The organism is Vibrio sp. Y58_MX_L22 (genome assembly GCF_024181865.1).
In the GTDB taxonomy this organism is placed as follows: domain Bacteria; phylum Pseudomonadota; class Gammaproteobacteria; order Enterobacterales; family Vibrionaceae; genus Vibrio; species Vibrio alginolyticus.
The window spans coordinates 1-113,619 of record NZ_JAMZAN010000002.1 but is presented as its reverse complement, the minus strand read 5'-3'; the positions used below and the strand labels follow the sequence as shown (position 1 = coordinate 113,619).

At 43.0% G+C, this 113,619-nt stretch carries 130 protein-coding genes (1 of these 130 only partly in view); 95 read left to right on the top strand and 35 right to left on the bottom strand.

Annotation, left to right across the window (positions count from 1 at the left end; genetic code table 11):
* A protein-coding gene (locus NL626_RS05730; RefSeq protein WP_253657098.1) for an ATP-dependent zinc protease crosses the window boundary here: on the top strand, window positions 1–310 show its end. Its footprint begins 374 nt before the window's first position; only the last 310 of its 684 coding nucleotides appear in the window; its start codon lies off the left edge, out of view; the stop codon is at window positions 308–310.
* 122 nt (window positions 311–432) lie between these two features.
* On the opposite strand, the gene NL626_RS05725 is transcribed toward NL626_RS05730, so the two are convergent.
* The gene (locus tag NL626_RS05725) at window positions 433–969 is read right to left on the bottom strand and encodes a hypothetical protein (RefSeq protein ID WP_017634623.1); all 537 of its coding nucleotides are present in this window, start codon (window positions 967–969) and stop codon (window positions 433–435) included.
* Window positions 970–1,123: 154 nt separating this feature from the next.
* A complete protein-coding gene (locus NL626_RS05720; RefSeq protein WP_213866338.1) occupies window positions 1,124–1,498 on the bottom strand; it encodes a YgiW/YdeI family stress tolerance OB fold protein in 375 nt (124 codons plus the stop codon).
* 155 nt (window positions 1,499–1,653) lie between these two features.
* Between NL626_RS05720 and NL626_RS05715 the strand changes: the two genes are divergently transcribed.
* The 4 genes from NL626_RS05715 (at window position 1,654) to modC (ending at window position 5,750) form a co-directional block, all read left to right on the top strand.
* Window positions 1,654–3,105: a cobyric acid synthase gene (locus NL626_RS05715; RefSeq protein WP_253657097.1), complete on the top strand. Its 1,452-nt coding sequence runs from the start codon at window positions 1,654–1,656 to the stop codon at window positions 3,103–3,105.
* Window positions 3,106–3,174: 69 nt separating this feature from the next.
* Window positions 3,175–3,930 (top strand): molybdate ABC transporter substrate-binding protein, encoded by a 756-nt coding sequence (gene modA / locus NL626_RS05710; RefSeq protein ID WP_253657096.1) that lies wholly within the window; start codon window positions 3,175–3,177, stop codon window positions 3,928–3,930.
* 27 nt (window positions 3,931–3,957) lie between these two features.
* A complete protein-coding gene (gene modB / locus NL626_RS05705; RefSeq protein WP_042520927.1) occupies window positions 3,958–4,647 on the top strand; it encodes a molybdate ABC transporter permease subunit in 690 nt (229 codons plus the stop codon).
* Entirely contained in the window at window positions 4,644–5,750 is a 1,107-nt protein-coding gene (modC, locus tag NL626_RS05700) for a molybdenum ABC transporter ATP-binding protein ModC (RefSeq protein ID WP_005388041.1), read from the top strand. The genes modB and modC overlap by 4 nt, the downstream gene beginning before the upstream one ends.
* A 76-nt stretch (window positions 5,751–5,826) precedes the next feature.
* Here modC and NL626_RS05695 read toward each other — a convergent pair whose 3' ends face one another.
* The gene (locus NL626_RS05695) at window positions 5,827–6,264 is read right to left on the bottom strand and encodes a DUF3069 domain-containing protein (RefSeq protein WP_005376232.1); all 438 of its coding nucleotides are present in this window, start codon (window positions 6,262–6,264) and stop codon (window positions 5,827–5,829) included.
* Between the two features lie 273 nt (window positions 6,265–6,537).
* Between NL626_RS05695 and NL626_RS05690 the strand changes: the two genes are divergently transcribed.
* Window positions 6,538–7,497: a diguanylate cyclase gene (locus NL626_RS05690; protein ID WP_005376234.1), complete on the top strand. Its 960-nt coding sequence runs from the start codon at window positions 6,538–6,540 to the stop codon at window positions 7,495–7,497.
* Window positions 7,498–7,748: 251 nt separating this feature from the next.
* Here NL626_RS05690 and NL626_RS05685 read toward each other — a convergent pair whose 3' ends face one another.
* The gene (locus tag NL626_RS05685; protein ID WP_248486338.1) at window positions 7,749–8,987 is read right to left on the bottom strand and encodes a GGDEF domain-containing protein; all 1,239 of its coding nucleotides are present in this window, start codon (window positions 8,985–8,987) and stop codon (window positions 7,749–7,751) included.
* Window positions 8,988–9,240: 253 nt separating this feature from the next.
* On the opposite strand from NL626_RS05685, the gene NL626_RS05680 reads away from it, so the two are divergent.
* The 4 genes from NL626_RS05680 to pntB all read left to right on the top strand — a co-directional run bounded on the left by NL626_RS05680 (window position 9,241) and on the right by pntB (window position 13,308).
* Window positions 9,241–9,609: a late competence development ComFB family protein gene (locus tag NL626_RS05680; RefSeq protein ID WP_005376241.1), complete on the top strand. Its 369-nt coding sequence runs from the start codon at window positions 9,241–9,243 to the stop codon at window positions 9,607–9,609.
* Window positions 9,610–9,650: 41 nt separating this feature from the next.
* A complete protein-coding gene (locus NL626_RS05675) occupies window positions 9,651–9,932 on the top strand; it encodes an HlyU family transcriptional regulator (protein WP_031781167.1) in 282 nt (93 codons plus the stop codon).
* 434 nt (window positions 9,933–10,366) lie between these two features.
* A complete protein-coding gene (locus tag NL626_RS05670) occupies window positions 10,367–11,923 on the top strand; it encodes a Re/Si-specific NAD(P)(+) transhydrogenase subunit alpha (protein WP_248486340.1) in 1,557 nt (518 codons plus the stop codon).
* 8 nt (window positions 11,924–11,931) lie between these two features.
* Window positions 11,932–13,308: a Re/Si-specific NAD(P)(+) transhydrogenase subunit beta gene (gene pntB, locus NL626_RS05665; protein WP_213899940.1), complete on the top strand. Its 1,377-nt coding sequence runs from the start codon at window positions 11,932–11,934 to the stop codon at window positions 13,306–13,308.
* A gap of 66 nt (window positions 13,309–13,374) precedes the next feature.
* On the opposite strand, the gene NL626_RS05660 is transcribed toward pntB, so the two are convergent.
* The gene (locus NL626_RS05660) at window positions 13,375–14,151 is read right to left on the bottom strand and encodes a toll/interleukin-1 receptor domain-containing protein (protein ID WP_213965195.1); all 777 of its coding nucleotides are present in this window, start codon (window positions 14,149–14,151) and stop codon (window positions 13,375–13,377) included.
* An 81-nt stretch (window positions 14,152–14,232) separates the two neighbouring features.
* The gene (locus tag NL626_RS05655) at window positions 14,233–14,541 is read right to left on the bottom strand and encodes a hypothetical protein (protein WP_213965196.1); all 309 of its coding nucleotides are present in this window, start codon (window positions 14,539–14,541) and stop codon (window positions 14,233–14,235) included.
* Between the two features lie 260 nt (window positions 14,542–14,801).
* Between NL626_RS05655 and NL626_RS05650 the strand changes: the two genes are divergently transcribed.
* From NL626_RS05650 to NL626_RS05630, 5 genes are all read left to right on the top strand, one after another.
* Complete coding sequence (locus tag NL626_RS05650; RefSeq protein WP_213965197.1) at window positions 14,802–15,191, top strand: hypothetical protein; 390 nt, start codon at window positions 14,802–14,804, stop codon at window positions 15,189–15,191.
* Between the two features lie 63 nt (window positions 15,192–15,254).
* Window positions 15,255–15,776 (top strand): hypothetical protein, encoded by a 522-nt coding sequence (locus tag NL626_RS05645; protein ID WP_253657095.1) that lies wholly within the window; start codon window positions 15,255–15,257, stop codon window positions 15,774–15,776.
* A gap of 2 nt (window positions 15,777–15,778) precedes the next feature.
* On the top strand, window positions 15,779–16,141 hold the full coding sequence (locus NL626_RS05640; RefSeq protein WP_253657094.1) for a hypothetical protein: 363 nt from the start codon (window positions 15,779–15,781) through the stop codon (window positions 16,139–16,141).
* Entirely contained in the window at window positions 16,135–17,067 is a 933-nt protein-coding gene (locus tag NL626_RS05635) for a hypothetical protein (RefSeq protein ID WP_253657093.1), read from the top strand. The genes NL626_RS05640 and NL626_RS05635 overlap by 7 nt, the downstream gene beginning before the upstream one ends.
* A 73-nt stretch (window positions 17,068–17,140) precedes the next feature.
* Complete coding sequence (locus tag NL626_RS05630) at window positions 17,141–17,383, top strand: hypothetical protein (protein WP_140126011.1); 243 nt, start codon at window positions 17,141–17,143, stop codon at window positions 17,381–17,383.
* Here the strand turns inward: NL626_RS05630 and NL626_RS05625 are convergent.
* Together NL626_RS05625 and NL626_RS05620 are read right to left on the bottom strand one after the other, a co-directional pair.
* On the bottom strand, window positions 17,380–18,342 hold the full coding sequence (locus tag NL626_RS05625; RefSeq protein ID WP_253657092.1) for a hypothetical protein: 963 nt from the start codon (window positions 18,340–18,342) through the stop codon (window positions 17,380–17,382). The two genes, NL626_RS05630 and NL626_RS05625, sit on opposite strands and share 4 nt — an antisense overlap.
* 128 nt (window positions 18,343–18,470) lie before the next feature.
* Window positions 18,471–18,635, bottom strand: coding sequence for a hypothetical protein (locus tag NL626_RS05620; protein ID WP_253657091.1), 165 nt, complete (start codon window positions 18,633–18,635; stop codon window positions 18,471–18,473).
* Between the two features lie 810 nt (window positions 18,636–19,445).
* On the opposite strand from NL626_RS05620, the gene NL626_RS05615 reads away from it, so the two are divergent.
* The 3 genes from NL626_RS05615 to NL626_RS05605 all read left to right on the top strand — a co-directional run bounded on the left by NL626_RS05615 (window position 19,446) and on the right by NL626_RS05605 (window position 21,042).
* Window positions 19,446–20,090, top strand: a complete 645-nt coding sequence (locus NL626_RS05615; protein ID WP_253657090.1) for a hypothetical protein — start codon at window positions 19,446–19,448, stop codon at window positions 20,088–20,090.
* On the top strand, window positions 20,074–20,244 hold the full coding sequence (locus NL626_RS05610; RefSeq protein WP_253657089.1) for a hypothetical protein: 171 nt from the start codon (window positions 20,074–20,076) through the stop codon (window positions 20,242–20,244). Before NL626_RS05615 ends, NL626_RS05610 begins: the two co-directional genes overlap by 17 nt.
* 201 nt (window positions 20,245–20,445) lie before the next feature.
* Window positions 20,446–21,042, top strand: coding sequence for a hypothetical protein (locus tag NL626_RS05605; protein WP_253657088.1), 597 nt, complete (start codon window positions 20,446–20,448; stop codon window positions 21,040–21,042).
* Window positions 21,043–21,983: 941 nt separating this feature from the next.
* Here the strand turns inward: NL626_RS05605 and NL626_RS05595 are convergent.
* The gene (locus tag NL626_RS05595; protein ID WP_253657087.1) at window positions 21,984–23,489 is read right to left on the bottom strand and encodes a P-loop NTPase fold protein; all 1,506 of its coding nucleotides are present in this window, start codon (window positions 23,487–23,489) and stop codon (window positions 21,984–21,986) included.
* Between the two features lie 182 nt (window positions 23,490–23,671).
* Between NL626_RS05595 and NL626_RS05590 the strand changes: the two genes are divergently transcribed.
* From NL626_RS05590 to NL626_RS05580, 3 genes are all read left to right on the top strand, one after another.
* Window positions 23,672–24,079 (top strand): hypothetical protein, encoded by a 408-nt coding sequence (locus NL626_RS05590; RefSeq protein ID WP_248394147.1) that lies wholly within the window; start codon window positions 23,672–23,674, stop codon window positions 24,077–24,079.
* A 71-nt stretch (window positions 24,080–24,150) separates the two neighbouring features.
* Window positions 24,151–24,423, top strand: coding sequence for a hypothetical protein (locus NL626_RS05585; protein WP_253657086.1), 273 nt, complete (start codon window positions 24,151–24,153; stop codon window positions 24,421–24,423).
* Between the two features lie 35 nt (window positions 24,424–24,458).
* Window positions 24,459–24,893: a hypothetical protein gene (locus tag NL626_RS05580; RefSeq protein ID WP_253657085.1), complete on the top strand. Its 435-nt coding sequence runs from the start codon at window positions 24,459–24,461 to the stop codon at window positions 24,891–24,893.
* A gap of 16 nt (window positions 24,894–24,909) precedes the next feature.
* Here NL626_RS05580 and NL626_RS05575 read toward each other — a convergent pair whose 3' ends face one another.
* A complete protein-coding gene (locus NL626_RS05575; RefSeq protein ID WP_253657084.1) occupies window positions 24,910–25,377 on the bottom strand; it encodes a hypothetical protein in 468 nt (155 codons plus the stop codon).
* Between the two features lie 38 nt (window positions 25,378–25,415).
* Here NL626_RS05575 and NL626_RS05570 point away from each other — a divergent pair, with 38 nt between their 5' ends.
* Window positions 25,416–25,853, top strand: a complete 438-nt coding sequence (locus tag NL626_RS05570) for an endonuclease domain-containing protein (protein WP_140145141.1) — start codon at window positions 25,416–25,418, stop codon at window positions 25,851–25,853.
* Here NL626_RS05570 and NL626_RS05565 read toward each other — a convergent pair whose 3' ends face one another.
* Both NL626_RS05565 and NL626_RS05560 read right to left on the bottom strand, forming a co-directional pair.
* On the bottom strand, window positions 25,854–26,210 hold the full coding sequence (locus tag NL626_RS05565) for a hypothetical protein (RefSeq protein ID WP_253657083.1): 357 nt from the start codon (window positions 26,208–26,210) through the stop codon (window positions 25,854–25,856).
* Between the two features lie 42 nt (window positions 26,211–26,252).
* Window positions 26,253–26,516 (bottom strand): hypothetical protein, encoded by a 264-nt coding sequence (locus NL626_RS05560; RefSeq protein ID WP_140199259.1) that lies wholly within the window; start codon window positions 26,514–26,516, stop codon window positions 26,253–26,255.
* A 555-nt stretch (window positions 26,517–27,071) separates the two neighbouring features.
* Between NL626_RS05560 and NL626_RS05555 the strand changes: the two genes are divergently transcribed.
* The 31 genes from NL626_RS05555 to NL626_RS05405 all read left to right on the top strand — a co-directional run bounded on the left by NL626_RS05555 (window position 27,072) and on the right by NL626_RS05405 (window position 52,734).
* Window positions 27,072–28,184, top strand: coding sequence for a hypothetical protein (locus NL626_RS05555; protein ID WP_253657082.1), 1,113 nt, complete (start codon window positions 27,072–27,074; stop codon window positions 28,182–28,184).
* A 107-nt stretch (window positions 28,185–28,291) separates the two neighbouring features.
* The gene (locus tag NL626_RS05550; RefSeq protein ID WP_213899924.1) at window positions 28,292–28,837 is read left to right on the top strand and encodes a hypothetical protein; all 546 of its coding nucleotides are present in this window, start codon (window positions 28,292–28,294) and stop codon (window positions 28,835–28,837) included.
* Between the two features lie 32 nt (window positions 28,838–28,869).
* Window positions 28,870–29,076 carry a hypothetical protein gene (locus tag NL626_RS05545; protein ID WP_253657081.1) on the top strand — a complete coding sequence of 69 codons (207 nt, stop codon included), beginning with the start codon at window positions 28,870–28,872 and terminating at the stop codon, window positions 29,074–29,076.
* A gap of 99 nt (window positions 29,077–29,175) precedes the next feature.
* Complete coding sequence (locus tag NL626_RS05540) at window positions 29,176–29,415, top strand: hypothetical protein (RefSeq protein WP_077281028.1); 240 nt, start codon at window positions 29,176–29,178, stop codon at window positions 29,413–29,415.
* A complete protein-coding gene (locus NL626_RS05535; RefSeq protein WP_077281029.1) occupies window positions 29,412–29,648 on the top strand; it encodes a hypothetical protein in 237 nt (78 codons plus the stop codon). Before NL626_RS05540 ends, NL626_RS05535 begins: the two co-directional genes overlap by 4 nt.
* Window positions 29,636–30,043: an HNH endonuclease gene (locus NL626_RS05530; protein WP_213965212.1), complete on the top strand. Its 408-nt coding sequence runs from the start codon at window positions 29,636–29,638 to the stop codon at window positions 30,041–30,043. Before NL626_RS05535 ends, NL626_RS05530 begins: the two co-directional genes overlap by 13 nt.
* A gap of 258 nt (window positions 30,044–30,301) precedes the next feature.
* Window positions 30,302–30,565, top strand: coding sequence for a hypothetical protein (locus NL626_RS05525; protein WP_253657080.1), 264 nt, complete (start codon window positions 30,302–30,304; stop codon window positions 30,563–30,565).
* Between the two features lie 167 nt (window positions 30,566–30,732).
* Complete coding sequence (locus NL626_RS05520) at window positions 30,733–31,059, top strand: hypothetical protein (RefSeq protein WP_253657079.1); 327 nt, start codon at window positions 30,733–30,735, stop codon at window positions 31,057–31,059.
* Between the two features lie 8 nt (window positions 31,060–31,067).
* Complete coding sequence (locus NL626_RS05515) at window positions 31,068–32,771, top strand: terminase large subunit (protein WP_253657078.1); 1,704 nt, start codon at window positions 31,068–31,070, stop codon at window positions 32,769–32,771.
* Between the two features lie 37 nt (window positions 32,772–32,808).
* Window positions 32,809–34,014 carry a phage portal protein gene (locus NL626_RS05510; protein ID WP_253657077.1) on the top strand — a complete coding sequence of 402 codons (1,206 nt, stop codon included), beginning with the start codon at window positions 32,809–32,811 and terminating at the stop codon, window positions 34,012–34,014.
* Entirely contained in the window at window positions 34,004–34,735 is a 732-nt protein-coding gene (locus tag NL626_RS05505; RefSeq protein WP_253657076.1) for an HK97 family phage prohead protease, read from the top strand. The genes NL626_RS05510 and NL626_RS05505 overlap by 11 nt, the downstream gene beginning before the upstream one ends.
* 148 nt (window positions 34,736–34,883) lie before the next feature.
* Window positions 34,884–35,969, top strand: coding sequence for a phage major capsid protein (locus NL626_RS05500; RefSeq protein ID WP_253657075.1), 1,086 nt, complete (start codon window positions 34,884–34,886; stop codon window positions 35,967–35,969).
* A 64-nt stretch (window positions 35,970–36,033) separates the two neighbouring features.
* The gene (locus NL626_RS05495; RefSeq protein WP_253657074.1) at window positions 36,034–36,225 is read left to right on the top strand and encodes a hypothetical protein; all 192 of its coding nucleotides are present in this window, start codon (window positions 36,034–36,036) and stop codon (window positions 36,223–36,225) included.
* Complete coding sequence (locus tag NL626_RS05490) at window positions 36,225–36,548, top strand: head-tail connector protein (RefSeq protein WP_077281038.1); 324 nt, start codon at window positions 36,225–36,227, stop codon at window positions 36,546–36,548. The genes NL626_RS05495 and NL626_RS05490 overlap by 1 nt, the downstream gene beginning before the upstream one ends.
* Window positions 36,545–36,877 (top strand): head-tail adaptor protein, encoded by a 333-nt coding sequence (locus tag NL626_RS05485; RefSeq protein WP_253657073.1) that lies wholly within the window; start codon window positions 36,545–36,547, stop codon window positions 36,875–36,877. The genes NL626_RS05490 and NL626_RS05485 overlap by 4 nt, the downstream gene beginning before the upstream one ends.
* Window positions 36,877–37,533 carry a hypothetical protein gene (locus NL626_RS05480; protein ID WP_253657072.1) on the top strand — a complete coding sequence of 219 codons (657 nt, stop codon included), beginning with the start codon at window positions 36,877–36,879 and terminating at the stop codon, window positions 37,531–37,533. The genes NL626_RS05485 and NL626_RS05480 overlap by 1 nt, the downstream gene beginning before the upstream one ends.
* On the top strand, window positions 37,524–37,898 hold the full coding sequence (locus NL626_RS05475) for a hypothetical protein (protein WP_213899911.1): 375 nt from the start codon (window positions 37,524–37,526) through the stop codon (window positions 37,896–37,898). Before NL626_RS05480 ends, NL626_RS05475 begins: the two co-directional genes overlap by 10 nt.
* 1 nt (window position 37,899) lies before the next feature.
* Window positions 37,900–38,349: a hypothetical protein gene (locus NL626_RS05470; protein ID WP_213899910.1), complete on the top strand. Its 450-nt coding sequence runs from the start codon at window positions 37,900–37,902 to the stop codon at window positions 38,347–38,349.
* Window positions 38,350–38,431: 82 nt separating this feature from the next.
* Entirely contained in the window at window positions 38,432–38,725 is a 294-nt protein-coding gene (locus NL626_RS05465) for a hypothetical protein (protein WP_213899909.1), read from the top strand.
* Window positions 38,726–38,748: 23 nt separating this feature from the next.
* Window positions 38,749–39,165 (top strand): hypothetical protein, encoded by a 417-nt coding sequence (locus NL626_RS05460; RefSeq protein ID WP_213899908.1) that lies wholly within the window; start codon window positions 38,749–38,751, stop codon window positions 39,163–39,165.
* A 3-nt stretch (window positions 39,166–39,168) separates the two neighbouring features.
* Window positions 39,169–41,043, top strand: a complete 1,875-nt coding sequence (locus NL626_RS05455) for a hypothetical protein (RefSeq protein WP_253657071.1) — start codon at window positions 39,169–39,171, stop codon at window positions 41,041–41,043.
* A 75-nt stretch (window positions 41,044–41,118) separates the two neighbouring features.
* Entirely contained in the window at window positions 41,119–41,697 is a 579-nt protein-coding gene (locus NL626_RS05450; RefSeq protein ID WP_253657070.1) for a hypothetical protein, read from the top strand.
* Entirely contained in the window at window positions 41,697–42,224 is a 528-nt protein-coding gene (locus NL626_RS05445) for a hypothetical protein (protein WP_213899905.1), read from the top strand. Before NL626_RS05450 ends, NL626_RS05445 begins: the two co-directional genes overlap by 1 nt.
* Complete coding sequence (locus tag NL626_RS05440) at window positions 42,212–42,595, top strand: hypothetical protein (protein ID WP_077281048.1); 384 nt, start codon at window positions 42,212–42,214, stop codon at window positions 42,593–42,595. The genes NL626_RS05445 and NL626_RS05440 overlap by 13 nt, the downstream gene beginning before the upstream one ends.
* Window positions 42,596–42,597: 2 nt before the next feature.
* A complete protein-coding gene (locus NL626_RS05435; protein ID WP_253657069.1) occupies window positions 42,598–46,917 on the top strand; it encodes a hypothetical protein in 4,320 nt (1,439 codons plus the stop codon).
* A gap of 67 nt (window positions 46,918–46,984) precedes the next feature.
* Window positions 46,985–47,386 carry a hypothetical protein gene (locus NL626_RS05430; RefSeq protein WP_077281050.1) on the top strand — a complete coding sequence of 134 codons (402 nt, stop codon included), beginning with the start codon at window positions 46,985–46,987 and terminating at the stop codon, window positions 47,384–47,386.
* Window positions 47,387–47,395: 9 nt separating this feature from the next.
* On the top strand, window positions 47,396–51,067 hold the full coding sequence (locus NL626_RS05425; RefSeq protein ID WP_253657068.1) for a tail fiber domain-containing protein: 3,672 nt from the start codon (window positions 47,396–47,398) through the stop codon (window positions 51,065–51,067).
* Window positions 51,068–51,155: 88 nt separating this feature from the next.
* The gene (locus NL626_RS05420; protein WP_140289627.1) at window positions 51,156–51,551 is read left to right on the top strand and encodes a hypothetical protein; all 396 of its coding nucleotides are present in this window, start codon (window positions 51,156–51,158) and stop codon (window positions 51,549–51,551) included.
* Window positions 51,552–51,642: 91 nt separating this feature from the next.
* The gene (locus NL626_RS05415; protein WP_158156453.1) at window positions 51,643–51,981 is read left to right on the top strand and encodes a hypothetical protein; all 339 of its coding nucleotides are present in this window, start codon (window positions 51,643–51,645) and stop codon (window positions 51,979–51,981) included.
* A complete protein-coding gene (locus NL626_RS05410; protein ID WP_158156455.1) occupies window positions 51,981–52,214 on the top strand; it encodes a hypothetical protein in 234 nt (77 codons plus the stop codon). The genes NL626_RS05415 and NL626_RS05410 overlap by 1 nt, the downstream gene beginning before the upstream one ends.
* Before the next feature lie 118 nt (window positions 52,215–52,332).
* Entirely contained in the window at window positions 52,333–52,734 is a 402-nt protein-coding gene (locus tag NL626_RS05405; protein WP_253657067.1) for a hypothetical protein, read from the top strand.
* Between the two features lie 4 nt (window positions 52,735–52,738).
* Here NL626_RS05405 and NL626_RS05400 read toward each other — a convergent pair whose 3' ends face one another.
* A complete protein-coding gene (locus NL626_RS05400) occupies window positions 52,739–54,670 on the bottom strand; it encodes a recombinase family protein (RefSeq protein WP_301338834.1) in 1,932 nt (643 codons plus the stop codon).
* A gap of 262 nt (window positions 54,671–54,932) precedes the next feature.
* Between NL626_RS05400 and vxrA the strand changes: the two genes are divergently transcribed.
* The 6 genes from vxrA to NL626_RS05370 all read left to right on the top strand — a co-directional run bounded on the left by vxrA (window position 54,933) and on the right by NL626_RS05370 (window position 60,561).
* The gene (gene vxrA, locus NL626_RS05395) at window positions 54,933–56,387 is read left to right on the top strand and encodes a sensor histidine kinase VxrA (protein WP_025767766.1); all 1,455 of its coding nucleotides are present in this window, start codon (window positions 54,933–54,935) and stop codon (window positions 56,385–56,387) included.
* Window positions 56,362–57,024, top strand: a complete 663-nt coding sequence (gene vxrB / locus NL626_RS05390) for a response regulator transcription factor VxrB (protein WP_005376251.1) — start codon at window positions 56,362–56,364, stop codon at window positions 57,022–57,024. Before vxrA ends, vxrB begins: the two co-directional genes overlap by 26 nt.
* A gap of 6 nt (window positions 57,025–57,030) precedes the next feature.
* Complete coding sequence (locus NL626_RS05385; protein WP_253657065.1) at window positions 57,031–57,912, top strand: DUF2861 family protein; 882 nt, start codon at window positions 57,031–57,033, stop codon at window positions 57,910–57,912.
* A gap of 60 nt (window positions 57,913–57,972) precedes the next feature.
* Entirely contained in the window at window positions 57,973–59,094 is a 1,122-nt protein-coding gene (locus NL626_RS05380) for a conjugal transfer protein TraF (protein ID WP_085569025.1), read from the top strand.
* A 41-nt stretch (window positions 59,095–59,135) separates the two neighbouring features.
* Window positions 59,136–59,297 (top strand): YoaH family protein, encoded by a 162-nt coding sequence (locus NL626_RS05375; RefSeq protein WP_005376257.1) that lies wholly within the window; start codon window positions 59,136–59,138, stop codon window positions 59,295–59,297.
* Window positions 59,298–60,171: 874 nt separating this feature from the next.
* Entirely contained in the window at window positions 60,172–60,561 is a 390-nt protein-coding gene (locus NL626_RS05370) for a universal stress protein (RefSeq protein WP_213962451.1), read from the top strand.
* 90 nt (window positions 60,562–60,651) lie between these two features.
* Here the strand turns inward: NL626_RS05370 and NL626_RS05365 are convergent, their stop codons facing one another.
* On the bottom strand, window positions 60,652–60,864 hold the full coding sequence (locus NL626_RS05365) for a hypothetical protein (protein WP_005376260.1): 213 nt from the start codon (window positions 60,862–60,864) through the stop codon (window positions 60,652–60,654).
* 296 nt (window positions 60,865–61,160) lie between these two features.
* Window positions 61,161–62,000 (bottom strand): LysR family transcriptional regulator, encoded by an 840-nt coding sequence (locus tag NL626_RS05360; RefSeq protein WP_213962452.1) that lies wholly within the window; start codon window positions 61,998–62,000, stop codon window positions 61,161–61,163.
* Between the two features lie 81 nt (window positions 62,001–62,081).
* Here NL626_RS05360 and NL626_RS05355 point away from each other — a divergent pair, with 81 nt between their 5' ends.
* Complete coding sequence (locus NL626_RS05355) at window positions 62,082–62,432, top strand: hypothetical protein (protein WP_213962453.1); 351 nt, start codon at window positions 62,082–62,084, stop codon at window positions 62,430–62,432.
* A 473-nt stretch (window positions 62,433–62,905) separates the two neighbouring features.
* Here NL626_RS05355 and NL626_RS05350 read toward each other — a convergent pair whose 3' ends face one another.
* On the bottom strand, window positions 62,906–63,172 hold the full coding sequence (locus NL626_RS05350; protein WP_005388732.1) for a helix-turn-helix domain-containing protein: 267 nt from the start codon (window positions 63,170–63,172) through the stop codon (window positions 62,906–62,908).
* Between the two features lie 142 nt (window positions 63,173–63,314).
* Here NL626_RS05350 and NL626_RS05345 point away from each other — a divergent pair, with 142 nt between their 5' ends.
* The 22 genes from NL626_RS05345 (at window position 63,315) to NL626_RS05245 (ending at window position 75,333) form a co-directional block, all read left to right on the top strand.
* Window positions 63,315–63,506 (top strand): hypothetical protein, encoded by a 192-nt coding sequence (locus NL626_RS05345; RefSeq protein ID WP_005457445.1) that lies wholly within the window; start codon window positions 63,315–63,317, stop codon window positions 63,504–63,506.
* Complete coding sequence (locus tag NL626_RS05340; RefSeq protein WP_064377225.1) at window positions 63,503–63,877, top strand: hypothetical protein; 375 nt, start codon at window positions 63,503–63,505, stop codon at window positions 63,875–63,877. Before NL626_RS05345 ends, NL626_RS05340 begins: the two co-directional genes overlap by 4 nt.
* Window positions 63,874–65,730 (top strand): hypothetical protein, encoded by a 1,857-nt coding sequence (locus NL626_RS05335; protein ID WP_253657064.1) that lies wholly within the window; start codon window positions 63,874–63,876, stop codon window positions 65,728–65,730. The genes NL626_RS05340 and NL626_RS05335 overlap by 4 nt, the downstream gene beginning before the upstream one ends.
* Window positions 65,731–65,747: 17 nt before the next feature.
* On the top strand, window positions 65,748–65,942 hold the full coding sequence (locus tag NL626_RS05330; RefSeq protein ID WP_165439095.1) for a hypothetical protein: 195 nt from the start codon (window positions 65,748–65,750) through the stop codon (window positions 65,940–65,942).
* A 3-nt stretch (window positions 65,943–65,945) separates the two neighbouring features.
* Window positions 65,946–66,257, top strand: a complete 312-nt coding sequence (locus tag NL626_RS05325) for a hypothetical protein (RefSeq protein ID WP_005457413.1) — start codon at window positions 65,946–65,948, stop codon at window positions 66,255–66,257.
* Complete coding sequence (locus tag NL626_RS05320; RefSeq protein ID WP_253657063.1) at window positions 66,250–66,795, top strand: hypothetical protein; 546 nt, start codon at window positions 66,250–66,252, stop codon at window positions 66,793–66,795. Before NL626_RS05325 ends, NL626_RS05320 begins: the two co-directional genes overlap by 8 nt.
* On the top strand, window positions 66,785–67,240 hold the full coding sequence (locus NL626_RS05315; protein WP_017634759.1) for a hypothetical protein: 456 nt from the start codon (window positions 66,785–66,787) through the stop codon (window positions 67,238–67,240). Before NL626_RS05320 ends, NL626_RS05315 begins: the two co-directional genes overlap by 11 nt.
* Window positions 67,212–67,970, top strand: a complete 759-nt coding sequence (locus tag NL626_RS05310) for a hypothetical protein (protein ID WP_104971702.1) — start codon at window positions 67,212–67,214, stop codon at window positions 67,968–67,970. The genes NL626_RS05315 and NL626_RS05310 overlap by 29 nt, the downstream gene beginning before the upstream one ends.
* A gap of 123 nt (window positions 67,971–68,093) precedes the next feature.
* Entirely contained in the window at window positions 68,094–68,222 is a 129-nt protein-coding gene (locus NL626_RS22935) for a hypothetical protein (RefSeq protein WP_005457441.1), read from the top strand.
* Window positions 68,222–69,049: a major capsid protein P2 gene (locus tag NL626_RS05305; RefSeq protein ID WP_253657062.1), complete on the top strand. Its 828-nt coding sequence runs from the start codon at window positions 68,222–68,224 to the stop codon at window positions 69,047–69,049. Before NL626_RS22935 ends, NL626_RS05305 begins: the two co-directional genes overlap by 1 nt.
* A gap of 9 nt (window positions 69,050–69,058) precedes the next feature.
* Window positions 69,059–69,367, top strand: coding sequence for a hypothetical protein (locus NL626_RS05300; RefSeq protein ID WP_253657061.1), 309 nt, complete (start codon window positions 69,059–69,061; stop codon window positions 69,365–69,367).
* Window positions 69,367–69,510 (top strand): hypothetical protein, encoded by a 144-nt coding sequence (locus tag NL626_RS05295; protein ID WP_017636141.1) that lies wholly within the window; start codon window positions 69,367–69,369, stop codon window positions 69,508–69,510. Before NL626_RS05300 ends, NL626_RS05295 begins: the two co-directional genes overlap by 1 nt.
* A complete protein-coding gene (locus NL626_RS05290) occupies window positions 69,507–69,704 on the top strand; it encodes a hypothetical protein (RefSeq protein WP_005457419.1) in 198 nt (65 codons plus the stop codon). The genes NL626_RS05295 and NL626_RS05290 overlap by 4 nt, the downstream gene beginning before the upstream one ends.
* Window positions 69,689–70,075 (top strand): hypothetical protein, encoded by a 387-nt coding sequence (locus NL626_RS05285; protein ID WP_029823319.1) that lies wholly within the window; start codon window positions 69,689–69,691, stop codon window positions 70,073–70,075. The genes NL626_RS05290 and NL626_RS05285 overlap by 16 nt, the downstream gene beginning before the upstream one ends.
* Window positions 70,076–70,603 carry a hypothetical protein gene (locus tag NL626_RS05280; protein WP_017636139.1) on the top strand — a complete coding sequence of 176 codons (528 nt, stop codon included), beginning with the start codon at window positions 70,076–70,078 and terminating at the stop codon, window positions 70,601–70,603.
* Window positions 70,600–71,364 carry a hypothetical protein gene (locus NL626_RS05275; protein WP_182036606.1) on the top strand — a complete coding sequence of 255 codons (765 nt, stop codon included), beginning with the start codon at window positions 70,600–70,602 and terminating at the stop codon, window positions 71,362–71,364. Before NL626_RS05280 ends, NL626_RS05275 begins: the two co-directional genes overlap by 4 nt.
* 2 nt (window positions 71,365–71,366) lie before the next feature.
* Window positions 71,367–71,837, top strand: coding sequence for a structural protein (locus tag NL626_RS05270; protein WP_046876230.1), 471 nt, complete (start codon window positions 71,367–71,369; stop codon window positions 71,835–71,837).
* Between the two features lie 13 nt (window positions 71,838–71,850).
* The gene (locus NL626_RS05265; protein ID WP_017636136.1) at window positions 71,851–72,078 is read left to right on the top strand and encodes a hypothetical protein; all 228 of its coding nucleotides are present in this window, start codon (window positions 71,851–71,853) and stop codon (window positions 72,076–72,078) included.
* Window positions 72,059–72,238, top strand: coding sequence for a hypothetical protein (locus tag NL626_RS05260; protein WP_017636135.1), 180 nt, complete (start codon window positions 72,059–72,061; stop codon window positions 72,236–72,238). The genes NL626_RS05265 and NL626_RS05260 overlap by 20 nt, the downstream gene beginning before the upstream one ends.
* Window positions 72,239–72,250: 12 nt before the next feature.
* Window positions 72,251–73,315 (top strand): hypothetical protein, encoded by a 1,065-nt coding sequence (locus NL626_RS05255; protein ID WP_253657060.1) that lies wholly within the window; start codon window positions 72,251–72,253, stop codon window positions 73,313–73,315.
* 191 nt (window positions 73,316–73,506) lie between these two features.
* Window positions 73,507–73,809: a hypothetical protein gene (locus NL626_RS05250; RefSeq protein ID WP_253657059.1), complete on the top strand. Its 303-nt coding sequence runs from the start codon at window positions 73,507–73,509 to the stop codon at window positions 73,807–73,809.
* A 243-nt stretch (window positions 73,810–74,052) separates the two neighbouring features.
* Window positions 74,053–75,333 (top strand): AAA family ATPase, encoded by a 1,281-nt coding sequence (locus NL626_RS05245; protein WP_253657058.1) that lies wholly within the window; start codon window positions 74,053–74,055, stop codon window positions 75,331–75,333.
* A gap of 30 nt (window positions 75,334–75,363) precedes the next feature.
* Here the strand turns inward: NL626_RS05245 and NL626_RS05240 are convergent, their stop codons facing one another.
* From NL626_RS05240 to NL626_RS05220, 5 genes are all read right to left on the bottom strand, one after another.
* Entirely contained in the window at window positions 75,364–75,795 is a 432-nt protein-coding gene (locus tag NL626_RS05240) for a phage protein (RefSeq protein ID WP_253657057.1), read from the bottom strand.
* A gap of 495 nt (window positions 75,796–76,290) precedes the next feature.
* Entirely contained in the window at window positions 76,291–76,602 is a 312-nt protein-coding gene (yciH, locus tag NL626_RS05235; RefSeq protein WP_005376292.1) for a stress response translation initiation inhibitor YciH, read from the bottom strand.
* 1 nt (window position 76,603) lies between these two features.
* On the bottom strand, window positions 76,604–76,990 hold the full coding sequence (locus tag NL626_RS05230; protein WP_005376294.1) for a DUF3319 domain-containing protein: 387 nt from the start codon (window positions 76,988–76,990) through the stop codon (window positions 76,604–76,606).
* Window positions 76,991–77,118: 128 nt separating this feature from the next.
* On the bottom strand, window positions 77,119–78,108 hold the full coding sequence (locus NL626_RS05225) for a D-alanine--D-alanine ligase (protein WP_033907069.1): 990 nt from the start codon (window positions 78,106–78,108) through the stop codon (window positions 77,119–77,121).
* Window positions 78,109–78,257: 149 nt separating this feature from the next.
* Complete coding sequence (locus tag NL626_RS05220) at window positions 78,258–78,827, bottom strand: SPOR domain-containing protein (RefSeq protein WP_005390018.1); 570 nt, start codon at window positions 78,825–78,827, stop codon at window positions 78,258–78,260.
* A 236-nt stretch (window positions 78,828–79,063) separates the two neighbouring features.
* Here NL626_RS05220 and NL626_RS05215 point away from each other — a divergent pair, with 236 nt between their 5' ends.
* Complete coding sequence (locus NL626_RS05215) at window positions 79,064–81,697, top strand: bifunctional acetate--CoA ligase family protein/GNAT family N-acetyltransferase (protein WP_253657056.1); 2,634 nt, start codon at window positions 79,064–79,066, stop codon at window positions 81,695–81,697.
* Between the two features lie 77 nt (window positions 81,698–81,774).
* Here NL626_RS05215 and NL626_RS05210 read toward each other — a convergent pair whose 3' ends face one another.
* Complete coding sequence (locus NL626_RS05210; protein WP_136977248.1) at window positions 81,775–82,662, bottom strand: LysR family transcriptional regulator; 888 nt, start codon at window positions 82,660–82,662, stop codon at window positions 81,775–81,777.
* A gap of 231 nt (window positions 82,663–82,893) precedes the next feature.
* On the opposite strand from NL626_RS05210, the gene NL626_RS05205 reads away from it, so the two are divergent.
* Window positions 82,894–85,032 (top strand): TonB-dependent hemoglobin/transferrin/lactoferrin family receptor, encoded by a 2,139-nt coding sequence (locus tag NL626_RS05205; RefSeq protein WP_213866344.1) that lies wholly within the window; start codon window positions 82,894–82,896, stop codon window positions 85,030–85,032.
* Between the two features lie 335 nt (window positions 85,033–85,367).
* Here the strand turns inward: NL626_RS05205 and galE are convergent, their stop codons facing one another.
* The gene (gene galE, locus NL626_RS05200) at window positions 85,368–86,384 is read right to left on the bottom strand and encodes a UDP-glucose 4-epimerase GalE (RefSeq protein ID WP_253657055.1); all 1,017 of its coding nucleotides are present in this window, start codon (window positions 86,382–86,384) and stop codon (window positions 85,368–85,370) included.
* 54 nt (window positions 86,385–86,438) lie between these two features.
* On the bottom strand, window positions 86,439–88,397 hold the full coding sequence (locus NL626_RS05195; RefSeq protein WP_213866345.1) for a diguanylate cyclase: 1,959 nt from the start codon (window positions 88,395–88,397) through the stop codon (window positions 86,439–86,441).
* Window positions 88,398–88,716: 319 nt separating this feature from the next.
* Between NL626_RS05195 and NL626_RS05190 the strand changes: the two genes are divergently transcribed.
* The 3 genes from NL626_RS05190 to NL626_RS05180 are packed head-to-tail and all read left to right on the top strand — an operon-like array spanning window position 88,717 to window position 91,087.
* On the top strand, window positions 88,717–89,472 hold the full coding sequence (locus NL626_RS05190; RefSeq protein WP_005386314.1) for a 5-oxoprolinase subunit PxpA: 756 nt from the start codon (window positions 88,717–88,719) through the stop codon (window positions 89,470–89,472).
* A complete protein-coding gene (locus NL626_RS05185; RefSeq protein ID WP_238972410.1) occupies window positions 89,472–90,155 on the top strand; it encodes an allophanate hydrolase subunit 1 in 684 nt (227 codons plus the stop codon). Before NL626_RS05190 ends, NL626_RS05185 begins: the two co-directional genes overlap by 1 nt.
* Window positions 90,152–91,087 carry a biotin-dependent carboxyltransferase family protein gene (locus NL626_RS05180; protein WP_253657054.1) on the top strand — a complete coding sequence of 312 codons (936 nt, stop codon included), beginning with the start codon at window positions 90,152–90,154 and terminating at the stop codon, window positions 91,085–91,087. The genes NL626_RS05185 and NL626_RS05180 overlap by 4 nt, the downstream gene beginning before the upstream one ends.
* A gap of 28 nt (window positions 91,088–91,115) precedes the next feature.
* Here NL626_RS05180 and NL626_RS05175 read toward each other — a convergent pair whose 3' ends face one another.
* The 3 genes from NL626_RS05175 to NL626_RS05165 form a co-directional block, all read right to left on the bottom strand.
* Window positions 91,116–92,555 (bottom strand): FAD-dependent oxidoreductase, encoded by a 1,440-nt coding sequence (locus NL626_RS05175; RefSeq protein WP_213866346.1) that lies wholly within the window; start codon window positions 92,553–92,555, stop codon window positions 91,116–91,118.
* Window positions 92,556–92,907: 352 nt separating this feature from the next.
* Window positions 92,908–95,364: an ABC transporter permease gene (locus NL626_RS05170; RefSeq protein WP_213893415.1), complete on the bottom strand. Its 2,457-nt coding sequence runs from the start codon at window positions 95,362–95,364 to the stop codon at window positions 92,908–92,910.
* Entirely contained in the window at window positions 95,364–96,056 is a 693-nt protein-coding gene (locus tag NL626_RS05165; RefSeq protein ID WP_253657053.1) for an ABC transporter ATP-binding protein, read from the bottom strand. The genes NL626_RS05170 and NL626_RS05165 overlap by 1 nt, the downstream gene beginning before the upstream one ends.
* Here NL626_RS05165 and tesA point away from each other — a divergent pair.
* The 4 genes from tesA (at window position 96,055) to NL626_RS05145 (ending at window position 101,757) form a co-directional block, all read left to right on the top strand.
* Window positions 96,055–96,657 carry a multifunctional acyl-CoA thioesterase I/protease I/lysophospholipase L1 gene (tesA, locus tag NL626_RS05160; RefSeq protein WP_005376324.1) on the top strand — a complete coding sequence of 201 codons (603 nt, stop codon included), beginning with the start codon at window positions 96,055–96,057 and terminating at the stop codon, window positions 96,655–96,657. The two genes, NL626_RS05165 and tesA, sit on opposite strands and share 2 nt — an antisense overlap.
* An 82-nt stretch (window positions 96,658–96,739) precedes the next feature.
* On the top strand, window positions 96,740–97,939 hold the full coding sequence (fabV, locus tag NL626_RS05155) for an enoyl-ACP reductase FabV (protein WP_137282643.1): 1,200 nt from the start codon (window positions 96,740–96,742) through the stop codon (window positions 97,937–97,939).
* Between the two features lie 180 nt (window positions 97,940–98,119).
* The gene (locus tag NL626_RS05150; protein ID WP_137282644.1) at window positions 98,120–100,030 is read left to right on the top strand and encodes an EAL domain-containing protein; all 1,911 of its coding nucleotides are present in this window, start codon (window positions 98,120–98,122) and stop codon (window positions 100,028–100,030) included.
* Window positions 100,031–100,101: 71 nt separating this feature from the next.
* Complete coding sequence (locus NL626_RS05145; RefSeq protein ID WP_213962462.1) at window positions 100,102–101,757, top strand: ABC-ATPase domain-containing protein; 1,656 nt, start codon at window positions 100,102–100,104, stop codon at window positions 101,755–101,757.
* Between the two features lie 79 nt (window positions 101,758–101,836).
* Here the strand turns inward: NL626_RS05145 and NL626_RS05140 are convergent, their stop codons facing one another.
* Window positions 101,837–102,457, bottom strand: coding sequence for a DNA-J related domain-containing protein (locus tag NL626_RS05140; RefSeq protein ID WP_213907675.1), 621 nt, complete (start codon window positions 102,455–102,457; stop codon window positions 101,837–101,839).
* 128 nt (window positions 102,458–102,585) lie between these two features.
* Entirely contained in the window at window positions 102,586–103,425 is an 840-nt protein-coding gene (locus tag NL626_RS05135) for an isopenicillin N synthase family oxygenase (RefSeq protein WP_005386285.1), read from the bottom strand.
* 242 nt (window positions 103,426–103,667) lie between these two features.
* On the opposite strand from NL626_RS05135, the gene NL626_RS05130 reads away from it, so the two are divergent.
* Window positions 103,668–104,264, top strand: a complete 597-nt coding sequence (locus tag NL626_RS05130; protein ID WP_005376330.1) for a DUF2238 domain-containing protein — start codon at window positions 103,668–103,670, stop codon at window positions 104,262–104,264.
* On the opposite strand, the gene cutA is transcribed toward NL626_RS05130, so the two are convergent.
* The 5 genes from cutA to NL626_RS05105 form a co-directional block, all read right to left on the bottom strand.
* Window positions 104,226–104,558 (bottom strand): divalent-cation tolerance protein CutA, encoded by a 333-nt coding sequence (cutA, locus tag NL626_RS05125; RefSeq protein WP_017634166.1) that lies wholly within the window; start codon window positions 104,556–104,558, stop codon window positions 104,226–104,228. The two genes, NL626_RS05130 and cutA, sit on opposite strands and share 39 nt — an antisense overlap.
* A 14-nt stretch (window positions 104,559–104,572) precedes the next feature.
* A complete protein-coding gene (locus NL626_RS05120) occupies window positions 104,573–104,824 on the bottom strand; it encodes a hypothetical protein (protein ID WP_005376334.1) in 252 nt (83 codons plus the stop codon).
* Entirely contained in the window at window positions 104,808–106,517 is a 1,710-nt protein-coding gene (locus NL626_RS05115) for an SgrR family transcriptional regulator (protein WP_005386283.1), read from the bottom strand. Before NL626_RS05115 ends, NL626_RS05120 begins: the two co-directional genes overlap by 17 nt.
* 79 nt (window positions 106,518–106,596) lie before the next feature.
* Window positions 106,597–106,830, bottom strand: coding sequence for a DUF3389 domain-containing protein (locus tag NL626_RS05110; RefSeq protein WP_005386281.1), 234 nt, complete (start codon window positions 106,828–106,830; stop codon window positions 106,597–106,599).
* Window positions 106,831–106,836: 6 nt separating this feature from the next.
* Entirely contained in the window at window positions 106,837–107,271 is a 435-nt protein-coding gene (locus NL626_RS05105; protein ID WP_213960958.1) for a hotdog fold thioesterase, read from the bottom strand.
* 201 nt (window positions 107,272–107,472) lie between these two features.
* Here NL626_RS05105 and NL626_RS05100 point away from each other — a divergent pair, with 201 nt between their 5' ends.
* Window positions 107,473–108,261, top strand: a complete 789-nt coding sequence (locus tag NL626_RS05100; RefSeq protein WP_017634168.1) for a M48 family metallopeptidase — start codon at window positions 107,473–107,475, stop codon at window positions 108,259–108,261.
* A 74-nt stretch (window positions 108,262–108,335) separates the two neighbouring features.
* On the opposite strand, the gene NL626_RS05095 is transcribed toward NL626_RS05100, so the two are convergent.
* Window positions 108,336–109,364, bottom strand: coding sequence for a site-2 protease family protein (locus NL626_RS05095; protein WP_005376346.1), 1,029 nt, complete (start codon window positions 109,362–109,364; stop codon window positions 108,336–108,338).
* A gap of 422 nt (window positions 109,365–109,786) precedes the next feature.
* On the opposite strand from NL626_RS05095, the gene NL626_RS05090 reads away from it, so the two are divergent.
* Window positions 109,787–111,022, top strand: coding sequence for an outer membrane protein transport protein (locus NL626_RS05090; RefSeq protein ID WP_017821929.1), 1,236 nt, complete (start codon window positions 109,787–109,789; stop codon window positions 111,020–111,022).
* Between the two features lie 20 nt (window positions 111,023–111,042).
* On the top strand, window positions 111,043–113,451 hold the full coding sequence (locus NL626_RS05085; protein WP_253657052.1) for a VolA/Pla-1 family phospholipase: 2,409 nt from the start codon (window positions 111,043–111,045) through the stop codon (window positions 113,449–113,451).
* Window positions 113,452–113,619: the final 168 nt, after the last annotated feature.

The following is a 113,619-nucleotide window of genomic DNA, read 5'->3' as shown; positions in this document are numbered from 1 at the left end:
GCGTGATGGTAAAGACTGGGTTAAATTTAAGATAGATTTAGGTGACAAAGACACCAAAGAATTTAAAGTACCCGTTGAGCGCTGGGCTAAAGTTAAGCAGTCTTCGTCAGAAGAGGTGGATAAACGAGCGGTGGTAAAAGCCTACATTACCGTTGGGGATCACAAAGAAAAGACAGAGTTTACGTTAGCGGATCGCGGACATATGACGTTTCCAATTTTGCTTGGTCGAAGCTTTTTTAGAGATATCGCCGTTGTAGATGTATCGAAAAAATATGTGCAAGATAAACCTAAAAAAACCGCTAAAAACTGATGTATTAAAGCTAGTTTCTGCTACAAGCTAATAATTCCTGATTAGCAAAAAATGGCCTCCAAAATCGGAGGCTATTTTTATTGAATCATATGCTTGCTTGTGATGCCTGGTAGTCATGTCCACTAAAATGCAAAACGAGCAGACATTACAATTTGCTGGCCATAGACACCATTATTTTTAAAATCTGCACCAAGCGATAGTTGCTGAGTTGAGTGGAATCGTGCGCCTAGATTGTAAATGGTATTCGAATCGTCATTATCTATGATTTGGCCGATACGGCCATGTAGCTCAACATTTTGCATAAACCAAATACGAGTGCCAATATTCACTTCCGTGCGCCATTCGTCGCCGACTTTATCACTGCCGTTCTCTTTAATGTTGTGTACCAACATTTGGCCATAAATATCTGCAAATTGGCCTGCTGGCCCATTAAAGCCTATACCACCAGCAATGTCCCAGTCTCCGCTGAATTCACTGTCTGCGCGAGCAATGAAATGGGTATTCTCTGTAAAGTAGGTATTGAACTCGCCACCAAATGTACCAGGGCTAGTGCCCATGCGAAATTCCATCGTGTTGTAGTTGAAATTATTTGCATGTGCGGAAAGTGGCAAAATAGCACACAAACCAAAGGCTGCAACCTTTAGAGCTTTACCTAGCATGGTGTCTCCGGGCAAGATGATTAAAATGAACAAAAAAATGGTCTGCAAAAAGCAGACCAAGATTGATAAAGCTATCATTTTAAGTGCTTGCCGTCACTATTTAGCTGTAATCGTCACTACATCATGTTGATATGCACAGCAATCGGGGTTTGTTTTACAAGACCACGAGTTGTTCGACTTCAATCTCTGGTTTGTTCCCGCCTTCAAATTCGCCAAACAGACGGACTTTAGTCGTGTGATCAATCGGAGTATTTAGCTGAATATCGTCATCGAGTTCGACCATCACTTCACCGGAACCATCGCTAAAGACAAACTTATCCGAGCGAACTTGACGCAATAAGTTACCTTCAACGACCACATCTTTTTCAGTAAACATATTGGAGTCGTTTAGCAAGGCATCCAATTTTTCCACAGTGACAGGACCGTTAAACTGCAAGTTTGATTGGTTTTGAGCGTTATCTTTCGCGAACGCGATAGAAGGAGCAATAGCTAAGGCGGCGATTGTTGCGATAATTGTATTCTTTTTCATGTTACATCCTCATCGGTTTGTTTTGATGGGTTCATTAAAACAGGGCTTGTTTGAACCAATGATGATTTCAACATTCATATTCTATTCATTTGCTTGAGTAAGTGGGGACGATGACGTTATGATTGTTCATCTTCCTCTATTCCTTACAAATGTTCATGAAATCAGCGATCCCATCTTTAATGGTTCAAGGCACCACTTCGGATGCCGGAAAAAGTGTCCTTGTGGCAGGTTTATGCCGTGTATTAGCAAGAAAAGGGATAAATGTTGCCCCATTTAAGCCACAAAACATGGCATTAAATAGTGCGGTAACCAAAGATGGCGGTGAAATAGGTCGAGCACAGGCCGTTCAGGCACAGGCGTGTAATATTGAGTCAACCGTACATATGAATCCGGTTTTAATTAAACCTAACAGTGATACAGGTGCTCAGATCATTTTGCAGGGTAAGGCGATTTCCAATATGGATGCGGCTGGCTTTCATGATTACAAGAAAGTGGCGATGGACACGGTGTTAGATTCCTTCTCTCGTCTGACTCAAGAATTTGATTCGATCATTATCGAGGGCGCGGGGAGTCCTGCTGAAATCAATTTACGAGAAGGCGATATTGCAAACATGGGTTTTGCTGAGGCCGCTGATGTACCAGTGATCATTGTTGCTGATATTGATCGTGGTGGAGTGTTTGCACATTTGTACGGAACACTTGCGTTACTTTCTGAATCTGAACAAGCGCGAGTAAAAGGATTTGTTATCAACCGTTTTCGAGGTGATATTCGCTTATTGCAATCGGGCCTCGATTGGCTAGAAGAAAAAACAGGTAAACCTGTACTTGGTGTACTTCCTTTTCTTCATGGTTTGAATTTAGAAGCAGAAGACGCGATCACTGCGCAGCAAGAGTTGCACTCTGAGGTAAAACTGAATGTTGTTGTGCCTGTTTTAACCCGGATTAGTAATCATACTGATTTTGATGTGCTGCGATTGAATCCAGACATCAATCTACGTTATGTAGGTAAAGGCGAAAAAATAGATAAAGCCGACCTGGTTATTTTGCCTGGGACCAAATCGGTCAGAGACGATCTGGATTATCTAAGAAGCCAGGGGTGGGATAAAGATATCTTGCGTCATATTCGTCTTGGTGGAAAAGTGATTGGTATCTGTGGCGGCTACCAGATGCTTGGAAACTTGATTGATGATCCAAACGGCGTCGAAGGCCAACCAGGTCAAAGCGAAGGACTTGGCTTGCTTGATATCACTACGACGCTAACTAACAGCAAACAGCTTACAAACACACAAGCACAGCTTTCTCTTAACGGCAAAACAGCCAATGTAAAGGGTTATGAAATCCACGTAGGGCGAAGTGAAGTACGGGGCCTGCAACCTCTTACATTCAGTTCCGGTGAAGCGGAGGGGGCGATCAGCGAGTGTGGCCAAATCATGGGAACCTACCTTCACGGGTTCTTTGACGAGGCAGATGTCTTAAGCCTGGTATCAGAATGGGTAAACGGCACCCAAATCAAACAACAAGACTTTGAAGAGTTAAAGGAGCAAGGCATTAATCGCATCGCAGATGCGATAGAACAACATATGCGCCTTGATTTTTTGTTTAAATAGCACATTAACTGATTGAACTTTATATTCAAATAACCTGTTCTTTCGCTTGCCTTGTATTGGAGTATCTCTATGAAAGCATGGAAACAGCATGCTTGCCTTGCGGCAGTATTAAGCATTTCATTTTCAGCAAACGCAGTAACGAACCTAAAAGTGTATGCAGCCTCTTCTATGACGAATGCGATTAACGAGATCGCGCAAAACTTTGAAGAAAAGTATGACGTTTCTATCACTCCCGTTTATGGTGGTTCTTCTTCTATCGCTCGACAAATTATCAATGGCGCACCAGCGGATGTATTCATTTCTGCGAACACGAAATGGATGGATTATTTGGTCGATAAAAATGTCATTTATCGTGACAATGTCACAAATTTAGTGCGCAATAGCTTAGTGTTGATTGCTCCTCAGTCTTCAGAATTAACCTCATTTAACTTTTCTGATGCAAAGGCATGGGAGAAGGCATTGCATGGAAATCGTCTTGCGTTAGGCAATCCGACGTCAGTACCTGCTGGTATGTACGCGAAAGAGTCATTGACTACACTGGGTGTATGGAAAGCGGTTCAAACTCACGTCGCACCAGCAAAGAATGTGCGCTTAGCTTTGGCGTTGGTTGAACGTGGAGAAGCGCCTTTAGGTGTGGTCTACAAAACCGATGCTCAGTTAACTGATAAAGTCAAAATTCTCGGCGAATTTGCGAGTGATACGCATGCGGCTATTGTTTACCCGGCTGCAATTGTGAATGATTCTACTGAGTCGGAGCAGTTCTTCCAGTACCTAAAATCGGACGAAGCCGCACGCGTTTTTGCTCAATATGGCTTTCAGCAATAAACCGGCCTTCAATTATAGGAACGAAGCGTGACAGAACTGGAATACCAAGCCTTAATGTTAAGCCTCAAAGTAGGCGCGTACGCAGTACTTTGGCTGATTCCTCTCGGCGTTTTTCTTGCTTGGCTACTTTCTCGAAAAACGTTCTTTGGTAAATCGATTCTCGATAGCTTAATTCATTTACCACTGGTATTGCCGCCAGTGGTAATCGGCTATTTATTGTTGATTTCTTTAGGACGACAAGGGTTCCTTGGAAAGTGGCTCTATGAAAATTTAGGGGTAGTATTTAGCTTTAATTGGAAAGGGGCAGTAGTCGCTTGTATTGTCGTGGCTTTGCCTTTGATGGTTCGTTCAGTACGCTTAAGCTTAGATAGCGTCGACCCTAAATTGGAGCACGCAGCCTCTACGTTAGGCGCTTCTCCTTTAAAAGTGTTTCTCACCATCACGTTACCACTGACCATTCCCGGAATTATTACGGGCACGATGCTGTCATTTGCTCGTAGTCTTGGCGAATTCGGGGCGACGATCAGTTTCGTCTCTAACATTCCGGGTGAGACCCAAACGATTCCGCTGGCAATGTACAACTTTATTGAAACGCCAGGTGCAGAAATGCAGGCGGCTCGTCTGTGTATCATTTCTATCGCGTTAGCCTTGTCTACATTAATGATCTCGGAATGGCTAAATCGTAAAGCGGCAAGTAGATTGGGTGCGAAGCAATGACGATTAAAGTCCAATTTAAACAAATGCTTGGTGAGACTGACTTCGACATCAAACTTAAGTTACCCTGTAATGGAATTAGTGCCTTGTTTGGACGATCTGGTGCAGGTAAAACGACGTTGATTAACATCATCAGCGGATTGGTCACTCCAAGGCAAGGGTATGTTGCGGTTGGTGAGCATGTTTTGTTTGACAGTGAACAGGGAATCAACCTACCAACGCACAAGCGTGGTATTGGTTATGTGTTTCAGGATTCACGTTTGTTTCCTCACTATTCGGTTCAAGGCAATTTGTTATATGGCGTTAAAGAAAAAGATGACGAGTATTTTGATGCAGTCACCGAACTCTTGTCTATCAAACCGTTACTAAAGCGCTTTCCGGTATCACTTTCTGGTGGTGAAAAGCAACGTGTTGCGATTGCGCGCGCATTGCTATCTAAGCCCAATTTGCTTTTGATGGATGAGCCACTTGCCTCACTCGATATGCCAAGAAAGCGTGAGGTAATGCCTTTTCTCGAGGAGTTGTCGGAGAAGGTAAATATCCCTATTATCTATGTCACACACAGTCTCCAGGAAATTTTAAGGCTTGCTCAGCACCTTGCAATTATTGACCAAGGTAAAATTTCGAGTTCAGGTAAGCTTGAGGAAGTGTGGGCTTCTCATGCTATGCGTCCATGGCAATCTTTCTCAGATCAAAGCAGCTTATTTGAAGGCCGGATTGCTGAACATCATGAACGTTATGCACTGACTTGTATCAGCCTTGCACCTAATGTATTCCTGTGGGTGCAAAAGATTGACGGAACACCAGACACGCCAATACGCTTGCAAGTGCGTGCCAACGACGTTTCTATCACGCTCGAGCAACCCAAGGCGACGTCGATTCGAAATATTTTGCCTGCTATTGTCGATTCCATCGAGGCGTTTAACGCAGCCGATGACAAGCAGAGTATTAATGTATCACTCAAGCTAGACGAGAAATGTTATTTGTGGGCAACGATCACACCGTGGGCCCTTGATGATCTCAACCTAAAAGTTGGTAGCCGTGTTTTTGCACAAATTAAAGGTGTCAGTGTGACACAAAAAGATATGGCACTAGCGCCTCATTAACCGTTTAGACTGATTTACGCTTCATGATCAAAAAAGGCCGCAAAGTGCGGCCTTTGTTACTAGAAGAATGTCGGAATTACTTCGCGAATACTTCTTTGAATTCACGCTTAAGAAGTGGGTCACGACGTGCTTTCTTCAGTTGCTTAACCATGTCTTTCACGCAGTTGTGAAGCACATTATCAAGTAGTTGAGCACGGTATTCTTCTTTATCTTCATCTGTCATGTTTTCTGGCAGATTAAGAGTAGGGAACTCTTCCATCACATTAATACCAGCGAATGCTTGGCCTACAGAAACTAGAGCATGAAACTGTTCAAAGTTGTCTAGAATGTTCTGTGCACTTGCTGGCATTTCGTCCCATGATTCACGTACCGCTTCTTCAGACACTTCATGGATAGAGGTAACCATTTCGAACATTTGCTCTGGAACTTCGTCAAATTCGATAACTTTACGTAGCTCTGGAGAAATGCTGGCTAGATCGATTTTTTTGCTTTCGCTGTTAGTTGCTTCTGACATGGTGTGTCTCTCATTACAAAAAGGCGGGAATATTAATACCAAATGCATCAAATAGCTATACCCATTAGTCCGCAAGATGACCAAAGTGAATGAGTTTGTTGAACTTCTGCTCACAGGCCATGATTAGATAGGGTAACGTTCAGTCTAACTGCTTTATGCAATGGATTCCGTGATATTCAAACAAAAATATAGCACTTAATTATGAGTCGAATGCAACAACTCTATGAGTATGGTATATGTTTAATAAAGACATAATTAAAAATGGAACGCGTTATGCAACCGACAGGGACATCGATGCGAATCCTTCTGGTTGACGATGTTCAGCTAGACAGGATGCAGTTGGCTATTCGTCTAAAGCAACTTGGACATATTGTAAAAGCCGTAGGTAGTGGACTAGAGGCGTTAAATACCTACGAGAGTTTTGATCCGGAACTGGTGTTACTCGATATATCAATGCCAGATATGAACGGTTTTGAAGTCTCTCTTCATATAAGAGAAACGTTTCCGGATTGGATCCCAATTATTTTCTTGAGTAGTCACGAAGAGCCAGAAATGATTGCTAAAGCCATAGACGCGGGCGGTGATGACTATTTAATTAAGCCGGTAGATAAACTGGTACTGAACTCTAAACTTATCGCAATGCAGCGTATTGCTCATATGAGACGAGAGCTTAAACAAGCGACAGCTCAATTAGAGCAAGTTAATCAACTTTTGACTCAACAAGCGAATGAAGATGGCCTAACCAAACTCTATAACCGCCGTTATATCGACCATAAGTTGGAATCGATGGTTGCATGGCATGGCCGTCACAACATGCCAATGGCTTTGATTCTATTGGACGTCGATTTTTTTAAACCGTTTAATGATAATTACGGTCATATTGAAGGCGATCGTTGCTTGCAAGCGATTGCGAATCAACTCAAGGCTACTTTTTGTCGCTCTGGGGAATATGTAGGTCGATATGGTGGAGAAGAGTTTGTCGTGTTGCTAGGGTGTACCGACACTCAAACAGCAGAAAGAGAAGCCGAGCGTATACAAGAGGCTATGTATTTTCTCGATTACCCACATGAGTATTCTAGTGTGTCAAATAGAGTGACAGTGTCACAGGGTGTTTTTGTTTTTCAACCGACAGGGAAAGAAGTGCAATCAGACTTGTATGCAACCGTTGATAAAGCGCTATATACCTCGAAGTCTTTGGGAAGAAACACACATACTTTAGTTAATTCTCTTTAAAAACAAAACCTTATGAACGCCACTCTTTTTGTTGCGTTGTCACTTTTTGGTGGTTATTTTAAAGCTCACTCAAAGTAAGATAGGCAAACAGTGCGAACGGAATGTCGCAATCGGGCGTATACCTTATACCTTTGATTAGATAGATAACATCGGGATAGTGGCAACGATGAGTGCAGTTATTATGCTGATGGGGAAGTTCGGTTTTGTTGTAAACCCAGACAAGCTTGTTAACTTTCACGATTGGTGAGAGTCTAACGAAGCTTTATGCAGTTACGTCCGGCCTTTTTCGCTTTGTAAAGTGCTTCGTCCGCTGATTTAATGACGTCCAGAGGAGCTTGCCCATTCCGGCTATCAGCAACTCCGAAACTTGCGGTAACAAAAACCGACTTTCTTTTCGAACTGTTGCTACCACGACGTTTTTGTCCTTGTTTATGGTTCTCAGGGCGAGATTCTTCATCGCGTAATATCATCTCGTATTCTGCAATCGATTTGCGAGCTTCTTCCAAAAAGTTCTTACATTCGTCAGTGTATTTGCCTTTAAAAACGATGGTAAATTCTTCTCCGCCAAATCGATAAACTTTTGCGCCGCCTGGGGTTTTAGTGAGGCGCGAAGCGACCATTTTTAGAACGTCATCACCAGTATCGTGACCGTAGGTGTCGTTAAACTTTTTAAAATGGTCAACATCAAGCATTGCGATCGTGAACTTCTTACCCATGTGTTTTAGATCGAGATCAAGTGCACGTCTGCTCGGAATCAGCGTTAGGCTATCGGTGAAAGCCAGTTGATGGCTAGCGGAAGCGGCATAAATAATGATAAGCAGCCCTGTTAGCGTAAACATGGTGCTTGATATGTACTGCACATCAAAGAAAATGAACGTCGCAGACGCCAATACCATGGCAGAGTAGGTCATCGCATGGATAATTTCATTCTTCTTTAAAACAAGGATTCCAAGAAAACAGACAATACCCACGCAATATAAAACAAGAATGAAAGGCAGTTTAGAGACCGTCGGTACAATAAATAAAATACCGCTTGTCCATTGTTCAAACCCTCCTTCAACGTAATATGCTAGCGTTAGATAAGACCAAAGAACGAACATTGCTAACATCAAGATGTAAGTCAACATGGCTCTGGAGTCAAAACCTTCTTTACTAAACAAAAATACCGTAAGAAACGAGACAGGAAGTAACGTGGCTAAAATGGTTAGCTCAAGTAAAGCGGTACCACTTTGAAGCGGGACTTGTAGGCGATGCTGTATCACGAAGTAGGCTAGCAACATTGCCATGCACACCATGGACTCTCTGCCTTGCTTAAATGAATAACAAAGGAGTAGCGCACAACCTAATAGTATGTACGGCAAGTTTGCGGCAATGCCCCAGTTTGCCTGAGTCATCTGAATAATGCTGTCCATGCCCGAACTCACTATGCCCAGTAGCAAAAAAGGGAATAAGAATCTGAAGCCTGATGAAGTCATTGACGATGAGGACATCTATTACAAACTGCCTGAAAATAGTTGACTATATAATTGGTTAGGTAAATCGTTTTATCAATATGGATATTTATCCGTTATTGAATTTCGAACTTTGAGAACTAGCAAGAATACGTCTATTTGTTCCTTTTCCCAAGTATTTTGGAAGACATTACGGCAAAAAGAGAGAGATTGATTAAATTAAGAGCAATCAATAAGTTGTTATAAACAAGTCGTTGCTATACTCATTTCATAGGAAAAAGGAGATTTACAGATGCAGATAAGCTCAGATGTGCACAATTACATGGAAACATTAGTAGGCCAGGTTCTCAGTTTGCCCGAATTTTTAGAACAGTATGACAACGAACAGTTAGCCGATATTGCTTGCCTTGCGCTTATCCAGCTCAAGCCTGTCTATATCCGTCATGATATTGATTTTTTGTCTTCACTTCCTGAACAAAAATTAAGCCAGTTTAAGCAAAGCGCGGATATAGCGGTGAAAAACGCCGCAGAAATGGTGAAAGAAGACAGGCGTAAAAACCGAGAGTATGATGTGCCTGTAATTTTTTCCCATACTAGTTATGATGATGACAAAGAGTTGGATTGGTATGAAAAACCGATCCTTAACGTTAATATTAAGTAAGAGTCGCTCAGTTGACTAGTGAGCTGACCCAAGGAGGAATCGTGGGATTTTTTTCGCGTTTGTTTGGTGGTAGTGAGAAAACCGCTGAAGCTAAAACTATCGAGCCAGTTGAGTATAAAGGTTTCTTTATTTACCCAGAGAGCCTTTCAGAGGGCGGACAATATCGCATCGCTGGTCGAATAGAAAAGCATGACAATGATGAAGTGAAAACACATCGGTTTATTCGCTCCGATTTACTTGGCTCAGAGCAAGATGCCAATGACCTAATGTTGAAGAAATCTCAAATGTTTATTGATCAAATGGGCGATAAAATCTTCAACTAGCAATTTACTGCAATTTGATTCCAGTCATCTTAAAAAGAGCCATTAGTGTATATGCTAGTGGCTCTTTCTTTTTAACGCTTAAATCTCTGTTAAGTCAGTATTTAATCGTTACCTGGTTAGACCTCAGTCTAGTACGGTGTTGCGTTGTTATTTTTCGAGCACAGAGCGACAATCATTCATTACTTAGCGTTATATGTAATGAAATTTAGTATTTAAATTACAAAAGACTTGAAGTAATGAGACGCGTTCGATACAAACAGAATAATAACAGGGCTGTTAGTCAAGGTGTTATTGTGCAAATGGGTGTCCCCAAACATCATCTTTCGTTTGCAATTGTCTTGCGTGGTAAACAGATAGAAATAAAAAAGAATTAGAGTAGAGCGACGCTCTGTTTTGGGACTAATTTATTGATATGTATACAAGGAGTATGCGTTTTGCAAATCGGTGTACCTAAAGAGATACTCGCGGGTGAATCGCGAGTGGCTGCATCGCCGAAGTCGGTTGAGCAGTTAATAAAATTGGGATTCGATGTCGCGATTGAATCCCAAGCGGGGGTGCTAGCGAGTTTCGATGATGCCGCTTATGAAGCAGCTGGTGCGAAAATCGTTTCTAGTGAAGAAGTTTGGGTATCTGGCCTTATTTTAAAAGTTAATGCGCCAATTGTGGATGATGAGCAAGGCATTGACGAAATTGCGTTACTGCAAGATGGAGCAACACTGGTTAGCTTTATTTGGCCGGCTCAAAATGCTGAGTTGATGGAACAACTTTCAAGTAAGAACATTAACGTTCTTGCCATGGATTCCGTTCCTCGTATCTCACGTGCACAAGCCTTAGACGCGCTATCTTCGATGGCTAATATCGCTGGTTATCGTGCAGTGGTTGAGGCAGCTCATGAGTTTGGTCGTTTCTTTACAGGTCAAATTACGGCTGCCGGTAAAGTGCCTCCAGCGAAAGTATTGGTTGCGGGTGCTGGCGTCGCTGGCTTGGCGGCTATCGGTGCTGCAGGTAGCTTAGGTGCCATTGTCCGTGCGTTTGACGTCCGCCCAGAAGTAAAAGAGCAAGTTGAATCGATGGGCGCTGAGTTCCTGACCGTTGACTTTCAAGAGGAGTCAGGCTCCGGGGATGGCTACGCAAAAGAAATGTCTGATGACTTCAACAAAAAAGCGGCAGAGTTATACGCAGAGCAAGCTAAAGATGTTGATATCATTATTACGACCGCGCTCATCCCTGGTAAACCTGCGCCGAAGTTGATCACCAAAGAAATGGTCGACAGCATGAAAGCGGGCAGTGTTATTGTCGATTTGGCAGCTGCTAATGGCGGTAACTGTGAATATACAGTGAAAGACCAAGTTATCATGACGGATAACGGCGTAAAAATTGTTGGTTACACTGACATGGTTGGTCGTTTGCCAACACAATCTTCTCAGCTTTACGCGACAAACCTTGTCAATCTTCTAAAACTGTTGTGTAAAGAGAAAGATGGCAACATCAATATTGATTTTGAAGATGTTGTTATCCGTGGCGTTACCGTGGTGAAAGAAGGTGAAGTTACTTGGCCAGCGCCACCAATTCAGGTTTCAGCTCAGCCGCAAGTGAAACAAGAACAGCCTGTGAAGCCAGAGCCTAAAGTAGAAGAACCTACGTCTCCAACGAAGAAAGTTATTGGTGTGGCAGCGGCTGTTGGAGCCTTTGCATGGGTAGCATCGGTTGCTCCGGCAGCGTTTCTTTCTCACTTTACTGTATTTGTTCTAGCGTGTGTTGTCGGATACTACGTAGTATGGAATGTTACTCATGCACTTCATACACCACTAATGTCAGTAACGAATGCTATCTCTGGCATTATTGTCGTTGGTGCATTACTGCAAATTGGACAAGGTAATGGCGTCGTTTCATTCCTATCTTTTATTGCCGTATTGATCGCGAGTATCAATATCTTCGGTGGTTTCACCGTCACCAAGCGTATGCTTGAAATGTTCCGCAAAGATAAATAGGAGTCACAATGTCTGCAGGATTAGTACAAGCAGCTTACATTGTTGCTGCATTATTTTTCATCATGAGTTTGGCGGGGCTTTCAAAGCAAGAGTCTGCTCGTAATGGTAACTACTACGGTATCGCTGGTATGACGATTGCGCTGATAGCGACGATCTTTAGCCCAGATGCTCAAGGTTTTGGTTGGATCATTATCGCGATGGCGATAGGTGGTGCGATCGGTATTTTCTATGCGAAGAAAGTAGAAATGACCGAGATGCCAGAACTGGTTGCGATTCTACACAGCTTTGTAGGTTTAGCTGCGGTTTTAGTTGGCTACAACAGCTACCTAGATGCGCCAGAAGCAGCAACACATGCTGAGCATGTTATCCACCTTGTAGAAGTATTCTTGGGTGTGTTCATCGGTGCCGTAACTTTCACCGGTTCAATTGTCGCATTTGGTAAGCTGCGTGGTGTGATTTCTTCGTCGCCACTTAACCTGCCCCATAAGCACAAAATGAACCTCGCAGCGGTTGTTATCTCTACGCTTCTTATGATCTACTTCGTAAAAGCAGATGGCAGCATGTTCGCTCTTATTGTGATGACTTTGATCGCGTTCGCATTCGGCTACCATTTAGTCGCTTCAATCGGTGGTGCTGATATGCCAGTTGTTGTCTCTATGTTGAACTCATACTCAGGTTGGGCAGCAGCGGCAGCAGGTTTCATGCTAGCAAATGATCTATTGATTGTAACAGGTGCTTTGGTAGGTTCATCAGGTGCGATTCTTTCTTACATCATGTGTAAAGCAATGAACCGTTCGTTTATCAGTGTTATTGCCGGTGGTTTTGGTCAAGAGATAGTGATTTCAGGTGACGAAGAGCAGGGCGAATATCGTGAAACAACGGCTGAAGAAGTTGCAGAGATGTTGAAGAACTCAAAATCAGTAATCATCACTCCAGGATATGGCATGGCAGTAGCTCAGGCACAATACCCTGTTCATGAAATTACTGATGTACTTCGTTCACAAGGTATTGAAGTTCGCTTTGGGATTCACCCAGTAGCGGGTCGTCTACCGGGGCATATGAATGTGTTACTCGCTGAAGCAAAAGTACCGTATGATATCGTTCTTGAAATGGATGAAATCAATGATGACTTTGCAGAAACCGATACCGTATTGGTTATCGGTGCTAACGATACGGTCAACCCAGCCGCACTGGAAGATCCGAACAGCCCAATCGCTGGTATGCCCGTATTGGAGGTATGGAACGCGAAAAACGTAGTGGTATTCAAGCGCTCAATGAATACTGGTTACGCAGGAGTACAGAACCCACTGTTCTTCAAAGAAAATACATCAATGCTATTTGGTGATGCGAAAGTCAAAACTAGTGAGATATTAGATCATCTTTAGATGGGTTGATTTAATACAATAAAGACAAAAGAGAGCTTCGGCTCTCTTTTTTGTTCTAGTAAGCAATCATTGTTCGATAACCCAGCCATTATCAATTGCGAGTAGCTTTGCCTTGTTTGTTAGTTTGTAGCCATTGATAGTTCGTCTACTCTTGTTGTTAAACCAACTGCAACCTTTAATCATCCCTTGTTCAAAAAGGCTAGCTACGTAAGTTTCCGCGAATATCTTTGAACACCCCAGTGCGTCATGTAGTTGCGAAAATGCAAATCTCTCGTGACCATTCTCATATCGTTCGACCATCCATTTGAGTAATAGCATTTTTTTGTCGATTTGGCTTTCGGCTGGCTTTGACTGTGCCGTTTGATATGGATTACTACCAAGTTCTGGCTTCTTGTACAACGGACTACCGTGAATTTCACGCATCAGTTCGTCAATAACAGACTCGAAAGCGTTATCATTTGAAAAGTCATAGTAAAGCTTTGTCTTTAGAAAAGTAGGGACGTGTCTTGTACCTTTTTGTCGAATTATCGGTATGATTTTATTGTCATCAATACTCGTCATTAGAGATGATGTGACAATCATTTTTTCATATCCGACTCCACCAGTACCTTTGTTTGCTTTATCTACATAAGTTTGAGTACACACCATTACTACTCGGTCAACTTCTGCCAACTGAGTTTCCATGAAATGGGGTAAATCGGTACCACCACCAACCCCCCATGCATCTATGCGAGCATCTATACCTGCGTATACCAATCGTGTCGCAAGATCTAGCACCCATTGTTTATGTTCAGCACTGTCATGTGAGTACGACAGAAATACTTTTGGTACCTTTGTGTTCATTGTAATCTCCGTAAGATCGGCTGCATTCAAAAATGAGAACCCATGACTATAGTCTCAATGGCAATATCTTAATTGAGTTTATTATTCACAAAGGTAAGCATCCATCATTACAGTTGCTGCGTTGCCGTTGGCTGTAACCTCAGAGTCTACTATGACTGCTGAGTTTGCTCCGATTCTTACTGCTTCTTCTGCGGCATTTAGCCTTGCTAATTCTATATTCCGATCAACAGTCAAACTCATGACTTCAGTACCAGAAACACTTCCAATAAAACTACATTGTTCTGCCATCGTTTGATTGATCACTCTAACTGGTAAATTTGTACCAGCCGAACTAGATGAACAACCGACAATCAACGAACAAATTAGAGGCGGTAAACAATTTTTAAACATATTAAAGTCCCTGATTGCAATGTGTTTAGTGTCATATTGATTTTAATACAAGTAGAAAAAATTTACATCGGCCACCCCACGTAACTATGCATAACCGAAAACAATATCAATCTCTCTTAGTCATTTCTTAACCCTAACCTCATTTATTGACTTAGCTATTAAAAATAGTTGTTATCGTTGATGTATATACGCTTATTGTATTAAAGTGTACGATAATCGAAGTTTTTGATTTTATAGTAGTAACAATAGAGAGAGAAAGAATGAGCTATTCGGTAGACGTATACTACAACGCAAACGAAACAGTACTAGGCTTGGTACAAAAGCACGTAGAAGAGAAATACAACGTTGAAACGACAACGTGTAAAGGTTTTTTGTTCTTGAAAAGCAACGACGACGAACTATTCGACACAGTAGTGAAAGAACTTGAAGGCGGCGAACACCCGTACGCAAGTCACGGTCACTACAGCTTTGCAGCAGAAACGACACTAGACTTTGTGAACGGTGAAATCTCTGAAGCAGAGCTTGAAGAAGCACTTGCACAAGAGTGGGACTTAGAAGCAGAGCAAGCAGGTTTGCAAAAAATGCGCGACCTTGTAGCTGCGAACCCTGAACTTCAAGCGAAAGTAACAGAGATTGTGAACAGCAAGTAAGCTACGCAGAACAGAAAAGCAGCCTTCGGGCTGCTTTTCAGGTTTGAACAGAAGAGATGCCAAATGGAAGCAAAAGAAGAGAGCAAACAGTCTGATTTGAGCGTATTAGAACAACTTGAACACCTAGAAGACGTTCTTCAAGACACACAGGAAAAGATCGATTCGTTACTGAAGCAAGCGCAAGACGATGTATTAAAACAGTTCAAAATCGATGCTGAGAAATGTCGAATTACAAACGAACAGATAGCTGAAGCGTTCGGTATTCGAATCGCTAAAGAGAATCAAGTTACAGAACTGAACCCAGAAACACCAAAACAGCCACAAGAACCGAAGTTTTATTACGAAGATTATATCTTGAGAACAATTAACGCAAATACGCTCAAGAAAGAGCCGTGGCGTGATCTGTACTTGTCGGGTGAGATCAACAAGTACCGCGTCGCTTACGCTAAGTTTCTTGGTGGTCGAAAAGGTATCGATGAAAAATGGGATATTGTTTACAAAGACTCAAAAGAGCCGAAACCTGATTGGGCGATAGGTGATGAGAACAATGTAAACGAATTACCCGCTGGCAAGTACAAGGTGTAGATATGCTGATAACGAGTAAATTAGCCGATTTTATTATCGCACATGACGTACAAAACTTTGATGTACGTGGCAATAAGCTCATTCTTGATAACACGTATTTGAGTGACGATTACGCAACAATAAACATCGAAGTAGAATTTCACGGCGAGATAGGTATGCCAGATGGACACTACGTACTGCCTAACTTTCCAGATTTAGTGAATCTTCTAATGGGTAGAAACTTTCGCTTATCGAGTCACAAGCAAGTCTTCACCCCATGCTTAGGCAAAGTCGATGCTGAGAATAATGTGATCAAATACGAAACAGAACACGGCATATTTACGCAAGAATACTTGTTCAGGGAATTTGAGGAAGAACAGTGCTGATAACAGAAGAACTAGCGAAAGTTGTTTGTAAGCATAAATTTGAATACTTCATAGCCAACGACGGATATCTACAATTCTACAAGAGACCTTCACGTCAACGAGTAAACGACAGTAGCATTCTGTTCACTCTAAAAGTTTATTACGAACACGGCTTAGAGCACGGCGAGTACGTAATCAATGAGTTTGATAGTGTTTGTAAGCAAATTCTTGGTCTTGGCTTCAGTAAACGTTCACGTCATAGACGAACTCAAGCACAGGGTAGGTTTGTCGAACAAGATCAAGCGATCTATTTCGATATCGATGAAAACACTTACAAAGTCAATTGCAAGCTCTGGGAGCGCGGTGATGTCTTTAATTACGGCTATAATATTCCGAAAGATGCTGACGATGATTACATTTGTGAGATAACAAAAGATGATCTCAAAATGGCACGAAAGATGCGCGGTAATCTATGTGCTAATGATCAACGAGTTTATCTGAAATCGGTCAAATTAACGAAACCTAAACGAGAACACAGCAAACAAGTTGTAATCAAAGGTGGGACATTAGATCTATTAGTCGATGGGGTAGAAGAAACGCATACGTTCAAAACAGACATCAAAGCGACTGACGAACTAATCAAGACGATTTACAGTTCCATGCTTGAAGTCGAGCAAGAACTATGTGAAATCGATAGCTACGTTGAATTCGAAGTTGATCCTACTGACTTAGTACCAAGCGATTACACCGTACACGTTGGACGTACAAAAGATGCAGGCGATAATGTAGCTTGTGTGTATTTTTCAAATGGTATCTATGAATACCAGAAATCTTTATCACAAGACCATTATGAGCGCGTATCACGAAAACTGAACCCAGTTGAAGACAAAAGCGGGCTACTTGCTTTTGCTAGTAACGACTCAGACGAAGAAACGACAGCCCCTTAAACGGGGCTTTATTATCGAACTGTACAAACATACAGTATTTGTTATCATGGCAATATCACAAGAGGTATTGACTATGAAATCACGTGAGCACACCAGATCTAAGCAAATTAAAGCCGAAGTAGTTGAAATGACATGCGAGAAATGTAGTCGTGGTGTCTTTCGTTATGACGATTCTAGGGAAGTGCTATCACCGTATCAAACCAAGCAATACCCGCACAAATGCTCTAGATGTGGCTATGAAGTCTATATCTCGATTCAGTACCCGATCATTAAGTTTGGCAACGAAACATGGGTACTCGCGAAGAATGTCGGTTAAGCGAGTTCGTACTGCTTGATTAGCAAGTCGATAGTTTCTTGTGGCTTTTCACGTACACGCTGATCTGAAGTTGGGAGACAATGCGCGTTCTTAAATTCAATCAATCGTTCGCAAACTAGCTCTAGTCTCTTGCTGCTAGACATGTCTTTATCATTATCGTAATCGCCGTTAAGAATACACTGAAGACGCTTAGACCATTCTTGTACTTCTGCTAATGCTGGCAGTTCTACAACATCTGAATCAACATGCGACTCTTCGTGAATACTAACTACTTGCTCTTGTACAGCTTCAGATTCAACGTTTTCGTTCTTTCTTAGTGACTGTGCTAGTTGACGAAGTTTCGCGTTCTCTTCGCTTAGAGACGCACTGTGTGCTTGTTCTTCTTCAAGCTGGCGTTGTAAGCTTTGCTTTGCTGCTACAAGCTCTTTGTACTCAGCAGCGATTTTCTGTAGTTCGGCAATCATAATATCTTTCTCATCATTTTGTTTCTGTAGGTCAGCTACTTGCTTACGTAGTATCGAAAGCTCATCTTTTCTTGGGTCGATGAACGGCTTTGTTGCGAATAGACGATCAATAGTTACGCGAGTAACTAGGCTCGCATCTGCATTGAACGTGAACGAATCTTTTTCATCGTTATAATCGCCGTTCGAGCAAGATGCAGCGTATAGCTCGCGCGATTCAAAGTCGTAGGCAATAGCAATGCTTTTTGAAGGATCGAAGGCAAGCAAGTGATTCGAATCAACGGCTACGTATACGTCGCTCAAGCTAATGTTGCGTTCAAGTCTACGTTTTAATGTTTGAGTTTTAGCTTTGTCACCGCAGTTGAGCAGCGAAACAGGGAATGATTCGTAAAAAGTAATGATCGAACTAGCGTGTGTCGTGTTCTTTTTCTTACTGATGAAATCTTGGAATCGAAGTGTGTAGTTATTGCGGTTAACGAATAGTGTTAGCTTTTTCATGTGTTTCCTTTGCGCACAAGTGGCGCTCTAATAGAATATTGAGTAGTTGTGACAGTGAACGTTTATCGCCGCTGTCATGAAATTGTTCTAGTAAGTCGTTGCGCAACTTTGCGCGGACAGTTGATGTATTACTCATTTTTTGCATTCTCTAGTTCTCTCACAATTTTGTAGATGGTCGCAGTTGATATCTTGTAAGTCTTGCTTATCTCAAGCACAGTCATATCACCGTATGTGTATACGTCGTAGATCTCTTGCTTCTGTTCTGGCGTTTTGCGTGGCTTCTTGATTCTCATGTTGTTCTCGTTTCTTGTTTCTACATTTTTATTTATATCGAGCAGAATCAAGATTCCGGTGATTTTCGCAAAAAAGTTGAAATTATTTTAAAGCCAATGGCGGCATCGTTAAACAAAACATCAATTTACGCAGTTCGTAAGCAGTTCGCAATTCCACATTCGATGATGTGACATAGCAGTTCGCAAGCAGTTCATGATGCAAAATCGTTAATCAATCAGCAGTTCGTAAGTAGTTTATAGCAGTTCGTAAGCAGTTCGTAATGCAATTTTAACTAGCTATAGCTATAGTACAAGTCGCAAAAGAAATAGCTAATGAAAGGAATGAAAGGAGCGAAGCGAAAAGAAAGTTATTAATAATATTAAGAGACGGCTTAGTAGATCTCTTGGTCGCTTCGCTTTCTTTCAAGTAGATGGTACTGGTAGTTCTACTGGTAGGTTCTCGACTGGTCTTCAATTGGGGCTTCGCCCGTCGCACCTGCGGTGCTCCAAATTCTGCCGCTTCGCTTAACTTTCAATTCAAACTAAATCGCTTGTAAGAGCTTCTAAAGCGGTTTTAACTGGCTGAAATGAATCATTTGTTGCTGTACAGATTTCGACTTGAGTATCGTTGGTAGATCAGCTTGAAATGCTTCTTGTATGCTCTTCAGAGATATTTTTAAAATTATTTCGATAAATCGTACTTGCTAGATTCTTCAAGGGCTTAGAGAGCTTTCTAGACGGTTTTGAACTGGTTTTGTTTACATCTAGCGTTATAACCTCATTTTTACTTTTCTAAATACATTCAGATTCAACAAAAGAGAGAAAATCTGAATGACTAACAATATTGACATTACTGTTCTTGAGAGCATCAAAAACTTAGAAGCAAACTTCGTCGTAACTAAAGTGCTTGATAAAGGCATGAACAAACACAAGAAGCCGATTTACATCGATTCGATTCATAACTGGTGTGTGCTTGATATCTCAACTCCGACTCAGCCGATGAAGTACACGATCATCGACTTGTCTGATTTGTTCACAGTCGCTAACTGCTTGTGGCGTTACACTCTTTACAAGAACCGTAAACAGGGTTCGAAAAATGAATACGTACAAACAGTTGTTTACGACAAATCAACTGGCAAATCGACTTGTACAACGTTAAGTCGTGTTGTTCTTTTCGGTTACGGTAGCAAGACGAGAATGGTTGCTGATCATTGTCGCTCAAATAAGCTCGATAATCGTCGTAGTTCACTTGAAGCAACTACGCACTCTGAGAACTTGAAACGTGCAGAACGTCGTCCGTGGGAAGGGGCGAATATTAGAAAGCGAGTCCGTGTTTCTACGCCTGACGGCGAATTTGAAAGCTTAACAGCCGCTGCAAAATTCTACGGTGTAACGCCGCAATGTATTTCACGACGTATTAAATTCGGTATGAAAGGATTCAAGAGAGTGGAGGCAGACAATGCAAAAGCTGCTTGAGATCGTTGTATGGGTTTTGTTTGGCGTATGCGTTGCTGTGACGACGTACAACGTGCTTGAGAAAGAGAACTTGAACAATCGTATTACTGAGATTCAAACAACGCAGAACGTTATTCAAGAGCAGCAAAGAGAAATACTAAATATACTTGATTAGTGTTTAACGGCAGCTATTTGTTGCCGATAATAGACATATCTCGAAATCAAACGTCATTCAGCAGGATAAACTCACAATATAGCCACTAGTCTATTGATTAAAAATTGAAGAGGTGTATCAAAGACGGCATTATGTAAACACGAAAGGTGAACATTATTCGCCTAAGTAGCGTTATGGCTCAGTTTTGTTTAGTTGATTAGTTTGGAAAAAATTAAAGTGAAAAAGTTTTTAGTTTCAATGGCAATAGTTGCTGCTATTAGTGGTTGTGCAAGTGTAAGTAAACAGCATCGCCTGTCATCTAACGTTCAATCTCTGGAATTCAATTCTTTGTTATCAGAGTATAAAGCACGTCCTACATTCGTCTCACTTCTGGAAATGAGTGATGGAGAGGAAGTACTAAACATTAAAATGGATAGTTATCTTGCTTCTAGTGACGGTGTCAAGCCGAGTATCTCAATAGCTCGTAAATATGTCGATGAAAACATCGAGGCTATAGAAAAGTATTTAAAATGGAACACAATTGCACTTGATAGGAAAGATCAGTTCACAAAAGAGATTGCAATTACAAAGTCTTGGGATAATTCGGGCGTAACTATTGAAAATAGGTATACATTCCATTCTGGAAATGAGTTTAATCATTACCTTGAGATTGTAACTTGCTCGTTAGGCACATGTAATCCTTCACAGAAATCGCCAATTATGCTCGATTCACAAGGTGCAATGGTACTGATAAAAGAATTAAATGACTTCAGAGCTGGAAGTTTTTCTAAAACTAGCATAGACAGTGTATACAATTAGAGCCATGGTAAACTGCTCAAGAATGATTTGCAACGCGTGGTGTTTTCATCATGCGTTGACTTCAGTGGTTAAGATGGTGTGCGCCGGTTTCGGTATTGCATTACTCCCACCTTAGCACTACGTTATACCTTTATGAGAACTCAAATGAATAGAAACTATAGAGTAGTCGATAAAACAAGAACGTATGAAGATGGGTATATCAAACTGGTATTTTTCAGGTCTCCCAAGCTTCGAGATCGTATCAGTCGTATGAGGTGGATTCTAGTTACACTAACGGAACTAATAGTCGGCGCTGAACTTTTAGAAAGTTTGTTGGTGACGGCTTCAGTGCCTCCGAGTTTACAAAGTGAAAAATCAGAAAGTGAGCGCTACGGATTACCCTTGCACCTAAGTATGCACATACCAATGGGATTCATTACGAAAAAACTTAAGTTTAAAATACTTGAGGTTTTATATTACAAATACTGCCTTCAATATGTGATATTGGAGCCAACAAGTCCCCCCAAAGTTAATGAGATAGAAAAAGTTATTAATTGCACAAGAACTAAATTCAAGGCAAATAAGTCCACATTTTATCAATTCATAGCACTTCGTCGTGTGTATGACTTGTCATGGTTAGCGTTTAATATCAGTTTCGATTTGCTCATTTATGTATTGTCAAACGACCTAAATGCAGCGTTACTCTCGGCGTTGTTTGTTGAGGGATTGAGGCGCGCAATAAAGGTATAAAATCGACTATGGTCCCATTTTTCCTTACTCAGAGTCATCCACAAATATCTAACTTAGTAGATTTACTGACACGGAAATGTCCAAAAGTGAGCTTTGTGATGTCGAGTGTGAGTGTACGATTAAGTTAAGTTCATGCCCCGTTTTGTCAGCGGGGCTTTTTTGATCTATAGATTCCGACGAATCACTTCTCATTACTGAGACAGCAACGTTTGTTACGAAAAAGAGTCGAAAAGATGTAGGTATTCGTTAAGTTCAACGGGAGCCATGGGGCTAGATTTACCATCACAAACTGCTTCAATTAATTGTAAGTGAGTTTGAAAAAAACAATCATCGGTACGAATGTGTCTGCGTACTAGATTACCAAACCACATATCATACTCAAATCGAAGGGTTTTCTCGTTTAGACGATTTAGACTCTTTAAACAATCGTCTTTGAGTCCGTTTCTCAAGCCTGCATCTTCATAAGACATTATCCTTATCGAACACCAAAGTTCTTCGTAAGCTTTGATTACTTCATATGAGTAACTACCTAGTTGATCCCCCAAATGTTTTGGTTGAATGCGCCGATTCGGATTTATTTCGCCTGAGACGGGCGTATAAATTTCTTCGAGCTCATAAGTCTCCTTCGGAAAGAGCTCATAACCAAAAATGTTTGACATAACCTCGAAAATAGATACCACCACTTTTTCATCAAGGCTTAGTAAGGCAGCTTCAACACGAGCACTGATTTGTTCTGCTCTTCTAAATGAAGTTGTGTGAGCAGCGCAGAAGAAAGCAAAGACCTCTTGAGCAGAGTCTTTGCAGATCTCGGGGAAGACGTTGAGATTCTCAAAAGGGACTTGAGAAAACATGTCGTATGCTTTGACGAAAGATAGGTAGTCAGGCTCAGATAGCGATAATCGTCGTTGAAAAAATCTACTTAGATACTCTTCAGAGTCAAACTTTTCACCATATACTGCTTTGATAGAACACTCTAGCTGGGTGGTATCAGTAGACAACACGAATACCATATTAGGTATATCAAACAGATGTTTCACTACTTCGAGCATTTCAATCGCATATGTCGGTCTGCAACGGTCAAGCTCATCGATGAATACATAAACTTTAGCCTTACCTGATATCTTGCAAGCATCTTTCACTAAGTCACCCAGATTAGACTTGAACGTTTGAACAAACTCTTTGTGTTTTTCATGCGTTGCGAACATCTCTTTTCCGAATTCACCGAAATCTGGGGCAGGGGCAGAGTTGTCATCAATAGTACCTTTCACCGATACGCCTATCTCTTTCAGTAGAGACTCGTAATCTTTACCGAGATAGTGTTTACCTAGTGCCATAGTTAATACTGGCAAAAAGTTTTTCGCTAGCTTCCATCCAGCACTGAAAATTTGCTTTTCTTTCTCTGCAAAATCTACCATTCCACTACGCTTTTTAAGCTGGGTTAGTATTTCTGCTGTAACAATTGCTAATGGGTCATTTAGGTAGTCAGACTCCCAAGCGTCTATTTTGACCGAAACGTAGCCTTGTTCACTGAGCTTTGTACACCAGTTATCGACAAAAAACGTCTTACCAGTACCCCATGCGCCATTTAGGTTGGCTACATAACCACAAGTACCAGGTCTTGAATTTAGATAATTAGTAAAGGCTTCTGCTTGCTTTTCTCGGACTTCTTTGTACGCGCAATTTGCAAATGCTTGATTTGGAGTAGTGAGAGCGTTCATAAAATGTACTATTTGTCTGTATGCATATGATGCCTATATTAACTCGGTGAATCTTTAGAGCAAGTATGGTGTGACTATTACTTGCGTAGCATAACAAACACAGTGAATTTTCAGTTTTGTCGGCAAAACACGATGACTTTTTCTTTCTAAATAAACGTGAATACAAACAAAGAGAGAAAGCAATGAACAAAAATATTAGTATGCTAATTGATAGCACAAAGCAGTGCGTTGAAAGTGAGCTAGGATCTGGAGTTAACTCAGTTGACAGTTATGAATATCAACGAGTGGGTTTTGTTCTTGATGAAATTGATTTTTCTGTATGTAAAGCATTATGGGAAAAAGAACAACGCGAAACCAATATCGACTTGATGCGTTCGTTAGTATCTCGTGGTATCGAAGATGGCATTCGATATTTCGTTATTAGTAACGCTGACAATCTGTTAAACAAATTAGAATGCAAGCAGTGGGTGAAGAAAATTGAAATCACGCTTCGCCAATACGCAATTAACAATGCATCAACGCACAAAGGTTTTAAGCTAACGTACGAGCATTGTTTGGATGTATGGGACAAATACACTCGCACTCATTAATAGAAAAGCACGCTACAAAGCGTGCTTTTTTTCGGTCTAAATACTAGTGAACCAAACAAAGAGAGAAAGCAATGAGAACACCACTAGATTATTTTTGTTCAATCATGTCAGGTATGTTGATTGGGCTTCTGATTGGTACGCTTCTTTACGGAACTATCATGAAACCAGAAACTGATATGACCATAAAATACGATGTAGCTTATACAATTGAGGGTGACGGTATTAATGACGTACGTGTGTATGAATTTACGCCCCAATACGACGAAAATAAAACATGTATGTTTTTATCAAGCACTAAACTGTTCAATACAGGTCAGCTTAATGTTCAATGTTACGAAAAGTAATAAGACTAAAATTAAGAAAATAAAGAGAGACGACAATGAACAACGAACGAATAAAAGTAATTAGCTGGGTTGAACTAACGCAAGGTAATTGGGATAAGCATCTTGATAAAATAACACTTGCGCACACAGAACATTTGTCAGACGAGTTCTGGGCGAAAACAACTGCAAATAGAGTAGAAAACCACTTTTATCTCATTGAGGGTGCATTCTTAAATTTCATAAAGCCTGAATGTATCAATGAAGTATTGTGTTTAAAGTTTGAACGAAAGCGAAAACTCGGTTTCTTCGAACGTTTGTTTAGTAGTCGATTTGGTGATGGGCTATACGTATACGAGAAATCAATGTTTCGTTCTCTACGCTCGACAGAGGATGAACTAGAAACTCGGATTAAAATGATTGGAGATCTAGAGGAAGTACAGAATTGGAAATTCAATGTACTGAAATATTGGAAGTCTATAAAGCACGCATAAGCGTGCTTTTTTTCGTCTATAGATTCCGGCGAATCACTTCTTCATTACTCACGTAGCCATCCTCTGGCGACCAACAAACAATGTTATCACCGTTACGAACATCGAAGTGAAACCAATTAATGCAGACTTCTAAGAAAGTAATAAACGGAAATTCGTCTGGGTTTTCTAAAACGTATTTCCGAACTTCGCTTGCTGAATAGTCTCTGAACTTACAGTCAGCAGCTCGACCAAATTTGTGCTGAGATCTGCTTGCTTCGAACTTCGGCACTGAACCATAGAAAGAAACGTCGCGTAAACCGCTTTGATTGAACGAACCGCCCCAAGACCAATTGTTGATAGTACATGGCCCGAAACGTTTTCTGAGTGCGTCTAGCGTGCGTAGAAGACGGTCATCGAGCATATAGATAGCTTGTTCGCCGTGTCGTTGATAAGTCTCGCGAGATACGAGTTCTTTGACTAAAAAATGTTCTGAACTGAATGCCATTAAATACACCTTTAATAGATAAAAGAAGTATTTAAGGGATGAGAGTTTTAAAGGCGAAAGAGCTTAACGAATACCGAAATGAACTACTTAAAAAGCAAGATTACAAATGTGCTTTATGTGGTTTGCCATTATCAGAAGAAGATGCAGTTTGCGACCATGATCATTCGACTGGCCATTGTCGAGGTGCATTGCATTCAATGTGCAATAGAGTAGAGGGAGTCGTTCACGGTTGGCTCAAGGGATTTAAGATTGCAGAAGTGCAGTGGTTGGTACGATTGATTCAGTACTGGCAAGCAGATTATAGCGACAATGCTATATACCCAAGTCACCCAAACGACATGACGAAGAAGTTCAAGCGACTATCTAAGACAGACATGATCGAATTGCTGAACGAAATTTACCCTGAGATGGTACTGGAGCAATACACAAAGTCGCAGCTAGCTAAGCTGTACCGCGACTCTTGGAAATCTATTTGATTATTTTTGACAACGACCGGTGTAAGTAGTTGTCCCTTCAGATATTACAAAGATCATCTCAGCTTCGTTAAATAGGTTTTTCTTAACTGTTATGACCGCTACAGGGAGAGCTTTATTGATATCTGAAATTAATTGATAAACAGTTCCATCGTTTGAACTCTCATAAGTATGATGTTTTAGAGTTTGACCGCGAAATTGATTAGTTGCCAAATCAATCGTAAACATCGTACCGACTGCACCTTTTGAGAAACTAGATGACTTTTCGTGGAGTTCGCTTCTTTCAAACGATAGACCATTAAAAACATGCTCTTTTTCTACAATGCAAGCTAGAGGACTAGCTTGCAACTGAAATGTCATTAAAGAGCATCCTGCAATTAAAAACATTTTTCTAAGCATGTTTTACTTTGTCGCCTTTTTCATTGCAGCTTGGATACGTTGATCAATATATTCTTCTAGAGCTAGTGATGATGCATCTTCTACTCGTGAATCACGAGCAACTTTTTCACAAACCGCCTCAAACGCAAATCTGCGTCCTTCCGCACCTACTTTAGACTTCATTGCTGCCCATTCGTGCAATGTTGTGACAGGTATACCGCTTTTTTCTGCAACTTCTTTAAGAGTACTTACCCCTACAGATTTGGCGTACTTGCTGGCATTTAACATTAATGTCATCTCCGTAATGTTGATCTAGACATGTTAGCACAAGGGAAAATCCCATTCTATGTATATTCGTGGCAATGCCGAGTCATTGAATTTTAGAGATTTTTCTGAAAATGGTTTTGAAAAGTGGGTCAAAAATTTTTTTTAAAAGATCGTACGGCAGATCTGAAAATTTGGCGTGCGTTTTTAGAACTTTTTAGGAAAGAGAGAGAAGAGTAGGGTAAACCGTATTTAAGCTAGATATATCAAAGGCTCAGAGCGTTTTTGTTTTTCTCGCTGTACTCTTATCTATATGTTTAAAAATAAGGTTTGACGGTGAAATATGTAAAAAGTGCTTATTTTTTTACTTCTCGATATCACTTCAGCATAGGCGCAGCAATGGTTGAAGCTATTTTTAACCATTTTTTCACCGTTTTTTAATTGCCGATCAAGGTCACATTAAATTCATATTGCTACGGTATTCGTATATTTCCGGTTGCTCATATTCGGTATTGGCTATTAAAGTTCATTACATCGAAGCGAAACACGCTTTCATTGACTAAACAAAGTGAGCACATTATGAAAAACGTAACTATGAAAGAAATTAAAGAATCTGGCGCAACTTTCGGTCAATTTCTAGGCTTTGACATCTACGGTCGGCTAGAAGCGGATGAAGTTGTTCTGACTGCTAATGTGATGCTTGAAGAAAACAGCGACGCTTCAGTACACGTTGCCGAAGTATCTTGCGAGACAATGAAAGAGGCAAAAGAGACGTTAAAAGAAGAACTACGCAACATCGAACACAATGCAAACGACATCAAAACGCTTGCTATTGAAAATGACTTTGTAGGTACATACGACGATTTGATCGAGCTTCTGAGCAACGAAGAAGAAAACACAGATACAAAATTGCGCTTGTGTGAGTCACCAGAACTAACCGAAGAACAAATGGCAATGATCGAAAGACAGACAGCTTTCGACAACGTGACAGAATCGAGAGCGAGAGAACTATTTGAACTAGGCACGCCAATTACGATTCGTGAGTCATACGGTGACTTTGGTCTTGAATACTCGCCGAGAGAATACAACGACTTTGACCAAGTCATCGATCTACTAGATTCACCGACTACTGCGTATTTCATGGTTGAGCCAGAAGCACATCAAAAAGCGAAGCAATTAGAGCAACGAAATGCCGATGAGCAAGACTATATTGATAACCCACCAACGCCAGAAGAGTTGAAACAGCTTGATCAAGTCGTCGAAACTCTGAAGCAAGAAAACGAAGCGACAGAACCCTTGCCAGAAGCTATTCAGAGCGCGATTAACGAGATCGAAGCTATGAGTACCACTGAAGCGCGTTTGAACGCTTACAAATCGTTTTACATCGAAACACACCAGAAACTCATCGAAGCAACTACGCCGAAACGTAGATCACGTGTAAGCAATCTTGCCGTAGTAAGTAATGCGATCAAATCAACCGCATCTGCACAACGAGGTGAAGAAGCTCGCCAGCAGATTGAAAAAGATGCAATGAAATACATGGGAATGGCTAACATCACGTTTGATCGTCGTGGCAAGTACAAAGATTGGTATATCTCAGCAACAGACGAACACGGCGAAGAAATGTGCCAGCGTCTAGATGCTTTCAAGAAAACATTACAAAAAGTGATGGAAGTGGCAAAGGAATCATAAAATATACGTTTATCGTAGATAAATCGGTTGATTGGCTTCGGTCATGGAGCCTAATCTTAACTCATCGAAACGAACAACGACTTAAACAACTTGAAAGCGAGAACATTATGAACATTACAATCAACTCAGTTTACAACACTATCAAAGTTAACATGTCTAACGCTATCGATGTGATCGAATTGACTACAGACTTAGATCACGACGATATCACAAACGAAATCTTGCGCGTTGCTCAAGATAACCAATGGGATACGTACGACGTGATCTACTATCACGAAGCTTGGGAAATCGTATCTGGTAACGAATTCAACGCTTACGAAGAAGAAGTTGATCTGTCACGTTGCACTACAGCACTAGAAGCAGTTATGGCAGAAGCTAACGCGACAATGAACAACGTATCACAATCAATGGCGCGTGAAGTCGCTGAAGAGCTTGCAACTGAAATCATGCATCTAATCGAAGCAGCTACAGATCTAGACTACGACGGCAAAATCACTATCTCGAATGGTTCAGTTTACGGTTGGGCTGTTCACGACTCAGAAACAGACGAAGGTGTTTGCATCTACAAAAATCTAGAAGGTGAGAAAGGTCTAACGGCAGTTGAGTACTGCATTGATGGCAGCACCTATGCTTCAGCTTGCTTTTACGCCTAATAATTCCATGATTCTAGAATAGAGGTAATATTATGAGATACGAAATCAACGTCGCCAAAGCATCAGGCAAAGACTGGACAGGTGAGAAGCCTTTGTACCGTTATTACTTCAGAATCGAAGTGCCTTATGAGAACAGAGAAGAAGTGTACAGGCAGTTGCAAGAACACTATCCGTTGCCAGAGTACAGATTGACACTCTCAGAAGTGCGTACAGTCAGCACTACAATCTGGCAAGATTAATCAAAACTAACAACACACATGACCGCCTTATGGCGGTTTTGTCGTTTCTGCGATACTTACAGCGATAAATACTCATATTACTAACAAAGAGATAGCAATATGAGATTTAACACACTAGAAGAGCTTGAGAGCTTCATTCTCCGCTTGAAAGCATCATACACGAACAAACACGGGCTAGACTTCGAAAACCCGTCTACAGAGCGTTTGAGAGACAAATTAATCGATATCCGATTGCAGCTTATCGCGGCAGAGTTTGAGCAGTCGATTGATCCCACAAATATCGATACCTATCTGTTTACTATCGAATCCCACCGAGCGCAGCGAGGCACAGACGTATGATCGAAGTGCTGAAGCTACACATCCCAGATACACATTCCCTGACTGCATTCTGTGAGCACTTGAGAGCGTTGTCAGTGCGTCACAACGTCGTAGGTAATGCAGTTGTATATGAGTACGACACGAAACAGGCAGAGAGCATCTACAGCGACGGAGAAGAGTGGTTGTTATATCAACCGGACGTTGTACTTGAGCACGTGACAGACTATGAAAGGGAACAGCTATGGCAAGATTAGAAAAGAAGCAACCATGTTGTGCACCTGGCTGTAGTAAGTACAGGGTTGCCAATGGCTACTGTGATGACCACCAGCACTTGCACACCGAGCGAGTAGCTAACAGTTTTGCAGCTAACGCGAAGAGAGTACGCGATAAGTTCGGTTACAATCCCTACAGCACTGCACGCTGGCGAGCACTCAGGGAGCACGTGAGGCAACGTGATAAGAGTCTATGCCAGTCATGTCTCGAACAAGGTAGAGTTGTAGCTGGCAACGAGTTCGACCACATCATTGCGGTGATCAACATGACCGAACCTAATGAGCAGTTCTGGGACGCTGATAACATCAGATGTCTGTGCAGCGCGTGTCATGCAATAAAGACAGCGAAAGACCAGAAAGAAGCCCGTCAAGGGTAGCATTCACCGAATATCCACAAAATCAGGCACTTACAACTAGTGACAATGTAACGCAACCGACGGGGGGTCGTTTCAGGTGAGACGATCCCTCTGAGAACTCGCTGTGCCCTTTCCTCGCGAAAAAATGACATTTTCAGAATTATTTTTTTCAGTGTACTGACATTAGTGTGAGATATGTCAGTATGAGCACTGCATTATGTTAGACAATTCTGATATATTGTTTGTGCAAAATACAAAATTATAATTAAGGTTGGGGTTGTGTCTGGGATACAAATAGATCGCTTGAAGTCATTACTTGAAGTCAATGAAGTGTGTCGTGCTGAAACGGTTGAAACAGGCTTAAAGTTATTTCACGGTTGGTGGGAAGGCTGTGTTTCTGTTTTCAGTAGTCTTATCGTTATTGATCATGAAATCGTAGCAATTAGCAACGACTGGTCTGAGTGTGATGTAGTAGAAGCGATACGGATCAAATCGAGACTTGTCATATCAGATAAGCTAAAACAAATAGAGTCATATCTATGAAAACGAAAGACGCATAAGCGTCTTTTTTTTATGCCTATCAATTAAGCATCACTGCCATCGGCATATTGTTTTTATCATTCTTACAATCACACCTTATTGCCAAATAGCCCCGTAACGGGGCTTTTTTCGTTTTGATCTAAATACTTTCTTTTAATAAGAGAGTAATCATGGCGAAGATAACTAAATCTCCCCAGACTCGCCTTAACATTCTGTACGGTATGCTCGAAGAGTTATACGCACAACTTTCTGAAGAAGGAGTTGTGTACAGTACAACGTCTACACAAGGCGAAACTGTTCCAAAACAAAACCCCGCTTGGAAAGTCTTTCTAGAAATTAACCAAGAAATTCGAATGATCGAAGTAGAGCAGGGCAAGACTGCACTTGGTAAAGAACGTCGCAAGAAACTGGCAGCAGAAGCGAAGAAGCTAGAAGCAGAAGCTAATCAACTAGATGCGCCGAAAGACGACAAAGTAACTCAATTCTTACTCTCTTAGGTGATCGCATGAACATCATATTAAGAGAGATTGCAGAGCAAGCGTATTCAGACGCTTTCGACTACGCAGAACAGATCCTATCGGGCGAAATTCCCGCTTGTAAGAACGTCATTAACGCAATGAAGCGATTCAAAGCTGATCTTCAGCGTTGTGAAGAACAACCCGATTATATTCGCTTTGACAAGCAAAAAGCACTTGAAGCACTCGCGTTCTTCAGCTCGTTACCGCATGTAAAAGGTGAATGGAGTGGTAAACGCATTCACTTAATGCCGTTTCATAGCTTTATCATCGTCAATATCTACGGTTTCGAGCTAAAGCGCACTAAAGGTTGGACACGTCGATTCCGAAAGGCACACCTTTCTGTACCGCGTAAATCAGCTAAATCGACTATGGCAGCAGGTATTGCGCTTAACGAAATGATGCGTGATTCGGGTGCTGAAGTTTATTCAGCGGCACGTACTCGCGACATGGCTCGAATTTGTTGGCGTGATGCGGCAGAAATGATCAACAAGTCGCCGATTCTGAAGCAGTTTTTTACATCGAACAAATCAATCATTGAGCAACGCAACGACAACAGCTTTTACAAACCATTGTCGTCTGATACGAACGTTCTTGATGGTTTGAACACGCAAGCAGCGATCATCGATGAGCTTCACTTACTTGATACAGAAGACATCTACGGTGTCATGGAAACATCAATGGGTGCTCGTCGAGAACCACTACTAGTATCGATCACTACTGCGGGATTCAATCTAAACGGTTTCTGTTATTCATTAGAGAAAGAATATCTTGAACCGCTACTACGTGGCGATACAGAAAACGATTCGTTCTTTGCATTGATGTATGGCATAGACGACGGTGATGACGTATTCGACGAAGCAACTTGGTACAAAGCAAATCCAGCACTCGGTATTTCAAAGTCAATCGATGACCTTAGAGACTTAGCTACTCGTGCGAAGCAGCAAGCAAGCGCACTGGTTCAGTTCAAGACTAAGCACTTAAACATGTGGGTTAGTTCTGGACAATCGTGGCTTGATATGGACGTGTGGAAAGCGGCACCTAAGTCATTACCAGATGACGAGTTGAAGCATTTCCCTTGTTACGTTGGCATCGATTTAGCTCGTGAAACCGACTTTACCGCAATCGTAGCTGTATTCGATATTGGTGATGGTACTTACGACATTAGACCGCACATGTTGTTGCCAGAAGAATCAATTCACAAAGGTTCATCAACATACCAATCGTTACTTGCCAAGTTTGTAGAGAAAGGCGACATCATATTGACTGACGGTAATGTAATGGACGAAGAGACAATCGTTCAAACCGTTCAAAATCTCGCTACTAAATATTCGATAAGAGAAGTTGTATTTGACCCGTATGGTTCAACTGGCGCACAAGTCAAATTGTATCAAGAAGGCTTAAATGTCATGACTGTTTCGCAGTCAACGAAGACATTTACTGAGCCGATGGTACGTACTGAAGCACTTGTTGTTTCTGGACGCTTACGAAACCCACAAAACAGTGCGTTCAACTGGATGATGGGAAACGTGATTCTGAAGCACCCCGATGCGAAAACTTGCTACCCAGCTAAACCAACCGCAGAAGCAAAAATCGATGCACCAGTAGCAATGCTAATGGGGCTTAATCGCGCCTTGCTGAACGACGAAGGTGACATCAACGACTTCTTAAACAATCCAATAATCGTATATTAGAGGTCAGAGCATGGGATTTTTCCGTTGGGCTACCAATATGTTCGGGGGTAAATCTACTTCTGTGCAAGGTGGTGGTCAAGTTAACTACCCAGACCAATACCTTCCGTCGCCAAAAGATATTAACGAAGACACGGCATTGCAACTTGCCGTTGTCTATCGCTGTATTGATTTGACTGCGAAAGCTATTGGTACGATGCCGCTTAATGTCTACGAGACAAAGAACGGTATCAAGTCCCAAGTTAAAAACGACTTGTGGGACTTAATTCAGAATAAACCAAACCCACATATGACGGGACAAGAGTTCAGAGAAACGATGATTCTGAACTTGATGTTACACGGTAACTTTTACGCTCGTATTGCGCGTAACTCAGTAGGTGAGCCCGTCGCATTGTGGGTAATGCCGAGTCAAAGAACGTCACCAAATTTAGATAAGTTCGGCAACATCACTTACTTGGAAACTTATGAAGCTGATGGTTCGTTTGAAGAGCGTACACATAAGTTTAAAGACATTTTACATATCAAAGGAATGGGTAACGGTCTGACAGGGCTTTCACCGCTTGCTTATCATCGTTCATCTATTGGTATCGCTACTGCACAAGATCAATTTACGGGTGATTACTACAAATCAGGCGGTCAACCTGGTGGTGTATTGAAAACTGAACGTAATTTAACGAAAGAGCAAAAAGCTGATTTAGTCAAAAACGTGTTACCAGCACTAAATTCAGTCGCTAGTTATCATGCCACGATGGTTATAGAGCATGGAATGGACTATACGCCAATCCAGCTAACGCCCGAAGACATGAACACGCTTGCATCACGCAAGTTTCAATCAGAAGAAATCGCACGTGTATTCGGTGTGCCATTAGCACTACTGAACATGGGTGAAAACAGCGCAGCGCGTACAGACAAAATCGAAGACGTTTACCGTTCATGGGTAAAAACAGACTTGAAATCACTGATGACCAAAATCGTCAATGCAATTCAGTTCGATGTCATGACTCGTGAAGAGCGCAAGAAGTACACAGTCGAGTTCGAGACTGGCGCACTGTATGACTTTCCGACGTTATCAAAGTCAGTCAACGAATCGGTTCAGAACGGCGTACTTACGCAGAATGAAGCGCGTGAAAAGCTGAATATGCCACGTAAAGACGACCCTGAAGCAGACAAACTTCGTCAGCAAATGCAAATGGTCGCTTCTGACGGCTCAACTTCAAATCAATCCGAGGAATCAAATGGAAATTAAAGAATTAGCCTTGTCAGAAGTCAAGATGCAGACAACTGGCAAAGATGGCTACCGTTTTAAAGGTTATGCATCTGTATGGGATGGGCAAGATGCGTACAACGATACGATCAAGCGCGGTGCTTATGCTGGCGTTATCGAAGCAGTAAAAGCAGGTACAGCAGAAATGCCGCTTTTGCTGTTTGGTCACAAGCACAATGAAATGCCAGTCGGCAAAATCGTTGAAATGAAAGAAGACGATTACGGCTTGCTTATCGAGTGTGAGCTAACAAAAGGGCACTCAGTTGCAGAAGACTTAAAAGCAGCTATCGGTCACGGCACTATCAAAGGTCTATCTATCGGTTATTCGCTATCGAAAGAAGATTACGCAGTGAAAGAAGAAGGTGGTCGAGTGATTACGAACGTGACTTACTTGGGGGAAGTTTCGGTTGTGTCATTCGCAGCAGACCGCAAAGCAAAAATCGACTTGTTAAGCGTGAAAGACGCACTGCAAGAAGTTGATTCGCTGAAGTCCCTAGAAGCGTTTTGTCGTGCTGAGTTTAACTGTTCGCGTGAAGTCGCTAAATCGTTCGTAGCACAAGCTAAGAGCGTGATTCTTGCTGCAAACGATGAGCAAGCAGAAATCGAGCGCAAAAACGCTGAAATCGCGGCTGAAGAGCAAAAAGCAGCAGAAGAAACCGAAATTCTCACAGCACTTCTACTAAAACAGCGTCTTGCCTCATAAGGCGCTGATTTTTCCGATCTAAATACAAGCAAGAAACAAATCTGATGCAGGCGAGTCAGTCCTGTGTTTTCCCTGCGTGATGCTGTGGATGCAACTCTGACAATTCTTAAATCATACCCAAATTTAATTCAAGACACAAGGGAAAACTATGTCTAAAGAAATCCTAGACGCTATTGGTCAAATGGCGACTAAATCTGAAATCGAAGCAACTGTCGCGCCAGTAGGAGAAGAAGTTGCAGAACTGAAATCACGTCTTCGTGATATCGAAGCTAAAACATCTGCGGGTGATCTACACGGCGCAATTGCTGAAGCTAAATCAATCGGTGAACAGTTCGTAGAATCAGACGAATTCAAAGCTATTCGCGAAGGTAAAGCAACTCGTTCACGTATTGAAGTAAAAGCTGCAACTAACGCTTCTGCACTTACTTGGGACCAACGTTTGCCGGGTGTTGTAGCTGCACCACGTCAAGACCTAAGCATTCTTGACGCGCTACCAACACTAGCAGCAAATTCTCACTCACTACGTTATTTCCGTGAAGTACTTGACAGTGGCAACGCAGACGTTCGTGCAGATGAACTAGCAGCGTTCAAAGAAACTGATTACACGCTTGACGAACAAACTCTTGATATTCAAGAAGTTGGTCACTTCACTAAACTTTCTGGTCCGATGCAAGAAGACAACGCACTTGTTGTTTCTTTAATCAACACTCGTCTACCAGAACAAGTTGCTGAGAAGATTCAAGACCAAATCGTTAGCGGTACTGGTACTGCTGGTCAAGTTAAAGGTCTGACTCACACTGATAACCATATCGTGTTCACGCCTGAAGCGGGTGATAGCTCAATCGAATCTATCCGTAAAGCAATGGCACAAGCTGAAGCTGGTAAGTACAACCCACAAGTACTAATCATGCACCCACTCGACGCAGCAGCTTTCGATCTAGCGAAAGGTACTGATGGTCATTTTGTTGCAGCTTCTGTACGTGATGCAAACGGTGCTCGTATCTGGGGTCTACCAATCGTTAAGTCAACTGGTATCGCTCAAGGTTCATTCATGCTTGTAGATACTCGCTACGTATCTGTAGTTGCGCGCAACGGTATGACTATCGAATCAAGCAAATCAGATGGTACTGACTTCCAATCAAACATCACAACTGTACGTGCTAACCAACGTGTAGGTCTGATGGTTACTCGTAAAGAAGGCGTGATCTACGGTCAACTAGAAGCAGCGGCTTAATCACACGTTAACTAACTGAATGCCTCTCCATCGGGAGGGGCGTTTTTGTTTTAAGGAGCACTACATGAAATGCAATTTATCGTTCGCGTGTGAGTTTGGTTCTTTTGATGTCGGTGATGAAGTGGAAGATGTTCGCGTTCTAAGCAAATACCCGAATTACTTTGCTTCTGCGCCAGTACTTGAAACTAAGCCAGAACCAGTAGCACTCGAAACTAAAACACCGAAGAAGAGAACGCGCAGAGCTAAGGCGGAGTAATGATTGAACTTTCAGAGATCAAGCTTCAGTGCCGAATCGAAATCGAAGATACCTACGAAGACCGTTATCTAGAAATGCTATTAAAAGCGGCGCAGTCGTACATCGATACTTTCTTGAATCAGAAAGTGCGCTGGGACGGTTCGACGGGTGATATCCCTTTGTACCATGACATTAAACTTGCGGCATTAATGCTAATTGGTCACTGGTACGAGAATCGCGAAGCTACAACCGCAATCAATCTAAAAGAAGTCCCGCTTGCTACGAACTGTTTACTTGAGCAGTACCGAGTTATCCAAACTGGTTACTTGAGGGATAGCGTATGAGAGCAGGGCGTTTAAGGCACAGAGTCGAGCTTTACGACATTGTAGAAGCACAAGACAAATACGGTGCGCCAACTAATTCAAGAGTCAAAGTAGGTCAGTTTCAAGCTGATGTTGAACACGAAAAAGAAGTCGTCGATGGAACTCTGCTTCGTCGAAACGTTGAAACCGTTGTTTTCTTTTGTAGATACAACCGACAGATCAAAGGTCGTCGAGACACGATGTATATCGTGTTCGAGGGTGAAGAGTACGAGATTCAATCAGCAATAGACCCTGACTTCATGAAGCGCACGATGATCATCACAGCGAAGAAAGTCAAGGTAGGTCGTTAATGGCAATGACTAACAGCGGTATTGAAGTAAATGCAATACCAATCAACTTCGACCATTTGAACGAAGCACTCAAAGGAATGGCAGATCACGATACTCGTGGCAAAAAGTGGATGAAAGATGCATTCATGAGAGCGGGTACTGAAGCTTTCAAGCCAGTTGTTAGAGCATCTCGCTCATTCGCACCTCGTGGAAGAACAGGCAATACCAAGCGATATCTAACAGCGACACGTGGTTACTACAACCATGAACCAAAAGTCGGTAAATCAGGGAAGGTAAATAAGAGTAGTAAGAATCAATACATGATCGAAACGACTCTTTCACCGAAGTTCGACCAAGCAAACAGATCGAAAACATGGCGCGGTAAGTCATTGCGTTATCCGTTCATGAACGAAGTAGGTGTGCCGTCGCAGACATACGGGCGAATGAGCCGAGAGCCATATCGCAACTTGCATACGGTTCATAGAAAAGCACCAAGAAAGGCAATGGCATTCATGCATCGAGGCTTAGGTACTTCAGCAAATCGCGTCGTCAACATCTGGGCGAAGAGAATGAACTTCTACATCGGACTGTACGCGAAAACGACATACAAATCGTTGCGTGGCGCACGAACAAACTACATCAACACACGAGGCGGCAAAGGCAAGAAATGGCTTTGACATTAGTACACGACAAATTCAAAGCACTGCTTGATACAACGACAGGTGGCAGTGCTTATCCCGTCTATATCCCTCGAAATGCTAGTTACCCTGCTTACGCATTCGCTCAAGACGCTTTGAGTAGAGATATAGATTCGCGACTTCGAGTTACATCGATCTCAACACATTCATTCACGGTGTTTGTAGCGCACGAAGAATATGCACAGTGCCATGCAGCGGCACAAGCACTTCTAAATAAGTTAGACCAGCATAGCGACTCAGATTTCGCTCTTGTGTTGGTAGAAGACTGCCAAGACGGTTTTGACCCCGACATGATGGTCTACACGAAAACGCTAACTATCACCATGAAACACAAGGAACAATAACATGGCAGGTTTAACTGACATTTCTCTTGGTAACTTCACCAAGGTTTATTACGAAGATCTTGATTCTGGTAATACAGAAACTGAGATCTCGAACGTGCAATCGTTTAGTCACCCATCCGATGAACGAAACATTATCGACGTACCGCAATACGGACAAACGTATCAACGCAAACTAGCAGGTTCAGCATCAACAGGTGCAGCAGAACTAGTTGTTAACTTCAACCCAGCAGACGCGACTCATCAATACCTACTTGCAGAGTACAAATCAGGTCGTATTCAGACATTCAAAGTTGAAGTTCTTGCGGATGAATCAGGTACAGCAGGTTCGTTCTACACATTCAACGGTCAAGTTGCGAGTAAATCAGCATCTGGTGATTTCGACTCAGTAACAACTATCACTTTCAGTCTGTCAGTAGACGGTGCTCTAGGTGATTGGACTGATAACGCTTAATTAACCACTAAATAATTTCACAGAATATGCAGCCCTTCGTTTCTCTCTTTGCGTTGGGCTGCTCTTTAAAGAGGGATAAAAGATGAGCATTAAAGAACGTTTACTAAAACTCAAAGATCACATTCACACAGTCGAAATCGACGGTGAGAAGTACTACTACAAACACATGACTGCACCGCAACTTGCGATTGCTCAAAGCTGTAAATCAGAACAAATGAACAGTGCTGTTTTTGCACTATGCGCTTGTGAAGAAGACGGCTCACCGATTTTCACAATGGAAGAGCTAGACGAAGTAGAAGCATTGCCTATCGACTTAGTTACTAAAGTCGTTAATGCAATCTTCAACGCTGATGAAAAAAAGCCGCAAGACGCTTAATCGAAGAACCAGATTACAAATTCATGCTCCAACTGGCAATTGCTACAGGTTGGAGTCTTGAATACATCGAACAACTACCTTTCGAAATAATTGCCGAGTTCAAAGCATTGAATGCATGGCATCCCTTTACTGATGACCGACAAGCACACCAGCTTGGGATGATCGCGTCTCTATTGTCTCATCAAGTCTACAAGAAAGGTCTACAGCCACATGAAATGTTCCCGTATTTGCAAAACGGTGTACCTGAAGAATTAGAAGATGAACGGGTATTCAAAGCACGCCAGTTAGTAAATCAGACCGTCATGATGCCTGAGAACGTTCGCGTTAAAGCGTTAGAAAACATCCGACAGAAAATTCGTGAAGAAATCGACATTGAGCAAGCAAACGAGTTTCCGCGTTGGTACGTGGTCAGGGAGTTGAACAAGTTACTAAGGGAGTAACCAATGTCGCAACAATTAAGTCAAGTTAACGTTCGCCTGACGGCGAACAATATTGACTATATCCGAAAGCTAGTCGCAGCCCAAGAAGAGACTAAAAAACAAACGGGCAAAATGAGCAAAGAATTCAATACGATGCAAAAGCGTATTAAGTCGGCTGCTCAGGGCATGGGTTATCAGATTCAAGATATTGCAGTTCAGGCTCAAATGGGTACTGACAATCTGATTATCTTAGCTCAACAGGGTCCACAAATCTTATCGCTACTTGGCCCAATGGGTGCGCTTGCTGGTGCAGCTCTTGCTATCGCGTCTGCAATGGGTATGGCTTCTAAAGCAGGTACAGACTTAGACGCAAGCAACGAATCGCTTGTTCGTTCAAGTAAATCTGTCATTGAAAAGCTACGCGAAATGGCTGACGAAGCTCAGTATCTCAATGCTGTTCAAGTTGAATACTTACAGAAGCAAGATAAAGCAACGATCAAATCACTGAACGATCAAATCACGAAACAGAAAGCTGTAATGGAAACGATTGACCGTCGCGTACAGCAAACTGGTCGTTTGTCTAAAGAAGACCAAAAGCAGTATGAACAAGCTCGTGCTGCAATGAGCGTCTACGAACAAGACTTAAAAGAAGCAGAAGAACGTCATGATAGTTACAACAAAGTACTAAGACGTTCGACTGCTGCAAATGATGACGATGTAGATTCGATCAACCGAAAACACCAAGCAATCGAAGACATGATTGAATCGTATCGCTTGCGTTCAGAGATTCAAGATAAATCAGCACGTCAACAAGCGATAGAAAATGCATTGTCTGAAGCTGGTTCTAATATCTTGCCAAAACAGCGCGAGCGACTTGTCCAGTATATCAATACGTTATACGACAAGATCGACAAGCAGAAAGCAGATGCCAAAGCAGTTAAAGATGCAGCAAAGGCAGAAGTTGAGCGTCAAAAGCAACTAGCTAAGACACAACGCGAACAACGTAAAGCAGCAGCAGAGCAGAAACGCTTCAGAGAGCAACAAGCAGCAGAATTAGTCAAACTTGAGCAACAGCGCATCGAAGAGCGTAACAAGCGTCTAAACGACGTAGCGAAGCAAATAGCGTCGCAACGCAATAGCATGATGACTCCTGAACAGATTGAACTTGAGAAGTTCAAACAGAACTCTGAGTTACTTCAAAACGAACTGTCTATGACCAAACAATGGGAATATTCAGAACGTGCTCGTATCAATCAGTTGATGGAACAAGAGCAGCAAAGACATGCTGATTCGATGTCATTGATTAGTCGTCAACAGACAATGAATGACTTGAACAACATGAACACGTTTTTGTCTGGTATGTCTGACATTACGAGCAAGCTTGGCAATATCTCGAAAGAGAACGAAACACTTGCAAAAGTAGCATTCGTTGCCAACCAAGGCATTGCTATCGCGAACACTATTGTCGCAACAGAACTTGCCGCTGCTAAAGCACTTGCTTACACAGAGAACATGACATTACCGCAAGCTCTAGCTTCACAACAAGCAATTCGAGCTATGGGTTATACATCTGCGGGTATTATCGCTGGTACAACAATCGGTGGTCTAGCTACTGGTCAGTATCACGGTGGTACAGACTCAGTTCCTGAAAGCATGAACAACAAATCGTTCTTATTGAAAGCTGGTGAACGTGTCGTACAGCCGAAAGCTAACCAAGATTTGACTGAATATCTTGCTAATGCGAAAGACGGTAATAACGGTACTACGACTATATCTGCACCAATGACTATCAACGGTAACGTGACAGATAAAGCTTGGTTCGCTACAGAGCTTTCTAAGCACCGCAACTTAATAGCTGCAATGAACGACAAAGTTAAACGCGAACGTCCGAGACGCTAAACGTGGCTAATAAATCTAAGACTCCTTCGGGAGTCTTTTTGTTTCTCACTAAATAAAACAATAAGGGAGAAACAAATGACAACTCTACATTTACCTGACGAAATCATAATTTCAAACGTGCAAATCAAGCACAACATGCCGAGCTTTAACACCGAATCAATATCTCTGAAAACACGTTCTCGTGATCGTGGATTACATCGTATTGAAGGCTCTTTTGATGTCTCTATTCAAGGGTTGAAAGCACAGAAAGCGTGGACAGCATTCATGCTCAAACTACGTGGTCGATATAACACGTTTTATCTCGACTTACCGATGCACTTCAAAAGTGACATTTACAGAAACCCGACTCTAGCAAGCCCAGCAAATATCGGCGCTAACACGATAAACCTTGGTGGTTTGTTTACAGGGATATCAGCAGGCAGTTGTTTCACGATGCTTAATGATCCTAAGACCTATTTCGTAGTCGATGACGTTACGCGAGATGGTGTTGTAGAAATCTATCCCGCTTTGATGAAACCGCAACTTGATACATCACCTGTTGAGTTCGTAGCACCGAAGATCACGTGTCGCCTAGATGATCAAATACCGACTATCGACTACTCAGAAAACGGCTTACTCGTAGAGACAACTATCAACTTTATAGAGGCAATCTAATGGACATCGTTTTAATTTCACTAGATATGACAGCCGCCCCAGCGGGTAGAGTTCATCGTATGTGTACAGCACCGTTCAACGTAACTTACAACGGTTACGAATATATCGGTATTGGCGACATCATCAATATTGATGATCTTGATTTGACCGCTGACTTAACAAGTATCGGTTTAAGTTTCACGCTAGGTGGTATCGACCCCGCTTACCGTAGAGAAATCGATAACAATGGGTTTAAACGAGCGCCGATTGAAGTGCTGCTTGCGACAGTGGCAGATGGTACGAACGTAGTACCTGACAACACAGCAATTTTCTATCACAGAGGCACTTGCGATACGCCAAATACGTCAATTGACCACGATACAGGCACGCTTGTTATCAACATCACAACACAGTCAATGCTCGGAAATCTGAAGAAAATCCCCGACTTATGTCGAACAAGTCAAGCAACGCACACAGCAAGACATCCTGGTGATGATTTCTTCAAATTCGTAGCAACTACGGAGCAAGAAGAACTATGGATCTCGTAGCAATCAATACGGTTCTTAGACGTTATCGAAACAAGAAGCTCGTCTATGGCGAGCTTGATTGCAACCTAATGTTTCTTGAAATCTTCGAACCTGAGTTATTCAAAATCATGCAAGGTCGCTACACGACAACGAGAGGTGGTGCTCGTGTAGCGAAGAAAGAAACGGGACATGCCTCAGTCAAATCGTTCGTTATAGCTAGCGATAAATACAAGCAGAAATCATTCAACGCTATATCGGCGGGTGACATCTTGATCAATGGACTTCATGTAGCTATTTGCCTTGGTCATTACACGTTCAATCTCGACGGTGAAGTATTCAAATTAATCGAAACCAGACATTTCAAACACTGTTTGGTTTTTAGTAGGGAGTAACAATGGGACAAGCAGCTATACCATTTGTCGTAGCTACCGCAGTAAGTGCGGGTATCTCGATTTACATGGCATCTCAGTTTGATAACTCGGTCAACGATACAGGTACATCGGTTAATAAATCAGGTACAAGTGCAGCACGAAACCCTGTTTATGGTACTTGCGTTGCAAATGGCATTCCTGTTTACAACAACGTACAGAACCGTAACCGAGCAAACCTATTAAATGTATTTGCATGTGGTATCGGTGTTACTGGTATTCGACAGTTATACATTGATGATGTCGAAGTACTAGGTAGTGATCTAGTTTCTCGTAGAGAAACCCCTGATGGTGGCACTAATCAGCTACGTTATGGTAGCAGTAGCTTGATCAATGGCTTTGAAAAACAATGTGAGATTCAATTGCGTGCAGGGTTAGACACTGGTGTTCCAATGCAACTAGCGATTGATTACGGCGATGGTGAATGGACAGATGCAATGCGTGGTGATCGCGTGTGTGCAGTCGCTATTCGATCTCGCCGTATTGTCGATGAAGAAGCTGTTCGTATTATGGCTGACCAATTCAAGGTTTCGATGCTTGTAGATGGTCTTCCTCTTTACGACCCGCGATATAATCAAATTGGCGAAAAGCAGTTCTATCATACAGCCCCTGATATTCCAGAAAATCATCGCGAATGTGGCCGTAACCCAGCATTAGCAATTTTAGATTATCTAACCAATGACTACTATGGCATGGGTAAACCGCTTGAATTCTTCGATATCGAATCATTCAAAGCTGCCGCGACGTGGTGTGATGAAAATGACTTTCATATTGATGGTCAGCTAGACAACACGCAAGAGTTCTCAAAGAACATTGATGATATGTTGAAATGTGCGAACTTGAGTCTAACAAACGGCGGCGATTTCATTCAGTTGCGTTATGAAGACGTAGAAATGCCAGTTCAAGATTTTGATGAGCACAACATCATCAACGGCACGCTAGAGATCACTGAACAAAACTCAAGTGACTACGCAAACGTCATAGAAGTTGAGTTTAAGAACACAGAGCTTGATGAAGAAAAAGATGTCTTTACATTGCCTGAAGATGTAAATAGCGATCCGCAAATCATTGAAGATGGGTTCGTTGAATCGGTAACGCTATCAATGCCACTTGTTCGTTATGCAGGCTCAAAACGCAACGATACTTACTCTCCGATGAAAAAGATTGCTAACCGCGAACTAGCTCGTCGCAAGTATCAGAAACAAATAAGATTTGACGTAGATTTGTATGAAACACCAGTTCGTATCTTTGATATCGTCACAGTGACAGATGAAGAGTTAGGTTGGGAACAAAAAGAGTTTCGTGTTACCGCTATCGAACGTTCGCTATCAAGTGACCGATTCAACATTGCTACGATCTCTCTAACCGAATATGCAGACGAAATCTACTTGGGAACGAGAAATGGTGGGGGTGGTTCGGCGAAGCCAGTTAAGACCGAAGTATCTGCACCTACAAATTTAAACTTCAGCATCGAAGATTACACATCTCGTGGTTACGGAACATTGACTTGGAATCGAACTTGGTTTGAAGCTGATGCCGAGTTTCTTGTTGATTACAAGCGTTCAAGCGAATCTGCATGGACGCGCCTAGGCAGAACGAAAGATAGACTATGGAAAGTAGCTCGCTTATTCCCAGATAGCTATGACTTCCGTGTCGCAACGCATTCGAATCTGTACGGTACGTCTGATTTTGTTCAAATCGACAATTATATTGTGTCATCGCTAGGTACGTTGCCCAATGTTACTGGCGCGGTAGGCGAGTTCGATGGTCTTGTTTGTGAATTCAAATGGGACGATATGCTTGACCGCAAAGTAGAGGGAGACTTTGAAGATATAAAGCTCGTTCGCGAGGTATTCAGCCATTATAGAGTTTCATTGTTCGACGTGAGTAATGGCGAGAGTCTGATAGATACGTTTACAACTGCTAATAACACGTTTACTTGGACTTATGAACAAAACGTCTCAGCGTCGCTTACACGAAGCTTGAGAGTCAAAGTTGAAATCGTTGCGATAGACGGTTCTATGTCTAACATCACGAGTTCAGCTACAGCAACAGCTATTAACGCTCAGTGTGATGTACCTACTGGATTAAACAATTATGGTCGATTGGGTGCAATTTGGTTCAACTACGACCCGAGCGCAGATTCTGATTGGTCTGGTACTGAAATTCACGTTTCAGAAACAGCAGGTTTTGTACCGTCAAGTCAAACACTAGCAGGTGTGCTTGGCAAACAAACATCATGGACATGGTATTACCCAGAAGGAACGCCAGACAACGAAATCAGGTACATTAAAATAGGTCACTTCGACTCTTTCGGCAGAGATAATATCAAGTTCTCGCCAGAACAAGCGATTCAGAATTATCACATCGATAATGATGCAACGCCTTTTGATGATACCGATTTACAGAATCAAATTGCAGCAAATGATGCGGTACTTGCGGCACATGAAGCTGAGTTAGGACAGCATGATGCACGTATGAATGGTCATGACAGTACATTAGCAAGTCACAACTTGCGTATGAATGACCATGATACGACTCTTGCTGCACATGAGACGACCATGAACAACTTGCAGTCTGATCTAGATGCAGCAGAACAAGCATTCAGCGAGCAGATACCTAGTGTTTCAAATGAACTAAGTCAGCTACGCAATGCAGCTAACGCACCAACTTTACCGAGTGGAACGCCGATTGATACACGTATCAACATCGTAGCTTCGCCTGATAAGACTGAAACAGCCGCTTGGGGGTTGTTTGCTAGTAATACTGGCAAATCGCAGTTTATTGTTGCAGCAGATGAGTTCATTGTTGCTGGTGGTAATAATGGCAATGCAGCAAACGATGATGTTGCTTTCTATTTCTCGAATGGTCAGTTGTTAATTAACAATACGACAATCAAGAACTTAACGGCTTCGAACATCGCAGCAAACGCGATTAACTCAAGTCATATCGCAGCAGGTTCTATCGTTGCTAGTGACATAGCTACAGGTACGATTACATCAACGCAACTTGCCGCAAATAGTGTAACTGCGAGTGAAATCGCAGCAGATGCCGTGACCGCTTCGAAGATTGCTGCGAACGCTATTACATCAAGTCATATTGCAGCAGGCTCGATTGTTGCCAGTGATATAGCTACAGGTACTATTACTGCAACACAACTTGCAGCGAATAGTGTCACTGCTTCAGAAATCGCTACAAATGCGGTAACGGCTAATAAAATCGCAGCGGGTTCCATTACAGCAGCTAAAATCAGCTCGAATGCCATTGAAACCAATCACTTATCAACGGGAGCTATTACAGCAGCCAAGATTTCATCTGGTGCTATTACTGCAAGTAAAATATCGGCTGATGCAATCAATGGATCACATGTCAGTGCATCAAGCGATATCGTTGTTGGTTCTGGTCATGACATTGTACGTTTGAATGGCTCTGCCTCGACTTGGCGTATAGCTGCGGGTAATGCATCTATGTCGTCTTCTCCGTTTAGAGTCGATAAAGACGGTAAGATGTACGCGACTAATGCTGTTGTTTCAGGCTCGGTAACGGCAACGGGTGGTCGTATCAGCGGTTCTTTGTATGTAGGTACTGGAAACAACTCTAGTGATTACACTGTGTGGTACGGAAACAAGCATCCGAATACCAACGGCGAGTCATTCAGAATGGTCAGTGATGGTAAGTATCGTCTTCGTCAATGGTATAACGGACGAACTATTTGGTATCAGAACGACGGTTCAAGTCACTTCTTAGATGTAAACCCAGCCGCAAACACTGCGAAGTTCTACGGAACAGTACAAGCAGAAAAAATTGTCGGCGATATCGTCTCTGCAACAGCTAAAGACATGAATTACCGCAGCAGTAATGCGTCTGTGTCGAGATATTCATGGTTGAATGTTACGCAAGTAACAATAAGTAACTCAAGACCTTATGATCGAACATTGATTATTGAACCGATGAACATCGATTCTATCTTTGTCACGATCTACTCGAATTCAGATGGACAGTACGATGCTATCTATCGTCTGGTTGATGAAAACGGAACCGTTTTCTTCGAAAGTCGAATAGATAATAAGTTTTTCACTGGTAGCACACCACCTTATAAAGCAAGTCCGTCAGTTAGAAGAGTATTTGCTAGTATCCCTGCAAATACTCCAGCGGGTGTACTGTACCTTCAGTTTAGATGTACATCGCGAGATACATTATCAACGCATATTGATTACGACGGTGACAGAAGACTTAATCATAAACTGACTGCTCAGTTGTTCCAAAACAGTAATGAAATCCACTAATTAAGAGACTCCTTCGGGAGTCTCTTTTGTTTCTTCTAAATAAACGTATCAGAGGAGAAACAAGCAAATGGCAAAGATTACTGAACATATCACCGAAACTCGTGGTGATACCATTTTTAGTCCAACGTGGTTCATTCTTGTCGAAGATTTACCGCCAAATGTAACTTATCAAGAAATCGTAACTGGTATTGCTAATGGCACATATACGCCAGTTGACCTAACAGCATACGAAATTAAAGGGCAGGTTCGAGCAACACCCCAAGGTACGGTCGTTCTTGACTTACCGCTAGTCGTTACAGACGACTACAAGCTTTCATTCACGATCCCCGCTGAAATCACCGCAGCATTTACAAACGAAAATCAAAGCTACGGCTACGACATTCAGTTCAAAACAATTGCGGACGGCACAGTAAAAACTTGGATCGCTGGAAAACTAACAATCACAACTGATTACACATACACAGAATAAGGGGGCGACATGCCATCATTTGTCAGTGTGAAGTCTCCGAACTTCGGTTCAGTGGCTCAGATCAACAAAGAAGAAATTACAAACGTTTACAAGCTCGATAATGCTGATATTCAAAGTTACTACAACGAGCAATCGCGAGAATATCGCGACAAAGCACATCAATGGGCTGAAGAGTCAGAAAACGTTGAAGTTCAACCAAACGAATATTCAGCGAAGCATTACAGCTTGAAATCACGTCAAGCAGCGAATGATGCGTCATTTGCACAAACTAAAGCAGAACAAGCACAAGCATTGTCAGAAAGCGCAGAAGAAGCGGCAGCACTAAGTGAAGTTAACGCATCAACGAGTGAAGCCAATGCCAAATCTAGCGAAACAAGTGCAGCAGAATCGGCTTCAGCAGCGTCATTAAGTGAATCTAATTCAAAAGTTAGCGAACTTGCTGCTAAGGATAGTGAAAATGCTTCAGCCACTAGTGAAGCAAATGCTAAAACTAGTGAGTCAGCAGCAGCTACAAGCGAAACAAATGCTAAAGCAAGTGAACTTGCTTCTAAGAACTCAGAAAGTGCAAGCCGTACGTCTGAACTAAATGCATCACAAAGTGCGACAGCAGCAGCTACAAGCGAAACAAATGCTAAAACAAGTGAACTTGCTGCAAAGTCATCTGCGACTAATGCCGATACGTCTGCATCTGAAGCGAGAGCTGATGCTATTAGAGCAGAAATCGCTGCGGACGCAGCCGCTAGTGCTTTATCACCTAAAGGGGATTGGGATGCCTCGACAGGTCTATTTCCATCGCCAACAATGTCACCAGAGCGTGCAGATTTTTATCAAATTTCTGTAGCGGGAACGATGAGTAACTCGAACGCAGCGCAGCCTGATATCTCAGTCGAAGTTGGTGATCAATTGTATTGGAATCTTGAGAAAGACATCTGGTACAAAATTGATAACACTGATTTGGTTCGCACAGTAGACGGAATGCAGGGTGATGTCGTAATCGACAAATATACAAAAGCAGAAGTCAATGCAATTGAATCGGGATTACAGAATCAAATTGACACAATCACCCCAACATCTATCGGTGCTTTACCTGTAAACGGTACGGCGAACAAAGCTGATAAATGGACTAATTCTCGCAAAATCACTCTAAACGGCGACTTAACTGGCTCAGTTGATATTGACGGCAGCACTAATGTCACTCTCTCCGCTTCGGTCAAAAACAATAGCCATACGCATAGTGATATTCTAGCAATCGATGATCGCGACGTTAAACCCAATACAACAGGAATCGAAAATAAACACGGTGCTAAAGTGTTTTTTACATCCCTAAGAGGTATGAACGGTGAAGCTGGTAGCGGTGACTATCAAGATCTCATGGTTTTCGACACGTACACCGATTCGTCTGGCGGCAATGTCAATGCAATCACGCTTGATAAGGTCAAAGATGGTGGGTTGCGGCTATGGTCCGCAAAGAGGGGCGATGAAGCTTGGGGAGAAAGTCAGCGAGTATTTGCCGATAATTATCACCCGAACGCAGACAAATGGACTAAAGCTCGAATACTAAATTTAACTGGTGACGTAAATGGTTCTGTGTCGATTGACGGTAGTTCAGACGTTACTTTAAATGCCACAGTAGCAAACGACTCACACACTCATGACGGACGTTACTATACAGAATATGAAGTAGACGTTATCCAAAGTGGTTTGCAAACGCAAATCAACAATCGCGCTACACATGCCGTGGTAGGTATTCCTAAAGATGGGAGTTACAAAGCTACAGGTAAAACTTCAGGTAGTGAGACAATAGATTTTGATGAAATTGAACAAGCCGGTATATACAAGAACTTAGCTCGAAGTGACTCATCTAATAGACCAGATAACAAAACCGGGTTTGCTTACGTACAAAACTTCACGTACGGAACTACTGGCAATATTACTCAGTTAGCCATTCCATATGGGACTAGCTCTCGCACAGGGCGCATTGCTATCAGAAGCCGTTACAGCGGCGAGTGGCAACCTTGGGATTATCTATACAGTTCCCTGAATAAACCCACTCCGAATGAATTAGGGGCATATACAACTGATGAAGTTAATGCTATTGGAACAGGACTTCAAAACCAAATCGATACACTTGATAGTGAGGTAGTTAAGACTTCAGGTGCTCAAACTATTTCTGGCACAAAAGAGTTTAGTCAAACATTGGTTGCAACATCTATTGCGTCTACGATAAGTGTTGATCAAGGGCTATTACTCTTTAATGGCGGCTCAACTCGTCTAGGTGGCACAGGTTCAGCAGCAGGTATTCAATTACGTCCTAATGGTCGAGACGTTACTTCAGACACTGATTACTTTAGTTTTCAGCCAAATGGCACAGTTGAGTATGAAGGTGCAAGTAACTTTAGTATTTCTCGCGCAGGTGGTAAGCATGGTGTGTTTGCTTATGCAGATGGTCGTACTTTCTTAACTGGTGATGATGGTAATATTGAATTACGTCCTAGAGGATTGTCTGATGCATCTAAAGGGCTATCAATGTCTTCAACAGGTACGACTATTCATTCCCATTCCGGTGGTGCATTTTTGTCTTTTAGAGATGCAGTTAATGACGGTAATAATTCCAGCTCATATATGCAATGGATGCACTTAGACAATACCCGTCGAGGTTTCCTTGGGTTTGGCTCGTCTGCTAATAACAATATGACGTGGTTCAATGATGAGGGTACAAACAATATTGCTCTTAAAGACAATGGCGAAATTGATGTAAATACTGGCTCAGTTGATAGAATTAATTTGGATGGTCGTGTGTACGGTGACCGATTCCTTTCTACTGCTTCTACCGGTGGTTCGTGGGGGCACTCTGCTTCGGCTGCTCTAACCCTTGATGGTACTAGTTCAGGTCTTGCGTATAACTTAGTAAAAGTAGGTAGTGATGGTGCTAAGATTCAGGCATTGGGTGAAGGTGGTAACTCTATGCGCTTATACCCAGCAGGAGGAAGTGCATCGTACTTTAACTTCTCTCCAGACGGTATGTTGATGCCTGCTGATTCTATTATCAGATTCCAAGGGGATTATCCAAATACGGGTAACCAAGCACCTATCTTTTTTGACTTTGATAATCCTAGTGATGGTAGTACGTCTCAGGTTATGCGTTCTATGCGTGAAACATCTACAGCGGCTTGGGTATGGGAACGTCTTAATTCAGCAACTATTCAGTACTCTACAGGTGTTAATGGTAATGGGGCATCTCAGATTACATTAGATGTTACAAATGCTCGTGTAGGGCAAAACGGTGCTCCAACATCTTCATTCCACCTGACTCGTAAAGATTACGTAGATGGTGTGGCTTCAGATGAACGATTGAAGTCAAACATTAAAACAGTTGAAGATGCTTTATCGATTGTGAACCAAATTCCAGTGAAAACTTATTTGAAAGAAGTAAGAGAGTGGGACGAGGAAGCCAAAGAAGATAAAGTGGTTCATAAGTTTGAGTATGGCTTTATTGCCCAAGAAGTAGAAGAAGTATTACCTCACTTGGTTACTGAACGTGAACAAGATGGTATGAAAGAGATTCTTCGTACCGGTAACGATCTTCACGCATTGTCTTTTGGTTCAATTCAACAGTTAAAAGCTGAGAACCAAGAACTGAAAGAACGTCTAGCAGCTATCGAAGCTAAGTTAGAACTTTAATGACAAAGCTCCTTCGGGAGCTTTTTTGTTATTAATGATCGCGACCTTTTTTGTTTCTAAATAATAGATACAACTAAGAGGTTAAGATATGCATCACTATTCAATCAAGATGTGCCGCGGCGATACCTTTCAGAGTGATTATTTCAAAATCTACGACGATTCAATCCCTGATACGCTTTCCGTTCAAGAGTTAGACGAAGCGGTCGCTAATGGCACTTACAAAATCATCAATGTCTCAGACTTAACGATAACCGGTATGGCTCGTAGTGGCTATGACGGACTAAAGATATTCGACTTAGATATCATCAAAGAGTCAGACCGATTTTACTTCGAAATTACCCCGACAAAAACAACTCCACTCAACGGCGGCTCACAAACGCTTGTCTATGACATTCAAGTGAAAGACGCAGATGGAATTGTCACTACGCTGATCAACGGAACGATTACAGTAATGCCAGACGCAACTACTGAACACGTTTTATAAGGGGGCGATATGTATGTAGTACGAATTCCTAGAAAACGTTTGTCAGTTATCAGAACAAAACGGCCACGTCTAAGTGTGGTAAGGGGGAAAAATGTCATTTAAGACAGAATGGTTAGCTTGGCTAATCCCTCTCGCAGTTGGTTACGGGGTTTTGCAACAACAAGTTACTGAAGGGGCCGAAGTTCAGAAGAGGCTCGATGTCAAAGTCGAAGCAATAACGACAATACAACAAAACCAGCAAGTTGATTTAACTCGCATTAAATCAAACGTTGATCAACACGATAAAGAAATCGAGTCGATGCGTCCGATCTATATCGATTTGCAGAAAACGCTCGCGAGCTTAGATAAAACACTAGCTCGGCAGCAAGTAAAGATGTCAACCATCGAAGATGACATCAAAGAAATCAAACAAGCAATAGTGAGAGACTAATGGCAATCAATCTTAAAGCGATAGCATCGGCAATGAACATCATCACACCGATTGCTAGTAAATTAAAAACTTGGATTTTTTCTGACGGGAAATTCAATCTGAAAAGGGCAGCAATCTTGCTATTGTCTGCATGTTTAATTGGCGGTTCGGTTCACTACATGGGATATGAGCAAACCGAACAAATCATCGAATTAGTTGATCAAGCGTCTGACATCATCGGTTACGCTGAGTAAACCGTATAACTTGCAATGTAGCTAATTCCTTGAAAAAAAGTGTCCTTTTCCATCAAAGCGAGTATTATTGATATCAATATGCATCCAATTTAACTTATCTTGAAAGTAGGGCACACGTATGCAAGATGATGACTCTAAACTACCACGTAAAGGCCTCAGAGCAACTAAGGCTAGCGGCGAATCTCAATTATATCCAAGCTATTTTGATTCTATGGGTGGACTCGGTGCTTCAGCGTCAAAATCGCACGAGGCAGCATTTGATGCGATCCCAGAATCCTCTGGTGCTTATGATGTGTTCATAGAATTAGCGAAAAATGCAAAAACGGATGCGCAGATACAAAAAGTTATCAGCGCAACTGAAAAATGCAGAGAGCAAGACGCCGCAACCACGCAGCACATTGTAAAGGCCAACGCCGATAATAATGAGATGTTCAAATATCTCGCTTACGGCATTACTGGAGCGGCACTGGTAGCGGGTGGTTATGGCTACTATCTAGCAAACAAGAAAGATGAAGACTGAAACATCAAATTAGTGAACGAGCATTGAGCAAGTTTAATATAGCTTGCTCGTTGTATCGTTTGTAAGCAACAACAGCAGATTTTTTCGCGTAGTTCTTATCTTTGTACTTCAATTCTTCAATTACGACACCAGTACCGGACATATGCTCGGGCTCTTTGAACATCTGCCACTGTGTCGTCGTCACGCCTAATTTCATCACATCACTACGTCGCCAACGAAGCACATCATGTTCATCGAGGTAGTCAGATACCGCTTGTTGCACAATGCCTAAATGGTCGGTTTTTTCCCTGATTGCAATACGAGTAATAAAAGTCTGATTGATATTGCACGCTGATTTGAATCGCTCTAGTTCACTTTCTAAGCAGTAGACATCTGAAAGTGCGGGATTAGTTAATGTGACCATTTCAAGTGTTTCAGAATCAACTACGTGAACTTTGCAGTAGACAGTATCGTGTGTGTTATCTTTCACTATATGACGGTATATCTTTTTACCATCTACCATAGTGATTGTTATCAGTTGACCGTCAATATCTATGCGACGTACTAGCTTCTGTACTTTGTCACGTAATTTAATAATCTCTTCGTCGTCTCGCTGTTCTTGAAATTCTGATATCGCAGCTTGCCACTCGGCATAAGACTTGAGATCTACATCTTCAATTACTGCGTGCTTCTTACGTTCAGCCATGATCTCCTGCTCGACTTGCTCTATCTCAAGCTTAGACTTGCGCAATTGCTGCTTAAACTCTGGCGTGAAGAGATCAGGGTCACTCATCAACATCGATTCTTGCTTAGAGTACTTGATACGCATTAAGTCAGCTTTAGATAGCAATTCGTTCAATAGCGTATCGTCAAACTTTTCAGACTCGAATACATGAGTCTGAATAGCATCGAGAACTATACGATCAACAACTCTCAAGCTTATGTAGCTTATGCATGGGTTGAGAATATGTAAGCAGCGATAAAACGCAGGGCTATCTTTTGGAGTAATTCCACCCATAGCGCGACCACAAGAGCAGTAAAGCCGACGTATACCGCCGAGAAGAGTAGGGCGTGCTCTATTACCGTTCGACACGTATTTCTCTTCTTTTCGCAAACTCATTTGATGAAATTCGAGATCGGTACATACTCTTGGGTAGTAGTCTTCTAATTTGTATTCAATATCTTCTAGTTTGACAGAACGCAAGCCAGTTAATGCTTCTTTACGATGAAACGAGGCAACAAGAGAGTATGACCACTCAATGCGTTCGCCGTCTTTGTCATACCTTGGATGATTTTCTTCAAGATAACGCATGATTTCACGATTACCTTTACCATCGATGATGAGCTTGACAATATCTTTCGCGGCTTGAAAGTACAGACGGTGGGGTTGTACGACTTTATTATCTAGCTGAATCCAGAACGGGTGTTTACCGACGCCGATATCCCATGCGGTTCCGTTTTCGGGCTTCTCTCCGCGTTGAAATTCTTCTATACGATGCAGAGCGTATCGATTAGTAAGATATGCTTTCTTTGCACTTTCTTCATGTGCAGTATTCAGAGCAAGAGTCTTCAGAATAGCACTATGCACACAGTTCGGTTTGTACAGGTGATTATCAATGGTTGTGTAGATATTAACACCTGCCCCGACGATGCGGTTGTATAGATTTTCTGAATCTGTCAGTTCTTGACGACTTAGGCGGTCAAGAGCACGCATTACAATAATGTCGCCTTTCTTGATGCGACCTTTTTCGATATCGCGCACAATTTCGCCAAGCTGACCCGATTCTAAGTTTTTGCCTTTGTAAGACGATACGCCTTCATCTATGTAAATTCTGTCTGATACCGTAGTGTGATATTCTTTAGCAATTCGAGATAAAAGTGCCTCGTCACCTTGGAGAGACATGGACAAACCCTCCAATTGCTTCCCGCTGGAAACCCGACAGTATGCATATAACATATTGATATTCCTACTTCCAATGCATCATTTTTCAAACTAATGTATCACACTATTTTACTTTAAGTGATGCGAAAGAAAGTGTTGAGTCTATTTTTAAAGCACTTTAACCATTCTTGATTTAAAACTATACAGGGTCAGCAATCGCTGGCCCTTTTTTGTTCCGTTTCAATGTTATAGTAATGCAAATCCTTCTGTTAGCAGATGTCAATTGCTTGTAGATTGATGTATAGTTTTGGCTAATGTAACAAGTGACGGTAACAGTTTGATTAAAAAGTTTTTGCTCGGTTTTGCAACTGTATTGCCGCTTTTTTCGGCACCTGCATTTTCCGATTCACTACCAGAAAGAATAGATACGTTTACAGAGCTATTTAACTATGAAGTAGCTCTTAAGTCGTACGATATTCGTATTCTGCAATCAAATTATCCTACCAAGTTACTTGCGCCAGATTCGCTTCTGCCGCAAACGTCTGACTATCCGTTAAAAGATATCCAACAGCTTTACAGCTTGGCGAATACTTGTCGTGGCAAATTACCATTAAGTCCTTTAATTACTGAGCCTTTAGTATTTACAAGGGCGATTTGTAAAGGGACGCAGCTGACACCTCGTTGGTTCTCGCGTAGTGGTCTCATTCACCCTGGTGGTGGGACGTATGCGGCACGTTATGTGGATAAGTATCCAGAACTCAAACCCAAACTATCTCAGTACATGCATATAAAAGAGCGTGATAACGAGGAAGGGGATGAGTTGCTAGAAAGCTTGAAAAACATGGATGACGACGCCATTAATGCTTTGATTGCAGGCGCGAGCATGTTTATTGAAGGTAACGAACTTTGGTTAAGACGTGGTGACCGTTACTTTGTTTTCGAGAAAGATATCTGGCAAGAGAACGTAGCGAATGCGGGTCTGTCATACGCTCTAGCGTCTCAAAGCAAAAGTTGCTTTGTTAAACGAGGTAATATTTGTTGGGATGTAGAAGATCACTCGCAAGTTTTGCGGATCAGTATGATCATACTGGTAATCGCCAATATTCTTTTGGTGATTGGTTGGGCGGTGTACCGTTGGAATAGCAAGCGAGAAGAACTACGTAGTAGAATGCTCGTGTTGCAAATTTTAACGCATGAGCTCAGAACACCGATTGCATCTCTGTCACTAACGGTTGAGGGCTTTCGTCGAGAGTTCGAGCATTTGCCTGAAAGTGTGTATGACGAATTCCGTAGATTGTGTGAAGATACGCGCCGCCTGCGTCAATTGGCAGAAGCGAGTAAAGATTATTTGCAATCTGATAACCAAATGCTTGCAACAGACTGGGTACCATCCGTTGCAGATTGGTTAGAATTTAAGATCGAAGAAGAATTTGATAGTGCCGTGCTTTTTAACATCAATGAAGATGTGGCTGCTAAAGTTAATGTGTACTGGTTAGGAACTTGTATCGATAACTTGCTTCGTAATGCGCTTAAGTACGGTGTCGCACCGGTTGAATTGGATGTCTCAACTAGTGAAGAAAAAATAGTATTCCAAGTCCGAGATGCAGGAGGCCTAACGGCTAAAGATTGGGCAAATTTGAAGAAACCGTTCGTAAGTAAGAGCGGGTTAGGACTTGGATTAACAATCGTTGAATCTATGGTAGGCCGCATGGGCGGAAAAATGTCCTTAATGGGACCACCTACAACTTTTATATTGGAGATACCTTGTGAAACAGACACTGCTTCTCGTTGAGGACGATAAAAACTTGGCTGACGGCCTGTTAGTAAGCCTGGAACAAGCAGGATATGAGTGTTTACATGTGGAGCGTATTGCAGACGTAGAGCCACAATGGAAAAAAGCTGACTTGGTAATTCTCGATCGCCAACTCCCAGATGGTGACTCTGTACAATGTCTCCCAGAATGGAAACAGATTAAAGACGTACCAGTTATCTTGTTAACAGCACTTGTTACCGTAAAAGATAAAGTTGCAGGCCTTGATTCCGGCGCGAACGACTACTTAACAAAGCCTTTTGCTGAAGCGGAGCTTTTTGCGAGAATCCGTGCACAGCTACGAGCACCGGATTCAGCAGAACAAAGCAACGCTGATAAAGTGATTACGAAAGACTTAGAGATTGACCGCTCGACTCGTGAAGTGACTTATAAAGACGAGCTAATTACGCTTACTCGAACAGAGTTTGATTTGCTGCTATTTTTGGCGTCAAACTTAGGTCGCGTGTTTACTCGTGATGAGCTACTTGACCACGTTTGGGGTTACAATCACTTCCCGACAACACGTACGGTTGATACACATGTACTGCAGCTTCGTCAAAAACTGCCAGGACTGGAAATTGAAACACTTCGTGGTGTTGGCTACAAGATGAAAGCATAAGTCGTAATGAAAATACTACTCCCTGTAGTTCTCTCATTAGCGTTAGTGAAACCAGTCCATGCGATGGACTGGTTTCAAACTAACACGCCTTTAACACAGGCACATCAACACTTACTTGAAGATGATCTTGCGGGTATGTTCAACTCTCTTGTTGAACTCTGGCAAACTGAACCAAGTAAAGATTTGACTCCTCACCTTAATGATCTTCTTGGTCAGTCACTATCTAAAAACTGTGGCAAGGCTCTCACTGGTGTAACGCTGCCTGATTGGATAAGTGGTGTGAACGTTATTCGTCAGACTATTCAAAGCCCTGGGCGAGATACATTTAGATTGGTGATCAAGCTAAGAGCTACAACTGACATCGAAAATATTTCATTTAATCGATGGGTGGATGATTCTATATCCGCGGACAGTTCATTCAGCTATGAACAACAGCCGAACGGGACAGAACTTGCCAACGAGCGTAGTTACTCGAAACGCTATAACTTAACAGGTAAGCTTGAAGCTGGTTTATATCACTTAACCGTTGTTTCTACTGATAAACAAGAGTATCGAACTTGGGTAATACTTGGAGATTCAAACTCTTCTCAATATGTTCGTTGGACATCTAAAGAGAATTGGAAAGTAGAAAAGAGCGCACTTCGTAATCCCCATTGTCCATTACCGCAACTTGAAGTCGGTTTGTATGACTACATTGATGGCCAGTACGAGCAAATGTGGAAAAAGACTTACGAGTCTAACTATCCAAATTCATTGGATCTAGCGGGTGTCCCAAACGATAGATACGTATTGGCGGTAAGTATCAATAGTCGCCGTTGGCAGGGCGATATAATTGTTGAGCAGGCTCAAACTATTAGCCGAACCTATGATCTTTCCCAAGAAGAATAGTTAAAGAAATACTACTTGTGCCGATAAAGGTTCAGGACGAACTAAAATCATAAGTGTAGTATGAAAAACAAATATAAAATTCTTGCCACTTCTGTTGCTACTCTTCTTTTCGCTAATGCTGCTTCTGCTGCTACTTATGCGATAGAGGCTCGTAGTGATGCAATGGGTGGCGTTGGTACCGTATCAGCAACTTATCTAACTGCGCCTTTTTTCAACCCCGCTCTTACTGCGATTTATCGCCGAAATGACGATGCAGGCATGATCGTGCCAAGTTTTGGTGGCAGCTACGATGATCAATATGATCTAGTTGATGAGATCGAACGCATCAGCAAATTGACAGACGTCGATGAAATCAAAAAATCGATGGATGCTATCGATGGGAAAAAGACAGACTTTGATCTTGGTGGTGTCGTTGCCATTGGTATTCCCAACAAATTCTTATCTGCAACTGCATACGGTAAGCTATACACTGAATCATTCGTACAACCAAATGTTGATACCTCAGGTACTAATCCATTAGATGATAGCTATGTACAAGGTGTTTCTATTGGCGTGGCTGAAGCAGGTATTTCACTTGCTAAATACACTAATTTCATGAATCAACACCTTTCTTTTGGTGTTACTCCTAAACTTCAGCGTATATACACATACTCATACGCCACGAGTTTTCAGAATTTTGATACTAAAGACTTACGTGAAAATGAGACCGCGGAAACGATGTTTAACTTAGACGCAGGCGCACTTTGGTTCTTTGGCCCATATCGTCTCGGTATTTCAGCGAAAAATTTGATCGGAAGAGACGTTAAAACAAAATCATTCCAATATGGCAGCGATACGATAAAATCATACGAATATAGCATGCGTCCTGTATACACCGTTGGGGCAGGGATTGTTGCCGATTACTTTACGATGAGTGTTGACTACGATCTTAACGAAGAAAAACGTTTTTCATCCTTTGATGATAATACGCAAATGATTCGAGCTGGTATTGAATTTGATATTTTGCGTCAAATGGCATTACGAGCAGGGTATATGAAGAACTTAGCTCGAAGTAATGACGAAGGAACCATTACTGCTGGCATCGGGTTGTCCCCACTTAAGTTGTTCGAATTGGATATCGCAGCTCAGTACACAAACGAGAACGCTATGGGTGCATCCATTAATTTCCTTGCTACCTATTAGTTGAATCGTTATAGTCAGCTCCTCAAAATGAGGAGCTTTTTATGTTTGACGATTTACCCCCTCTATCCCACCAAGAGCAACAACAAGCTGTAGAGAGAATTCAAGAATTGATGGCGAAGGGCACAAGTACTGCAGAAGCTATCAAAATTGTTGCCGAACGGATTCGTTCTGAGTACGCAGAAAAACAACAACAACAAAACTAATCAATTCATGGACAGGGCATACGCCCTGTTTTTTTGCCTTTCTATTTTCTATTCCTTTACATTCCCAAACACCACCCTAATTACGCTGTAACTACAATTTACTAAACCTATATGATTTTAATCTTGTTCAATTGCCTTTAAGATTAAATAGCGAGTTAGTAAAATTTTACCTAATCGTGTTAACCTTAGTTTTCGTAGCACAGGCAATTAGGCTTTTTTTAAAGAGATCATAAATTAAACTCAATAATATCAATTATTTACCTCGGGCATTTAATCTGCCAACCATATTGGTTGCGATTGATCTTGTAATTTAATTACAAAGTGCGAGAGGGCTTCGTTCCAAGGTAGAGGATTATGCTGAAAAAAGAAAAAAGATACACCGTAACTTATAACGGTAATTAAACTAGACTTATTAAATACGCGATATAAGAACAGTAAGCACTCGCAGACATATGTAATAGATGAATCGGAAGTTCATCTTATTTAGCTGCTTTTTTAGCCGAAATACGTCTCCTGGATTTGAGCGGAGCGTTACATATTGAACACGCTTAACCTAAAGTAGTTTTACTAAACTAGGCGACGTTGAAGTGGGTAATATGAAACCTCAAGAGTAGTAGAAATAAAGAGCAGTGACGAGCGTTACAACGTAATGTTTCTTAGCATCCTTCCTGTTAAATAGTCCGATAATTAGAGAAGAAATTGGAAAAACATCGTTGATCTTTGGATGAGAGGAAGCAACAAGGTTGCAATGAAAACTATTTGCCTGTTTTACACTAAACTCCTTTAACTATCATGTAGCAGTAGTTTTGATGTTGTGTTCGCTCTATGTGGACTAGACTTAATATGAGAACAAAAACTAACCAAGGGAGGAATGATGGGTTACAAGCACGTTTTGGTTGCTGTCGACTTATCTCAATCTAGCCAAGCCGTTATCGAAAAAGCAATAATGCAAGCAGATAACTCAAGCAGCAAACTCTCATTTGTTTACGTAGATGTTGATCGCATAGTCATGGAAGCGAAGGAAGAGCAAGAATTGGAAAGAAGGCTGCAAGAGCTCGCTGATAAATGCTTATACCCAGTACACGAGACCATGGTAGTAATCGGCGATCTTCATATAAAACTATCGGGAATCGTCAAAAAAGAGGGGATAGATTTAGTTGTCTGTGGTCATCATCACAACTTATTGAGTCGCTTTTTTTCATCGATACCAAAGGTTGTGAACGAAGTTGAAGCTGATTTATTAATCGTCTATTTAGACGAGTGATCGACAACTCTTGTTCGCACTCATCATTTTTTGTCACTAAAAAGCCGAACTTTTATGTTCGGCTTGGTGTATCGGTGATAATAAAAGTTTTTAGCCAGGAATGATTGATGCCTCATGAGATAAAACAGATGCAGACTCCGCGTTTGACTGCAGATCAAAATGTACGTTAACTTGCACGCCTTCTCGCTCAAAAGTGACATCATCAAAATCGGTCATAGCTATTTTGAATCCATTTCTAGCAAAAAAGCCAGTCACCATAGTTCGCTGCTTAATTTCTAATGCAGACGCGAGTAGCTTATCCATGGCATTCTCCTTGGTTATTGTGGGGATATGGGTAGAAGATACACATAGATTGGTATGAAATCAATTTTATATAAAGTTGCTTTTGATGAAAATTTTAATGTAAGTCTATCTATCGTTTACCCCACGTGATTTATTCCACGCAAAACCTTGATAACAAGACGGCAGAGCATCTCACATTGTGATAGCAAGCATAAAGATGGGGGTGTTAATAAATACCGCCGAAACAATATGTTACAAATATTAGCGTTAGGCCTAGTTGAGTAGACAACGCAAAATTCTAAATCTGAACAACCGCCCTAAAATGACTCACTCTTCAATACTTGTGATAACTCAGACCTAATAAAAGTAGATATCTCAGCTAGCTTTCTTGGCAAAGGGTTTTGATAAGGGTAGGCAATATACATGGAACGTTCTATATCAAAAGTTTGCGATATTCGGATGTTTTTGTCTATATAGTTACTTTTAATAAGATAGTTTGGAATGACACCAACCCCAACTCCCTCAGAAACAAAGTTTATTAAAATAGAGGTGTTATCAACTTCGATAACATCAGTATATTGATTTTTAATTGATTCCTTATTCGAATGATGTTTGTAGATTAATAGTGTTTTGTGGTTGGCATTACTTACCCTAGATATCAAAACATCACTATAATCACCAATTTTATGTGCAATAAGGGTGTCATCAATAACATTATTAAGCCTAATCGCTAAATCTACGTTGCTTTCTAATAAATTTTCTACATTGTTACTTGACGATATTTCAAAATCAACTTTTGGATATCGTTCTTTTAAGTCTTTAAGAACAGAACCAAAAATAGAAGAGGCTATAGAGTTGGGCATTGTGATTTTAAACTTTCCATCAATGCATTCACTCAACGAGCTAGCTCTGTAATTTAACTCGTGCAAACTCTCTAACGTCTTGATAGCAAGCTCTCTAATGCTTTCGCCATGATCAGTTAAAACGAGTTTCCTTGTTGTTCTGTGGACGAGTGTTACGCCAAGTTGTTTTTCTAATGCTGCTAGCTGCCTGCTGACTTGAGCTTTAGACTTTCCAAGTTCTTTTGATGCCTCTGTAAGAGAGAGGTGTTTACAAATGGCTGCAAAGCAGATCAGCTCATTGTTCATCAATTCCATGATTGTTACCTTTTTGCAACTCTGAGTCACGTTGTCTTTTAACTGGTGGGAAAGTATAACTTGCATCATCGGAGGGGGACAATGATATTTAAAAACCGCCATGAAATAATGGCAGACTACTATCTTAATAAAACCATATTGGATATTAAGTTAAACCGATATCCTGAAGAAATTAACTCAATCGGATTAAATATAGAAAATAAAGATTTAAAAATAAAGAATTTGTCTCGTGAAATTACTAAGTTGGATTCGGGTGATTTAATTGTTGATTGTGCATCATTGATAATGACTCATTACATATCTAAAAAAGTAATAATAAAAGTTGAAATTGATTTTTTAAATTATAAAGTTAAACGTGTAAGGATATTAAAATATGAAGACTGCAATACAAAATTCGAAAAGATCTGTTTATCAGAAAGATACATTGTATAGAATAATAAATAATATTAGTGCTTTGTATACCAAATCACTAGTAAAATTATTTGGTGAAGAGTTGAGAATCCATCATTGCAAACATAAGATTAATGTAAGAACCACTAACGAGTTGAGTGAGCATATGAAGAAAGATCTAGGTATAGATTGAAAAGTAGAGAGTTTACATCTGTTAGATTCCTTGTTCCTATAAAGGTAATCTAGTACTTATACGTTTGGGTTAAGCAAATGCGTGTCTATGTTGACTCATATTGAATGAGCAAGATGCAAAACCAACGTGCATGGTGTCGGACGTAACCAAAGATACAGTTCAAGTGGTCGCTGTGGTGGAATCGAAGTTCATGGCCCATACAAGACAGCTGATGAAGCTTGCAAGGAAGCAAAAGCCAAATACGGCGTAACTAAGCTGACTTCACCAATGCTAATCTTCTAACTCTCAAGTTCGTATTATGTATAAGCTGGTAAATGAGAGGTTAGGCTGGCGCCCCTGCTTGTAAGGCATTGATTAGGCGGGGGTTTATAGACTTATCTTCGAGTAAACCGTATACCACATCTTGATCATCTAACCCCAATAAGTCGGCGATTTTAAAGGCAATTTCCCAATCAAGAACACTGCGACCATTGCGGTAATTGCTAATTCTACTTGTGCCAACGTCCAAAACTTTAGCTAACTGATAGTCAGAGGTAAGCTCTAACTGGGTTTTCAGTCTATCTAAAAGCACATTTGTGTAATTAGTCATGTTCCCGCATCCTTTCGCAATATTGTTAAATTTTAGTGGATAGTCTGGCTTCTTTCACTACCGCAAGCCACTTGCGTGCTTAAAAAGATTTCCTTAACGTTATTTTTGAGACAGGAAATCAATAGCTTGCGGAGGCTACAACATGGAACGTATCGTTACCGACCCAATTCACTTACCTTGCCCAGATATGGCAGGGTGTACCAATCCTGACCCAGCTAAAACAGCAAACTCACTTCTTAAGATTGCACAATTACGCGAAAAGTTCGCTGAACAATTCCCAAAGAAGAAACAAACCTACATTCCTACACGCTTTCGTCAGGGGGTTGTAGCATGAATTTGAGTATCTGGAAAACGCGCCGCAATCAGCGCCAACTTGTTGCATCCCAGTGCAACGGAACTCATATTTACTTCGACAGTTTTGAGCTTGAAGCCGTTGAAGCCTCTCTTTGGCTTTATCAGGGTATGACGCTTGTTGCTTGCGTTAAAGCGAAAGATGCCACGCTCGCTGATATTACTAACGCCGCTTATCGTATGGCGACACTTGGCGCGCAAAACAACGGCCAACCACTACACGAAATCCGCAAGCAAGATGAAGCGCCCCAAGTGGGCGCGGATTCTTCCACCGAGCTTTGCGACGGTTGTAAAAACACGTTCAAACAAGACCACGTTGTTTGCCCTGATTGCTCTCAGTTGGGGGGTGTATGAAACATCTGTACGACGTGCAATCGCCACGCGAATTTACCCAACTTTTAAGCCCGCATGATGTGGGCTTTATTACGGCGTTAGCGCAAGACGTTACCGTTACTGAGAAAAACATTGCCGCTGTCGAAAGCGGTTTTTTTAGTGCTCCAAACCGTGATTGGATGGAAAGTGAACTGCAAAAGTTCAAATCGTTTGACCAAATCCACCATTTACGCACCTTAAAAAGTGCTGAACTTGGGCGCGAAGCGCTGGACGAAGTCCAGAAAAGACTAGGCTCGTCAAAGGGCGCAAAAGTCGGACACGGAAAGCGCAAGCAGATAGACCGCTTAATGACCCGTTCTCGACGTCTGCCGCCGCGCCATAAAACGGAATCGTTTTGTGGCGACAACGTGACCGATGAATATCGGGCACGCTCACAAGCGCAAACAGGTTGGATTCGTAACGAAAACAACCGTCTTGAATGGCAACCGATTGGCACTAGCCGAGCATATTTGATGTCCCGTGGTTGGGCGCAACAGATGAAAATGCAGGTGAAATACCACCCAAGCCCGTCCGAAGCACCCGCGCCGCAAAGTGGTGAACGTTTCACTGACAAATTAAACCCTCGCGCCGTGAAGAAAATCTTTGAATCGGGCGCGTATGTCGCGGCGTGTCATGGTGGATTCAGCACGTTTCTCACACTGACGTTTACTCAAAAGCAACGCGAACGCATTTTTGGTGGCGAAGCGGTCACCGATGAGGGGCTGCCATATTGCCCAATCCAAACCACGATTGGTGTCGAGGTATCCCGTTTTCTAAATGGCCTCAAGAAAATGTACCAACGCGGGTTTGAATATTCCGCAAGCGAGGCGGGGTCACTTGGGTTAGATGGTGACAAAGTCAAAGTAAATGGCCGAATTGGCCGCCCGCTTAAAGCCGCTTGGAAAGATGACGACGGCATCAAGCACGTTAAAGAAATTCATGGACCAACCGCCAACCCGTTTGATTTTCATTACATTTGGGTCGCGGAATCTCCGGCGAATGAAGATGGCGAACCTAATCCCCATGTGCATGTGTTGCTGAACTGGCGAGTGGAACAGCACCACTTTGCAGGATGGGCGAACCGCATCGAGCAGCTTTGGGGCAATGGCATGGCGCATCTGGAGAAAATCAAATTCAGCGAAGCGGCGGCGGGCTATCTCATCAAAGCCGTGGGTTATGCGGCTAAGGGCGATAACGCCGACCAGGGACTGATAAAAGGCAACCGCTACAACATCGCACGCTGTAGCCGTGCCCCTGATTGGGATGTATTGGCATCGTTCGAAGTGGACAATATGACGGGCATCATCAAAGAGTGCGGTTACATGTTGGAGCAATGGCGCAAGCCAATGCAGCGAGAAATCCGACGCAAAGAAACCAAAAAGCAAGACGCGATTCGCGCTATTGACATCAACCGCAAACAAGGCAATCACGATGCCGTGCAAAAGCTTAACCATCTGATTAAGAAGCTAGACCACGAAGCGCGCCAGATTCGCAATCAAATCAAGAGCCGCGGCGCGTTCGCCAGTAGCTTGAACCAATTTTCTATCGTGTTTGAGGGCGAAAAATCCAAACACAAGGCGGGGGCGTTTTTGTATTGGGCTCGCGGTGCGCGTGGTTGGTCGATGAAGTGTACCGCCGAGCGTGATGGTAATGATTTGACGTTAACTCGTGACGACGCCACCGACCTTTACAAAGAACAGTTTAAACGATTTCAACTACGACAAGCCGACTGGAAAAATCAGTTAGCACAAGAGCGGCCGCCAGAGCCGGACATCAACATAATCAAGAGCAATGACATGGCGATTTACCATGATTATTGCCACTACGTTCATTAACCCGTTTGGGATATTGCTTGCGACAACGATTTCAGCAACTAGGTAAGGACAACCCAATGAGCACCATCGACAAAATCACCCAAGAAATGGAAGCCGAAGTGAAGCGCAGCAAAGGCGGCGTGTTTTGGCGTCTATTGCTGGTCTGGATGAAAGAAGTCAATAAACAGATTCAGAACAAACCGAACACCGATGAAGAACTAGCCGAGGCTTAAACAATGGAAATGCTATCTCTTAAAGAATGTCAGCAAGCAATGGCCGCGCTCGATGCGGCCGACAAACTCAACGCCAGTGTGGAAAAGGAGTTGAGCCAGTTCAAAAACATGGACACCAACGCGATTATCAAACGTGCAAGCAAGATGCTCATGACGGGCAACTTTTCGCTTGAAGCGTTCGGGTTAAATCCGACGCTGTTCGACCAAATTGAGCAGCTCACCAAGCTCAATAACAAGGTGCGTGAAAAGTATCGCGGTTGTGTCAAAGGCAACATGCAGCAATTGGAAACAGTCGAGGCGGCCGCCGATGAGTAAACACCCAAACCCAATTCGCGGGCACGTGTCGTGCCCCGTTTGTAGTTCGGCTTCTACCGTTCACCGAGTGGGTGAAGGCAAGCTGATTGCCGAGGGCGAACCCACCAAAAACGGGCGTAATTTAGGACTGCTGTATTACAAGTGTCCGAGCTGTGGCAACAGCCCAATGAGCAAAAGCATTAACGCCTTTGTTGAATCCAACATGGTTGAATCGGTTGAACAGTTAGAAGCGAGTGACGCCGTCACAATTGAGGCCGAATCGCCAACGGTTGAACCAGTGACCGAAACCGTTGTAAGCACTGATACGTCTAGTGTTGAAGTGATTGAGCAGGTGGAAGCGCCAAGCGTTGAAAGCGAGCAAGTAACCGAACCGGAGCCCGCACCAACGCCCGTTAAAAAGCCGCCGTTTCCGGTTAAAAAAGTCTTAGCGGGGATAGCCTTCGTCGCCTTGCTGATTTGGGCAATTCGTCAACTGATGCCAACCAAGAAACCAAACGAACCAGATACCGAACAAGGAGAGCCAATCAATGCAGGATGAAATGGAAAACCAACCAGAATTAGATGATTGGGGCGACTTTTCAGCGGTTATCAGTGGACTGGAACAAACCGAAGTCAGTGAGTTAACCGACTTACCAACCGAAGCGGCCAACGACGACAACCACCAACCCGCGGGCGAAATGTTCGAGGGCGCATTGTCTGTGCTGTTCACCATTGCCGAACAAGCGACGTCGATTATTTCCGGTGTCGACTTTGAGTTTGATGAAAAAGGCAAAGCGGCGGTGATTGATGCGGCGTTACCTGTGTTGGAAAAACACAGTGATAGCGTGTCGTCGCTGTTTGGTGACTACATGCAAGAAGCCGTTTTAGGCTTGGCGGTGTTGTCGCTGGTCTACAGTGCCAAGAAAACCATGGCATATCAAAAAGAGCTGTTAGCGATAGAGGAGGAAAAACAGCGTGAGCAAAAAGAAAAAGACGCCGCTTAAATTCCCCAATCCGGTCAACTCCAATCCGTCACACGATGCCGAGCATGTCATCTATGTGGCGGGCACGGGCGGGGGTAAAACCTCCGCCGTTAAGCACTTGGGGTTAGTGCCAAAAGCCGCGCAAGCGGTTTTTTTTGACCCTTACCGCAACTACGCGGGGGCGAAATTTCGCGGCCAACAATGCCTTGAAACCAACTCGCGAGTGGCGTTTGTCAAAGCGTTGGTGATGGCACGTAAACGCGGCAAGTCGTTCAAGTTAGCGTACATCCCCAAAGATGGGGCTTGCTCGGAAGAATTGGAGTTCTTCAGTGCGGCGGTGTGGGCGGTGGGTAATGGCGACGCCAAACAACTGCATGTGATCATCGAAGAGCTTGCAAGCTGCGTGGAAACGTCCGGCAAACTCAAAGGCAAAGCGGGCGAATTATGGCGCGGTGGGCGTCAATATGGGCTTGTGCTGCATTCGATTTTCCAACGTGGGCAGGAAGTGCCCAAGACCGTCACCGAGCAATCGCCTGTTTGGTGGATTGGTGCGGTGAACTCGATGGCCGATGCGCGATGGCTCGCCGATAAAAAAGGCTTGTGCGTCGATACCTTGGCGGGCTTGAAGTCAGCCAAAAACAACAAAGCCGCGATTGGCAAGCCGATTGCCGAATATTTATTGGTTCGGGATGGTATCGGCAATGTGGAAAAGTCCTCATTTAACTGCCTGACGGGCACCATTCACCGTTAATTTCAACGCTCATTCAACCTATAGGTTAATCACTTAACCTATAGGTTGCGCCCGCTTTCGCTTCCTCTCAAATCCCTGTTTCATGAAATCACTTTTTAACCGTGTACAACCGAAAGGGACAACATGAAACAGCAACACAAAAACCTATTGATGGCACTGATTATCACGTTAATCGTGATTGCCGCTATCAACAACATCAGCGTGCTGAACCCAGTGCGTGAAACTCTTAACGGCGAAAATGGGTGGTTCTAATGGAAGCACTAAAACAACCTTTTAACCCGCGTCCACGTGAGCTTGACCCTGTTGAGGGTGTGAACTGGGGCAACCAAGCCACACTGCGCTTGGTATCGGGTCCAACTTACCAAAACATTGAACTGGTGACGGACATTCTCGATGCGGCAGACATTGAGCGCATCACAGTGAAAGTGAACGGCCGTGAAATCGTCAACGTGACGGGTCAAGACCTGTTCGATTTGCAAGAGCACAAGAAAGAATACGTGCAAGCGGGTCGCTACGTGTTGAACTTCTCGGATTTGTCGATGCGTACCAAACTGGGTATCCGTACAGGTGAGCTTGTGACGCTGCAAGGCGAAATCTGGTTCATGTACATCCAGCTAAAAGCCAAAGCGAGTGCCGCGGCACCAATGATTCGCGCTCGTGCTCATACCACGGCGGCGCAAAGCCAGCGCATTTACATGCCGCGCATCTATTCCCAAACATGGTACGCCGCATCAAGTGGTCGCACACCGTTTGACTTTGCCGAGCGTAGCGCGGCGCTGTCTATCAAGCGTTTGCACCTCAAAGACAACACGATTGAACGCGTTCGCGTCCTGCGTGATGAACGTGAAGAGCTCAACGTCAACAAGGCCGATAACGCCTACGACTTAGCCGCGGCGGGTCGTGAGCAGAATGCGGGCTTCTTCTCGATGGACTTCACGCGTTGCGGTTTTGGTAGCGAAGCACGTTTACCAACGGCGGCCATGAAACAACTGGCGTTTGAAGTGGAAAAAACGGCGGCGGGTAGTATTCCGGTGCTGATTGAAGCCATCGAACAAGTGGCGGTGCCTACCGCGCAGTAAGGGGGCGTTATGGCGCAAGAGCAAAGCATGTGGGGTTCCATTTGGGATGGCGTCTTAGAAACGGGCGGCGAACTGATGACCGACGTCACCGACTTGGGCAAGGACTGGCTCGGCGTAAAGATTGAGAACGAAGCTCAACGCGTCGAGTCCAGCAATCCAGATGAACAGCGAAAGCACAATAACGACTACCAACAACCCACGGGTGAGCCTGTGTACACCTCCGCGTTTGCGGGGGTGACCACCACGCACATGATGATGGGAATGCTGTTCGTACTGTTGTTATTGGCGATGTTCTACGTCGCTAAGGGGAAGAAGTAATGCCGTTTATTCCATACCTGATTGCAGGTGCGGTGGGCGTATGGGCGGGCATCAAAGTCTCGGGCGGTTTTGACCGCATCGGATGGGTGCTCGGTCTGCTTCTGGTGTGTTATGTCCTGTACAAGAAAGGATTCAAATTATGATTGGTGGGCTTTTAGGCAATTCCGGCTCGATGCCAATTAGCGCCAACGGTGGTCCCGCGGTCAGCGGTGCCGATGGTGAATCAAGTGGCAGCCTATCGGTAGGCAATATCAACATGGGCGGCGGCAATTCCACCACGTTGATGATTCTTGTAGTGATTGTGATTGCGGCGGTGTTGCTATGGAAAAAGAAGTAATTGAAGTCGTGACGCAATCGAAACGCGCGCTTGGTGAACTCAAGCCCGCGTTTCGCGCTTGCCCTGATGCGTACGTTGAATTGTGCAAAGCGGTCAAGGATGGCCGCGTGAGTCTGTATCGCCTAATCAGCAATGAAAATGATCTCATCATTGCGGGTGAGCGAGACGGGGATAACTACTTTTTGTGGGGCGTTGCGGGTCGCGGTCTGCGTTCGGGGATTATCCAGTTATGCAAAGTGGTGAAAGCGGCGGGCATGTCATCCATGACCGCCGACACCGCCTTTGATGGCGTTGCCCGTTTAGTGCGTTCGATTGGCGTCACTGCCAAGCAAGACGGTGATTTTATTCGTTTGGATTTGGGGGTGCAGTAGATGGGTAGTTCTAAATCAAAATCGAGTAATACCAGTAACACCACTAACGTCAGCGGTCAGAATGCCATTAGTGGCGATAACCTCGGTGTGGCGATTTCGGGGGTGAACAACTCGACCATCAACACCACCATGACCGACCACGGCGCAGTGAATGCCGCCATGGAGCTTGGCGAAAAGGCGTTTGACGAAGCCTTTGCGTTTGGTGGCGAGATGCTCAACAGCAATGAGCGTATTTCGCTTGAAGCGATGGACACCACGCACGACATTGCCGAAACCGCCATTGATGAAGTGGCCGATTTTGCTGGCGATTCCTTGGCGACCTATGCCTCAACCAACAGTGAAAACCTCGATATGTTGGCAGGACTGGCGGGCAACCAAGCGGCGCAGAACTCGAAGAATCTACAAGCCATGATGGACTTGGCGAAATTCAAACAAGACGGCGGGCAAGTCGAAACGAGCAAGATGATGGTCGTTCTCGCGATTGTGCTTGTGTTGGTGCTTGGCTACGTAATGGTGAAAAAACGATGAACACGCAACTATTAGCGGGTCAAGCCATCCCGCTGACGCCAGATGGCAATTGGCTGTATCTGAAATCGGCGCAAGCTGAGATTGAAGTCTATCGTGAATCGTCCGGCGAGCGCGTCACGCTTGGTAAGTCGTCAGTGTTTAACGTGGGCGAGGGTAAACACCTTGGGCGTTTGCTTATCTCAAGCCGCACCGATAACCAGATTGAAATTCAATTTGGTTTTGGGATGTTCACGCCGCCCGTTGAGGGTCAAAGCGTGGTAGTGCAAGCACTGCCGAATGTGGTGATTGAGCGCATGCCAGGGGTGACGGTGGAACACTTACCCGCGGTAGAAATCGCGCCCAATCAACAACTGGCGGTGAATCAACTTCCCGCGGTTGAATTGGCCGCGAATCAACAGCTCGGCGTCACGACGTTGCCGCCTGTTGAGTTCAAAGCGCCGCAACCCGTGACGGTTCAATCGTTGCCATCGGTGGAAGTGTCTGCACTGCCCGCGGTCACGCTCGAAGCAACGCAAGTGGTCAACGTCGATGCGCAAGTCAGTCGCAACCTCATCACCGAAGCGGTGAGCGTGTTCCCGCACAACATTGCGCAAAACGCCACGCGTAAAGCCATCACGATTAAGGCAGCGAAAGCCAACACCGCCTCGGTGTTCATTGATGCGTTTGAACTGGAAGCGGGCGAGCGCATCACCATTGAAAGCACGGCCGACATGACCTTAACGGGCGCGGAGGGTGACAGCGTCACACTGTTGGAGGTGTAACCATGCCGTTGTTTATCTTAATTATTTTTGTTTTTGGAATTGGAGCGTTCACCATGACGACATCAACTACATCAAGCGTTCGCGGGATTCGCATTAATAACCCGCTCAACATTCGCATCGCACCAAATGCATGGCAAGGCAAGGTGACACCGTCACGTGATAAGGCCTTTGAAACCTTTCAAGCGCCCGAATGGGGCTTTCGTGCGGGCGCCATTTTGCTGCGTAACTATCAGCGCCGCCATGAGCTGCACACCTTGACGGAAATCATTCACCGCTTTGCACCACCAAACGAAAACCACACGGCCAACTATGCACGCTTTGTCGCGGGTCGCGTTGGTGTGGGTATGGATGAGCGCATTGACTTGGTGAACAACAAGCCGCTGTTGGTCGAAGTGCTTCACGCGATGAGCATCATGGAAGTGGGTCGCCACTACAGCAAAAACACGGTGCTGAAAGGCGTCAATCTGGTTTAGGGAGAAACACAACATGTTTGAACGTTCAACATTAAAGGGCTTAACGCTGCTTGGCTCGGTTATCGCTGCGGCGACGGGCTACGGCCATTTATTCAGCGTGGAGCTGACTGATACGGGCGTGAATTTTGGCGGCGCGGTTGGCTTAGCCATTCCCGCCGTGATTGGCGCGTATGAGTCGCTGCCGGACAAGTGGAAACCAAGCAAAAAAGTAGGGGGCTTGGATGGAAAACGCCCTTATTAACGCCTTATCGGGTCTGGGGTTTTCGTCCGAGTCGCTGGTCATGTTTGTGCTTATCGGCATGAATCTGAAGTACCAAATCGCCATCAATAAACAGCTTACCCAAGGGCTGCAAGATGTACGCGAAAGCGTGTTGGTGCTCACGGCCAAACAGACAGATTAAAGAGTATTTATCATGACAGATTCAGTTAAACCGCTTCCAACGGGAAGCACGGATAAAAAAGTCGAGCACATTGCCGACTATCTAGAGCGCGCCATGGCAGAAGTGGCGCTTGCTGGCAATGCGCCTGACAACCTATTGCGAAACCCAAGCTTTGCGGAGTATTACAGCGCAACGCTTTCGAATGATATTTTGTACGGCCACGCGGTAGATAAAGCCAAATCTTTTAACTTCATGAAAGGCATTGCAAAACCCATTTGTCCATCGTGGAGCATTGAGGTTCAACACGGCGGCAGTATCAGTTATTGCAAAGTGAAATCCGGCCGATATAGCAAAGCCGACCTGCACCAAAACAAGGATGGTAACGCCGTTATGTTTGGTGGTCTTGGCATGACGGGTAACGGTGCCAATGCGGTGTTGTTCCAAGAGTTTGATACACCAACGTTGATTGAAGATGGCGAGCAAAACTACTACGCCTATGTGCGCTGTTGTCAGGCAGGTGGCCCGCAAAAGATTCGCTTTGGTATTTGTGATTTGGACGGAGACGGCAACGCAACCAGTGTCCGAGCGTCACGCACCGTTGAACTTCCGGCGGGCTTGTACGATGTAAAAGAGTTCTGGCTTGAAATCCCAAGTCTGGCCGAAGGTGGCGCGACCATTAACTATCGTAAACGTGCGTTTTTCATTGAAAGCGCCGCGCGGGGCGTGTTGTCCGTGGAAGGTGCAGGGGTGTACTACGGTAAAGCCGGACAAGTACCAAAACTCAATTACACCAATCAAGGCATCGGGAAAGAGTTCATTATCACCAAGAAGTTCTCAAAAGCAGACCCAACCTTTTTCCTACCTTGCGTTGAGGGCTGTTACCCAATTGATAAACACCTGTCGTTTATCATCATGGGCAACCAAGGTTTTGAGTTTGAGTTTCAAGCGCGAGACACCGATTTCAGCTTGGGTGATGATGGCACCGTCACGATGTCGAATATCGGTATGGTGAGCTCAACGGCAAACGCGCAGGTTCGTGGTTTCTTTAGCCAAAACCTATACATGAACTTTTTCGATGTCGCACCGCCGCTAGTGTAAGCAATCAAGTAAAGCCACAATAAAAAAAGCCGAGCCCTAGTGATAGAGTTCGGCTTTTTGTCGCTATGGTCATAAATCTAAAACTCACAGAGTGTTTAATGTTTGTTTTTTGATGCGCCAATATGCGCTTTGTTACTTAATGAGCGATAATTCAATATGCAATAACGCGATAACAAAACGGAGCAATAGCAATGAAGCTTTCTTTATTCTGCATTACTGCACTACTGTCAGTTATAAGCTTTTCCTCTTATAGCCATCCGGGCAGAACAGCATCAGATGGTTGCCATTACTGTCGTACTAATTGTGATAAATGGGGAGTGCCAAAAAACCAGAGGCATTGCCACTTCTACAATGAGCCAACTGAAGAAGAAATGCTTAACTCTACGGTGGTCAAAGAATACAGCGACGAAGAAACCACTTTCGTAACTCTATTAAAAGGTGACACGTGGAGCACTTTTGAAACGAAGCACGACGGTGAACAAGTGCAACAATGATAAACGAGGCTTAAACCTTGCGAACTGGTTCGAATCGTTATTAATGACGATTTACACAGCGAGTAGGGAGCCGATACTTTGGGCGGGTCGATTGACCTCGACGGGCTTCAAACGAATGCCACCAAAGCAGAAGCCTAAAAAAGCCGAACCCTTAGCGATGGGGTTCGGCTTTTTATATTCTTAACGCAAATTAAATTAATGTATAATCAAATCAATTACTAAAAAGAAAAACAGGAAATTGGTTTGTTTATCAACAGAGTGAAACCTGAAAGCGTATTTACTCCCAAAGGGAAATACGTAAATACGCAAATGTACATACATCGTCAAGAGCTAGAAAATGCCTTTAAAAGAGCATTGAGAAAACCTAAACACGTTATTATTCATGGTGAAAGTGGGTGCGGCAAAACATGGCTATATAAAAAAATTTTTGCTGAAAGAAAGGTGACGTATGAGGTTCTCAATTCCGCCACGGTCAATTCTACGGGCTCCATTACTGCTGCAATCAAAGCTCTGAACGCGAGATTAACCCCATTTGAGAACAAAGGGTATGAAGAAAGCAAAGACGCTGGCGCAAGCGTAGGTGTTGTAAAGGGTGGATTAAAGCACACAAGAAAATATGAGTCATCTTCACCAGAACCATACCTCGAACTAGTACGAGCGCTATTTAAAAAAGCTGGGTCTGACGAGTCTTTTTTAGTTGTGGAAAATTTAGAGCACATAGTCAAAGACGAAAAACTCGTTAAAGAGTTGACATCCATACTGATGTATCTCGATGATGATGAATATGCTAAGTATCGGGTGCGCATTCTATTGGTGGGAACTCCTAGCAACTTGAGAGACTACTTCGCATCCGCAGATTCTAGTCAGACTATTATCAATCGCGTTCAAGAGATTCCAGAAGTATCTGTATTAGAGACAGAAGATGTGTCAGCTCTCGCTGAGAGGGGCTTATTTAAGATGTTGAAGTTTAAATGCTTATCTGATTCTAATACTGGGTTTAATGAAAGATATCTATTGAATGCAGTATCTTGGTTTTCTGCCAATGTGCCTCAGTATGTCCATGACTTTTGCTTGGAGTTAGCTCTGGAGGCAGAAGATAACGGTGGCATTATCACCAATGATATTTATAAGTGCTCATTAAGGAATTGGGTGCAAGATGCGCTAATAAGCGAAAACGCCCGCATGGAAACTCATATCAACTCCAAAACAACCAAGCACGGTCGAAGAAACCAAGTTATCTTCACTCTTGGTCGAATTCTAAGTAATGAGTTTTCTGTCCAAGAGGTGGAGGAGAATTTGAGGAGATTATTTCCAATCAGCACGAAAGGAAAAGTGTTAAATGTTTCAGCAAACCTCAATGATTTAGCAAGTGGTGAAAGCCCTTTAATCAGAAAAACACCTAAAGGAACAAGATTTAGATTCCTTGACCCGAAAATCAAAATCATGGCTAGGTGGATGTTGAGCAAAGATGATGATAAAGAAATTATTACGGTAAAGAAATTTGATGAAAGTATAAGGCTTTGATTGTCACTAAGGTGATTTAAGCCGCCTTATTTACTTATCGTTTCTAATTTTCGTTGGTATCCATTCGGCGGCTTTCATTCGACGGCCGCCACGAAATGGTAAGACGTTTTCTTTAGCAGGATAAACCTTGGGATGCTCAAAGTGTCCGTACATTTCCACAAACTGACGGTGTTCGTCACGCCAAAACACAAAACTTTCCAATTCTTTAGGGTTGAACTCACGACCAGACGGCGTGATTAACACTGCGCGTTTCTCATCAACACGAAATCCAGACCAACGAATATCATTAGGCAAATAGCCAAGTGATTTGATGAGCAGTAGTTTTTCTGCCATCGGATTAACCGGAACCGTGCCATCGAGCCAACGAGTAATCGTCGGTTTGGAGACGTGAAAATATTCAGCGCCTTGCTTGATGGAGGTAAACTCACGCCAAAAGAGTGTGCAGAATGATTCGTGAAACATGACAACGCTCGCATATTGAATAACTGACTAAAAATATTTTTCTTGTTGTTTTGGGCGTTACCGAACGCAACATTATGTGGCGGTCAGGGTTTTAGTGGTTTTTCGTTGATTGCACAAAACGAACGTCACGAATAGTACAAGTAACTTGCGTTATGGAAATCGACAAAATAAAAAATTACGGCTTGGTTATCAGACACTTATGAAACGCTTAATCAAAGAGTTAACCTTTGTTAACAAACCACCCTCCAGTGCGCATTATGTATATTATGTTAAATTGTCTATTGCCATACGCTAAATGTTGTCTGAGTATACTCCTATTCCCCTGCAGATTTTAAATTTAAGGGCCTTACTGTAAGTATTAAACATAATGGTTATTTACCATAAAATAGCTAATATCGATCTATCAATCTACGATTGCTTGCTCTTCAATTAGCAACTTATAAAAAATGGCGTCTATTTCTTTAGACGCCATTTTTGTTTACTGGAAATATTAAATTAGCCACCGGCTAATTTGACTGTCATGCCTTTCTTTTCAAGATGTGCCTTGATCTTGTCTCTAGCATCACCTTGAATCTCGATATTGCCATCTTTTACAGAGCCACCACAGCCACAGACTTTTTTGAGTTCTGCCGCTAATAACTTTAAAGGTGCATCATCCAAGTCTAAACCTGTAACAATGCATACGCCTTTACCTTTACGGCCTTTCGTTTGGCGCTGAATCCGAACAACACCATCGCCTTTAGGGCGAGATACTTTTTCTTCTTCCGGTTTAATTCGACCGGTTTCTGTTGAATACACCAGAGTCATTCTATTGTTTCTTTTGTTGTTGAGCTTGCATCGCTTTTTGCTTTGCAACCAAATAAGCTTCGATATGGCGTTGAATAGCGGCTTTACTGCCCTTAATCAGTTTACCATTAAACATACAGTACCAAGAGTTAGGTTGGCCTGTATCGTTTTGAATAGTATAGCCGTTAAAGACCTCTGATTTTGCAACACCAGTTTGCTGCACTCTTTGTCCGAGTGAAGCAAACTCTTTGGGATCAATAATCGATGCGGTGTCACACCACCAATCAATGCTTTTCTTTACCGCCGTCAAACTGCCCTGTAAAACGTGGTTCTTGATTTTAACCTTCCAAACACTGCCATCTGATCCGACTGACTGCAGGTTAAAACCTCTATAATTTGAAATCGCCATACCACTGAGTCATCTGTTTAATGCGTTGATATAATCATAATTGCTACTGAGCAATATTCAAATACGGCTTGAATAATCCTTGCTCTAGAAAACAACTTGTATCATAAAACGCGTCTCGATAACGTTAATCACTTTGCACTGTTTATACAATCTTCCAAGAACTCATGAAATTTGTGCCCGTTGTTTTGAAGCATTTTAGGGAACATTGAGATCGGAGTCATTCCTGGAAATGTGTTTACTTCGTTTAAGTAAATCTCATCATCTTCCGTTAGGAAAAAGTCGATACGAGATAAATGACGAAGATTCATTTGTTTAAATACCGTCTCTGACGCGTGTTGGATGGAATCTAATTGTATTTGAGTTAGATTCTTCGCCTCAACTTCTGTGAGCGAGTGACTTGAACTGCTGTACTTTTCATCGTACGAGTAAAAAGCACCATCAGGCGCGATGACCTCGCCTGGCTTAGTGATATGTAGTTGGCCATTCATCTCATATGCAGCAACTTCAAGTTCTCGAGGTTTTACTGCTTTCTCAACCAACACTTGGTCAGAAAACCCAAAAGCATCATTTACTGCATTAGAAAGCTTGTCTTTTTCTGTGACACTGTAACAGCCAACGGAAGAACCTTGGCGAGCGGCTTTAACAAAAACTTTTCCCCACTTTTCAAAGGCTTTATGAGCTTGAACGTGAGCTTCTTCATCGTTTCGCGTTAAGAATAAGTATGGCGTATTGGGTATGCCAATAGCGTCGTACCAAAGCTTAGATGTGATTTTATTGAAACTATTGCTACTCGCTTCTGGCCCGCAGCCAAGATAAGGAATACCTGCGATTTCAAACAGAGATTGAATGTCGCCTGTTTCGCCAGGAAAACCATGTATACAAGGCACGATGAAATCAATGGTTTGATTAGATTCACTTGAGCACAACTGCTTGGTATTGAGATCCAAGTAAACCAACTCACCTTGGTTGGTCATCCAACCTTCGTTTTTTATTTCTACGCGTGTAACGTGAACGTCTTCAATAAGATTTAGTTGTTGTTCGACAAAGTTTGCAGACAATAATGAAATCTCGTGCTCAGAAGAGCCACCGCCGCATAGTAAAAGAATATTTTTAATCATGAATCCATCTTTCCGTGACCTACAAAAGATACTATTTATTATGATAAACCTTTGAAGTGTGACGTACAGTAATTTTAATGTGAGGAATGTTGTTCGAATAGGATTTGAGCAAATAAATAAGGGAGCTATTCGCTCCCTTATTTGATGTGTTAATTTAATTTGTTAAGCGTTGGGTAAGCTGAGTTTTTGATTGCATCAATGCTTTTAACAAATGGTCTTAACTGCTGAAATTGAGCTGGCAAAGTCGAAATCGCTTGCTTGGCTTCTGCGCTTGTTGCGTAGTCTCCGTATAAAACTGAGAACCACTTAGTACCGTTTACAACTTTGTAGTTTTCCCAAATTGGCTGACCGTTCTGTGGCAGCTTATTTGCAAACTGATCGACTTTAGCTTGGCTACCCACAGCTGCGACTTGAATGGTATAGCCGAATCGTTGAATGCCAGCTTGCTTTTTACTTGGTGGTACGATCTTAACTGGCTTCGCCTGCTCTTTTGGCGTTAGCTTGACTACTTTCTTTTCTTCAGGCTTTGCCGTCATTTTCACAACAGTTGGTTGTACGTCTTTTTCTACTACAGCGTTTTCAGACGCCATAATTGGTTTAGAGATACGATCTGATTTGTAGTCCTCTCGGTAACTTTCTGAGGTCACATCCGTGATGTAAGTTTCAGATGCACAAGCAGAAAGCAGAACTGACAAGCCGATGATTGCGATTTTTTTCATGAAGTAACAAATGCTCTGGATAAATATTACGATAAATCATGCCGATAGCAGGGCCGTTTATCAAGCATCAAATACAATAATCTGTGATTTTGATGTGATGAATAACACAAACTCCATAAGCATCGTACACATTTTCTGCAATGTCTGGTCTGAAGATGTTTTATCAGTAAATTATTCGTTTATGATTGATATGAAACCGAGAAGCCAACGTGACTTACAAACGGCCAGGAGTCAGCATGAATAAACTACATAAACTCTTTAAACCCAACTCTGTGGCCGTTATTGGGGCATCTCAAAAAGCATTGCGAGCAGGACATGTTGTGATGCGCAACCTTCTACAAAGTGGATTTGGTGGCGCGATTATGCCAGTAACGCCGCGATATAAAGCCGTATCTGGCGTGATCGCTTACTCTGATGTAGCTTCCCTGCCCTATACGCCAGATATTGCAATTTTGTGTACGAACGTTTCACGTAACGAGCAATTGCTTAAAGAGCTAGATGAGAGAGGCACACCGTTTGCGATTGTTATCTCTGATGACCCTAATCCTTTAGATATCTCATCATTGAACATTCGAGTCTTAGGCCCAAACAGCTTAGGTATCATCCTTCCTTGGCACAATTTTAACTGCACGTTTTCCCCTGTTGCAGCTAAACCCGGAAAAATTGCTTTCATCTCACAATCCGCGGCGGTTTGTACCACGGTTTTAGACTGGGCAAATGATAAGAACATTGGTTTTTCTTCATTCATTTCGATTGGGCGCGGACAAGATATCGATTTTGCAGATTTGCTCGACTATTTGAGTATGGATGGAAACACTGAAGCTATTCTGCTTTATGTTGATAATATCCAAGACGCTCGCCGATTTATGTCTGCTGCGCGCGCCGCTTCACGTAACCGACGTATATTGGTGCTAAAAGCGGGCCGCTCTAAAGAGATGAATACTTTTGAGCAGCAAGACGGAGATACACTTGACGTAATTTACGATTCTGCTATTCGCAGAACTGGTATGTTACGAGTCAGCAATACGCATGAGCTTTTTGCCGCGGTAGAAACACTCACGCATTCTGTGCCACTTCGTGGAGAGCGTTTAGCGATCATCACCAATGGCGGCGGCCCTGCTGTTATGTCCGTTGATACTTTGATTGAACGTGGTGGCCAACTCGCAACGCTTGATGACGCTTCCATTGAGCAATTACAAGCAGTACTTCCATCCAACTGGCGTGCTCGAAATCCGATTGATCTGTCTGGTGACGCAACCCAAAAACGCTATATTGATACCATTAACGCACTGATGAATAACGACTGTGCAGATGCGATATTGATTATGCATAGTCCTTCTGCTGTTTCTGATCCTCTTGAAACTGCTCAAGCCGTTATTAATGCCATCAAATCTCACCCTCGGCATAAGCATTTTAATATCTTGACCAACTGGTCAGGAGAACAAACGTCGAGAGAAGCGCGACTGGCCTTTACTCAAGCGGGTATTCCAACCTATAGAACACCTGAAAGTGCGGTTGTAGCATACATGCACTTGGTCGAATACAGACGAAACCAGAAACAACTAATGGAAACGCCAACGACGGCAGAGCCATTACATTCTGGAAGTGTGAGTTCAGCAAAAGAGTGGGCAAATGAACGACTACTGGATAAAAATACAGTCACCTTAGATACGCATCAAACCAGCCCATTATTTAAGCTGTTCGGGTTTAACGTTTTGCCTACGTGGATTGCATCTGACGACATTGAAGCTGTTCATATGGCAGAAAATATTGGATATCCTGTTGCGGTAAAATTGCGTTCTCCAGACATTCCTCATAAATCGGATGTTCACGGTGTTGCTCTAAATTTAAGAAACAGTCGAGAAGTTTCCAACGCAGCGCTATCCATTTTAGATACCGTAAAGCTCAGTTACCCTTCCGCCAATGTACATGGGCTGTTGGTACAAGGGATGGCAAAGCTCGGCAGCGCTGAAGAGCTACGGATTAGTATTGCAGTAGATAAAGTCTTTGGACCAGTGATCTTGCTTGGTCAAGGCGGCTCTGAGTGGAATATCGCCCAAGATGCCGTCGCTGCACTTCCTCCTTTGAACATGACGCTTGCGCGCTACCTTGTCGTTGTTGCCCTAAAGTCTGGAAAGATTCGCCTGCAGAAACACAAAGATGCGCTCGATATTACTGAGTTGTCGAAGTTCTTGGTTCGTATCTCCCAAATGGCAGTTGAGTTACCAGAAATACAAAAACTGGATATCCATCCAGTGCTAGTGTCCGGAAGCGATTTAACTATCCTTGATGCAGATGTCACACTGTGTAAATACGAAGGAGACGCCCAAAAACGGCTAGCGATTCGCCCTTTCCCGGCAGAGTTTGTCGAAACTGTAACGCTTCGAGATGGCCAACCTATCCTGCTTCGTCCTATCTTGCCTGAGGATGAGCCGCTACATGCTCAATTCATTAATAGCGTATCGAAAGAAGATCTCTATAAACGTTTCTTTTCTGAAGTTGGAGAGTTCAACCATGAGGCTTTGGCAAACTTTACTCAAATCGACTACGACCGCGAAATGGCGTTTGTTGCGGTAGCGTTTAATACTGACGGACCGTCTATCATAGGGGTAGCCCGCGCATTGATTACACCAGACAATAGTGACGCTGAGTTTGCTATTTTGGTTCGTTCAGATTTGAAAGGAAAAGGTTTAGGCAAAGTGCTGATGCAGAAAATAATCAGCTATTGCAAAGTTAAAGGCACAAAGCAAATGTCTGGAATGACCATGCCAACAAACAGAGGAATGTTGATGTTGGCTCAGAACTTGGGGTTTGAGATCGATGTCCAGTTTGCAGACGGTACGGCAGATATGGTGCTCCCTTTAAATTGAAAAGCGCAGCATTAGCGATGACTTTTACTTCTTACATTCGATAATCAATGGGAATCTAAGAAGTAAAAGTTACGTTGTTACTTTAGTTTCCAATTCTTTTTTAAGTACTGAATACACCAGGATTTTGCCTCACCCATAGTGTTCCGGCGCCATGCCAAAATAATATCCATCGGCTGTTCTTCAGTGCCTTCGATTCGTTTCAATACACCACTATCAATAAGAGGTTGCGCAATTTGGCTTGGTAATGTACCAATGCCTAAACCTGCAGTGAGCGCTTCTACTTTTGCCGTAAAGTTGGTGACAGTCAAGCGAGGCTGTTTTTGAATGATATTAATTGAGAGTGCTGGTTGCTCACGTGCGGTATCTGCAATAGCAATAATCCGATACTTTTCTCGTGCTGCTTCATCAAACTTACCACTACGCTTGTGAACATAGTGCTCAGCGGAAGCTACCCAATACATACTCATTTTACCAATTTTTTCTGACTTAACTTCTTGAGGAAGCGTATCCAGTGATGGGCAAATTAGTAAATCAGCTCTCCCCGTATTCAAAGACTCCCAGCTACCAGCCAGAATCTCCTCTTGCAGTCTGACTCGAGTTGAGCTGACCTCGGCCAACGCATCAACCATCGGGAAAAAGTTGGATATAGGAATAATGCCATCGAAGGCAATGGTAATATCCAGTTCCCAGCCATTCGCCAATAACGTTGCATCGTTCACTAACTTTTCACTGGCTTGTAAAATGGCTCTTCCTCTTTCAAGAATAAGCTTACCTGCTTCAGTAAAATGGGCTTTGTGACCAGAGCGATCGAAGATAATAATGTCTAAGTCTTGCTCGAGTTTCTGGATTTGATAGCTCAGCGATGACGGGGCTCTGTCTAACTCATTCGCAGCAGCAGCAAAACTCCCTCTTCGATCAATAGCATCTAGAATATGGAGTGCTTCTAACGTAATTGGACTCTGCACATGGCCTCCCTTAATGTGATATTCATCACATTCGTTGTATTTGGATGAACTTATCAAGAACTAACGACAAATAATATAACATATTGATAACTAAAGACTAGGAATGCTCATAGCCTAAGAATAAGATTCAATACAAACCAATAAATAACAATGGTAATGATAGTAATTACCATTTAGATCCATTAATATCCGCGTGTTGTTACCTATTATGGATCTAAGGTATTGAAGCCAATGTATAAAAAATCAATTTTGTCAGCCTCCATTTTAGTTGCCCTTTCCCATACTGCTCATGCGGAAGAAGCTTCTAAGTTTGAAGAAGTCGTTGTGTCGGCCACCCGTACCAACCAAACCATAAACACTGTTGCTGCTTCTGTTGCTGTTGTATCAGAGAAAGACATCGAAGAAAACATGGTAAAGGACTTGAATGATCTATTCGAGTATACGCCAGGTGTTACTGTTAATGGCACTCAACGCCAAGGCGTCCAAAGTATTAACATTCGCGGGATGGAAGGTAAACGAGTTAAAATCTTAGTAGACGGTGCATCTCAACCAGGTGTATTCAGCGGTGGACCCTATTCGTTTATCAATTCTAGTGCCGTTACTGTCGACCCCGATATGCTAAAGAGTGTCGAAATTGTTAAAGGAGCAGCTTCTAGCCTACATGGTAGTGATGCAATTGGCGGTGTTGTCGCATTCGAAACAAAAGATCCGAAGGATTTCCTCAAAGATGGTAAAGACTTTGGTGGTCAAGCTAAACTCTCTTATTCATCGGAAGATAACTCTTTTAGTGAGCATGTAGCTTTAGCAAAGCGTTTCGGTAATACAGAAGCACTTATAGCCTTTACACGCCGTGATGGTGCAGAGCTACAAAATTTCTCTAAGGCGCCTTACGATAACTATTCTGTGGACAACCAAGATTATTACAAAAACGATCTATTGGTAAAATTTCAATCTCAATTGAATGACGCTCATCGCTTGGAGTTCTTGGGAGAAGTTATTTACAACGAGACTGACTCAGAGATCGCACATAAAAGTTACAAAAACTTCAACGCTGAAGACACAACCAAGCAAAATCGCATTGGGCTCAAGCACATTTGGTTTGCAGATGCAGCTATCTCGGATACGATCACGTCCAAGCTTACATGGATTGGTAAAGAAGAAAACGGCGTGTCTAATCGCTTTATCGAAGCCAGCCCAGGTTACCCACCTTACGTACCGCCTAGTGGTGACAACCAACAGAAAAAAGATTACGAATATACTGAAGACAAATTTGAATTCGAAACTCAGTTAGATAAAGAGATTCAAAATCACTATATTGTTTACGGAATATCGTACAAACATAGTGACATCAGTAATACCAATCGCGAGTTTAATTCCGATCCTGGCACGCCAGATACTGTTTACGTTTACACACCGGATGCAAAAGAAGAAAGCTTTGGTTTATTCTTGCAAGATGAAATTTCGCTTCTTAATGACAAGCTAATTCTGACTCCAGGTGTGCGTTACGATTACTTCTCTACTAATCCTTCAAATACTTCTGAAGAGTCATTCGAGAAGTTTAGCGACTCTGCATTAACTGGTCGTTTAGGAGCGACTTACTCTGTATCGCAACCTGGCACGATCTTCGCGCAAGTGAGCCAAGGGTTCCGAGCGCCATCGTTCGACGAGCTTTACTACACTTACGATAATCCGGCTCATGGCTATACCAACCGCCCTAACCCAAATTTGGGATCTGAAAAGAGTTTGTCTTATGAACTTGGTTACCGTCATAACACTGCAGCGTCTGCAACTGAAGTAGCGTTCTACTACAGTGATTACAGTGACTTTATTGAGCAAACGTCATCAAACAATGGTGGTTTAACTGAATTCACAAATATCAATATTAGTGAAGCAAACATTAAAGGGGTTGAGCTCTCTAACCGTCTTGATTGGCATGCCATTGCTGGTCTTCCATCAGGCGTGACAACTCGCTTTGTTGCAGCATACACAGAAGGTGAAGATGGTGATGGTAATCCTTTGAACAGTGTAAACCCATGGAATGCCGTAGCTGCTGTAAATTACGATTCACCAAATGCACTTTGGGGGACAAGCCTAAAAGTAAACTACACGGCTAAGAAATCGAACAGTGATATCAACTCTGATGGTGATAAAGGCGGAATCAAAGACCAAGTTGCTTTGCCGTCTGCGACAGTCGTTGACTTAACGGCGTACTACAAACCAATGAAAGATATAACCATTCGTGCTGGTGTTATGAATCTAACGAATGAAGAATACCATCTTTGGAACGATGTTCGCGGTAAGACTGAGTTAAGTCGAGACAAAACGCAAGCTGAGCGTAATTATAACATTAGTGTTAAATACGAGTTCTAAACCTTAAAAACACAAAAGCCAGCGTAATGCTGGCTTTTTTTATGGCTTTCATTTCAAAAATGTAAAGAAAAGTATGAAAAATGAAAGTTTACTGTTTTGCCATCTCTTTTTTCACCATTACTGCTGCTGCAATGATGAAAGTGATGATCAGACCGAGTTCCATGAACTACCCCAATAGCTATGAGAAAATTTATAACCCAAATTAAGAGTCGGGCATAGTTTAACAGCTCTATATATACTTGCTACCTTTTAACCAGTAATTTACGATTTTTTCCGATTTGGATCAAAAAAGACGCAATTACGCGCCTTTTTGTTACTATTTTGTAAATTAAAGATTAGGCATCTGGATAACCTTGAGGGTTAGTAGACTGCCAGCGCCATGTATCGCCAGTCATTTCTTCTAGAGTGCGAGTTGCTTTCCAACCTAACTCATTCATCGCTTTTGATGGATCCGCCCAACACTCTGCAATATCACCTGGACGACGCTCAACAAGTTGGTATGGGACATCTTTACCACTTGCGGCTTCAAATGCTTTCACCATGTCCAGTACACTGTAGCCGTTACCAGTACCGAGGTTATAGATATGAAGGCCAGCTTTGCTACCTACTTTTTCTAATGCAGCAACGTGACCATCAGATAAGTCCATTACATGAATATAATCACGTACGCCTGTGCCATCTTTGGTCGGATAATCACTACCAAACACAGAAAGGAACTCTCTGCGCCCTACCGCAACTTGAGAAACAAACGGCATTAAGTTGTTTGGAATACCTTGAGGATCTTCACCTAGCTCGCCTGTTGGATGTGAACCTACCGGGTTAAAGTAACGAAGAAGTGTAATGCTCCAGTCAGGGTTCGCATTTTGGAAGTCGGTTAAACACTCTTCTACCATTAATTTGCTGCGCCCATATGGGTTAGTTGCGCTAGTTGGAAAGTCCTCTGTGATGGGTACAGAAGCAGGATCACCGTATACAGTCGCTGATGAACTAAATACCAACGATTTAACTCCGGCTTCACGCATTGCATCAACCAATACTAAAGTGCCATTAACGTTGTTGTCGTAATACTCTAAAGGTTTTGCTACAGACTCACCGACGGCCTTTAAACCAGCAAAATGGATAACAGCTTCAATATTGTGCGACTTTAGTGCTTCTACCATCGCCAATTTATCTCTGATATCGGCTTTAATGAAGGTTGGCTTTACACCACATACCTTTTCAATTCGATCTAATACCGTAGATCTACTGTTGTACAGGTTGTCAAGAATCACTGGCGTCATGCCAGCTTCGATCATTTGAATACACGTATGACTACCGATATAGCCCATACCACCCGTAACGAGTACTTTCATTTTATTATTCCTTCTGACGCGAATTGGGTTAGTTTAAAGCTTTGACGTTACGATTTAAACTGTCTCTTGTAATTCGCATCCCATTAATATTGCTTGGCCTTTTCCGGCTTTCTTTGCTTGATACATTGCCGTATCCGCACTTTTTAAAACTCGAGTAGCATCGCGCTCATTTACGCCGACTAATTTTACGCCGATACTAACGCCAACTTTGAGTAAGTGACCTTTGTACTCAATTGGAGCACATATGCTCTCGAGCAACTGTTCTGCTATTCGGGTGACCACTTTTTGATTGGCGGGATTTACCAACATGACAAATTCATCACCAGAAAGTCTTGCGATTAAATCACTATGTCTCGTCGCAGATGTTAGACGCTCGGAAACTTTTTTCAAAACTTCATCACCTGCATCATGACCGTAGGTATCGTTAACTTCTTTAAATCCATCCAGATCGAGGTACAAAACTGCAAATTCGTCACGCAAGTATCCAGAGCGTTGTACTAGTTGTTCCAACTCTAAATGGAACTTAGATCGATTGGCTAACCCCGTTAAAGCATCGTGATGAGCTAAATGCTCTAATCGTTCCATCTCTTTTGCGCCGGAAAGGTCGGTAAGAACAATAACCAGATCATAGAAACCATAGTCTTCACACTTAACGATACGATTGACTCGAGCAAACATCGGTACAAACTGACCAATATGGTTCTTCTCGATAACTTCACCTTGCCAAACGCCATAATTTTCTATCGACTCGATGATACTAGGCATCATTTCCTGTAACTTGCGCCACTTTAGCGTTTGGATGAATGACTTCCCAATAAGCTGATCCACCTCTAAGCCGACTAACTTAGTGACGGCAGGGTTTGCCATCGTAATGACACCGCGATGATTAAGAACAATGAGACCATCTTGGCTGCTTTCAAAGACACGTCCCGCAACACGTTGCCGGTTTATGGCTTCTTCAATTTCGGTGATATCTTGAATCGAAAACAGTAAGTATTCATGTGTCGAGAGGCGACGACTGGTTAGGCTCAACTGCTGTTCGTTATCTGCATTTTTGAGGTGAATATCATCGCACTCTAGGCCTCGACTCAGGATCTGACTCAGCTCATTCGGTGTTTTGGTTTTAATTAGATCACGAATATTGGCGTATTTAAGTTCATCTAATTTTTTTTGAAATATTTGCTGGGTCGCCGTATTACAATGAATAACACGTCCGGAATTGTCTGTAATAACTAATGCATGCTGAACAGATTCGATAACCTCTTCTGAAAATGCGCGCTTTTGTTCTAGTGTGTCTAGCGAATGTTGCCGCTGCTTCTCACGTACTGTTAACCTATTCATCATTTGATTGAAAGATCTCGCGAGCTCTCCAATTTCATCGTTGGCGTAATAGCGTGCTTGATTTTCCGTGCTTCGTCCGTGTGTCACATTCTCTATTACGCGGCTAAGCTCCATAACGGGCTTGAGAACAAGCCTCTCGATACTTATGTAAAAAACAGTGCCACCAGCGATCAGAAACATAAGAAGTAAAGCGCCATCTTGAAGTAAAGATTGTATGGCTTCTACAATTGGGCGATGAGAAAGCGTGACTCTAATGCTACCAATGACATAGCCATCATGGATAATCGGCTCTAGAACATAAAGAAATTTGGTTGATAAGGCATAGCCTAGAGCGTGCAACCTACTTCTTTCGGTTTGACTGGGAACGGGTGCTAGTGCCCCACTTATCTCCATAACAGCGAATGGTTGGTCATCTTGGTCATAAAGTTTGACCCGCGTTACATTTGGCTGGTTTAAAAAGTTGGCGAGAATAGTTTGAGCTTTTTGCTTGTCCTTTGTCGTCAGCGCATCTTTAATTGAGAAAGAAACGTTGTTAATCAACTTTCTTGTCTGCTCGACCAGTTCATGCTTAGACGATTGGTATACAGTATACGAGGTGTAACCTTTTGAGATAACAAAGATAGCCGTTAAAAAGACCAGAAGAGGCCAAATAAGCTTCGCTCGTAATGACATATATATTCCTGTCGCAGACAACCACAAAAATGACAGAAGAACCATTATGCAATCTATCACCCATGAAGGGCGACAAGATTAACACGATGCTAATGCAAAATAACCTTAAATTCTCAAAAATTGGATGGAAAAGAAACGAAATACCTCAAAATTCGGATCAACTCAAATAACGGCAACATCTTTATGGACTAACGTGATCTTTTTCGTCACCTATCTGCTCAAAAAGCCTCGTTTTCATGATAGAAGAATGAAGTGAGTCACTGAACCTAGATGCATTTTCCTGCATCGTAAACCCATTGCTTGTGTAGAAATAAAACGTATGACATTGAATAAACAGCAACTTACATTGAACTGTGATATGGGCGAGAGCTTTGGCTCTTGGAGTATGGGCGCAGATGAAGACGTGATGCCCCATGTTGATATGGCGAACATCGCGTGTGGTTTTCATGCCTCCGACCCTAATGTCATGCACGACACTATCACCCTAGCGAATGACAACGATGTTGATATTGGCGCACACCCAGGTTACGCCGACCTACAAGGCTTTGGCAGACGAAGCATAAGCATGACGGGTGATGAAATTACGAACATGGTTATATATCAGGTTGGTGCTTTACAAGCATTATGCCGGGCGCAATACACAGACATCAGTTACATAAAGCCTCATGGTGCTCTATACAACGACATGATGAAAAGTGATGCGATATTTAGAGCGGTAGTAAAGGCGGCAGCACTGTTCAAAGTACCGTTAATGATCCTAGCTTCACAGGAAAACGAAAAATACTTAGAAATCGCAGACGATTATGATGTTCCCTTGCTATTTGAAGCATTTGCAGATCGTTTATACCAAGATGACGGCTTACTGACTCCTAGAACACAGCCCAATGCCGTGTTAAAAAGCGAGCACGCGATACTTGAGCAAGTCCGGACCTTAGCTGACTCTGGGCGTGTCAAAACCGCTTCAGGCGGTTACATATTATTGGAAGCCGACACAATTTGTGTTCATGGTGACAATGAAGAGTCGATCGCGCTGATCCAAAAGATCCGCCAAAGCCTATACGCTGGAGGAAATTAATGCATAAAGAGAAATTTAATATCTCTTTGATCTCCGAGTGCAGTATTTTCATTAAGTTTGATGAGAGTATTTCTGAAAATGCAGTCGGAGAGCTTGCTCGCAGCATAAGAGAAACTTTCGCTTCAATTGTTATGAACGTTGTCCCCTCCTATCAAACTATTCTCATTGATTACTTACCTTTTCGAATCAACGAAAAGAACTTAGCCAATGAGCTGCAACAAATCGTGAGCCAGTTTGATACTCAATCACTTAAGCTTTCCCAGCCGAATCACATTACTATCCCTGTGTATTACTCTGAAGAAACCGCGTTAGATCTATCTCGTTTTCAAAAGCGAGGTCTGTCATTAGACGATCTTATTACCCTGCATACGAAAACCGAGTACGCGGTTTCTGCAATTGGCTTTGCTCCAGGCTTTGCATTTCTCTCTGACGTTGATACTCAATTGCACATGGCAAGGCTTGCCACACCAAGAACTCAAGTGCCGGCCGGAAGTGTCGGAATCGCAGACTCTAAAACGGCCGTCTATCCATCAGATAGTCCTGGCGGATGGAACATTATTGGTAAAAGCCCGCTTGCGCTCTTCTCCGACTCTCCTCCTTTTATACCGTTTGAAGTGGGTGACAAGGTCACCTTTAATGCTATTTCAAAACAAGAGTTTATCGATTTAGGAGGCGTACTATGAGTTACGGTGGATTACTGGTGGAAAAGCCAGGACCGCTCTCTTTAGTTCAAGACTTTGGTCGTTTTGGCTTAGCGCATGTCGGTGTGACTCAAGGTGGCCCGGTCGACGACTATGCTTACAGTTGGGCCAACCATTTGCTTGGTAACGTAGTCAATTGCGTTGCGATTGAAATTACTCTGGGTAACGCTTGTTTTATTGCCTTGCATAACTGCCACCTTGCTATATGTGGCGGTGATTTAAATGCAAAAATAGATGGTGAACCTATTTCAAATTGGTCTGACTTTACGTTGAAAAAAGGACAGAAGCTTCAGTTCGGAGTCGCAAGGAATGGACTTCGCTCCTACCTAGCGGTTAAAGGTGGATTCAATGTTGCTCAGCACTTAGGAAGCGCATCGACCGTCTCGAGAGAATCTCTAGGTGGTTATGATTCAAATGGTGGCGCTTTGAAAGCTGGCGATATTCTTCCCTTTGTCCCTCATAACTTACCGAAACGTAAGCCGAGGCAAATGACGTTTCGCTTTAAGCCAGATTACAACTTACCCATTAAGTTGAGAGTGATTGAAGGCTATCAGAACGAGGACTTTGATGAAGACGCTCGCCAAGCATTTTACAACAAAGCATTCATCATCTCCCCCAATTCGAATCGCATGGGCTACCGTCTTAAGGGCAATAACATTCGTCCACCTTACGAAGGCGTACTATCAGAGGGAATTGCGTTAGGTTCAATTCAAATACCTAGCGATGGTAACCCTATTGTGCTGCTCAACGATCACCAGACTATTGGCGGGTATCCTAAATTTGGCTGCGTAGCTCGTATTGATTTACCTAGACTGGCACAGGCGAAACCCGGACAAAAAGTCAATTTTGTTAAAGGAGACAGACTAGGCTTGCAAGAAGTATGGTGCCAATGGGCTCAGTTTTTTGGGTATTAATACAACCACTGAGCCCAAACACAGCCGATTATGCAGGCATACCATAACGCACTGCTAAAGCTTGAGGATAGCCTCGCTCTTGAGTGAGTTTAATCGCGTACTGCTCGACCTCTTTTTCAGACCACTTTACAGCGACCGGATGCTGTGTTTCCACATTTTGGTTAGGATCGATGTCAAACCAGAATTGAAGCATTTTTTGCGCTGCGAGTAGTGTCGATGACGCTTTTACCACCTCTATTCTCGCGTAGTGATTATCTTCAAAAGTCACATCTGCCGCTCTGAGTACTGGATCTGTTCCGGGAATTTGCTGAGCGCCAAATAATGCTTTTCCTCCTTTTACAGCAGAGTGATAGTCGGGAATGAACTGTGCCATGTGTTTGATGGCGTTGTTCGTTCGCTCTTCTAGCACTTCTTCTCTCCAGCCGTTACGGATCTTCGAGAGTAAAGGCATAGGCAGTTCAGGTTGAGCAGATGAGTTCGTGCTCTCCACTAAACCATCTTCAAACAGCGTGATTCCTTTTGTCATACCATGAAGTTGAAAGTAACCATCGCCATAAGGCGTCAATTGAGCCATTCCTTTATCGGTTCCACGCGGGCCATGAAAAATAACTTCTGGCCATTGTTGTTGACAGTCTGCCCACCTCGTAACGTAAGCGGCTTTAAACTCCACCAACCTGTCTCGCCTGGCACCAACTGTGTTGTCAATTGAGCCTGTTTCAAAGCCACACGCGTTAACCAAGTAGTCGCATGTCATCAGGTAATCAATACCTTCACGTTCATAGCCAAGTTGCCAGTGTTCCCCCATCCAATCGGCTTGCTTAAACGTTGCTTGTGTGAAGACCGAAGCATTAGGAAGCGTATCTAGTGTTAAGTTGGCAATTGCGGCGAGGCGAAAAACACTCCAACCATATTCTTGAACTGCGACAACAGGATACTTTAGCGCTTCAAGATCAGCATGTTGAGCAAAAGGAATGCACCACTCATCGAAGTCTGTAGGATGACTTGGTTGAGTACGTTGCGCGAGAGCTTCTAGCTCCGCTTTTGAATACAGTTTGTAGTATTCGCTTGGTTCGCCGAGCACTTTATTACTCTCATCTTTATCAACGAGCGTCTGATAAGCACTTTTCACAACCTCTAATCGCGGAATTAGTGTGGATGGGTCTCCACCATCGGAATGAGGAACCGCGATGATTGTCGGACGAATATTCAGTGAAAGCGGATACAGGCGAACAGTATCAATAGATTGTGCTAACAAGTCTAAGCATTGTTGCTCGGAAATCTCTCGATATAAATTACCACCAGCATGCAAATGACAAATGGGTGGACCATTTACTAGTGATACGCCCTTCTCTATTACGGAAACTTTAAAACCCAGCTCCGCAAAATGAATTGCTGCTGTTGCACCTGCTACACCGCCACCAACAACAGCGATATGCTTATCTTTATAACTTGGAAACTCAGACTTCATTGCTTCACTAAAAATTTTATAAGGAAAATTCTTTACTAACGGTGGATTCTACTCGTGTTTGGACTTGATTAAAATCACAAAAAGTTCATGGGTTTGCGAAATATCCAACAGCGCCAGTAAAGTGCATTAAAGTAGAAAAAATTTGCGAAAAAGTACTTGACGACATGGTTAAGAAGACACTTTTTTGTGTCTATGTGAATAAGAATTTCACTGTAAGACCCATGGCGCAAAGCCTGCAGAAACACCCCACTTTTTACCCCATTTAGTTATCCCAAAAGTTATCCACTGTTTTTGTGGATAACTAAAATAAAAGTGTCATGGAGTGTTCCAAACTTGATAACACTCGCTGCGATTAAGTGTTTACTGGCGTTAACAATCTTTTCAACAAACTCATCACTACAAGTGCCAACGTAACAAATGTTGCAAGCGGTAAAGCTATCCACAATTCGGGGTGAATTTGTGCATTGAGATCGAACCCATATGTCATGACTGCGGCCACACAAACTTCCGCAGCGAATACCGCAACACCACTAGCAATCAACGCCATAATTCCGTACTCGGCCCACAGGGTTGTGTTGATCCGTTTCTTACTTGAACCTAATGTGCGATACAAACGAATCTCTTGTTGGCGTTGGGACAAGCTTAACCTCAGTAGCGTAAAGATGAGCAGCAGACCAGCAACAACGCCTAAAAGAGCAAGGATGGTGATTGCTGATACGATTTGCTGAATCAAAGCCTGAATTTTCTCGCCCATAGTTCGGATATCTAAAACAGAGACCGTTGGGTGAGCACGTGACATTGACGTCAACAACGCTTCATTTCCTTCTTCAATCCTATAACTGATGAGGTAAGAACCAGGTAAATTAGCCATCACGTCAGATGAGAAAATAAAATAAAAGTTAGGCTTCATGTCACGCCATTCGACATAACGGATGGTATCTACTACTGCATCGTAATTCTGGCTGTTTATTACAAAGCGCAGCGTATCACCGAGTTTGATGCCTAAGTCATTTGCTACATCCGCTTCTACAGATACACTCCCTTTGTTTGTCCATTCACCCGAAAGCACGTCATTATATTCTGGTAGGGTATCTCCCCATGTCAGGTTTAGCTCTCGACGTATCGCGTCAGAACCTTCTCCTTCGTACTCAACCTCTTTAACATTTTGACCGTTAATCTCTGTTAGTCGTCCACGAATTATTGGATAAGCTTGTGACCGCGTAACTCCATTTTTATCTAGGGTTTCTAGGTAGTTATCGAGCTCATAATCACCAATGTTTAAAGCGAACACATTTGGCGCGTCTGCAGGTAAGGTTCTCTCCCAATCAGCGAGAATATCGCTGCGCACAAGCCAAATGATAGACAGCAACATCAAAGATAATGCCAAAGCACCAAACTGTAGACCGCTGGTTACTGGCGTCCGGTTGATACGACTCAACGCAAGCTTCATTGCAGGATGGGTTGACACACGTGCAAACAGCTTTGTGAGTGTGACGCTAACTGCTGCGAGTACCACAAACAGTACCGCTATACCAGTGAGCACGATCCAAACTAAGGTGTTATCTGCATACAGTAAAAGCAATGGAACAACGGGAACTAGAACAAGTAACATTCGCTTCCAGGAACGTTGCGCTTTGCCCTGCTGTAGCACTTCTAACGCGGGAGTTTTAATCAAGCCTAACAATGGTATACCGAGAGCGGGAACAGTAATCAAGACTGCAGAGATAAATGCCACCAAAAATGGTGTGACACCGTAACTAGGGAGTGGATCGGGTAATAAGTCTTTGAGTGGAATGCGTAATAAATACTCCAACCCGCTCCCTAGCAGTAGGCCGACGACACTGGCACTAATGAGAAGGATTGTGACTTGAATAAATAACCACTTTTCAATCCATCGGCGGCTCGCACCAAGACTTTTCAACATCGCGATAGTTTGTGTCCGGCTGTTCACGTAATTTTGACAAGTAAGAACCAATGTTGTCGCCGCCATAATGATGACAATCGCTACGGTCAACGACAGATACTGCGTCGTGCGTTCAAAAACCTCATTACTACGACTGGCAGTATCTTGCGTGCGCCAGCGATCGCTCGGAGAAAGCTGCGTATCATCTTGCAAGCTCTTTAGTGTTTTATCATCGGCTTGTAAAAACAGACGGTATTGAACTCGGCTCCCAACTTGAATTGCTCCTGTTTTATCTACGTCACTTTGATGAATGTATGCAGAAGGCATTTGCTGAAATGGATTAAAGCTCAAGCCTGGTTCCATCAATACTGCGCCTGATACAGTAAACTCGGCATCGCCTATCGTGACGCTGTCACCTGATTTTACGTTTAGTTGAGTCATAATCCGCTCATCAAGCCAGAGTTGGTTCTCTTTAACGCGACCGGCTGGATTACTTTCAAGAACGAGCTCTCCCATTAAAGGGTAATTATCATCCACCGCCCTTACAGAAATAAGCTGCATACCATTATCGCTAAATGCCATAGTGGCAAAGCGTGTCATCGTCGAACGTTCAAGGCTTTCAGTCGAGGCTAACAACATGTCCGGAATGGGATTAGCAGACACAAACACCGCATCTGCCGTTAATGCGTCCTTCCCCTGCTTGACGATCACCTGCTCCATTCGTTCTGCTAATGCAGAAAGCGCAAAGATACTCGCAATCACGAGAATAAGAGCAACGCTAATAGGCCAAAGATTCCCCTGCCTTATTTCGCCGAAACTCCAGCGTATCAAACTTTTATTCGACGAGTGCTGTGTTGTACTGTTTTGCTCTGTGGATGTTGCTTCACTTGATGATACTGCAGACATTATATCTCCTCCTTAAGCTCACCCGCCTCCATACGATAGATACGGTCACATCGGCTTGCTAGATGACCATCGTGTGTTACTAAAATCAGAGTTGTCCCGTGCTGTTCATTAAGATCGAATAGCAGCTCAATCACTTTGTCTGCGGTTTGATGGTCAAGATTGCCGGTAGGCTCGTCTGCGAACAACAGCTCAGGCTGTGTCATAAATGCACGCGCTAGCGCAACTCGCTGTTGTTCACCACCAGATAACTGGCTTGGTAAATGGTCGACACGTTTTTCCAATCCAACAGCAGCTAATAATTCCGCTGCTCTTGCTTCATCTTCGGCTTCACCACGTAAAAGACAAGGAAGCGTGACATTACCTAATGCACTCAAACTCGGGATTAACAGGAAACTTTGGAAAACGAAACCTAAAGAGTCAGCCCGGATTTTCGCACGAGCTTCATCGTCCAGTTTTGATAATTCATGACCTAATAAAGTAATTTCGCCTGATGTCGGCGTATCAAGACCAGCTAGCAACGTCATCAATGTTGACTTACCTGCACCGGAAGTTCCGACGATGGCGATTTTTTCTCCTTTTCGGATGTCAACATTTACGTCTTTGAGGATTGTTAATTGTTCTTGATTAGTAGAGACTTGTTTAGAAACCAAATTGGCTTGAACAATAGGTGCATTAAGTACAGGTGTTTGCATGATTCGTATACTTTCCTTAGTTCTATTTTTTTGTTTTTCCGCTACTGCACATGCGAGCGAAAAGCTACTTGTCTTGGGTGATAGCTTGAGTGCAGGCTATCAGATGCCGATCGAAGAGAGTTGGCCTAGCTTACTCCCTGATGCGTTGTCAGAACATGGTCAAGATGTAACAGTTATTAATGCTAGCATTTCTGGCGATACCACTGGCAATGGCTTAGCACGGTTACCTCAGTTGCTAACTCAGCATAGCCCTGACATGGTACTTATTGAGTTAGGTGCCAACGATGGCCTAAGAGGTTTCCCTCCTAAACTTATTACGTCAAATCTTTCAAAAATGATTACCATGATAAAAGATTCTGGTGCGGACGTTGTCATGATGCAAATTCGGGTTCCGCCTAATTATGGTAAGCGCTATAGCGATATGTTTTACGATATCTACCCTAAGCTTGCACAGCATCAACAAGTTGCCTTGATGCCATTCTTCTTAGAGCATGTTGTCACCAAACCAGAATGGATGATGGATGATGGCCTTCACCCAAAACCAGATGCACAACCTTGGATCGCTGATTTCGTTGCTCAAGAATTAATTAAACATCTCTAATTTTAATGGTCTAGCTCAATAAGTTTTACGTAACTTTACGTTAATCTATTTTCAATTCCACTCATCGAGGATAGATAACAACATGCGAATAGAACCGTTAATTCAAGGTGTTGTTGCTCGCTCTGCGCACCCCAAAGGGTGTCATGCATCTATTAAAGAGCAAATTGAATACGTAAAGCACGCCCCACAGATCAAAAAAGGCCCAAAACGGGTTTTGATTATTGGTGCCTCCTCTGGTTTCGGCCTAGCGGCACGAATAGCCCTAACGTTCGGTGGCGCTAACGCCGATACCATTGGCGTCTCATTTGAGCGTGGCCCTTCAGAGAAAGGGGTTGGGAGTGCGGGTTGGTATAACAACGTCTTTTTTAAGCAAGAAGCAAATCAAGCCGGGCGTACCGCAATAAATATTGTTGGCGATGCATTCTCTGGTTCGGTGCGCAATCAAGTGATTGAAGCCATTGAAACGTACTTTGAGGGTGAAGTTGACTTAGTCATCTATAGCTTGGCAACCGGTGTTCGACCTAAACCTGAATCTGATGAGTTTTGGCGCAGTGTCATTAAACCTATTGGTGAACCTGTCACTGGCGCTTCTATCATGCTGGAGAACGATAAGTGGATAGAAACCACCTTAACGCCTGCAACAGAAGAGGAAGCCAATGCCACCATTAAAGTAATGGGCGGCGAAGACTGGGAAAGCTGGATTGACACACTCATCAATAACGACTCTATCGCAAACGGCTGCAAAACCATCGCCTTTTCTTACATGGGCCCTGACATTACGCACCCAATTTATCTCGATGGTACGTTAGGTCGAGCGAAAATCGATTTACACCAAACCAGTCATTCATTAAACCTCAAACTCGCCAACTTTGACGGCGGTGCTTACGCAACCGTGTGTAAGGCGTTGGTGACGAAAGCCAGTGTATTCATCCCTGCTCTAAGCCCTTACCTGCTAGCGCTTTATCGAGTGATGAAGGAAAAAGGTACTCACGAACGCTGTATTGAACAAATGCAGCGGCTGTTTACTACGAAGTTATACGATCAAGAGAAAGTGCCAGTTGACGGTGAACGCTTGATTCGAATAGATGACTTGGAACTTGAACCGCAAGTTCAACAAGAAGTCCACGCTCTTTTAGAACAAATGAATGCTGATAACTTTAAAGAGATTGGTGATTACCAAGGTTTTAAAGATGAGTTTATGAAGCTCAATGGCTTTAACTTTGAGGATGTCGACTATTCGCAAGACATTTCTATTGAATCGTTAATGTCGCTTAAGCCTTGATGCTTGTTATCTGTTTCAAGGATGAGATATGTGACAACTATTCCTAGTCCTGAACACTTTTCAGGACTTTTTTTTGTTTCGAGCCCTAGCCACCCTATACTTAATTAAAAAGCGAGAACAAAATAGAGCAGTCTGCATTTTTAATTCACAGGAAGTGAAACCACGTAAAGGATGACCTATATGGGGAGATTGCAAACATTAGACTACGAAATCCCTGAGTCTATGCGAAGAAGTTGGCAGGAAATCGTCAACTTACTGGCTCAAATAACGCACGTACCCACCACATTAATTATGCGTATCCATCCAGATCGCATAGAAGTAAATACATCCAGCGAAACTATAGGTAATCCTTATCGTACTGGCGATACTGAGTTGCTTGGCAACGGTTTGTATTGTGAGCATGTCATAAAACACAAAAGTGAACTTATTGTCCCAAACGCGCTTGAAGATGAAGAGTGGCAAAATAACCCTGATATCAAACTAGGTATGATCTCTTATTGCGGCTTACCGCTATTCTGGCCAAATGGAGAGACGTTTGGAACTATTTGCATGCTTGATTCTAAGGAGAATGAATACTGCGACACTTACCGGCAATTGCTTGGGACTTTTAAAGATTCAATCGAAGCGCAGCTTTCCATCGTGCATCAGCAACACAAACTTCAGCGTCTTAACAACGAACTCAAAAATAGAGTTGAGAATCGCACTACAGATTTGGCGCAGTTAAGTTATTCCCTAACGCAAGAGATTGATCGTCGCAGAGCCGCTGAAAAGCAGGTGAGCTACCAAAAAACACACGATCAAGGAACTGGATTCCTAAACCGAGCAGCACTCGAAAATATAGTCAGTGACACACTCAGAACGTTAGATCACAGTCAGCAATCATTAATCGTAATAAACATTGGTTTTAGCAATGCACGCAGTATCCAAACCCGTTATGGCTTTGAAGCTTTCGACGAAATATTGAAAGAGTTTCGGTATCGTCTTGGTAAGCGGGAGTCCAGACATTTTGTTACGGGGAGGCCTAGCTCCAATGATCTCGTATTGCTCGTTTGGGGCACAGACATCGATATAAAATTGCATCAGCTACTGAATGATATTACCGATATTGGTATGGGAAGTTTTTATGTAAAAGACACAGAGGTTCACCTAAACTCTTACATTGGTGTTGTACAAGCTCACCGAACCAGCAATGCTAAACAACTACTCCAGAACGCATGTTATGCCATGCTTTTGTGTAAAGAATCTGGCGAAGCGTATAGTTATTTCTGTGAAAGCCATTCAAATGAACTCAACAACCACAATCAACTGGAAAGCTACTTATTGCAAGCGGTAAGAAACGACGACCTAATGCTCTACTTTCAGCCCAAAGTACACCCTCAAACCCACAAATGGATTGGCGCAGAAGCATTACTACGCTGGAGGCATCCAATACTAGGCGACGTATCCAACGAAGCCTTAATACATATGGCTGAACAAAACGGGCTTATCTTTGAAGTTGGCTCTTTTGTTCTTCGAACCGCGATAGACAAAGCAAAACAATGGTCTGAGTTAATTGATAACTTCAAAATGGCCGTCAACGTTTCTCCCATTCAATTACAAAACGTAAATTTTGCGGAACAAGTGCAACACTTACTCGAGTCTTTTCACTTGCCAGCGCACTTTCTCGAGCTCGAGGTGACCGAGAGCGCTTTAATTGCCGATGAGGTCGTAGCACGCACTACATTAAATAAACTGCACAAACTAGGCGTGACACTGTCACTTGACGATTTTGGTACAGGATATGCCTCGTTCAGCTATTTAAAGAAATATCCATTTGATGCCATCAAAATTGATAAAAGCTTCGTCCAGCAAATGGAAAAGTCGGACGATGACCGCGCGATAATTTGTTCTATCATACACATTGCGAAAAAACTGGAACTCCAAGTCGTGATCGAAGGCATTGAATCTCCCCAACAAGAACAGTTTCTCATTGGTGAGGGCTGTGATATCGGACAAGGTTTTCTTTATGGTAAACCTATGCCTTGTAATGAATTTGAGCAAAGTTTGTTTAATCAGCGCCTTTCTGGCGGGCAATACGCCTACTCTTCCTAAGCATTCTCTTTACTATGAGGGCGGTGGTTTCTATAATCGCCGCCCGCTTCTATTAAAAGGCTAATATCTTCATGGATCAGTTGACTGCCACGCTTAAGAAAATTGAAAAGCAGAACTACCGAGCTTATCAGCAAATCAAAGGTCAATACGACTTCACTGATTTCACTTTGTTTATCGATCATGTACAGGGTGACCCTTATGCATCGGCGTCACGTTTTCGTGCGACTCGCTCATGGTCTTTGACTGGTCTTGAGTGGCTAAGAGACGAGTCTCCTGCATTTCAAAGAGCTGCACGTGATTTTATTGCGCGTAGTTTTGAGCAGTTTGCTAAACAAGAAAACTCAGTATCAATTTCACTGACAGGCCAAACAGTACTGGATAGCACCGCGGTGTTGTTTACTGAAGAAGGTATTGAACTGCGTTTTCGAGTTAACTTACCAGCCGAAGGTCGTTCAGTATTGGGGAAAAAAGCCAACAACATACTGACTTTCCACCTGCCTAAGTTTATCCGTCGAGCAACTTTAGAGCGTGAACTCGACAAAGCCGCTTTAATTAAGCACTGCCAAGTTGTTGAAGACCAAGATGCCCTGCGAGAACAGTTGGAGGCCAATAACTTAGTCGCGTTTGTCGCAAACGGCAGTATTCTTCCTCGAATTGCAGGTAATTGCGACCTTCCTATGAAAGAAGCCGTTGAGTTTAAAGCCCCTGAATCTCTACAAGTCACTTTACATGCGCCAAACAAGGGCCATGTCACAGGATTAGGAATTCCAAAAGGTATCACACTGATCGTAGGTGGCGGCTTCCACGGTAAATCTACCTTATTAAATGCAATAGAGCGTTCAATTTACGATCATATTCCAGGAGATGGTCGCGAATACATTGTTGCCGATAACAAGGCTATGAAGATTCGTGCCGAAGATGGCCGATGCGTACACCACTTGAACCTCTCGAACTACATCAACCATTTACCGATGGGTAAAGATACGGCGGACTTTTCTACTCAAGACGCATCAGGCTCAACGTCGCAAGCCGCTTGGCTTCAAGAGTCTATTGAAGCGGGTGCAAGCACATTATTGATTGATGAAGATACTTCTGCTACCAACTTCATGATTAGAGATGAGCGTATGCAGGCATTGGTGGCAAAAGGTGATGAGCCAATTACTCCTCTCGTCGACCGCATTGGTCAATTACGAGATGATCTTGATATCTCTACCATTATCGTTATGGGTGGGTCGGGCGACTACTTAGACGTTGCCGATACCGTCATTCAAATGCACGACTACCAAGCCGTTGATGTAACTGAAAAAGCGAAAGAAGTTATCGCTCAGCACCCTACTCAACGCCATAACGAGTCAGAAGAACGTTTACAGACCTTCCCACCTCGAGCACTGAACCGCGTTGCGTTGATGAATATTCTCACTGACGGCAAGTTCCGTGTGAATGCGAAAGGCAAAGAGTCACTTCGATTTGGTAAAGAGTTTACTGATCTCAGCGCTTTGGAACAGATAGAGTCAGCCGATGAAGTCAACACAATTGGCTGGTTATGGTTCCAAATTGCTCAACTTCCAGGTTGGTGTAATCATCCGGCGAAGGAGATTGAAGAAATGCTGTCTGGTGAGTGGCATGCCGTTCTTCCTAAGCAAGGCGACTTAGCCAAACCACGCACACTAGACGTTATGGCTGCCCTCAACCGCATGCGAAAATCTCAGTTTAAGTCATCATGCTAGTTTTGATACGCTGACAGAGACAGTTCAATCAAAAGGCAGCTATAGTTAGCTGCCTTCCTTTATCTTTATTCTTAGCGAATCATTCGTTTCTCAGTACATTCCACGCTTCACAAAGAACTCTAAATCTTTCTGCATCGCCATTTTCTCGATCAGGATGCCAACGAAGCGCGAGTTTTCGCCATTGTTTTCTAATTTCCGCAGGCGTAGCGTCAGTGTTAAGTTCAAATAGTGACAGTGCCTTTGTCTTATCTACGCTGGCTACTGACGAACCACCTATGAACTTTTGATAAGTTGTCCAAAATTCATTCAACAATCGACGCACTTCATCTTCGTCCGCTTCGTAATTGCGCCAATCTAAGTAATAATCACGCAAAGGATCATGAATATCGATCTTATGCCTCAAAGCTTCCATCGAAGACATGAGCTGAATATCCATGGCTTCGACTTGAAGCCAGCTATCCGGATACAGAGTGTCTTGCAGTTGATATAATGCATTCATGATCAGGAAATTTCTTTTGAATAAATCCTTATCGGGAGAGTCGTCCAGCTTTGAAATATAACCTTGTTCACCCAACCAGCTTGCCAAGGTGTGCACTTTCCAATTAGAGGGCTGTTTTCTCAGAATTTCTAGCATTGGCCAAAGCAGCGGATTTTCTATTGCATGAGGCTCAATACTACTGACAGTACGTTGTCCTTCCATTCATCCTCTCTGACACGAGTTTAGGGCCCCATTCACGGCACAAAAAACATAGTTTCCACTTTGTAGCATAAATGCAAAAAGGCCGATAGTCATTCACCATCGGCCTTTGTAAGGAGATCACGTAAAGGTTAAATAACCCCTAGCTCACGTAAACGTTCCATAAGGTAGCTATGTGCAGTATAGCGCTCAGATAACACCACTTCCGGCTTTGGATGCAGGAACAACGGTAATGAGATACGTGACTTTTCTTGACGGCCACCCGTAGGGTTGATTACACGGTGAGTCGTTGAAGGGAAATAACCACCTGACGCTTCTTGAAGCATATCACCAATGTTGATGATTAAGTTCCCGAAGTCACATGGTACATCGATCCAATCACCCTCTTTACTCTTTACTTGCAGTCCAGGTTCATTAGCAGCAGGCAAAACCGTTAACAGGTTAATGTCTTCATGCGCAGCAGCACGAATAGCGCCTGGCTCTTCTTCGCCTGTCATCGGTGGGTAGTGAAGCACGCGTAGTAATGTTTTGTCACTGTTATTGATCATTTCTGACAACGCGATAGAGAACTTCTCTTGAACGTCCTTAGGTGCGTACGCTTCAACCCAGCCTAATAGCTCTTGAGCAAATGCATTGGCACGCTCGTAGTACTCTAAGATTTCAGCTTTAAGCTGCTCTGGGATCTGACCCCAAGGGTAAACATGAAAGTACTCTTTGATGTCTTTCACTTTGTGCCCTTTTGCCACTTCAGACACAGAAGGTGGGAAGTAGCCATCTTGGGTGTCTACGTTAAAGTGAAAATCATTCTTTTGTTCTGAACAGAAAAACTCATGCCAGTTTTTGTAAATTGACTCTACAAGCTCTTGTGGAATCGGGTGGTTTTTCAACACACCGAACCCCGTTTCGCGTAAAGAGGTAACGAACTGTTGAGCAGCATCGTCAGCAAGATAATCGACAGTTTCCAGTTTCATGGCTTTACTTCTTTTTTATTAGACTGAATCATGGATTCTATGGATGGGCATGTTGTAAATCAAACTTTAATGAAAAGTGCACGCGCAAACGTTTTAATGTTGAGCAGTTTGCCAATAAATCAACATTTTCAGTGATCAAAAAACCCATTAAAATATCAATTGCACACCGTTCAATTAAGTGTAATCATTAACACAATCTATGGAGTCCCACTGTAAGATAAATTGAAGGATCAAATAACTCTATGAAAAGCACCTCGACACTCTTAGGATTAACGATTTTTTATGCCATCGTGTTTTTATTTTCTGCGTTGGAACCTAACTCACGTGCAGTTTGGTTTGCGGAGATTATCCCGGCGATTGGTATTCTTGTTGCTATTTGGGCGATTTCGATTCGCTATCAGTTCAGTAATACGGCTTACTTTTTAATGTTCATCTGGCTCTGTTTGCACACTATCGGTGCGAAATATACGTTCTCCGAAGTGCCGTTTGACTGGTTTAACGACATGATTGGTTCAGAGCGAAATAATTTTGATCGCGTTGCGCACTTTTCAATTGGCCTTTACGCATATCCGATCGCTGAATACTTGATAAACAAAAAACGGTTCAACAAAGCGTTCTCTTGCTGGTTTGCTTTGTTTGCTATCATGTCACTTGCTGCTGGCTATGAGATTATCGAATGGTGGTATGCGGAGTTGGCTGGTGGCGATGAGGGAATTGCCTTTCTGGGCTCGCAAGGTGACATATGGGACGCCCAGAAAGATATGTTGTGCGATACCGTTGGTGCAGTGTTGTCGTTATTCTTAATGTCGGCTCAACGTCGATTCTCTCAACCATTCTAAATAAGGGTTAAACCCATCAACAATTGGAACCTGTACGATTTGAGCGACCTCGTATTCGTGCAGGTTTTCTATTTTCTCTTCCACCAATTCATAAAGTTCTCGACGAGTTTTGATGACTAGCAACCATTCGTTGTCAGTACAAACCTCCCCTTTCCAAACGTAGTGGCTTTCAATAGGCATTGTTTGAATACACGCGGCTAATTGGGCATCTAGCAAACCTTTAATGATCTGATCTCGATTTTTTTCATTACTGGTTGTACTTAAAACCATGCAATAGTCATGTTTCATACTCATTTTCTAGCCCTTTATTATTTCATCGTCACTTTGCCGCCAATCATTTTGTAAGCGGGGGTTCCTCTTACTAGGGTATCTCTTGCAAACTCTTGTCCGCAAGCGGGGCAAATACATGGGGTTTGTGTGAAATCGTCAACAATGCGCTCTTTGAAGCATTTAACCAGTGCTCCTTTCCCGCCTTTACGGTACTTAAATAGTTGAGTTTTACATTTAGAGCAAAAGATATCGACGGTTTTCGTCGGTTGTTTTTTATTCGGTTTCGCCATGGTTACTTTCTATATCCGGTTTGACCCATACATTATTAAAATCAAACCAACCTAAGGCATTACACTTTGCATTTTGTAACGCACCGCTGTGGTCTTTATTCACGCCTAGCCAGCAGTGAAACATAGGAATCACCTGACAGCTTTTTACTAATTGTCGTCCTAGCTCACGCGCAGGAAAGTCTGTGTGCATGCCGGCACGCCATTGATCGACAAGTTTAGCCCATTCACTAAAATCGTAACCTGAACTGAACTTCTCAATATCACTGTAATCCAGGAGCCAGCCCGCCAACGCGTCATTTCGGTTCGTTGCAATGCCCATAGCTTTCACCCAGATATCCACTTCCTCCGGTGCGGGCGGTTGAGAATCATAACGAATAAACTCAACCTCTATACCGTGCGGTTTTAAGAGTGTCTTGATGGCCTTGGCAACTACTGGAAACATCGGATGCTTTTTCTGATACGCTACGGAAATTACCTTATTAGCCTGTGGTACGCTGCCCGCTTCCGCTGGCCTGAGATCAATCCAACCGGGCTTAAGGCCAAAGGCTTGCAATACTCCCAGTTCCATCACTTTATCTTGTGGAACATGCGCGTAAATCTGGTGACTGTTGAGGGTTTGCGAGAGGAACTCTGCCCAACGTGGATCTTTTGCAATCCCGGTGTTTTTGTTTAGTAATAGGAATGTACATCCAGGGTCCAGCTCTACTTCATCGGATGAACCTTGTTTATCCATCTTCGGCTTTGACAGGCTTGGATAAACCATTGAAGAATAGGCTTCATCGATTACCCACACCTCCACCTGGTCAAGTAAAGGGCGAAAACCAAAGTAGCCATCAAAAGCAGTCAAAATAAGACGCTTATCATCATTCATTTTAACTTGGAACGGCCCTGTCCCTATCGGTTGTCTATCGAAGCTTTCAGAACGCAAAGCACTCGGTAGCAAAATTTTTGCTTGCGACTCACTCAGAGCCAGAGGAAGGTAGCGATCAGGACGGACGAGCTCAATATCAACGGTCCACTCTTGTGGTGAAGACACCCGCTTTATGTGAGAAAACAAGTTCAAGCCATTTAACGCAAGCACACTCTCAAGAACACAACTGGTTGTTAACGGTTCACCATTATGAAAGCGTACTCCACGACGAAGATAAAAACGCCAATGTGTATCAGAAATTGCTTCCCACGTGTGGGCTAAATCTGGTTGAAGTTGTTCATTTTCATCAAGGCGAGTGAGTCCGCTAAAAATTTGTCTGGCGATGTGCTGTTCAGAACGCCGCATCGGTTTCTGCGGGTTTAACATCGACAATGGTCGATAATAAGGCAAACGCACGACCTGCTCGCCCTGTCGATGCTGAAGCCCTAAATAACCTTGGATAACCTGCGTCAATCGTGCCGCATCGTTATCAAGCGCATCTAGAGCCTGACCGATTTTCCCTTCATCGAGATAACGCCTGGCGAGGTTTTCGCTGACGTCGCTTCGATTACGTTTAAAAACGAGTTTCGAAAGTTTTCCTCGACCCGCTGCCGGATGCCACTCAATCCAGCCCTCTTCTTCAAGTTTATTTAGAACAATACGAGCATTACGACGTGTACAAAACAACGCTTCGGTGATGTCTTCGAGCTGAACGTCCGTATCGTGACCGGAAAATTTTTCAAACAGTGTTTCGAACTGAACACGTAAACGAGGGCTACTCATAAAGAGGAAATTCTTATCTTGTTGTCGATAAGCTAAGTTTCCTCATTTTTTCCAAAAAGTGCAAACATCACACTATAAATTATTGAATATCGATACCAATTTCTCGCGAAAGTTCAGCCAGTTGTACCTCGTTGTCCAGCTTGATAGACCATTTGCACTCTGCTCCATGAGATAAAACAACGTTCGCTCCTCTACCCAGCAACTGAATTGCATCGGTTTGCGCTTGCAAGGTTACCATTGCACTGCCGGAGAGCTTAATCACTATTTCACGCTGGGTTGCAATGATTTTTCCTAATGAAAACTCAATCACCATCTTAGTTTATACCGACTTTGTTTTGTGTTGTTTCACAGCGATGGTCAAGCGACTGGTACACACTAAACGGCCTCGCTCATCAGTGATATCGATTTGCCACACTTGCGTTGAAATACCCAGATGAAGCGGTTTTGCCGTACCAATCACATGACCACTTCGCACGGCTCGCACATGGTTCGCGTTAATATCTAAACCGACGCAGTAGCTGCCCTCATCGACAGAGAAGTTTGCAGCCAATGAGCCTAATGTTTCTGCGAGCACGACTGATGCACCACCGTGAAGCATTCCTAAAGGTTGATGAGTAAAGCTGCATACGGGCATGGTTGCTGTAAGGGAGTCGTCAGTGAAATCTGTATATTTAATTTGTAGGTGCTCGATCAGGGTATTTTTTGACGTGGCATTCAGAATCTCTATGCTTACGGGCTTTTTCCATATACTCATTGTTTTACTCTTAGTTTCACAAACTGGTTTGTTAGGTTGTAACGATGTGCTAGGAAGCTAGCATAGACGCTACTTGGGCATAACTTCAAGACGTAACATCTCACCTTCTTTATTAATCAGATGAATAACTTGATCCATGCATCATGTTACTATTTGGGTATATACTATTGCTTCAAAACAAAAAATTAAATGGAGCCTGTTATGAAGGTATGGATGAAAGCCTCTGCTCTTTTAACTATCGCGGGTTTAACAGCGTGTAGCGCATCACCGACGGGTCGCAACCAGATCCTGATGTTTTCAGATCAGGAAATGTCATCGCTTGGCGCTAAATCTTTCGAACAAATGAAGAAAGATATCCCAATCAGCAAAGATCGCAAAACGAATGCCTACGTTCAATGCGTTGCCAAACACATCACTGACACCATTCCCGCTCAATCTGGATTTAAAGACTGGGAAGTCGTTGTTTTTGATAGTGAACAAGTCAATGCGTTTGCTCTACCAGGTGGGAAGATCGGCGTGTATACCGGGCTTTTAGATGTCGCGAAAAACCAAGATCAGTTGGCAACAGTTATTGGTCACGAAGTCGCTCACGTCCTCGCTGACCACAGTAATGAACGTCTTTCACAAAGTCAGTTAGCAAATGCTGGGTTGTCTCTAGCAAACGTTGCCATTGGCGCTTCCGAGTACAAACAGTATCAACAAATGACGATGGCGGCACTTGGTGTCGGTGTTCAATACGGTGTTATCTTGCCATACGGTCGTACTCAGGAATCCGAGGCTGATATTGTCGGGCTGGAATTCATGGCAAAAGCAGGTTTCGACCCACGTCAAAGTGTCGATTTATGGAAAAATATGAGTGCTGCATCAGGTGGTTCTCAACCACCTGAATTCTTCTCAACCCACCCATCGCACAGTACGCGCATTAAAGATTTACAAGCAACCATAAATAAGCTGCCTGCGTATAACGCGAAAGCACCAAGATGTGGCTAATTCATTGCTACTATCGTCTACTACTTAAGCTTGCCAAATAAAAAAGCTCCCTAGGGAGCTTTTAATGATTCTAATCAAGTGCCCAATATCTGTAGCGGCAAACTTAACAAACTATCTCCGAGAGTGGCAAAATACCAGATGATAGAAACAAAACCTCCGACAGAGACCAAGTACCAAGCCAGTGAGAATAGCTGCCCATAACGGGTTAATGGCAATAAATGGCTTTGATGTCGAGCTCTCCATTCCATCACCACTTCCAACATTCCCATTAACAATAAAAACCCTAGCAACGTCAGACCGAAATAGTAACTGATAAAAATGCCCAATAAAGCGGTCGCAATACTGCCAACTAACCCGACCCAAGTATTCATTGAGAAGGTAATACTTTTGAGCACATGGCCACCATCTAATGGTAAAATAGGCAGCAGATTAAATAGGTTTAGCAAGGCGTTAAACACAGCAAGCCCAGCGAAGATCACCTCACCAGTCATCCAATAAAGCAAAGTAAAAACAATACTAAGTACTAAACCGAAAAATGGTCCCATGATTGAGATAACCACATCCTGCCAGCGCGTGTTTATCTTTTCGTCACTTAGCGCCAAACCACCTAGGAATGGAATCAAATAGATTCCTTTGGTCTTCATTCCAAAATACTTCATCGCTCTAATGTGACCATATTCATGAAAAACCAAACAAGCGATCAACGCTAGCGCGAACTCGATGGAAAATAGCCAAGAATATGCAGCGAGACTTGCAGACGCTAACGCCACTTTAATAACTTTCGCACTTTTAAGTGCTTTCATCCCAAGAGATACGAGGCCTATTACACTTAAACGCTTTTCGGATGGTGGCGTAACTTCTGGCACTTGGCGCTCGATGTCTTTTTCATTTCGACAACCTTCATTGATGAGCTCACCGTTAATTGTGACCTTGTAACTCAATTCAAACGGTTGCCATGTTAAAGAACACTCCAAATGACAGTTCAGGATTTCCTCACCCGCAGAGAGCTTAAACTGGTGTAGACAAGTCTCTGCGGTATTGTCACTGGCATCGATTTGAGACACCAACGTATTATCCCAATATAACTGCTGCCACCCAGCCATCGATCCTTCGAGCCTTAGCGAACGACCTAAAAATTCAACATTCAGTAATTCCAATGCGGTTCCTATTGCGTCTATTGAATAACTACATAGCGAGCGCGAATTATGCCTGTGAAGTGAAGAAACCGCAAAGCGAGCTATCTCTTGATTTGATCGTTATTTAACTATAAAGCTCGCAAAACAATTCTGGTCGTACCATTCTCTTCAAAAATATAACGATAATACATGCCCTTACAAGCCATCGTTTGACCTATGCATCATATTTAAAACGCAAAATACGCTCAAACTTTGACAAGTTATTAAACATACAATTAACATTACATTTACATCACCGTTGTATTTCGCGTATTAACAATTGGTGTAAGTACCACACAACAATTACAAGGACTTCGGTCCAGCATTATGACACCCTAGGAGGGTCAAGGATGAACAAGAAGCACTGCTCTCTGCTTACAATTTCAATATTGTTTGCGTGTAATGCCCACTCAGCGGGCTTCCAGGTAGCTGAACATTCGGCATCTGGTCTTGGTCGAGCATTTTCAGGTGAAGGGGCTGTCGCAGATAATGCCAGCGTCCTTGCCCGTAACCCTGCAGCAATGACACTTTTCAAAGAAGCTCAATTTTCGGGCGCGTTATCTATCATCGACCCTGAAGTCGATGTGTACGACACTGTAAACAATGAACACGCGAAAGATGTCGCTCCTTTACAGATCGTGCCAGCAGGTTATTACATCAGCCCTATCAATGATAACTGGGCTTGGGGTATCGGTATGTTCACAACATACGGTGTTGCTACCGACTATCCAAATGATATTTCCGCAGGTGATATGGCGGGTGACACTTCCCTACTTTCAGTAAACATCAACCCTAATGTCGCTTATCGTATCAACGAGTCTTTCAGTGTCGGTGGTGGTATCAACCTCGTATACGCTGAAGCAGAGCTGACTCGCCACAAAGGCGCACTTGCCGGTATTTTAGGTGGTAATAAGTCCGATAACCTTGTCGGCATGGAAGGTGAAACTTTCGCTTGGGGTTGGAATGTCGGCGCTTTATTTGAGCTAAATGAAAACAACCGTTTTGGCTTTGGCTACCGCTCTAAGGTTGATCTAGATTTTGATGACGGTGAGTTTAGTAGTTACGACTCTGGTCGAGCTTCATCACCAAAAGTTGATGGCCGTTTAAAAATCTCTCTCCCTTCAATTATCGAATTATCGGCTTTCCATCAACTGAATGAACAATGGGCTGTACATTACGGCTGGCAACAAACCGACTGGAGCACATTTAAAGAACTAAAAGCGACCAGTAACGAATGTAATGACGGAGTATGTTTCTTTAAACCTGAGAAATATGAAGACAACAATCGCTACTCCGTTGGTGCAACTTACATACTTAATACAGACTGGACATTCCGTGCAGGCTTTGCGTACGACGAACAAGCAGGTGAAGCGACATTGAGTATCCCTGACAGTGACCGTTTTTGGTACAGCGCGGGCCTAACTTACGCAATGAGTGAGAATTTAACTTTCGATGCAGGCTTTGCACTTGTTAAGAGTAAATCAGGCTCTTTCACTGAGACAAATGCTCTGGGTGAAGAGATTAAGTTTGACTCAGAAGGTACTGCTTACATCAGCGCGGTACAGATGAACTACACCTTCAAATAATGGGATTACGGAGTAAACCAATGAAACACACGTTTAAATTATCAATGCTTTGTTCTGCAATCCTTCTTGCTGGTTGTGGTGATGATACCTCCAGCTCTGGTACTTCCGACAAAGTTCAATTTGAAGATGAAGTCCAAGCATTGCTTGATCGCGAAACATCCATCAGTTTTACGCTTCAAGGAGCGAACGCAGATGTACCGGCACCGTCTTACTTATTAATGGACACAAGCGATGGTACGCTTGGTCTGCCAACTGATGGCGATGATGCTTTAACCAACCCTAGAGCCTCAATGAACACGATGGATGGATGGTCAACGTCTATGCCAATCGTTCTTAACTTCAACGGCGACGGTTTTGCAACGGGCATGCTGTCGTCTGGTGTTAAAGTCATCAAGATTAACCAACGCTTAACCGAGTGGGACGGTAAATCTAACCCAATCGAAGAGGTACTCGTTCAGAATCAGGACTACGTAGTTCAAGCAAAAGGTAGCTCTCTATACATCCAGTTCTTGGCTGCACTTGATGAGTCAAGCGAGTACATTTTTGCGGTTACACAAGATGTTACTGACGTGAATGGTGAGCCAATTGGTACATCAGCAAGTTATGCGACTGGTAAATCGAAAGAAATCGTTTATGAAACTGGCGACCTTGCTTCTGTTCAAGCAGTCACTCAGGCGGTTGAAGGCATTTTTGGTCTAGCTCAAGTTAATCCTAACGACATCGTTTACTCCTCATGGTTCAGTACCCAGTCTGTAGGTGATACGTTAGCGGCAGTCAAAGGAGTAACCGCTACTGGTTTTTCTACTGGCGCAAACACACTAAATACCGTTTACAAAAATGACTCAAACGAAGGTTCAGTAGACTTATCAACGGCCTACACAATAACGCTCGGTGAAACCCAAGACTTTAGCACTGCGCTAGACTCTGACGATGACTTTAGTAAATACATTAGCGATCTAGACGCAGCTAAAACGGCAATTAAAGGCCTTTACATGCAATCAGGTGCCGATGTAAGCGTGACACAAGGTGTGGTAAGACTGCCTCATTACTTGGAAAAAGGCGCAAGCTGGAACATGCAACCAATGGTATCTGCGATGCCAAGCCTAGCGAAGCTAAGCGCTGCATTAGCGGATCCGAACGAGCAAGCAAACATGGTTCAGCAGCTATCAACAGGCGTTTTTGCAAATGATCCTGTTGATGTGACAAAGCTTGCTACAGATCCTACAGAGCAGCTAAAACTTGTTGGAGCTAAGCTTACTCTTACCGATGGTACCCAGCTTGATAGTGAGCGTATTATTACTCGCTACTCGCCTGTTCCCGTAGTGAAATCGGTTGAAGATGTCGAAGTACTGGTCTTCACACCTAAATCTGGCGTCGCGACAGACGTTGTGATTTATCAACACGGCATCACTTCTGCGAAAGAGAATGCGTACGCGTTCGCGTTCAATATGGTAAAAGCAGGTGTGGCAGTTATCGCTATTGACTTACCTATTCATGGTACGCGCAGCTTAGATGAACAACGTTCCGCAAATGCGAATGTACTGGCTTATCTAAATCTTTCCAACTTAGCCGTTGCGCGTGACAACCTACGTCAAAGTGTTCTGGATGTGTTAGGTTTGCGCGCTAGCTTGGTAGTATCTGCTCAAGGCGGTCTTTTAGCTGGAGGTCCTCTGCAAGGCTTCAACCCAATGACGGGTTCAAAAGTCAAAATGCTAGGTCATTCACTTGGCGGTATTGTCGCTACATCTGCCGTCGCAGCAGCAAACAATACATTGGGCAGCTCTACTGCGGATGCGCTGTACACCTTTAGTTCTGTATCAGTACAGAACTCTGGTGGACAAATTGGTAATTTGTTACTGGGTTCAGACAATTACGGCCCTCAGATCAAACATAACCTCGCTTATGCAGCATCAAAAGACTATGCGAATTACGCTGATGCATCATGTGCGGATCTAGAAGATAAAACATGTTACGAAGCATTTGAGGCTGCGGCAACGGAAGCTCAAGTAGCAGCGCTAGAAGCAGGTTTCTCACAATTTATCTATGCAGCACAGACTACACTAGACACTGTCGATCCGTTCACAAACGCTTCAGATTTAGTGGCATCTGGTTCGCTAACGACACCATTCTTTATGACAGAAGTGGATGGCGATAGCACAGTACCAAACAGCGTTCCAAATGCACCATTCGCGGGTACTGAACCGCTTGCTAATAAGCTAGGGTTGAAGACTGTGAACAGTACGGACACTACTGTGAATGCAACTGCGAGCTTTGTACAGTTTAACGCTACTGCATCGCACAGTACTTTTGCTTCGCCAAATGGCACTTTGTCTGATATTGATCATCATGTAGAGATGCAGATGGAAAACACTGACTTCTTAATGGATGACGCACTAACAGGTGTCACTAACACTTCTGTTTTGAAGTAATCGCAACACCCTTCCTACCAAAGCCCAGTTTCTACTGGGCTTTTTCATTTTCAGCCCTAAACCACCTACTTCAGTAGGTGGTTATCATCCGTTTCGGCTTTGCCTGTAAAACTACTCATGCTAAATGCGTCTTTGATTTTTCCAGAAGTCAAAGAGGACAAATAACAT

Excerpts from the sequence above, each read along its gene's own strand:
- NL626_RS05480 (WP_253657072.1), top strand. The coding sequence starts at position 36,877 with ATGGCAATGACTAACAGCGGTATTGAAGTAAATGCAATACCAATCAAC.
- NL626_RS05440 (WP_077281048.1), top strand. The coding sequence starts at position 42,212 with ATGGATCTCGTAGCAATCAATACGGTTCTTAGACGTTATCGAAACAAG.
- NL626_RS05295 (WP_017636141.1), top strand. The coding sequence starts at position 69,367 with ATGCCGTTTATTCCATACCTGATTGCAGGTGCGGTGGGCGTATGGGCG.
- NL626_RS05345 (WP_005457445.1), top strand. The coding sequence starts at position 63,315 with ATGGAACGTATCGTTACCGACCCAATTCACTTACCTTGCCCAGATATG.
- tesA (WP_005376324.1), top strand. The coding sequence starts at position 96,055 with ATGATTCGTATACTTTCCTTAGTTCTATTTTTTTGTTTTTCCGCTACT.
- NL626_RS05085 (WP_253657052.1), top strand. The coding sequence starts at position 111,043 with ATGAAACACACGTTTAAATTATCAATGCTTTGTTCTGCAATCCTTCTT.
- NL626_RS05690 (WP_005376234.1), top strand. The coding sequence starts at position 6,538 with ATGCAACCGACAGGGACATCGATGCGAATCCTTCTGGTTGACGATGTT.
- NL626_RS05660 (WP_213965195.1), bottom strand. The coding sequence starts at position 14,151 with ATGAACACAAAGGTACCAAAAGTATTTCTGTCGTACTCACATGACAGT.
- NL626_RS05655 (WP_213965196.1), bottom strand. The coding sequence starts at position 14,541 with ATGTTTAAAAATTGTTTACCGCCTCTAATTTGTTCGTTGATTGTCGGT.
- NL626_RS05680 (WP_005376241.1), top strand. The coding sequence starts at position 9,241 with ATGCAGATAAGCTCAGATGTGCACAATTACATGGAAACATTAGTAGGC.
- NL626_RS05490 (WP_077281038.1), top strand. The coding sequence starts at position 36,225 with ATGATTGAACTTTCAGAGATCAAGCTTCAGTGCCGAATCGAAATCGAA.
- NL626_RS05465 (WP_213899909.1), top strand. The coding sequence starts at position 38,432 with ATGAGCATTAAAGAACGTTTACTAAAACTCAAAGATCACATTCACACA.
- NL626_RS05375 (WP_005376257.1), top strand. The coding sequence starts at position 59,136 with ATGTTTGACGATTTACCCCCTCTATCCCACCAAGAGCAACAACAAGCT.
- NL626_RS05165 (WP_253657053.1), bottom strand. The coding sequence starts at position 96,056 with ATGCAAACACCTGTACTTAATGCACCTATTGTTCAAGCCAATTTGGTT.
- galE (WP_253657055.1), bottom strand. The coding sequence starts at position 86,384 with ATGAAAGTACTCGTTACGGGTGGTATGGGCTATATCGGTAGTCATACG.
- NL626_RS05290 (WP_005457419.1), top strand. The coding sequence starts at position 69,507 with ATGATTGGTGGGCTTTTAGGCAATTCCGGCTCGATGCCAATTAGCGCC.
- NL626_RS05715 (WP_253657097.1), top strand. The coding sequence starts at position 1,654 with ATGAAATCAGCGATCCCATCTTTAATGGTTCAAGGCACCACTTCGGAT.
- NL626_RS05150 (WP_137282644.1), top strand. The coding sequence starts at position 98,120 with ATGGGGAGATTGCAAACATTAGACTACGAAATCCCTGAGTCTATGCGA.
- NL626_RS05420 (WP_140289627.1), top strand. The coding sequence starts at position 51,156 with ATGCATCACTATTCAATCAAGATGTGCCGCGGCGATACCTTTCAGAGT.
- NL626_RS05175 (WP_213866346.1), bottom strand. The coding sequence starts at position 92,555 with ATGAAGTCTGAGTTTCCAAGTTATAAAGATAAGCATATCGCTGTTGTT.
- NL626_RS05545 (WP_253657081.1), top strand. The coding sequence starts at position 28,870 with ATGAGATACGAAATCAACGTCGCCAAAGCATCAGGCAAAGACTGGACA.
- NL626_RS05105 (WP_213960958.1), bottom strand. The coding sequence starts at position 107,271 with ATGAGTATATGGAAAAAGCCCGTAAGCATAGAGATTCTGAATGCCACG.
- NL626_RS05580 (WP_253657085.1), top strand. The coding sequence starts at position 24,459 with ATGAACAACGAACGAATAAAAGTAATTAGCTGGGTTGAACTAACGCAA.
- NL626_RS05535 (WP_077281029.1), top strand. The coding sequence starts at position 29,412 with ATGATCGAAGTGCTGAAGCTACACATCCCAGATACACATTCCCTGACT.
- NL626_RS05370 (WP_213962451.1), top strand. The coding sequence starts at position 60,172 with ATGGGTTACAAGCACGTTTTGGTTGCTGTCGACTTATCTCAATCTAGC.
- NL626_RS05515 (WP_253657078.1), top strand. The coding sequence starts at position 31,068 with ATGAACATCATATTAAGAGAGATTGCAGAGCAAGCGTATTCAGACGCT.
- NL626_RS05720 (WP_213866338.1), bottom strand. The coding sequence starts at position 1,498 with ATGAAAAAGAATACAATTATCGCAACAATCGCCGCCTTAGCTATTGCT.
- NL626_RS05300 (WP_253657061.1), top strand. The coding sequence starts at position 69,059 with ATGGCGCAAGAGCAAAGCATGTGGGGTTCCATTTGGGATGGCGTCTTA.
- NL626_RS05625 (WP_253657092.1), bottom strand. The coding sequence starts at position 18,342 with ATGAAAAAGCTAACACTATTCGTTAACCGCAATAACTACACACTTCGA.
- modA (WP_253657096.1), top strand. The coding sequence starts at position 3,175 with ATGAAAGCATGGAAACAGCATGCTTGCCTTGCGGCAGTATTAAGCATT.
- NL626_RS05095 (WP_005376346.1), bottom strand. The coding sequence starts at position 109,364 with ATGGCTGGGTGGCAGCAGTTATATTGGGATAATACGTTGGTGTCTCAA.
- NL626_RS05190 (WP_005386314.1), top strand. The coding sequence starts at position 88,717 with ATGACATTGAATAAACAGCAACTTACATTGAACTGTGATATGGGCGAG.
- NL626_RS05355 (WP_213962453.1), top strand. The coding sequence starts at position 62,082 with ATGATATTTAAAAACCGCCATGAAATAATGGCAGACTACTATCTTAAT.
- NL626_RS05645 (WP_253657095.1), top strand. The coding sequence starts at position 15,255 with ATGGAAGCAAAAGAAGAGAGCAAACAGTCTGATTTGAGCGTATTAGAA.
- NL626_RS05170 (WP_213893415.1), bottom strand. The coding sequence starts at position 95,364 with ATGTCTGCAGTATCATCAAGTGAAGCAACATCCACAGAGCAAAACAGT.
- NL626_RS05270 (WP_046876230.1), top strand. The coding sequence starts at position 71,367 with ATGCCGTTGTTTATCTTAATTATTTTTGTTTTTGGAATTGGAGCGTTC.
- NL626_RS05145 (WP_213962462.1), top strand. The coding sequence starts at position 100,102 with ATGGATCAGTTGACTGCCACGCTTAAGAAAATTGAAAAGCAGAACTAC.
- NL626_RS05285 (WP_029823319.1), top strand. The coding sequence starts at position 69,689 with ATGGAAAAAGAAGTAATTGAAGTCGTGACGCAATCGAAACGCGCGCTT.
- NL626_RS05260 (WP_017636135.1), top strand. The coding sequence starts at position 72,059 with ATGGAAAACGCCCTTATTAACGCCTTATCGGGTCTGGGGTTTTCGTCC.
- NL626_RS05185 (WP_238972410.1), top strand. The coding sequence starts at position 89,472 with ATGCATAAAGAGAAATTTAATATCTCTTTGATCTCCGAGTGCAGTATT.
- NL626_RS05240 (WP_253657057.1), bottom strand. The coding sequence starts at position 75,795 with ATGTTTCACGAATCATTCTGCACACTCTTTTGGCGTGAGTTTACCTCC.
- NL626_RS05305 (WP_253657062.1), top strand. The coding sequence starts at position 68,222 with ATGGAAGCACTAAAACAACCTTTTAACCCGCGTCCACGTGAGCTTGAC.
- NL626_RS05385 (WP_253657065.1), top strand. The coding sequence starts at position 57,031 with ATGAAAATACTACTCCCTGTAGTTCTCTCATTAGCGTTAGTGAAACCA.
- NL626_RS05325 (WP_005457413.1), top strand. The coding sequence starts at position 65,946 with ATGGAAATGCTATCTCTTAAAGAATGTCAGCAAGCAATGGCCGCGCTC.
- NL626_RS05695 (WP_005376232.1), bottom strand. The coding sequence starts at position 6,264 with ATGTCAGAAGCAACTAACAGCGAAAGCAAAAAAATCGATCTAGCCAGC.
- NL626_RS05530 (WP_213965212.1), top strand. The coding sequence starts at position 29,636 with ATGGCAAGATTAGAAAAGAAGCAACCATGTTGTGCACCTGGCTGTAGT.
- NL626_RS05485 (WP_253657073.1), top strand. The coding sequence starts at position 36,545 with ATGAGAGCAGGGCGTTTAAGGCACAGAGTCGAGCTTTACGACATTGTA.
- yciH (WP_005376292.1), bottom strand. The coding sequence starts at position 76,602 with ATGACTCTGGTGTATTCAACAGAAACCGGTCGAATTAAACCGGAAGAA.
- NL626_RS05090 (WP_017821929.1), top strand. The coding sequence starts at position 109,787 with ATGAACAAGAAGCACTGCTCTCTGCTTACAATTTCAATATTGTTTGCG.
- NL626_RS05425 (WP_253657068.1), top strand. The coding sequence starts at position 47,396 with ATGCCATCATTTGTCAGTGTGAAGTCTCCGAACTTCGGTTCAGTGGCT.
- NL626_RS05220 (WP_005390018.1), bottom strand. The coding sequence starts at position 78,827 with ATGAAAAAAATCGCAATCATCGGCTTGTCAGTTCTGCTTTCTGCTTGT.
- NL626_RS05565 (WP_253657083.1), bottom strand. The coding sequence starts at position 26,210 with ATGACATTTCAGTTGCAAGCTAGTCCTCTAGCTTGCATTGTAGAAAAA.
- NL626_RS05460 (WP_213899908.1), top strand. The coding sequence starts at position 38,749 with ATGCTCCAACTGGCAATTGCTACAGGTTGGAGTCTTGAATACATCGAA.
- NL626_RS05195 (WP_213866345.1), bottom strand. The coding sequence starts at position 88,397 with ATGTCATTACGAGCGAAGCTTATTTGGCCTCTTCTGGTCTTTTTAACG.
- NL626_RS05590 (WP_248394147.1), top strand. The coding sequence starts at position 23,672 with ATGAACAAAAATATTAGTATGCTAATTGATAGCACAAAGCAGTGCGTT.
- NL626_RS05410 (WP_158156455.1), top strand. The coding sequence starts at position 51,981 with ATGGCAATCAATCTTAAAGCGATAGCATCGGCAATGAACATCATCACA.
- NL626_RS05230 (WP_005376294.1), bottom strand. The coding sequence starts at position 76,990 with ATGGCGATTTCAAATTATAGAGGTTTTAACCTGCAGTCAGTCGGATCA.
- NL626_RS05135 (WP_005386285.1), bottom strand. The coding sequence starts at position 103,425 with ATGAAACTGGAAACTGTCGATTATCTTGCTGACGATGCTGCTCAACAG.
- NL626_RS05255 (WP_253657060.1), top strand. The coding sequence starts at position 72,251 with ATGACAGATTCAGTTAAACCGCTTCCAACGGGAAGCACGGATAAAAAA.
- NL626_RS05615 (WP_253657090.1), top strand. The coding sequence starts at position 19,446 with ATGACTAACAATATTGACATTACTGTTCTTGAGAGCATCAAAAACTTA.
- NL626_RS05505 (WP_253657076.1), top strand. The coding sequence starts at position 34,004 with ATGGAAATTAAAGAATTAGCCTTGTCAGAAGTCAAGATGCAGACAACT.
- NL626_RS05585 (WP_253657086.1), top strand. The coding sequence starts at position 24,151 with ATGAGAACACCACTAGATTATTTTTGTTCAATCATGTCAGGTATGTTG.
- NL626_RS05630 (WP_140126011.1), top strand. The coding sequence starts at position 17,141 with ATGAAATCACGTGAGCACACCAGATCTAAGCAAATTAAAGCCGAAGTA.
- NL626_RS05640 (WP_253657094.1), top strand. The coding sequence starts at position 15,779 with ATGCTGATAACGAGTAAATTAGCCGATTTTATTATCGCACATGACGTA.
- NL626_RS05130 (WP_005376330.1), top strand. The coding sequence starts at position 103,668 with ATGAAAAGCACCTCGACACTCTTAGGATTAACGATTTTTTATGCCATC.
- pntB (WP_213899940.1), top strand. The coding sequence starts at position 11,932 with ATGTCTGCAGGATTAGTACAAGCAGCTTACATTGTTGCTGCATTATTT.
- NL626_RS05205 (WP_213866344.1), top strand. The coding sequence starts at position 82,894 with ATGTATAAAAAATCAATTTTGTCAGCCTCCATTTTAGTTGCCCTTTCC.
- NL626_RS05500 (WP_253657075.1), top strand. The coding sequence starts at position 34,884 with ATGTCTAAAGAAATCCTAGACGCTATTGGTCAAATGGCGACTAAATCT.
- NL626_RS05380 (WP_085569025.1), top strand. The coding sequence starts at position 57,973 with ATGAAAAACAAATATAAAATTCTTGCCACTTCTGTTGCTACTCTTCTT.
- NL626_RS05100 (WP_017634168.1), top strand. The coding sequence starts at position 107,473 with ATGAAGGTATGGATGAAAGCCTCTGCTCTTTTAACTATCGCGGGTTTA.
- NL626_RS05650 (WP_213965197.1), top strand. The coding sequence starts at position 14,802 with ATGAGCTATTCGGTAGACGTATACTACAACGCAAACGAAACAGTACTA.
- NL626_RS05215 (WP_253657056.1), top strand. The coding sequence starts at position 79,064 with ATGAATAAACTACATAAACTCTTTAAACCCAACTCTGTGGCCGTTATT.
- NL626_RS05520 (WP_253657079.1), top strand. The coding sequence starts at position 30,733 with ATGGCGAAGATAACTAAATCTCCCCAGACTCGCCTTAACATTCTGTAC.
- NL626_RS05455 (WP_253657071.1), top strand. The coding sequence starts at position 39,169 with ATGTCGCAACAATTAAGTCAAGTTAACGTTCGCCTGACGGCGAACAAT.
- fabV (WP_137282643.1), top strand. The coding sequence starts at position 96,740 with ATGCGAATAGAACCGTTAATTCAAGGTGTTGTTGCTCGCTCTGCGCAC.
- NL626_RS05555 (WP_253657082.1), top strand. The coding sequence starts at position 27,072 with ATGAAAAACGTAACTATGAAAGAAATTAAAGAATCTGGCGCAACTTTC.
- NL626_RS05415 (WP_158156453.1), top strand. The coding sequence starts at position 51,643 with ATGTCATTTAAGACAGAATGGTTAGCTTGGCTAATCCCTCTCGCAGTT.
- NL626_RS05405 (WP_253657067.1), top strand. The coding sequence starts at position 52,333 with ATGCAAGATGATGACTCTAAACTACCACGTAAAGGCCTCAGAGCAACT.
- NL626_RS05360 (WP_213962452.1), bottom strand. The coding sequence starts at position 62,000 with ATGGAATTGATGAACAATGAGCTGATCTGCTTTGCAGCCATTTGTAAA.
- NL626_RS05320 (WP_253657063.1), top strand. The coding sequence starts at position 66,250 with ATGAGTAAACACCCAAACCCAATTCGCGGGCACGTGTCGTGCCCCGTT.
- NL626_RS05365 (WP_005376260.1), bottom strand. The coding sequence starts at position 60,864 with ATGGATAAGCTACTCGCGTCTGCATTAGAAATTAAGCAGCGAACTATG.
- NL626_RS22935 (WP_005457441.1), top strand. The coding sequence starts at position 68,094 with ATGAAACAGCAACACAAAAACCTATTGATGGCACTGATTATCACGTTA.
- NL626_RS05620 (WP_253657091.1), bottom strand. The coding sequence starts at position 18,635 with ATGAGAATCAAGAAGCCACGCAAAACGCCAGAACAGAAGCAAGAGATC.
- NL626_RS05180 (WP_253657054.1), top strand. The coding sequence starts at position 90,152 with ATGAGTTACGGTGGATTACTGGTGGAAAAGCCAGGACCGCTCTCTTTA.
- NL626_RS05510 (WP_253657077.1), top strand. The coding sequence starts at position 32,809 with ATGTTCGGGGGTAAATCTACTTCTGTGCAAGGTGGTGGTCAAGTTAAC.
- NL626_RS05495 (WP_253657074.1), top strand. The coding sequence starts at position 36,034 with ATGAAATGCAATTTATCGTTCGCGTGTGAGTTTGGTTCTTTTGATGTC.
- NL626_RS05120 (WP_005376334.1), bottom strand. The coding sequence starts at position 104,824 with ATGGCGAAACCGAATAAAAAACAACCGACGAAAACCGTCGATATCTTT.
- NL626_RS05550 (WP_213899924.1), top strand. The coding sequence starts at position 28,292 with ATGAACATTACAATCAACTCAGTTTACAACACTATCAAAGTTAACATG.
- NL626_RS05110 (WP_005386281.1), bottom strand. The coding sequence starts at position 106,830 with ATGGTGATTGAGTTTTCATTAGGAAAAATCATTGCAACCCAGCGTGAA.
- NL626_RS05340 (WP_064377225.1), top strand. The coding sequence starts at position 63,503 with ATGAATTTGAGTATCTGGAAAACGCGCCGCAATCAGCGCCAACTTGTT.
- NL626_RS05575 (WP_253657084.1), bottom strand. The coding sequence starts at position 25,377 with ATGGCATTCAGTTCAGAACATTTTTTAGTCAAAGAACTCGTATCTCGC.
- cutA (WP_017634166.1), bottom strand. The coding sequence starts at position 104,558 with ATGAGTATGAAACATGACTATTGCATGGTTTTAAGTACAACCAGTAAT.
- NL626_RS05265 (WP_017636136.1), top strand. The coding sequence starts at position 71,851 with ATGTTTGAACGTTCAACATTAAAGGGCTTAACGCTGCTTGGCTCGGTT.
- NL626_RS05335 (WP_253657064.1), top strand. The coding sequence starts at position 63,874 with ATGAAACATCTGTACGACGTGCAATCGCCACGCGAATTTACCCAACTT.
- NL626_RS05595 (WP_253657087.1), bottom strand. The coding sequence starts at position 23,489 with ATGAACGCTCTCACTACTCCAAATCAAGCATTTGCAAATTGCGCGTAC.
- NL626_RS05250 (WP_253657059.1), top strand. The coding sequence starts at position 73,507 with ATGAAGCTTTCTTTATTCTGCATTACTGCACTACTGTCAGTTATAAGC.
- NL626_RS05475 (WP_213899911.1), top strand. The coding sequence starts at position 37,524 with ATGGCTTTGACATTAGTACACGACAAATTCAAAGCACTGCTTGATACA.
- NL626_RS05450 (WP_253657070.1), top strand. The coding sequence starts at position 41,119 with ATGACAACTCTACATTTACCTGACGAAATCATAATTTCAAACGTGCAA.
- NL626_RS05435 (WP_253657069.1), top strand. The coding sequence starts at position 42,598 with ATGGGACAAGCAGCTATACCATTTGTCGTAGCTACCGCAGTAAGTGCG.
- NL626_RS05610 (WP_253657089.1), top strand. The coding sequence starts at position 20,074 with ATGCAAAAGCTGCTTGAGATCGTTGTATGGGTTTTGTTTGGCGTATGC.
- NL626_RS05400 (WP_301338834.1), bottom strand. The coding sequence starts at position 54,670 with ATGTTATATGCATACTGTCGGGTTTCCAGCGGGAAGCAATTGGAGGGT.
- NL626_RS05685 (WP_248486338.1), bottom strand. The coding sequence starts at position 8,987 with ATGTCCTCATCGTCAATGACTTCATCAGGCTTCAGATTCTTATTCCCT.
- NL626_RS05275 (WP_182036606.1), top strand. The coding sequence starts at position 70,600 with ATGAACACGCAACTATTAGCGGGTCAAGCCATCCCGCTGACGCCAGAT.
- NL626_RS05315 (WP_017634759.1), top strand. The coding sequence starts at position 66,785 with ATGCAGGATGAAATGGAAAACCAACCAGAATTAGATGATTGGGGCGAC.
- NL626_RS05350 (WP_005388732.1), bottom strand. The coding sequence starts at position 63,172 with ATGACTAATTACACAAATGTGCTTTTAGATAGACTGAAAACCCAGTTA.
- NL626_RS05115 (WP_005386283.1), bottom strand. The coding sequence starts at position 106,517 with ATGAGTAGCCCTCGTTTACGTGTTCAGTTCGAAACACTGTTTGAAAAA.
- NL626_RS05540 (WP_077281028.1), top strand. The coding sequence starts at position 29,176 with ATGAGATTTAACACACTAGAAGAGCTTGAGAGCTTCATTCTCCGCTTG.
- modC (WP_005388041.1), top strand. The coding sequence starts at position 4,644 with ATGACGATTAAAGTCCAATTTAAACAAATGCTTGGTGAGACTGACTTC.
- NL626_RS05725 (WP_017634623.1), bottom strand. The coding sequence starts at position 969 with ATGCTAGGTAAAGCTCTAAAGGTTGCAGCCTTTGGTTTGTGTGCTATT.
- NL626_RS05225 (WP_033907069.1), bottom strand. The coding sequence starts at position 78,108 with ATGATTAAAAATATTCTTTTACTATGCGGCGGTGGCTCTTCTGAGCAC.
- NL626_RS05560 (WP_140199259.1), bottom strand. The coding sequence starts at position 26,516 with ATGTTAAATGCCAGCAAGTACGCCAAATCTGTAGGGGTAAGTACTCTT.
- NL626_RS05280 (WP_017636139.1), top strand. The coding sequence starts at position 70,076 with ATGGGTAGTTCTAAATCAAAATCGAGTAATACCAGTAACACCACTAAC.
- NL626_RS05470 (WP_213899910.1), top strand. The coding sequence starts at position 37,900 with ATGGCAGGTTTAACTGACATTTCTCTTGGTAACTTCACCAAGGTTTAT.
- NL626_RS05430 (WP_077281050.1), top strand. The coding sequence starts at position 46,985 with ATGGCAAAGATTACTGAACATATCACCGAAACTCGTGGTGATACCATT.
- NL626_RS05570 (WP_140145141.1), top strand. The coding sequence starts at position 25,416 with ATGAGAGTTTTAAAGGCGAAAGAGCTTAACGAATACCGAAATGAACTA.
- NL626_RS05140 (WP_213907675.1), bottom strand. The coding sequence starts at position 102,457 with ATGGAAGGACAACGTACTGTCAGTAGTATTGAGCCTCATGCAATAGAA.
- NL626_RS05445 (WP_213899905.1), top strand. The coding sequence starts at position 41,697 with ATGGACATCGTTTTAATTTCACTAGATATGACAGCCGCCCCAGCGGGT.